Genomic DNA, 115,343 nt, shown 5'->3' with positions numbered 1-115,343 from the left:
GGAAGCCCACGTCATAGATGTGGAAGCCCAGGTGCATGAACTTGCGCTCCACGTGCAGGTACGGGAAGTTGCCGTCCATCGGCAGGGTCGGGGCCAGCTTCACCACCCCCACCAGCATCAGGGGCGCCACCTCACCGGCCGCACGGGCTATCGCCAGGATGAGGCCGGTCATGATGGCCGGGCTCGCCATGGGCAGCACGATGCGCCACAGGGTCTCGGCCTGGGTGGCGCCCAGCGCCAGCGAACCCTGGCGGATGGTGCTCGGGATCCGGGCCAGCCCCTCTTCGGTGGAGACGATCACCACCGGCAGGGTCAGGATGGCCAGGGTCAGGGCCGACCAGATGACGCCGGGGGAGCCGAAGGTCGGGCTCGGCAGCGCTTCCGGGTAGAAGAGGCGGTCGATGCTGCCCCCCAGGGTATAGACGAAGAAGCCCAGGCCAAACACGCCGTACACGATGGAGGGCACGCCAGCCAGGTTGATCACCGCAATGCGGATGATCTTGGTCAGGCTGTTCTTGCCTGCGTACTCGTGCAGGTAGACCGCCGCCACCACGCCGAGGGGGGTCACGATGATCGCCATCAGGATCACCATGAAGACGGTGCCGAAGATGGCCGGGAACACCCCACCCTCCGTATTGGCCTCGCGGGGATCGTCGGTGACAAACTTGGCCGTCTGGTGGAACCAGTGACCCACCTTGGCCATCAGGCTCATGTCGTTGGGCCAGACCACGTCCAGCACCCGGGACATGGGCATGGTCACCAGCTCGCCGCGCATGTCCTTGACGGTGATGCTGTCTCTGTCCGCCTGGCTGCGCAGGGAGAAGAGCTCCTTCTCCAGCACCTGATAGCGATCGTTCAGGGCCTGACGCTCGCTCGCCAGCTCGGCTTTCAGCTGATCGGTCAGCTTGTCGTCCAGCTCCGCCTTGCGCTCTTTGAGGCGCAGCCGCTCAAGCTGGTAGTTGATGCTGCCGATGTCCCCTTTCTGCAGGTCGTTGGCCTGGCTCGACAGGGCATTGGCCCGGGCCAGCACCCGCAGCAGGGCGGGATGCAGATCCGTGGTGACCTCGCGACCGTCTTCCTTCACCGAGGTGATGTAGCCGTAGAAGTTGCCGTTGGTGGCACGCTCCACCATGGCGAGCTCGGCCGGCTGGGTGCGCGACTTGATGTCGGTCTCCAGCACCCAGCGGAAGTCCAGATCGACGAACTCACGGTTGCCGGTCTTGACCAGATAGCGGGTCAGCTCCTCGCGCTCTTCCCCTTTCAGGGCCAGCCCGGAGGCGCGCAGCCGCTCCACCGGCACCAGCTCGCGATCGTTGATCTCGCCGATGAGCACGCTCTTGTTGCCGCTCTCGTCTTCCAGCTGCCACTCATAGATGGGGTGCGGCCAGAAGTAGACCAGACCACGCCAGCCGATGAGCAACAACAAACCCAGTACGGCCACCAGACTCAGGCTGACGGCGCCCCCCGTCATCCAGATCCAGGGGGCCCCCGATTTAAACCACTTACCCATTGTCGATTCCTTAGTCCTTACAGAGAGCTGTACTTTTCACGCAACCGCTGACGGATGAACTCGGCCAGGGTATTGAACAAGAAGGTGAACACAAACAGCACGAAGGCGGCGAGGAAGAGCACCCGGTAGTGGGAGCTGCCCACTTCCGATTCCGGCATCTCCACCGCGATGTTGGCCGCCAGGGTCCGTAGCCCCTGGAACATGGAGAAGTCCATGATGGGGGTGTTGCCGGTGGCCATCAGTACGATCATGGTCTCGCCCACGGCGCGGCCAAGACCCATCATCACCGCCGAGAAGATGCCCGGGCTCGCGGTGAGGATCACCACCCGGCTCAGGGTCTGCCACGGGGTGGCGCCCAGCGCCAGGGAGCCCTGGGTCAGGTGCTTGGGTACCGAGAAGACGGCGTCTTCGGCGATGGAGAAGATGGTGGGGATGACCGCAAAGCCCATGGCGATGCCGACCACCAGGGAGTTGCGCTGGTCAAACTTGATGCCCATCTCGTGGGTCAGCCAGATGCGGGAATCACCGTGCATGAAGGCGTTCTCGATGATGGGACTCAGGGCAAAGGCCCCCCATCCGATGACCAGCAGCACCGGGATGAGCAGGATGGCGTGCCAACCCTCCGGCAGCCAGGTACGGCCACGCTCCGGCAGATAGTTCCAGACCAGCGCCGTCAGCAGCATGCCCATGGGCAGCAGGATCAGCAGCAGGATCACCCCGGGCAGGGCCCCCTCGATGATGGGGGCGAGCCACAGACCGGCCAGGAAGCCCAGGATGACGGTCGGCAGCGCCGCCATGATCTCCACCGTCGGCTTGACGTATTTGCGCAGCCCCGCCGACATGAAGTAGGCGGTGTAGATGGCGCCGGCGACGCCGAGGGGCACCGCGAACACCATGGCGTAGAAGGAGGCCTTGAGGGTACCGAATACCAGGGGTACCAGGCTCAGCTTGGCTTCGAAGTCGTTGCTGGCGGAGGTGGACTGCCACACGTACTGGGGCTCGGGGTAGCCTTCATACCACACCTGTTGCCACAGGGCGGACCAGGTCACCTCGGGGTGATCGTTCTCCACATCGAAGACCTTGAAGAGATCCCCCTGCTGGGTCAGCAACAGGTTATGGCGCGGCGAAATGGCCAGGGCGGATAGTTCGCCCCCGTCCATCTTCTCGCTCAGCAGCTTGCTCTCGCCGGTCGCGTGGAAGAAGTTGATGCCCCCCTGCTTGTCCGCACTGATGAAGCCCTTGCGAAAATGCTCCGGCGTCAGCAGATCGACGACGCCGTCGCTCTTGAAGTCACGGATCTGGGTGAACTGGCGCTTGCCCTCTTTGGCCACCTCGAACCATTGGGAGATGACGCCGTTGTCGTTGCCCACCAGCAACGAGGAGGCGCCGGAGAGCAGCTCGATCCGGGTCACGTTCGCATTGGGGGCGTTGATCTCCAGCACGTCGCGCAGGGAGATGTCGCTCAGGTTGTGGATGTCATAGACGGAGAGGCGATTGCCCTCGCGCACGAACAGGATGCGCAGGTTGGGGGTCAGCAGCATCTGATCCACGTGGCGCGGCAGGGAGGGAATGGTGTAGTTCTCGCTGCTCCACTCGATCTCGCCGGAGATGAAGTTCTCCTCGCCGCTCATGACCATCAGCACGCCACGGCCATCCTCGGTCACGGCGGCAGTGGCCATCTTCTCCTTGGTGGCCTCGAAGACCATGCGCGTCAGCGCCTTGCCCTCGGGATCGATCACCACCGGCTCTTCGCCGAGGGGATATTGCAGGCTGGGTTCGATGACGCGCACGTCGTTCGGATAGGAGACCTTGAACGCCGGTTGTGCCACCTGCGCCTTGCCATCGGCAAAGCCATAGGCGATGAGCTTCTGGCCCGGTGCCGGCGGTGCCACCGTGGTGATCTCACCGGGGATTTGCGCGTCGCCTATCACCTGACCCACCTTGATGTTGCCATCCGGCTGAACGGCAAAGAATTTCACCTTGCCCTGGTCGCTGAAGCGATAGCCTATCTCGTTCTGCTCCTCGACGCCGAGCCAGGCGGTCTTGCCCTGGACAGGCAGCGTGAAGGAGGAGGTGCTCTCCATGCTGGCGCCATTGAAGATGGGTTTCACCACATAGAGCAGATAGAAGAAGATAAGCAGCAGCGCCACCAGCACCAGGGCTCCCCCTGTGGTAACGCCGTATTTGGCCAACTTATCCTTGATCCGGCGTTTTTTACTACCCGCCATGACCAGGTTTAACGATTCCGATGACATGCAAGACCTCAATGTGAGCTAGGCTTCGCGGCATTATATGGCGGTTGCATGACAGTTTTGTTACATCGAAACGTTAGAAATCCACTCCCGTGCAAACCCGGAAAACCGGCGGAAAACCCCGCGTCGTCGGCCAGCACGTCCGGCCGAAAGGGAACATCCGAAGACCTTATCTGGGGAGATATAAAGAAGGGAAAACGGGGCGGGCACCCCCGTTTGCATCAGGAGGAAGCGGGTTGCCTTGCGGCCAGCTTCGCCGCCTTCTTCTCGGCGCGGCGCCGCTTGAAGAAATCCGACAGCTGGGCCGAGCAGACCTCTGCCAGCACGCCACCTGTCAACGCCACGCTGTGATTGTGGCGGGGGTCCATCAGGATATCGAACACCGACCCCGCCGCCCCCGTCTTGAGATCCCGGGCCCCGTAGACCACCCGTTTGACCCGGCTGTGGATGAGGGCACCGGCGCACATGCAGCAGGGCTCCAGGGTCACATAGAGGGTGGTGTCGAGCAGCCGGTAGTTTTCCAGCTGGGCACCCGCGGCGCGCAGTGCCATGATCTCCGCATGGGCGCAGGCATCGTGGTCGCTGATGGAACGGTTCCATCCCTCCCCCAGGATCTCGTCACCCAGCACCAGCACGGCGCCGACCGGGATCTCGCCGATCCCTTCCGCCCGGGCGGCCAGGGCCATGGCATGGCGCATCCAGCGTTCGTCCTGTGCCTGTAGCAACGCCTCTGGGCTCTCTTGTGCTGGCTCCACGCCCGCTCCTCTCGTCTGTCTGCATTCATTTAATGTTGGCCCCACCGGAGGGTCCGGTCCAGGAGGACGGGGCCGCATCAGGGGGTCGAGATTATGCCAAAACTCCGGCCAAGGCCCAAGGAGCATCTCGTCTGAACAATAAAGAAGCAGTCAGCATCTCTCTGATAAAAAAGGAGTTGCACCCGTCAGGCCATCCTATTAGACTTCCTCCCCGTCAGCCGAGCTGACTCCGTCGGTGTGTAGCGCAGCCAGGTAGCGCATCTGCATGGGGTGTAGAGGGTCGGAGGTTCGAATCCTCTCACACCGACCAAATTCCCCGAAAATAGCCCAGTCAGACGACTGGGCTATTTTTTTGTCTCGCCTCCCCTTTTTCCCGTGCCTTTTCCAGCCGCCACAGCCAGATCGGCGTGAAATTTATACAGAACCGCTTGAAGCTTTCACAAAGTGCCGTTAGGATACGCAACTTTTCCGCCGGCCAGAAAACAGGGAGGTGGATATCTGGGTGATGGAATCACCGACCGGCTTGCAATCCAAAGAGGCAAGCACCCATGACCCAAGCTGTTGACACTCCGCCTGTTCAGCCCCTGATCTCGACCACCCCTTCCACTCTCGATACCCCTGAGAACGGGGTCGGCGACTCGGTGCGACTCGACGTGATCGATCTCGCCGCTCCGGACGAGGACTATTGAGGGCCAGTCCCCGCACTGCGGTTCAATGCGCCGGTTTTGCTGTCCGGCACCGCTTTTTCCCTGGTCAAGATACCACCAACGCAAATAACGATAAAACACCAAGATATAGCCAAAACTTGGTTCTATTCACTACCTGATACCCCTTCGCCTCCTTCGCCCCCATCCTCATTCTTTGATACAAACCTACGTCATTGCCCGTCATTTCCATGGGATCTCCTCTTTGCACCATTTTCACCATATTTGACCGCACGGTTTTAAACGCAGGTTCATAGGTCAACCTCTTTGCAGGCCAGATGCCTCCTGCACCGACTGCACGCATTTCATACAGATGTTTTTGACAACCTTGGAGTGAGGTCGGGATTTCTTTTTGCATTTGTAATTTTATTACGTAATAAATTACATTTTGCATGTCTCCTGCAAGGCGCATCCCCCCTCCCTGACGCCCCGCACAACCAAGAGCATAACCATCTGCATAGAGCTTTTGCACCAATCACATAAACCACCTAAAAACAGCAACTTAACTTCCAACCAAAAACACCTGTTTTAAAAATCAAGTTGACGACAACGCCATTATTTTGCACCTTATCAGTCGTGTTACCCCGCCGTTGCGGGGAGTTTAAGAGAAAGGGATATAGACGTTAGTCGTAGTTAATAAATTAAAAATGTAACTTTTGGAGGAGTACCCACTATGTCGGCACCGGCCCAGACCCTCAGCAGCACCCGCCTGCGCATTCAAGGCGAGATGCTTCCCGATTACGCGCAGATCCTGACGCCGGATGCGGTGGCCCTGGTATCCGAACTGGTGGAACGCTTCGCCCCTCAACGCAATGAACTGCTCAAACAGCGGGTCGCCCGTCAGGCCCGCATCGACGCAGGCGAGCTGCCCGACTTCCTGCCCGAAACCGCTCACATCCGCGACGGCGACTGGACCATTCGTGGCATCCCCGCCGACCTGCAGGACAGGCGTGTGGAGATCACCGGGCCGGTCGAGCGCAAGATGGTGATCAACGCCCTCAACGCCAACGTCAAGGTGTTCATGGCGGACTTCGAGGACTCCCTGGCCCCCGCCTGGAACAAGGTGATCGAGGGTCAGATCAACCTGCGCGATGCGGTGAACGGCACGATTTCCTACCAGAGCCCGGAGGGGAAGTCCTATACCCTGAGTTCCGATCCGGCCGTGCTCATCTGCCGGGTGCGCGGTCTGCACCTGCCGGAGAAACATGTCACCTTCGAGGGTGAGCCCGTTCCTGGCGGCCTGTTCGACTTCGCGCTCTATTTCCTGCACAACCACAAGGCGCTGCTGGCCAAGGGCTCCGGTCCCTACTTCTACGTGCCCAAGCTGCAGAGCCACCTGGAGGGTCGCTGGTGGAGCGAGGTGTTCGCCTGGACCGAGGACAGGTTCGGCCTGCCCCGTGGCACCATCAAGGCGACCGTGCTCATCGAGACCCTGCCGGCGGTGTTCGAGATGGACGAGCTGCTCTACCAGATGAAGGATCACATCGTCGCGCTCAACTGCGGTCGCTGGGACTACATCTTCAGCTACATCAAGACCCTGAAGAACCACCCCGATCGCGTCCTGCCGGACAGGCAGGTGGTCACCATGGACAAACCATTCCTGAGTGCCTATTCGCGTCTGCTCATCAAGACCTGCCACAAGCGTGGTGCCCTGGCCATGGGCGGCATGGCGGCCTTCATCCCGGCCAAGGATCCTGCGGTCAACGAGCTGGTGTTTGCCAAGGTACTGGCGGACAAGCAGCGGGAGGCCGACAACGGCCATGACGGCACCTGGGTGGCCCACCCGGGCCTGGCCGACACCGCCATGGCGGTGTTCAACGCCACCATCCCGGCCGGCGCCAGGAACCAGATCGGCGTGCTGCGCGAGCAGGATGCCCCCATCACGGCATCGGATCTGCTGGCCCCCTGCGAGGGTGATCGCACCGAGGCGGGCATGCGCACCAATATCCGTGTCGCCCTGCAGTATCTGGAGGCCTGGATCAACGGCAACGGCTGCGTGCCCATCTACGGATTGATGGAAGATGCCGCCACCGCCGAGATCTCCCGCACCTCTATCTGGCAGTGGATCCGTCACGGCAAGACGCTCTCCAACGGTCAGGTGGTCACCAAGGCGCTGTTCCGCCAGATGCTGGCCGAGGAGCAGGAGGTGGTCAGGGGGGAAGTGGGCGAGGCCCGCTGGCAGTCAGGGCGCTTCGCCGAGGCAAGCGCGCTGATGGACGAGATCACCTGCGCCGACACACTCATCGATTTTCTGACGCTGCCCGGTTACGAGCGGCTGTGAAATCCGGGCCGGTGACGGCCCCCATAACAAGTCAATGGAAACGTGAAATCAATGAAAGAGGGAACTGATATGGCACTGACCCGTGAGCAACAGATCCAGGCTATCGAGAAAGACTGGGCAGAAAACCCCCGCTGGAAAGGGATCAAGCGCGGCTACAGCGCCGAGGACGTGGTGAACCTGCGCGGCAGCCTGCAGCCGGCACACACCCTGGCCCAACGGGGTGCCGACAAGCTGTGGGAGCTGATCCACGGCGGCGCCAAGAAGGGCTACGTGAACTGCCTCGGCGCCCTGACCGGCGGCCAGGCGGTGCAACAGGCCAAGGCCGGCATCGAGGCCATCTACCTCTCCGGCTGGCAGGTGGCGGCGGACAACAACCTCTCCTCCACCATGTACCCGGATCAGTCCCTCTACCCGGCCAACTCCGTACCCTCGGTGGTGGAGCGCATCAACAACTCCTTCGCCCGCGCCGACCAGATCCAGTGGGCCAACAAGGTGGGCCCGCAGGACAAGGGCTTCATCGACTACTTCCTGCCCATCGTCGCGGATGCGGAAGCCGGCTTCGGCGGCGTGCTGAACGCCTTCGAGCTGATGAAGGGGATGATCGAGGCGGGCGCCGCCGGCGTGCACTTCGAGGATCAGCTCGCTTCCGTGAAGAAGTGCGGTCATATGGGCGGCAAGGTGCTGGTCCCGACCCAGGAAGCGGTGCAGAAGCTCGTCGCGGCTCGCCTCGCGGCAGACGTGTGCGGCACCACCACCCTGGTGATCGCCCGCACCGACGCCAACGCGGCGGATCTGCTGACCACGGACGCCGATCCCTACGATGCCGGCTTCCTGACCGGTGAGCGCACCAGCGAGGGCTTCTACAAGGTGCAGGCCGGTATCGAGCAGGCCATCTCCCGCGGCCTGGCCTACGCCCCCTATGCCGACATGGTGTGGTGCGAGACGGCCAAGCCGGATCTGGACGAGGCGCGCCAGTTTGCCGAGGCCATCAAGGCCAAGTTCCCGGACAAGATCCTGGCCTACAACTGCTCCCCGAGCTTCAACTGGAAGAAGAACCTGGACGATGCCACCATCGCCCGCTTCCAGCAGGAGCTGTCCGACATGGGTTACAAGTACCAGTTCATCACCCTCGCGGGCATCCACAACATGTGGTTCCACATGTACGAGCTGGCCTACCAGTACGCCCGTGGCGAGGGGATGAAGCACTATGTCGAGATGGTGCAGCAGCCGGAGTTTGCCGCCGCCGAGCGGGGCTACACCTTCGTGGCGCACCAGCAGGAGGTGGGCACCGGTTACTTCGACAAGGTAACCACCGTCATCCAGGGTGGCCAGTCCTCGGTGACCGCGTTGACCGGCTCTACCGAAGAAGATCAGTTCCACTGATCACCTGACGGCTGCAATCAAAAACCCCGGCCTGGTGCCGGGGTTTCTTTTTGTGCTGCTTCTCATCCTGTCGATGGGTCACTCCCCGCACATCATCGCGGGCTCAGAGCTCCAGGATCTCTTTGACAAAGGGGATGGTCAGCTTGCGCTTGGCGCGGAAGGAGGCGTTGTCGAGGCGGTTGAGGGTCTCCAGCAGGGTGCGCATGTCCCGCGACAGGCGGTTGAGCAGGAAGCGACCCACGTCGATGGGGAGCTTGAAGCCCCGCAGCTCGGCGCGCAGTTGCAGGGCGCTGAGCTTGCCCTCGTCGTCCAGCTCGTCGAGGTGGAAGCTCACCCCCCAATCGAGGCGGGAAGCGAGGTCCGGCAACTGCAGCCCCAGCTTGCGCGGTGCACTGCAACCGGTCACCACCAGGGTCCCCTCTCCCTTCTCCTTCCAACGGTTGTAGAAGTCGAACAGGGCCCGCTCCCACAGGGCGTTGCCGGCGATCGCCTCCAGGCTGTCGAGACAGACCAGGGGCAGGCTCTCCAGGGCATCCAGCATGCTGGGATCCAGCTGTTCGAACTGATCGAGGGAGAGATAGGCGGCCGCAGCATCCCGTGCATTGACCTCGGCGCAGGTGGCGTGGAGCAGATGGGAGCGACCCGAGCCCTTGGCCCCCCAGAAATAGAGGAAGGGTGAGCCCTGACCAATGGCCGCATTTTTCAGGGCGGTGATCAGATGGGCGTTGTTGCCGGGATAAAAACTGGCGAAGGTTTCATCATCCGGTAGTTGTACGGCTAAAGACAGTTGGGCCGGTTGCTTCACTCGTTGGGCTTTGACTGTGATATTTGCGGCCAAGTGTATCACCAGAGCGGCAGATAGAGAACCGCCCGGGTCATGCCGGGCGGTCAGGATCCTCTTGCGGGATCATCCATGCGACCAGGTGTTACGCTGGTCGCACGCCTCAGGGTGCCATTGGGGTGGGCAGGGATCCCGATGCAGGATCACTGCGACCACTGGTAACGCAGGCCGCTCTCGCTGTCTTCGACCTGGTGCAGACGGCTCTCCAGTTGCAGGCCACGCACCAGCTCCGTTTTGTCCCCCTGCAGGGAGAGGTTGAAGGTGACCTTGTCCCCCTCCAGCTTGCCGATCGTCACCTTGGTGACGCTGGCCATGCCCTGCAACAACTTCTGTATCTGGATCATGCCGTCGATGTCGGCCAGCCCCTCCACCACCAGAGTCTGGCTGGACGCCACTCCGGAGAGGCGGGTGCCATATTGCTGCACCAGCCAGCCGGCCAGGGCGTCGGCAAACCCTTGTGCCACCTCTGCCTGGGCACCCGACCCCGACCCCTCGGTCAGCTCGGTCAGCTCCCTCGTCTGGGCACCCGGCTTGACACCATAAAGCCCCCAGTCGAGGTTCCAGGTTTCCCCCTCCGGCGTCAGCTTGCCCAGCACCACCATCTCGGCACCATAGCGCTGGCTCGCACTCAGCACGGGATCGGCGAAACGCCCCCAGACGTCGGTGGCATTGACCGCCATGTTGTCGTCGAGGTCCATCAGCGGGATGCTGATCGGCAGCCCCATGGCCTGGGCCTGGGTGCGCAGGGCGGCGGACCAGCCGTCGCTGGACTGATCCGGCAGAATGCGCCGCTCCCCTTCGTCGATCACCAGCCAGACGGCCACCTGCGGACGCACGGGGCCCAGCAGGGCAAACTTGCTCTGGCCTACCAGGGCATTGACCTTGGCCACGTCGAAATCGGCCTTGAGAAACTTCACCGACCCTTCGTCCTGGTAACCGTAGCGCTGCACGTAGTCAGCGGGGGCGGCCAGTGCCTTGACCACGTCCGGCTGGGTCAGTATGTCGCGCCTGCCGGTCACCTTGACGAGCACATCCCCCAGCGCCTGGGTCTGGGCGGCCGTCATGTCGCCGCTGGTGGGTGCCTTGCCCTGGTAGAGATCGGCCACCTGGGCAGCCGACGCCACGAGCGGCAACCAGCAGCAGAGGAACGTCGCTAAGCGTTTCAGCATAAAGAAGATTCTCGAAATGGGGGATGCTGCTTATGGTAGCGGCAAGGCGCGCATGGCAGCAAGCAGACGGGGGATAAACAGCAGAGCCGGCGGGGTGCCGGCTCCGTTTGCGCGCGGATGAAACGCGCGACTGCAGGGTCAGTACTTACTTGGTGCCGAAGATCTTGTCACCGGCGTCGCCCAGACCAGGTACGATGTAGCCCTTCTCGTTCAGCCCCTGGTCGATGGAGGCGCAGAACAGCTCCACGTCCGGGTGAGCGGCTTCCAGGGCCTTGATCCCTTCCGGCGCGGCAACCAGCACCAGCACCTTGATGGACTGGCAGCCCTTCTTCTTGAGCAGATCGATGGTGGCGATCATGGAGCCGCCGGTAGCCAGCATGGGGTCGATGACCAGGGCCAGACGCTCTTCGATGTTGCTGACGATCTTCTCGAAATAGGGAACAGGCTGCAGGGTCTCTTCGTCGCGGTAGATACCGACCACGCTGACGCGGGCGCTCGGCATGTGCTCCAGCACGCCGTCCATCATGCCAAGACCGGCACGCAGGATGGGCACGACAGTGACCTTCTTGCCCTTGATCTGGTCAACTTCTACTGGCCCGTTCCAGCCATCGATGGTAACCTTCTCGGTTTCGAAGTCAGAGGTCGCTTCGTAGGTCAACAAACTGCCCACTTCCTTGGCCAGTTCACGGAAACGCTTGGTGCTGATATCGCCTTCACGCATCAGACCGATCTTGTGCTTGACCAGGGGGTGTTTGACTTCAACGACTTTCATTATTATCTCCTCTAACTGCCGCAAAAAAATCGCGGAATCATACAACAAAAGCCGCCGTTTGTAGAGCATTTCCGAGCAAAAACGCGCAAACGATTTCCTTTCTGGTTTTTCACCGCCACTGTTAGAATACGCCCCGAATTTTACCCTCCACTTCTTTATATGACGGGGAATACGCGTGACTGACAAAACCTCACTGAGCTACAAGGATGCTGGCGTGGATATCGATGCCGGCAATGCACTGGTTGAACGTATCAAGGGCGTGTCAAAGCGCACTCGTCGTCCTGAAGTCCTTGGTGGTCTTGGCGGCTTTGGGGCCCTGTGTCAGATCCCTGCTGGCTACAAGGAACCGGTACTGGTCTCCGGTACCGACGGGGTGGGCACCAAGCTGCGTCTGGCCATCGACCTGAAAAAGCACGACACCGTGGGCATCGATCTGGTGGCCATGTGCGTCAATGACCTGATCGTGCAGGGCGCCGAGCCCCTCTTCTTCCTCGACTACTACGCCACCGGCAAGCTGGACGTGGATACCGCCGCCGCTGTGGTCACCGGCATCGGTGCCGGCTGCGAGCAGTCCGGCTGCGCCCTGGTGGGCGGCGAGACAGCCGAGATGCCGGGCATGTATGAAGGGGAAGACTACGACATCGCCGGTTTCTGTGTCGGCGTGGTGGAGAAGAGCGAGATCATCGACGGCAGCAAGGTCGGCGAAGGGGATGCCCTGATCGCCCTGGCCGCCAGCGGCCCCCACTCCAACGGTTTCTCCCTGATCCGCAAGATCCTGGAAGTCTCCAAGGCGGACGTACACCAGCCGCTGGGCGATACCACCCTGGCCAATGCCCTGCTGGAGCCGACCCGCATCTATGTCAAACCCGTGCTAAAGCTCATCAAGGAGTGCGAGATCCACGCCCTGTCCCACATCACCGGCGGTGGCTTCTGGGAGAACATCCCCCGCGTGCTGCCCGCCAACACCCAGGCGGTGATCGACGAGCAGAGCTGGCAGTGGCCGGCGGTGTTCAGCTGGCTGCAGCAGGCAGGCAACGTCACCCGTCACGAGATGTACCGGACCTTCAACTGCGGCGTCGGCATGATCATCGCCCTGCCGGCGGATCAGCTGGAAAAAGCCCTGGCCCTGCTCAAGGCCGAAGGCGAGAACGCCTGGCATATCGGTCACATCGCCAAGGCGGCCGATGGCGAGGAGCAGGTCATCATTAAATGACCTCCCCTATGAAACGCATCCTCGTCCTGATCTCCGGCAGCGGCAGCAACCTGCAGGCCATCCTCGACCACTGCGCCACCGGCAAGATGGCCGGCGAGGTGGTCGGCGTCATCAGCAACAAGGCCGATGCCTATGGCCTGGTGCGTGCCCGGGAAGCCGGGGTGGCCACCGCCATCCTGTCCCAGCAGCAGTTTGCCAGCCGGGAGGAATATGACGCCGCCCTGCTGGCCCTGATGGCGGACTATGCGCCGGATCTGGTGGTGCTGGCCGGGTTTATGCGGATCCTGAGCGCCGATCTCGTGCGCCACTTCGCCGGGCGGATGATCAACATCCACCCCTCCCTGCTGCCGAAGTACCAGGGGCTGCACACCCACCAGCGCGCCATCGAGGCCGGCGATGACGAGCACGGTGCCAGCGTGCACTTCGTCACCGAGGAGCTCGACGGCGGGCCGGTGATCCTCCAGGCCCGGGTCCCCATCTTCGAAGGGGACACGGCCGACGAGGTCGCTGCCCGGGTACAGGTGCAGGAGCACTGCATCTACCCACTGGTGGTGCAGTGGTTCTGCGAGGGCAGGCTGCAGATGCAGGAGGGCGCCGCCCTGCTCGACGGGGTGCGGCTCGGCCCTGCGGGTTATGCCAGCGAATGACCGGGAACGGAATGTAAAAAGGGAGGCCTCTGGCCTCCCTTTTCTATTTGTCGCTCTTGTTTTCCTCGTGCAGCGCCATGCTTATTGAAAGACGCAGACAGCAAGGCCATTGGCGGGGTTAAACCGGATTGTCGATATCGATAAAGGTGACATCCAGCCCGTGCACGGTAGCGAGCCACTCCCCCAGTGCCTTGATGCCGTAGCGCTCGGTAGCGTGGTGGCCGGCGGCGTAGAAGTGCATGCCCATCTCCCGGGCGGTGTGGATGGTCTGCTCGGAGGCCTCGCCGGAGATGAAGGCGTCTATCCCCTGCTCCGCCGCCTGGCTGATGTAGCTCTGGCCACCGCCGGTGCACCAGGCCACCGAGCTGATGAGCTCAGGGCCGCTGTCGCCGCAGTGGAGCGGTTCACGACCGAGACGCTCGGCAATCAGCTTGGCAAAATCGGCGCCGCTCATGGGCTCTTCCAGCTTGCCCACCATGGCCACGCTCTTGCTGTTCCAGGGCTCCAGGCCGCGGCGCACCTTGATGCCAAGCAGCTTGGCGAGCTGGGCGTTGTTGCCCACCTCGGGGTGTACGTCCAGGGGCAGGTGGTAGGCAAACAGGTTGATATCGTGGGTCAGCAGGGTCTTGAGACGGCGCCGCTTCATGCCGGTGATCTGGGCAGGTTCGCCACTCCAGAAGTAGCCGTGATGGACCAGAATGGCGTCAGCCTCGGCCGCCACGGCCGCATCGATCAGGGCCTGGCTGGCTGTGACGCCGGTCACCACCTTGCGAATGCGCTCGCGCCCTTCCACCTGCAGGCCGTTGGGGCAGTAATCCTTGATGGCATGGGGTTCGAGCAGGTGGTTGAGCAGGCTTTCGAGTTTACGATGAGAGATCATGGGAGTCTCCTAACAGGGCTCCCTGCGCAGGATCGCGGGGAGCCGGATTGAGATCGTCAGGGGACCATGATAATCGAGCCGGACCGGCAAGGCCACGTTATGCCGCTCCTAGGCTGGCAGCTCGATGCCGGCGTCACGCATCTGGGCCAGCTTGTAGCGCAGGGTGCGCGGGCTGATGCCGAGCTTGTCGGCCACCGCCTTGCGGCTGCCATTGCACTCCTGCAGGGTGTCCAGGATGATCTGGTGCTCCTGCTGCTTGAGCTCCCCTCCCAGCCCCTCCACCGACAGGCGCTCCAGGGGACGCACCAGCTCCTCGTCCGTCTCCTCCAGGATCAGGTGTTCGCAGCCGACCACCCCCTCCGGGCAGAGGATCAGGGCGCGCTGCACCACGTTGTCCAGCTCGCGCACGTTGCCGGGCCAGGGGTGTCGGAGCAGGCGCTCTCGGGCCTCATCAGAGAGCCGGGGCGCCGGCATCCCCTGCTGACTGGCGTGCAGCGCCAGCAGGTGCTCCGCCAGGGGCAGGATGTCACCCGGCCGCTCCCAGAGCGACGTCCAGCGCAGGGGGAAGACGTTGAGACGGTAGTAGAGATCTTCGCGGAACAACCCGTCCTGCACCGCCTTCTTCAGATCCCGGTTGCTGGTGGCGATGACCCGCACATCGAGCGGGATCATCTTGCGGCTGCCAAGCCGCTCCACCTCTTTCTCCTGCAGCACCCGCAGCAGCTTGGCCTGCAGCCCCAGATCCATCTCGGTGATCTCGTCGAGCAGCAGGGTCCCCCCCTGGGCTTGCTCGAACTTGCCCGGACACCCCTGTACCGCCCCGGTGAAGGCCCCTTTCTCGTAGCCGAACAGGGTCGCCTCCAGCATGTTCTCGGGAATGGCGGCGCAGTTGATGGCGACGAAAGCCTGTTCGGACCGGTTGGAGTTGTCGTGGATGTAGCGGGCCAGCACCTCTTTGCCCGTCCCGCTCGGACCGCTCACCATGACGGTGGCCTCGCTCCTGGCGACCCGGGTCGCCAGCTGGAACAGCTCGGCGGTCTTGGGATCCCCGTACACCACGGCGCGCTTTTCCACTTTCTGGGCCGGCACGTAGCGGCTGACCTGGTTGAGCAACACCTCGGGGGAGAAGGGCTTGGCCAGGTAGTCGATGGCCCCCTCGCGCATGGCGCGCACCGCACCGTCGATGTTGGCATAGGCGGTCATCAGGAGCACGGGCACCTGGGGGTACTGCTGGCGGATGTTCGCCAGCAGGGTGAGGCCGTCCATGCCCCCCATCTGGATATCGGAGATCACCATGTCAAAGCGCTGGCGGGAGAGCGTCAGCAACGCCTTCTCGGCACTGTCGACCTCGCGGCACTCGTAGCCCCCGAGCAGCAGGGTATCCACCAGGGCCTCGCGCAGGCCATTGTCATCTTCCACCACCAGGATGCGGGCCTGAGTCATGCAGCACCTCCTGCGGCGGGGATCGGGTATGCCCACTGGGGCAAGACATGATTCATGCTACACCTCCAAGCTGCACCGCTTGCTGGTGCAGGGGGAACGACAGGGTAAAGCAGGTGCCCTCGCCGGGCACCGAGGCCACGCTGACCTCCCCCTGGTGGGCACGTACCACGGATTGCACCACGGCAAGCCCGAGGCCGGTGCCCTGGGAGCGCGTGGTGAAGAAGGGTTCGAAGATCTGGCCGAGCAAGGCGGCGGGCATCCCCTTGCCATTGTCGAGAACGCGCATCTCTACCCGGCTGCCGCTGCGCACCGCGCTCACCAGCAGGGAGTCGGCGCCGGCCTGCCGGGCGTTGGCGATCAGGTTGTTGATGGCCCCGGCCAGGGCGCTGCTGTTGGCGAGCAGGCAGAGATCGGGCTCCGGTGCCTCCAGGTGCAAAGCGCAGCCCTGCTGCTGGCAGAAGGCCTCGGCACCGGCCTGCACCTCCGCCAGCAACCCCTGCACCGAGATGGGGGACACCACCTGGTTGTCGCCGTTGCGGGCGAACAGCAGGATGTCGTTGATCTGTTTTTCCAGGTCTTGCAACCTGGCCATCAGCTTCTGCTGGAACTGGCTGCGGGATTCGGGCTTGAGGGTGCGGTTGGCCAGATTGGCCGCATAGAGCATGGCGGCAGAGAGCGGGGTGCGGATCTGGTGCGCAAGGGACGCCGCCATGTTGCCCAGCGCCGACAAGCGCTTCATGTGGTTGACCCTGTCCTGCAGCTGGCGGGTCTCGGTGAGATCGGTGATGAACACCAGCTGACCCGGCTGATCCGGCAACGGCTGGGTGGAGAGCTGCACCCGGCGACCGTCCCGCAGGGAGATCTCATGGCCGTCGTCCTCGCGGGGCTGGAAACAGCGGGCGATGATCTGGCGCCAGGAGAGGCCTTCCAGCGGCTCACCCAGCAGCGCCAGGGCGGCAGGGTTTGCGCGGGTGATCAGCCCCTCGCCGTCGAGCAGCAGCACACCGGTCGGCAGTGCCGTGAAGATGGCGTACAACTGGCTCACTTCGTGAGACTGGAGCGGGTGGTCCTGCGGCGAGATTGTCATAAAGCTGACCTCAAACTGGCGATTGAGTCAGCTTATTCAATTTCCATGCCAGCTAATAAAACACTATATATCAATACGTTGAGAGCAGAGTGTCAAAGCATTGACCTCAGTTGTCCTTGCTCATGCCGTATTTCTTCATCTTCTCCACCAGGGTGGTGCGGCGCATGCTGAGCAGGTCGGCAGCGCGGGCCACGACCCCGTCCTGGGACTCCAGGGCCTGACGGATCAGCTCCACCTCGAGGTCGGCCAGCATCTCCTTGAGATTGACCCCCTCCTGGGGCAGTTGCATGGGCAGGGGCATGGCGATGCCCGGATCCAGCACCGGGGGGGACTGGAACACGGCGGCCAGGGCATCCCGCTCATCCATCTCGGTCAGTCGTTCGTCCCTGGGCTCGCAGGGCAGCAGCCGGTAACGCCCGGGCAGGTCCGCCACGTCGACGATCTGGTTCGGATAGAGGATCAGCAGGCGCTCGATGAGGTTCGACAGCTCGCGCACGTTGCCGGGCCAGGGGTACTGCATCAGGGATTCCATGGCCCGCTGGGTCAGGCGAATGATGCCCCTGTGCTGCTCCGCATGGCGATTGAGCAGCTCCTGCAGCAGCAGCGGAATATCGTCGCAACGGTCGCGCAGGGGCGGCGTCTCGATGGGGAAGACATTGAGGCGATAGTAGAGATCCTCGCGAAACGCCTGGGTGCGGATCATCGCCTCCAGATCACGGTGAGTCGCCGCGATCACCCGCACGTCCGCCTGCACCGTCTTGCCTCCCCCGACCCGATCGAACTGGCGCTCCTGAAGCACCCGCAGCAGCTTGACCTGCATGGGCAGCGGCATGTCGCCGATCTCGTCGAGGAAGAGGGTCCCCCCCTGGGCCAGCTCGAAGCGGCCGCGCCGGGCGGCGATGGCGCCGGTAAAGGCCCCCTTCTCATGGCCGAACAGCTCGCTCTCCAGGAGCTCTGCGGGAATGGCGCCGCAGTTGATGGGCACGAAGGGGCCCGCGCTTCGGGAGGAGAGCTCGTGGATGGCACGGGCCACCACCTCCTTGCCGGTCCCGGATTCCCCCAGGATCAGCACGTTGGCGTCGGTCTCCGCCACCTGGCCGATGAGACGGCGCACCTCCTGGATCCCCTTCCCTTTGCCCACCAGCAGGCGCAGCAGCGTCTGGCCCTTGTCGTGGAGCTGGTGACGGGGATGGAGGGAGATGAACGCCTGGCAGAAGTGCAGGTGACGGGTCAGGGACTCATAGGTGAAAGGCGCTTCGGCCACCCCGATGAAGTTGCTTGAGCCATGGTCTTCCGGCATCAGGGAGATGAACGGGATGCGCGGGTAGGCGGCCAGCAGCTCGCCGAGGGGGCGCTCGCTCAATCCGCCCGCCAGGATCCCCTGCAGCGGACCGGAAGAGTCGATGGCCACGTCGAGATCGGCCTCCACCACCTCCTGCCAGGGTATCCCCATGAAGGAGAGCACTGTCCCCAATTGCTGACGCCGCTGCTCATCCCCATCCACGAGCAGCACCCCCATAGCCATCCTATCCATATTTTTCACACCTGAAGCCAAGTTATTGTTTTTAAATTATTTATTATAAGCAGCTATGCACTGTGCCACGAGGGGCACAAAGTGCCAAAATTCCGGCGGATTGTCAAAACTTGTCGGATTATAGCCTGTCTGGGCGGGACGGGGATCACGCTCTCGGTAAACCCGGTGTCATGCGAAAGTCTTACAGGGGGAAAGCGAGGCGCCGGCAGGGACCGGCGCCTCGAACAGGATCAGTGCTTGACCCTGTCCTGGGGGGCGGCGTAACGGCACTCGGGGAAGCGGCTGCACGCGAGGAAGAGGCGGCCGGCGTGGGGGCCTTTCTTGGCCTCTCGCTCCACCAGGGGGGCCGCGCAGCGGGGGCAGTGCGGAGTCTCGGTCCGGGAGTCATCATCCTCATCCGGGTCGAGGAAGGGGTTGTCCACCAGCAGGGGCTCAGGCGCCACGAGCTGGGAAGCAGCAACAAGGGGCTCCGGCTCCACGGGCGTCTCCACGGTTGAAGGGGACGCCATCAGTGGCATGCCCGCGCCATGCCCGGGGGCGCCGAGATCCACCCCATCGAGAAGCAATGGACTGAAGGTCGGCTCGCGGCGCTCCCCCGGAAGCAGATCCTCCGACGGGGCGCTCGCCCTTGTCAGCAGGGGCAGCAGCTGCTCCCGCAGCTCCTCCACATCATAATGGCTGCCAGCCGGGATCTGCAGCAACGGCAGACCCGCACCATCGCAGGCGGCCTTGAGGAAAAGATCCCGCCCCTTGCTGCGTTTCTGATGGCGGTGGCCGCTCTCATCGAGTTCGACGGCGCAGAGGAAGGAGAGATCCGCCGGATGGCAGAGCAGGTAGTCGAAGTGCCTCTCGCCAATCTTGCCAAGCGCCTGCTGCCGCTTGCCCTTGCCCAGGCGTGCCTCCGGCGTCAGCACCAGGGAAGCGCGCACCTTGGCAAAGACCCGCGCCTGGTCGCCCACGGCCTGATCCAGCGCGCCGAGGAAGGTGCGCTCGGCAGGGCTCAGCAAGGTTTCCTGCAACTCATAGGGCTCGGCCCTGTTCTCTTTGCCCCGACGCCAGACGATCACCAGCAGGAGCAGCACCAACAACACGGATCCCGATACGACGAGGCTATTCATACACGCACATCCCGTTCACAAGACATATTCAGCTCAAACCAACACGAAGGGGCCACACTCTACCACGGGGGACGCGCCTCAGGCAGAGCGGAAATCGACGCCACTCCGGCATTCGCGTTTTTTCACTAAATTTGCGCGGGGCGGGCTTCATCTGGCCTGTCACAGCAGGCACAATGCTAGAGCCCATGGACGTTTGGCCCACGCGCGGTCGTCCCCAGACGTCAACAGACCCCAAGCAGCCCATTCAAGGAGAGCAGGATGCAAAAGCAATTGGTCGTCACCGTGATCGGCGCAGACAAGCCCGGTATCGTCGAGAGCCTGGCGGACACCATCACCCGACAGCAGGGTAACTGGCTGGCGAGCTCCATGAGTGAACTGGCAGGGCAATTCGCCGGCATCCTGCATGTCGCCGTCCCCGACGAACACTACCGCAGCCTGTGCGAGGCGCTGGTGATGCTGCCCGGTCTCACCGTCAGTTTCGCCGAAGGCCAGCTCAGCCCGGAACCGGCCTGTCAGGTGATGCTGAGCGTCACCGGCAACGACAGGCCGGGCATCGTCCACGAGGTGGCCAGCATACTGCGCCAGCTCAACGTCAACGTCGCCGACCTCACCACGGGCTGCGAACCCGCGCCCCACTCCGGCGCCCCCCTCTTCTATGCCCATGCCCTGGTGGCCCTGCCGCCGCAGGTGGCACTGGACGATCTCGTCACCGCCCTGGAGTCCCTCTCCGACGACCTGGTGGTCGACATCGATCAGGACCTGAGCGAATAGCGCTGACTGTCATAAATCCGTCATGGTTTGACGCCATAACTTCCGCGCAGACGCAATCAGAGCACAGAGGAACCAGATGAGCACCGACAAGCAGTATGAAGAGAAAGAGCTTAGCTGGCTCTCATTCAATGAACGGGTGTTGCAAGAAGCCATGGACAAGACGGTCCCCCTCATCGAGCGGGTCCGCTTCCTCGGGATCTTCTCCTCCAACCAGGACGAGTTTTTCAAGGTACGGGTCTCGGACGTCAAGCGCCGCATCCTCATCAACGAGGTGCACGGCGGCGACGACGAGGCCAAGGTGCTGCTGCGGGCCATCCAGCAGAAGGTGATGGCCCTCGGCGAGGCATTCGACAACACTTACAAGGAGCTGCTGCTCGCCCTCGCCCGCCACAACATCTTCCTGGTCAACGAGAACCAGCTCTCCGAGTCCATCCAGCAGTGGTTGCGGGTCTTCTTCCGGGAAAAGGTGCTGCGGCACATCATCCCCATCCTCCTCAACAAGGAGGTCAACCCGGTCAAGTTCCTGAAAGACGAGCACACCTACCTCGCCATCGAGATGAAGAAGAACGGCCAGGTGATCCAGTACGCCCTGGTGGAGGTGCCGACCGACGATCTGCCCCGCTTCTTCCAGCTGCCGCCGGAGGGCACGCGCCGCAAGAAGCAGATCATCATCCTGGACAACGTCATCCGCTTCTGTCTCGACGAGATCTTCAAGGGCTTCTTCGACTACGACGAGATTGCGGCCTATGCAGTCAAGCTGACCCGGGATGCCGAATACGATCTCTCCGACCAGCTGGACCTCAGCCTGGTGGACAAGATGAGTGATGGCCTGAAGCAGCGCCTCACCGCCATGCCGGTGCGCTTCGTCTACGAGCGGGAGATGCCCGCGGCCATGATAAGCTTCCTGAAGCTCAAGCTGCAGATCAGCTCCTACGACGCCATCATGCCGGGCGGGCGCTATCACAACTTCAAGGATTTCATCGGCTTCCCCAACGTGGGCCGGGATTACCTGGAAAACCCCAAGCTGCCGGCGCTGGACTGCCGCGACTTCGACGGCTTCGTCAACGCCTTCGACGCCATCACCAAACAGGACATCTTGCTCTACTACCCGTACCACAAGTTCCACCACTTCACGGAGCTGGTGCGCCAGGCGGCGTTCGATCCGGCGGTCAGCGCCATTCGCATCAATATCTACCGGGTCGCCAAGAAATCGCGGATCATCCACTCCCTCATCGACGCTGCCAACAACGGCAAGAAGGTGACTGTGGTGGTGGAGCTGCGCGCCCGCTTCGACGAGGCGGCCAACATCGACTGGGCCAATATCCTGACCGATGCGGGGGTCAAGGTGGTGTTCGGGGTGCCGAGCCTCAAGATCCACTCCAAGCTCTGCCTCATTACCCGCCACGAGAACGGCGAGGCGGTGCGCTACGCCCACATCGGAACCGGCAACTTCAACGAGAAGACCGCCAAGATCTACACCGACTTCTCCCTGCTGACCCGCCACCCGGACATCACCGCCGAGGTGGAGAGCGTGTTCGAGTACATCGAATACCCGTACCGGCGCTACAAGTTCAACCACCTGCTGGTCTCCCCCATCAACAGCCGGCGCCAGCTCTATCGCCTCATCGACAACGAACTGGCCAACGCCAAGGCGGGGCAGCCCAGCGGCATTACCCTCAAGATCAACAACCTGGTGGACAGGGACCTCATCAACCGGCTCTATGCCGCCGGTCAGGCCGGGGTGCCCATCCAGATGATCATCCGCGGCATGTGCGCCCTGCGCCCCGGGGTGCCGGGTCTTAGCGACAACATCCGGGTCATCAGCATCATCGACCGCTTCCTCGAGCACCCGCGAGTCATGGTGTTCCACAACAAGGGCAACCCCCAGCTCTACATCTCCAGCGCCGACTGGATGAGCCGCAACATCGACGGCCGCATCGAGGTGGGCACCCCCATCTATGACGAGCGGCTCAAGCAGCGCATCCTCGACATTCTCGAGCTGCAGCTGGGGGACACCTGCAAGGCACGGGTCATCGATGCAGACCAGAAGAACGAGTACGTGAAGCGGGGCAACCGCCGCAAGGTCCGTTCCCAGGTCGCGATTTACGACTACCTCAAACGCATAGAGTCACACCATGGACAATAGTCTGTACGCCGCTGTCGATCTGGGGTCGAACAGCTTCCACATGGTCATCGCCCGCCTCAACGAGGGGCGGATGCAGATCGTCGATCGCATCAAGGAGCGGGTGCGCCTCGCGGAAGGGATGGACGAGCAGCGCCGCATGTCGGAGGAGGCCATGGCCCGTGGCCTCGACTGCCTCGCCCTGTTTGCCGAGCGCCTGACCAACATCAAGCCGGATCAGATCCGCATCGCAGGCACCTACACACTGCGCCGCGCCAGCAACGCCCGCGCCTTCGTGAGCGAGGCGGCCAAGGTGCTCAACCACCCCATCGAGATCATCAGCGGCCAGGAGGAGGCGCGCCTCATCTATCAGGGGGTCGCCCATACCCAGCACATTGAGGGCCAGGTGCTGGTGGTGGACATCGGCGGTGGCAGCACCGAGCTCATCATCGGCGAGGGGTTCGAGCCCAAGGCCCTCACCAGCCGCAAGATGGGCTGCGTCAGCTTCACCCAGAGCTTCTTCCCCAACGGCAAGCTGAGCGAGAAGGCCTTCAACGGTGCCGTGCTGGAGGCCCAACACCAGCTCGCCCCCATCATCAACCAGTACCGCAAGCTCGGCTGGCAGAGCTGCCTTGGCAGCTCCGGCTCCATTCGCACCGTGCGTGACGTGTTGCAGGGGGAGGAGTGGACCGACGGCGCCATCACCCTGGCGGGCCTGGAGCGCCTCAAAACCGAGATGCTCAAGCACAAGAAGGTCGACCAGCTCAAGCTGGCGGGCCTCACCGAGGAGCGCCAGGGGGTGTTCGCCGCCGCCGTGGCCATCCTGCTCGGGCTCTTCACCTCCCTGCCTATCGAGCGGATGGAGTACTCTGACGGCGCCCTGCGCGAGGGGCTGCTCTACGAGTTCGAGGAGCGGTTGCAGCACCACGACATTCGCGAACGCACCGCCCTGGCCCTCTCCACCCACTATCACATCGACAAGCGCCAGGCCACCCGGGTGGAGCAGAGCGTCCTCGCCCTGTTCGATGCCCTGAGCGGCCCCTGGGAGATGCCGGAGGAGCCCTATCGCGCCATCCTCGGCTGGGCGGCGCGACTGCACGAGATAGGCCTCGCCATCAACTACAGCGGCATCCACAAACACTCAGCCTATATCTTGCAAAACACCGACCTGCCCGGTTTCAACCAGGACGATCAGGCTCTGCTCGCGGCCCTGGTGCGCTTCCAGCGCAAGGGGCTCAAGCTCGCCGAGCTGCCCGCCCTGCCGAACCACGACGAGCAGACGGTGCTGCGCTGCATCCGCATCCTGCGCCTCGCGGTGGCGGCCCACCACAGGCGCCAGGACAACCTGCTGCCCGAGTGGAACGTGCAGGCCGCCGGCGATCAGCTGGTGGTCACCCTGCCGCTCGACTGGTGCGACGAGAACCGGCTCCTGATGCAGAATCTGGAGAAGGAGCACCGCTACTGCCAGGAGCAGGGCTGGCCCCTGCTGTTCCAGCTCGGATAAGGGCCAAACCCAGACGAAAAAGGCAGCCGATGGCTGCCTTTTGTCGTTATGCCTGTCTCACTGCAGGTCCGGCAGGATCAGCTTGGCTATCTCGAAGTAGATGATGAGGCCGGTGCCGTCCACCAGGGTGGCGATGAAGGGGGCCGAGACCACCGCCGGGTCGATGCGCAGACGGCGCAGCACCATGGGGATCACCGAGGCGACGGTGGCACTCCACAGCACGATGGCGACGATGGTCAGGGTCACGACCATGCCGATCTCGGGCCCCACCCCCAGGCTCCAGGCTCTCACCCAGGCGGCCAGGGCAATGGCCGCCGAGATGAGCAGGCCGGTGGAGAGCTCTTTTTTGAGCACGGTGCCGAGGTTTTTCAGGCTCACCTCCCCCACCGCCATGGCCCGCACTATGGTGGTGGTGATCTGGGTGCCGCTGTTGCCGCCGGTCCCGATCAAGAGCGGAATGAAGAAGGCGAGCGCGATGGCCGCCTCCAGCTGCTCCTCGAACGCCCGCAGCACCGTGCCCGTGTAAGCCTCCGCCACGAACAGGATGAGCAGCCAGCCCACCCGCTTTCGCCATAGCTGCCAGGGGGTCGCCTGCAGGTAGGGCGTGTCCAGCGGCGAGGATCCCCCCTGCAACTCCGCATCCTCGGTGGATTCGAGCTCCAGGATGTCGGCGGCATCGTCCACATGGAAGACCCCCACCAGACGTCCCTGATCTTCCACCGGCAGGATGGAGAGGTCGCGATCGATCAGCAGGCGGGCAGCCAGCTCCTGATCCGCCCGGGCATTGATGCGCACCGTCTCCCTGTCCATCAGCTCCCCCACCCCCTGCCGGGGATCGGCGATCAGCAGCGACTTGAGGGAGACGTGGCCCAGCAGGCGCCCCTCGTCGTCCACCACATAGAGGTGCCCGAACAGCCGGGCCTGATCCCAGGCGCCGTGGATCAGCTGCCTGGCGCTCTCCACCGTCGCCCCCTCTGTCACAGAAAGGTATTCATGACGCATGTTGGCCCCCACCGACTCGCCCGGCCAGGCCAGCAGCGACAGGAAGATGCGCCTTGCCGGATCGGGCAGACGGGCGAGCAGGGTCTTGCGATCGTGCTCATCGAGCCTGCGCAGCATGGTCAGCAGGTCGCGACGAGCGATAGCGCCCTGCAGGACCCCGACGATGCTGCCATGGAGCCTGAGCAGCAGCTGGCCCGCACACGCCGCAGGCAGGGAGCCTAGCAAGGCCGCTCCTTCGCGCTCGGGCAGGGTATCGAAGATGCAGTTGAGCTCTTCCGGACGCAGGACCAGAAGCTGATCGGCGCGGGCCACCGGATCCTGGTTGTGTGCAAGCCAACCCCGCAGGGCGGCAGGGTCGAGCAGTTGATGACGGTTGAGCAGGGTGTGTGTTTTCTTCATCACAGATGTCCTCATGTGATCCCGGGTCGGGCCCGGGAGCAGCCGGTCATACCGGCTGCCGTTTGCAAGAAAACAGCAATTTGATTGACGAGTAACAGGCAGGAAATGACGCCGTCCGGCGTGTTTTCATCCCCACGTACCAGCTTTAGCACTGCATAACGTATCCGGCATACCGGAAGCCACTTGGGTTGACACCTTAATCCGATGAAAACTGTCCTGATCTTGGGCGTCTCTGGACGTCGTGAGATCAGTGGCCTGTGTTTATGCAGGAGCCTCGCCTAACGAGATGCTGCGAATGATGCGCACGGCGTGCCGTGCGGTCGGCATCATCGGCGCCCGGGCCTATGACGTCAAGGCGGTTCGGCCCCTGGCAACGGGTTGTTACAATTTGGGCTGGAGGCTGGCTGGGGATGAAAAGTGTGCTCCCCCGGGCCAGGGCCACGAGGGAGCGGGCGGTCAACGGCAGATATCAGCGGATATAGTCGAACAGGGTCAGCTTGCTTATCTTGCTGAAGGCGAGCTGGGAGGCGCTCATGGCCGCATCCTCCTTGGAGAGGGTCGCGATCACCTCGTACATGTCGGCCTCCGAGACCTTGGCCCGCGCCTGCTGGTTCAGGGTGCTTAGCCCGTCATTGGAACTCATCACCTGTTCCAGGCTGTTGAGCCGGCTGCCCACCTCCCCCTGCGCCCTGTCCACCTTGGTTCTGGCGTTATTCATATGGGTCGTCGCATCGGCCACCGCCAACTGGAAGTCGCTTGCCGGGAGCGCGGGGTCGCGCAGGGCCGAGATGAAGTCGGACATGCCATTGAGCACGTTGTCGTTTTTCGGGGTGTCCAGCGCGAAGGTCTGGTTCGCCCCCCCGGCTGGCAGGTCCAGGGTCAGCTCCAGCCCGTTGAAGGCTATCTTGTTGCCCGCCACATAGTCGCCGCTCTGCAGCAGGTTGCCGCCGCCGTCCGTGATCTCGTAGGTATCCGGCGGGCCCGCCAGGGTGCTCACCGTGTACTGGTTGTTGGCCGGCGTGGCCGGGTCGTAGTTGTTGCGATAGAAGCTCTCGAAGTTCCCCTGATCCCCGATCCCCACCTGGATGTTGGCGCTGGCAGCGCTGGCGGTGCGCCGGGTGGCCACCGTCTCGAACAGATCGAAGCCGGAGTCGTTGGCCGGGACCTTGACCGTGGGAGAGACCTGGATGCTGCGCTGGCCCGTGTCCCCCTGGAACACATAGTTGCCGCTGGCGTCCTTGACGAAGGGCTGGGTCTTGCTCTGGTTGCCGCCGAAGATGAACTCCCCCTGGGAGTTCTTGCTGTTCATCAGATCGAACATCTGTTTTTGCAGCCCCTCCAGCTCGCTTGCGATGGCGCTGCGCTCTTCGGCGCCCATGGCGGAGTTGTTCGCCTTCTGGATCAGGGTCTGGGCGCTCAGCATGGCGCTGTTGAGGGAGGTGAGCACCGTATCCTCGTGGCCCAGGCTGTTCTCCAGCAGGCTGCCATTGACGCCGTACTGCTTGAAGAGGTCGATCTCCTTGGTGAGCGCCATCTTCTGGCTCATGCCGGAGGGATCCTCGCCGGAGCGGGTGAACTTGTCCCCCGTCATCAGCTGGTTGTAGGCCGTGTTCTGGCGTTCGCTGACCTTGCTCATGGTGGCCAGGTTGCGGTCATAGATCATGTTGGTGGTGATGCGCATGACTTACCTCACGGAGGAGAGCAGGGTGTCGAAGATGGTCTTGGCGGTGTTCACTATCTGGGCAGAGGCCGCATAGGACTGCTGGAAGCGGATGAGGTTGGCCGCCTCCTCCTCCAGGTTGACCCCGGAGACGCTCTCGTAGATGCCGGTGCTCTGGGTCAGCTTCGCCTCGTTGGCCTCCAGCAGGGTCTTGGCCTGGCTGGTCTTGTTGCCAATCCCGCTCACCAGCCCGGAGTAGGCATCGTTGAAGGTCATCTTGTCGTTGCTGGTGGCGGCATTGTTGTTCTTGCGCACCAGCTCCTTGTTCTGCAGCTCCGCCAGCGCCAGGCCGTTGGCGTTGTCGGCGAAGCCGTCCTTGTTGTAGCTCAGGGTGAAGCTGTCATTGGCCTCCACCTTGCCGGTGATGCTGAAGTCGTAGCCCGGGGTCAGGGCCGGTACTATAGGGGTGCCGAGCGGCATCTCCAGGGCGGACATCAGGTTCTGCCCCTTGGTGGAAGCCGGCGCCACCCCGAGCAGGTTGTTGTTCTTGTCGTAGACCTCGTAATTGCCGCTGCCGTCGATCTTGATGACCTGGGGTGCGCTCGGGTCCAGGGTGTTGGTGCCAAAGCCCGACCCCGTCCCCGTGTTGTAGAGGCTGCTGATGGTGATCTCGCCCGAGCCCAGGTTCTGGGCGTTCTTGTCCGCCTTGATGGGGGACGCCAGCGCGATGTCCTCGGGCCGGGTGATGGCGGCCTCGAGGCCGGCAGCGGCATGTTTGGTGGGTTGCAGCACTATCTTGTCGCCGGCCACCGGGGCGCCGGAAAGCTCTATCTCGATGCCGTGCCCCGCCACCTCGAACTTGGCGGGCGGAGTGGTGCCGGTCGCCACCGAGGTGCGCTGGCCACTGGCATCGATGGAGAAGACCTCATAGCCGGTGGGGCCGTTGAACTGCACCTCGTAGTCGAAGGTGGTCACCTCGCTGCCCTTGCCGGGCACGAAGTTCACGCTGGCGGCGCCACTGCCCTGGTTGCCGGCATACGGCAACCCCTGGCTCCCCTCGAGGGTAAAAAGATCCCCTCCCAGCTCGTTGTCCAGATCCATCCCCAGCCGGTTCTGCTGGTTCATGGCGTCCCCCAGGGCGACGGCCAGCTGCCCCAGCTCCCGCTTGGTCGGCTCCAGATCCCGGCGCGCGGTGAAGAGGCCGCCTATGGTCCCCCCCATGTCCTTGTCGCTGATGGTGGCCTTGTTGGCCCCCAGGGTCAGCTGCAACGTCGCATCCCGGGAGTCAGGGTTGCCCGCTACCACCTTGAACTGGGCCACGCCACCGTCCAGCACCAGGGAGTGCCCGGTGCTCATGTTGACCAGCATGCTGCCGTTGGGCTGGGTCACGGTGCGGATCTCCATCTTCTCCGAGAGCTGGCGGATGGCCTCGTCCCGCTGATCGAACAGCATCAGGCTCTCTTCCGGCGAGCCCTGGGTGCGGATGATGGCCTGGTTCAGATCGTTGATGCTGTTCAGCAGGCTGTTCACCCTGTCCGTCTCGTCGCCTATGGTGGCATTGATGGTGTCGCTCTGCTTGTCGAGCTGGGCGGAGAGGGTATGGAACCTGTCCACCATGCCGTTGAGTTCGCTCAATGTGGTCTTGCGCCCCCCGATCTCGGCGGGCGACTCGTTGGCGGTATGGAAGGCCTTGAAATAGGAGGTGATCGTGGTGCCCACGCTGTTGCTGCTGTCACCGAGCAGGCTGTCGAGCTGGAAGAGCTGATCGTAGCGCGCCCCTGAGGCGTGGTAGGCGGAGGTGTCCCGGCGCATCTCGGCCTGGGCATAGGCGTTGATGACGCGCTCGCTCACCATGTCCCCCGTCCCCAATCCGATGGAATTGGTGTATATCAGGGTGCGTTCACGTACATAGCCCTGGCTATTGACGTTGACGATGTTGTTACTGGTGGTCTGCAGCAGCCGCTGCTGGGCCAATACACCCGATGTCCCGATTCCAAGCAGATCGCTTGCCATAGCTTACAGCTCCATCTCTGTGTTCCTGGTCGCAGCGTTGCCGGGCGCCGAGTAGCCGGCGATGGCATCGCTGCGCAACACTTGTTTAAGTTTGTTGGCGTACTGGGGGTCGGTGGCATACCCGGCCTGCTGCAGTGCCTCGAAATAGCGGTCAGGGCTGTCGACCTTGGCCAGGGCCCCCTTGTAGCGGGTGCCCGAGGTCAGGAAGTCCACGTAGTCGTTGAAGCTCTCCTCGAACGACTCGTAGGAACGAAACGCCGCCTTCTGACGCGACGCCACCCCTTGTTCATACTCCAGAGTGCTCACCACGGCCTTGGGCCCTTCCCAGCGTGGATCGGCCTTGATGCCGAACAGGTTGTGGGTTATCTGCCCCTCCCCGTCCTTGATCACCCGCTTGCCCCAACCGCTCTCCAGGGCCGCCTGGGCCACCAGCACCGCCGGACTCAGCCCCAGTTTGTCCGCCGCCTTCTTGGCGAGCGGCATCAGCCTGTCGACGAACTCTTCCGGACTGTCGAACACCTTGGCACTGCCATCCAGGGCCGGCGCCCGCTGGATACTGCCCATGGGCGGCACGGTGCGGTGAGGGCGACGAGGCGGGGCCAGCCGGGACTCACCCCCATTCATCTCGCTCTTCATTTCGTTATCAGCAAAATCTTTGCCAACTTTGGAGGCCGCGATCAGATCGTTGGAAGCACTGGGGGGCTGATAGGGCTTGTAGACCCGCTCGGTGCGCTCGGGCAGCTTGAGCACGCGCCCATCCTGATGGGTGAAGGTCTTCTCGGGGGAGAGCTGTCTGGCCACCATCTCGGCAATGCCGAGCCCCCCTTTGCTCGACATGTCGGCAACCCGCTGCTCGTCCAGCATCCCTTCATAGAACTGGGTGTAGCTGCTGTTCATCGGGTTGCCCTCGGTCAGCACCGAGTTGGCCTGGCGCATCCCCTTGAACAGAGTCTGGGTGAAGATGGACTCGAACTGGCGAGCTGCCGCCATCAGTGCCCCCTGCTGCCCTTCCTTGCTCTGGCTCTGGCTCATGCGCCGCAGCTTGTCCAGGTTCTGGACGTCCTGCACCATGCCAAGATTGATACCGCTCTGGGTGTCGAACTCTGCCATAACTACCTCTTTGCCGCCCGTGGCAACCGCTTGCCGCTCAAGAAACTACAGAATGACCAGCTGCCCCTGGATCGCACCCGCCTGCTGCAGCGCCTCCAGGATCGCCATCAGGTCGCCCGGGGCCACCCCCACCTGGTTCACCGCCCGCACCAGATCGTCCAGGGTCGCGCCGGTATCGAACTTGAACATCCGCCCCGGATCCTGCTGCACGTTGATGGTGGAGTTGTTGGTGACCGCCGTCTGCCCGCCCGCCAGCGGATTGGGCTGGGAAACCTGCTGGTTCTCGGCAATGGTGACCGTCAGGCCGCCATGGCTGATGGCGGCCGGGCGCAACCTCACCTCGCTGCCGATGACGATGGTGCCGGTACGGGAATTGACGATGATCTTGGCGGACTCGCTCGCCGGATCCACCTCCAGGTTCTCGATGGTGGAGAGGTAGGAGACCCGCTGGGCCGGATCCCGCGGCGCGAACACCTTGATGGAGGTGGCATCCTGCGCCTGGGCGGTGTTGGGCCCCACCAGATCGTTGACCACGTCAGCCACCCGGCGGGCGGTGGTGAAGTCCGGCCGGTTCAGGTTGAAGGTGATGGTGTCCCCCTGGCTGAAGGAGTTAGGCACCTCCCGCTCCACGGTCGCCCCGTTGGCGATGCGTCCCACGGTCGGGGTGTTGATCACCACCTTGGATCCGTCCGCCCCCTCGGCCCCCAGGCCACCGACCACCAGGCTGCCCTGGGCCACCGCATAGACGCGGCCGTCCAGCCCCTTGAGGAAGGTCTGCAGCAGGGTGCCGCCCCGCAGGCTCTTCGCCTCGCCGATGGCGGAGACGGTGACGTCTATGGTCTGGCCCGGCTTGGAGAAGGGAGGCAGGTCTGCGTGGATGGCCACCGGCGCCACGTCCTTGATCTTGGGCTTGATGTTGTCCGGCACCTTGATGCCGAAGTTGTTGAGCATGGTCCTGAAGGTCTGCTCGGTGAAGGCGTTGTTCTTCTCACCCGTGCCGGGCAGACCCACCACCAGACCGTAACCGATCAGCTGGTTGCTGCGCACCCCTTCCACCGAGGCGAGATCCTTGATGCGGGACGCGTGCGCCAGCCCGAGCGGCAACAGGCAGCACAGCAGGGCAAGCAGACGGAATCGGTTCATGACATCTCCTAACAAAACCACTGTGGCCCGGATCAAACGGGTTGTCCGGGCACCTGACGCTTAGATGGGCCACCAGGGGCCATTGAAGAAGCTGGTGAGCCAGCCCTGTTCCTGGGTGTTGGCCAGATCGCCGGTCCCACCGTAATGAATGCGCGCATTCGCCACCTTCTGGGATGACACGCTGTTCTCGGAGCTGACGTCCTCCGGACGCACCAGGCCGGTGATGCGGATGTACTCGTTGCCGTTGTTGAGCATGATCCACTTCTCGCCGCGCACCAGCAGGTTGCCGTTCGGCAGCACCTTGACCACGCTGACCGAGATGTTGCCCTGCAGGCTGTTGCTCTGATCCGCCTTGGCCTGCCCCTTGAACGCACTGTTCTGGCCGATGGAGGCCGACAGATCGTAGGGCCCCGCCGTGACCGGCACGCCACCCAGGGTGACGGGGTCGAGCGCCAGCTTGTTGTCCTTGCCGCTCTGGGTGTTGGCCTTTTTCGACGCCGAGGTCGACTCCGCCAACTGGATGGTGATGATGTCACCCACCCGGTGCGCCTTGATGTCCGAGTAGATACCGTTGACCTGCTCGGGCTGGAAGATGGCCCCGGTCGGGCGCACCGACACCGGCTCCGACTCGCCGTACACGGGGGCGAACTCGGGATCGTCGGGTCTCGGGGTGTTGAGGGTACTGGTACAGCCTGCCAGCGTCAGCAGGCTCAGCATCCAGATGGCTTTCATCATGACTCTCCTAATCAGGTGCGCTGGGTAAGGAAGGACATCATCGAGTCCACCGCAGAGATGACCTTGGAGTTCATCTCGTACACCCGCTGGGCCTGGATGAGGTTCACCAGCTCCTCGGTCACGTTGACGTTGGAGGTCTCCAGCATCCCCTGTTTGATGACCCCGAGCCCGTCTGCACCGGCGGTTCCCTGGATGGGGGCGCCGCTGGACTGGGTCTCGACGAAGAGGTTCTCCCCCATGGGCTGCAAGCCGGTCGGGTTGACGAAGTCCGTGGTGTTGATCTGGCCCACCACCTGGGACTGGCCGTCCCCCTTGAGCTGCACCGAGACCTGGCCATCCTCCCCCACGGTCACGCTCTGGGCGTTCTCGGGGATCTGGATCTCCGGCTGCAGCGGATAGCCGTTGCCCGGGGTCACTATGGTGCCCTCATCGTTCAGGGTGAACTGGCCGTTGCGGGTGTAGGCCGCGCTGCCGTCCGGCAGCTGGATTTCGAAGTAGCCGCGGCCGCTGATCATCAGGTCCAGGGAGTTGTCCGTGGTCTGGACGTTGCCCTGGCTGTGGTTCTTCTGGGTGGCGACCACCTTGGCCCCCGCCCCCAGCATCAGGCCGGAGGGCAGTTCGGTGTCCGCCGAGGAGCGGCCACCGGGCTGGTTGACGTTCTGGTAGAGCAGATCCTCGAAGATGGCTCGCGCCTTCTTGTAGCCCACGGTGCTGGCGTTCGCCAGGTTGTTCGAGGTGACCGAGATGTTGGTCTGCTGGGCATCGAGGCCGGTCTTGCTGATCCAGAGTGCAGGATTCATGGTGTGCTCCTTGATTAGCTGATACGCAGCAGCTGGGTTTGGGCCTCGTCGTTCTCCTCGGCGGTCTTCATGATCTTGACCTGAGTTTCAAACTGACGTTGCAGGCGAATAAGGTTGGTCATCTCGTCGACCACGTTGACGTTGCTCCCCTCAAGGGAACCGGCGATCAGGCCCACCTCGGCAGAAGCGGCTTCCTTTTGGCCATCCTTGCGGCGAAACAGGCCATCCTGACCCTTCTCAACCGCATCCCCCGCCGGGTTGACCAGCTTGATGCGCTGGAAATCCTCCGGCAGGTTGGCGGCAGCTCCCTCGGGGCGACCGCTGATGGTGCCATCCCGATTGATCTCGATCTTCTCCATGGGCAGCGGCAGCACGATGGGCTGACCGCCGTCGTCCACTACGTTCAGACCGGTGGAGGTCTGCAGGTTGCCGGTGGCATTGAGCTGGAGGTTGCCCATGCGGGTGTAGGCTTCGCCGCCGTTGGGATCCTGCACCGCTATCCAGCCCGGCCCATCGACGGCGACGTCAAGATCCCGGCCCGTGGTCTGCAGCATGCCGTGCTGCAGGTTCTGACCCGGCCGCTCGGTCATGGCGAACACCCGCGTGGGCAGCCCTTCGCCAAACGCCTGCATGCTGCGCGCCTGCTCGAAGTCAGACTTGAAGCCGATGGTGTTGGCGTTGGCCAGGTTGTTGCCACGCACAGCCAGGCTGTTCATGTTCTCCTTGGCCCCGGACATGGCGATGTAAAGCAGGTGATCCATGGGATCCTCCGTCAAACAGATGACTCTCGCGGGAGAACTGCAAGTAGGATGCCAAGAAGAGAGAAGAGCGACGACATGGAGGAGGAAAATACGCCTGCCGCAGACGACAAGGGGCGCCGAAGCGCCCCTTGCAACCGCCAAAACACTTAGCGGATCTGCAGTATGCTCTGCTGCAGCGAGCTGTTCACTTCCAGAGAACGGGAGTTGGCCTGGAAGTTGCGCTGGGCGGTGATGAGATCCACCAGCTCTGTGGTCAAATCCACGTTGGACTGCTCCAGGGCCGACGACTTGATGGAGCCAAACGTGCCAGAGTTCGGGGTGCCCGGCAGGGCATCACCGGAGAGCAGGGACTGGCGCCAGGAGGTGTCCCCCACCTGGGTCAGCCCCTGGGAGTTGGCGAACTTGGCCATGGCCACCATGGCCACCTTGACGGTGGTGGCGTTGCTGTAAGTGGCGGAGACGATGCCATCCGCAGTGATCTCCACCTTGGTCAGCCGACCGACGGTGGAACCATCCTGGGTCAATTTGTTGACTTCGAACGGTGAAGCGTACTGAGTCACGGTGCCGAGCTTGAGCTCGATCTCCTGGGTACCGTCAGCGCCATTGGTGATGATGCCAGCCCCCGCCGCCCCCAGCTGCTCGGTCTTGATGACCGCCGGGGTAGTCGGGGTGACCATCTTGCCGGAGGCATCGAAGGTCACCCGCGCACTCAGGGGCGCCTGGCTGACGCCGGTGGCCATGGTGGTGGCCACACCACCCGCGATGTCGATGGGCTTGTCCCCTTCATAGAGGTACATGCGCCAGGCGGTGGGGTTCGCCGCCTGGGTGGAGTCTGCCGGATCTGCCTCCTTCACGAAGTACTGGGTGATGGTGTGAGGCTCCCCCAGGGAGTCGTAGACCACCACAGAGGTGGAGGAAGAGTAGGTGTCCGAATCCGTGGGATCGAACTTGGAGGCATCCGCCGCTGTGTTGCCCGCCGTCAGCGGTGAGGCGGTGGACGGCAGGTTGAAATTGGCCTCGATCTTCGACGTCTGGACCGGTTCACCGGCCCTGTCCGGGATCTGGATGGGCTTGGTCGCGTTGATGCTCACCGCCTTCGGCGTGCCGTCAGAGTTGATCTCGTACCCCTGCAGGTAACCGCCGGAGTTGCTGACCATATAGCTGTTTTCGTTGAGCTTGAAGGCACCGGAACGGGTGTAGGTGCGATCCAGGTTGGACAGACCGTCCGAGGTCACGAAGAAGCCGTTGCCCTGGATGGCGAGATCCAGCGCGTTGTTGGTGAATTGCAGCGCCCCCTGGTGGAACTGCTGCGCCACCGCCCCCGTCGCAACCCCGTTACCGACCTGGGTCTTGGCGTTGACGAAGATGGAGTTGGCGTAGACGTCAGCGAACTCGGCACGGGACTCCTTGAAGCCTGTGGTGTTGACGTTGGCAATGTTGTTCGCGGTGACGTTCAGGTCTTTTTGAGCCGCATTGATGCCGCTGAGGGCATTGTTGAATGACATGTCTTTCTCCTTAGATCACTGCGTTAGAGGTCGAAGCCGACTTGGTCGTCGTGTTGCCGGTCGTCCCGCCAATTTCCAATACATCGGTCAGATAGATGCCGCCCAGCCCCTTGAGCTTGAGGGTACTGGGGTTGGAGCTGGTGCCCAGGGTAACGCTCTCCACCTTGGCGTAGGTCAGGGCGGGGACGCTTTCCGACTTGCCGTCCACGGTGGCGTGGGCTTCTATCGAATACTTCCCGCTCTTGGCCGCGTTGCCCGACTTGTCGAGGCCATCCCACGTGAAGGCAACGTTGCCTTTCTGGTCCCCCTCGATGGAGAACTCCTTGATCACCTGACCGCTCTCGTCCTTCACCGTCACCTTGATGTTGCTGCCGCCGTCACCGGTGGCGATGACGCCGGAGAGGGTGCCCCCCTTCTCCACATAGCCAGTGTTGGAGGGGATGAGCACGTTCTGACCCACCAGGGCCGACGCCTGCAGCGCCTGGCTGGAGGTCATCAGGCTGTTGAGACTCTCCATCTGGGTGGAGAGGCTGCTGATCCCCTGTGACGTCGACATGGACGTCATCTGGGAGAGCATCTGGGCGTTGTCCACCGGCTTGAACGGGTCCTGATAGGAGAGCTGCATGGTCAGCAGCTTCAGGAAGGACTCCTGATCCAGCTCCTTCTTCTGGGTGCTGGTGCTGGCCGTGCTGGTCTGGGCCGACGTCGTCCGGTTGACACCCAGCAGGCTGTCATAGGTATCTGCCACTTATGCGTCCCCCTCTAGGGCTTGCCGGTCCGGTCGCTTGCAGATGCCGGCCTGGCTGTCATGGGTCTCTGTCATCTGGGTCCACCTCTATCAGGATTTGCCGAGGCCGAGGGTCTGTTGCAGCATCTTCTTCGCCGCATCGGCAACCTGGACGTTGGTCTGGTAACTGCGGGAGGCGGCGATCATGTCCGCCATCTCCTCCACCATGTTGACGTTGGGCTTGAAGATGAAGCCGTCCTTGTCCGCCATCGGGTGGTTCGGGTTGTACTCCTTGAGCAGGGGGGCATCGCTCTCGACGATCCCCTTCACATCCACCCCGACCGAGGCCTGCTTGTCGGACATGGCCTGATCCAGCTGGGCGGCAAAGACTGGCCGCCTGGCATGGTAAGTTTTTTCCACGCTGGAGCTGACGCTGTCTGCGTTGGCCATGTTGCTCGCCACCGTGTTGAGGCGGACGGACTGCGCGCTCATGGCGGAGCCTGCAATGTCAAAGACCTTGAACAAACTCATCCTTGCTCTCCTTTCAGTGCCTTGAGCAGGCCGCTTATCTTGCCGTTCATGAATTCGAGGGAGGCCTGGTATTCGAGGCTGTTGCGCAGAAATTCGCTGCGCTCCTGCTGCACGTCCACCGTATTGCCATCACCGGTATCCGGTTGCAGGGGGTTGCGGTACTGGGTCGACCCGGACGCATCCATCTGCAAGGCGAAGTGTTTCTCGCTGGTGGTGCTCAGCCCGAACCCTTGCCGGCTCTGGGCATCCTGCAACGCCTGGGAGAAGTCGATGTCACGGGCCTTGAAACCCGGCGTATCCGCGTTGGCGATGTTGCTGGACAACACCTCCGCACGCTTGGCGCGCACGCTCAGCGTGTACTGGTGAACACCGAATGCCTTGTCGAACGAAATTGCCATAGCACACCTCCTGCTTCACGAATGTTTAGCAAGAGGTGTGCCAAAGAGGGACTTAAAGGAGGGGTTATTTGACTTTGTAGACGATGCCGGGGTTGCAGCGGATCATCTCGAACTTGTCGGTGAGACCGGCCAGGGACTCCGAGGCCCCCAGCATCAGATAGCCGCCAGGATTGAGGCTGCTGGCGAACTGGTTGAGGATCTTGGACTTCACCTCGGGTGCAAAGTAGATGAGCACGTTGCGACAGAAGATGATGTCAAACTTGCCGAGCAGGCTGTAGCTCTCCAGCAGGTTCAGGGGACGGAAGCTGGTCAATTTTCTGACACGTTCCGAGACCCGCATCTTGTTGTCGCCACAGGGCTCGAAGAAGAGCCGCTTGCGCTCGGGGGAGAGACCGCGCGCCAGCGCCAGGCTGTCGTAGACCCCCTCCTTGCACTGGTTGAGCATGGTGGTGGAGATATCGGTCCCCACTATCTGCACTCCGCCCGGCAGGGTGCCCGGCCGCTTGACCTGCTGCTCCAGCGCCGTCATGGCGATGGAGTAAGGCTCCTGCCCGGACGAGGAGGCCGCCGACCAGATCTTGATGGGGCGACCGCTCTTGCCGAGCTCCGGGAAGATCTTGTCGCTCAGCAGCTGGAACGGGTAGCTGTCGCGAAACCACAGGGTTTCGTTGGTGGTCATGGCATCGACCACCGCCATCTTGAGTTCCCGCTCGCGCACGCTCATCGCCCGGGTGACCAGTTCAGACAGACTCTCGATACCAAACTGAGTCATCAAGGGCGACAGGCGACTCTTGACCAGATACTGTTTGTTGTCACCCAGCACTATGCCGCTCTGTTGCGCCAGAAAATTGCTGAATTGCCTGTATAAGTCGTCCGAAATTGTCTTCATGCAGTTGTTCTTCTTGATTAGAGGGCGCCTTGTACGGCCTTGGCCAGTTCATCAGGCTGGAACTTGGCGATGAAGTCGTTAGCACCAACCTTCTGCACCATAGCCTGATTGAATACCCCACTCAGGGAGGTATGCAGGATAACATGCAAATCCTTGAGTGCGGGATTGTTGCGGATCTCCGCCGTGAAGGTGTAGCCGTCCATCTCAGGCATCTCGATGTCGGAGATGACCAGGGCGAGCTGATCCTTGATGGGCCCCTGTTTGGCCATCTCCAGCAGCATGTTGAGCGCCTCCCGTCCATCCTTGGCCAGCACGCACTGCACCCCGATGGCCTCCAGCGCCCGCTGCACCTGCTTGCGCGCCACCGAGGAGTCGTCCGCCACCAGCACGGGGCGGCCGTGGGGATTGCGCTCCACGCTCGCCTCCACGATCTCCGAGCTCACCTCGGTAGAGACCGGCGAGATCTCGTTGAGAATGCGCTCCACGTCCAGGATCTCCACCAGCTCGCCATCCACTTCGGTCACCGCCGTCATGTAGTTGATGCGGCCCGCGCCCTTGGGGGGCGGCAGGATGGACTCCCAGTTCATGTTGATGATGCGCTCCACCGAATGGACCAGGAAGCCCTGAATGGATCGGTTGTACTCGGAGATGATGATGAAGCACTTGGAGAGATCCTGGATGGGACGCTTGCCCATCGCCATGCTGAGATCGATCACCGAGATGGTCTGGCCGCGAATGTGGGCCACACCGCGGATGCAGGAGTTGAGCTTGGGCATGACGGTCAAGGGAGGGCACTGCAGCACCTCACGTACCTTGAATACGTTGATGCCAAATCTTTGACGTCCGTTGAGACGAAACAGCAGTAACTCCAGCCGGTTTTGTCCCACTAACTGGGTTCGCTGGTTGACCGAGTCCAGAATACTCGCCATAAACACTCCCTAAAAATGCTTGGCACTGATCGTGCATGTTATTATCCATGCACATTGGCTTGCAGCAGACCATCGTTGTTTCCACAACCGAATTCTGGTGCAAGCATAGTTAACTACGGTGGTAGACGTGAATAACTTATCGACCGGTAAGCAGAAATGATTAATAGACTTTTCCTCATCTTACTGCCGTTTTGCAGCCTGTCTCACGCCGTGGCATCCGAGGTCACCGACTACCTGCAGGAGCAGGCGCAGGAGTTCGTGCTGGGCCAGCTGGATATGCCCCTCGACGCCCAGGCCGAGGTAAAGGCCGGTACCATTGACGAACGCCTCCCCCTGACGCGCTGCGAGGACGCGCTCACCATCTCCCTGCCGGCCAGGATGGAGGTGCGCCGCAACACCACCGTCTATCTGAAGTGCGAAGGGGAAAAGCCCTGGGATCTCTACCTGCCTGTACGGGTCAGCATCCAGAAGCCCTATGTCACGGTCGCGGCCCCGGTGGCCAAGGGCGACATACTGAGCGAGTCCATGCTGACCCTGGCCTATCAGGATCAGACCCGGATCCGGGGCGACTATCTGACCGACCCGACCGCCCTCATCGGGGTGCGCAGCAAACGTGAGCTCAAGCCCGGCCAACCCATTCGCCTCACCCAGGTCTGCGTGGTGTGCAAGGGGGATCAGGTGACCCTGGTGGCCGAAAACAGCAGCATGCAGATCAAAACCATGGCCCGTGCCTTGCAAGATGGCAGCTTCGGAGACATGATCCGGCTTGTCAACATTCGCTCGGGCAGAGCGGTGCAGGGTCAGGTCAGTGCCGTGGGGTCCGTGATCGTCACGTTCTGAGAGTACGACAGCCGCAATTTTTTTCTAAAGTTCTGACCGCCGTCACCGATATACAGGTAAGCGAACAGCAAAGCAGACGAAGGTAAACCGTATGGCTATTAACAATATCAACAACTTGGCTAACAGCCGGTTGCAAAACAACGGGACCAGTCAGGGTGTAGCCACCAAGTCCGCGACCTCGAGCGAGGGCAACCGCGCGACGACCGTCAAGAGCGACTCTGTCTCCTTGACCAGCGAGGCGCAGCAATTGCAACAGATGCAGAAGACCCTCAACACCGCCTCCACCGGTAACGAGAGCCGCGTCGAGAGCCTGAAGAAGGCCGTGGCCAGCGGGGAGTACAAGGTCAACAGCGAAGCCGTGGCCCGGAAGATGTTCAGCTTCGAAGCCGATCTGGACAAGCGACTGGGATGATGGACCTGCCTTCGCTGCTGCGCGCCCAGGACGACAACCTCTCCCAGATGCAGGGTTTGCTGGCGGAGGAGTTTGATCTGCTCAAGGCACACCGAGCCCTCGCCTTGCCGGCCCTGGCCGATCGCAAGCAGCAGCTGCTGGTGGCCATCGAGACGCTGGACAAGACCCTGGCGGAGCTGCCTGATCTGCAGCAACAGCTCGACGCCTTCCCCAGCGAGCTGCAGGCCCTGCAAGCCAAGCTGGGCGCCTGCCAGGAGCAGAACGACCTCAATGGCCGACTGCTCGAGCTCAGCATCATCTCCAATCGCAGGCTGGCCAGCTTCCTCAGCAAGCTCAGAGACAGCAATTCCCTGACCTACGATGCCAAGGGCAACACCCGCTCCGGCACCCGCTCCCTGGGGATCAAGGCCTGAGGCCTCTCGCCTTACTGCAAGGCAGGTTTATCCCCTCTTTCCCGACGTCACACCATCAGAGCACCAGCCGCATCAGGGTGGCCCCGTCCTGGCAGGCGTGGATGCTCATGACGCCATCCTCGTAACGGCCGTAGCTCGCCGCCCACTCCCCCCTCGGAAAGCAGATGGACCCCGGGTTCATCAACACCAGCTCCCCTTCTCGCTGCAATACCGGCAGATGGGTGTGGCCGCTGATGAAGAGGCTGCCCACCGGCAGGGGGACGCTATCCGGTTTATAGAGGTGGCCATGGCTGACGAACCAGCGCCGCCCGTCCACCAGCAACTGGTTGTAGGGGGCGGTGATGGGGAAGTCGAGCAGCATCTGGTCCACCTCGGAGTCGCAGTTTCCCCGCACCGCCATGATCCCGGGCGCCAGCTCGTTGAGTCGCGCCGCCACGTCGGCAGGCGCATAGCCCGCCGGCACCGGATTGCGTGGCCCGTGGTTGAGCAAATCCCCGAGCAGCAGGTAGTGATCCGGCTGCCAGGGGGCCAGTTGCGCCAGCACCTGCTCTAGGGCGGGCAGGCTGCCGTGCAGATCCGAAATGATGGCTATCTTCATCGCTCGCTCCTCATGGCTGGCCGAAGTAGAGATCCTTGGTGGCGATGGCCCCCTTCAGGTTGCGGCTCGGCAAGCCGCGCAGGAGCGGGTCCACCAGCCGCATCTGGTTGTAGTGGTAGACGGGGATGACGGGCATCTCCTCCATCAGCAGCTGCTCGGCCTGATGATAGATCCCGGCCCGGGCCGTGGCATCCAGGGTATCCGATGCTTGCTGCAACAGGCCGTCGAAGGCCGGGTTGCAGTAACCGCTCTCGTTCTGGGGATCCTGGCAACGGAAACTGCCCAGCATGGATGAGGGCTCGACATAGTCACCGAACAGGAAGGAGCGGGCGAGCATGAAATCCCCGCTGTCCTTGGCGACCTGATAGGCGTTCCACTCCATGTTGTTGAGGGCAACCTCGACCCCCAGGGGCTTCCACATGGCGGCCACCGCCAGCGCCAGTTTCTTGTGGTTCTCTGAGGTGTTGTAGGTCAGGGTCAGCTTGAGCGGACGGGCGCTGTTGTAGCCGGCCTGGGCGAGCAGCACCGAGGCCTGGGCCAGCCGGGTGGCCGGCGCCTCCAGGGCAAGGGGGGAACCCAGCTCGTCATAACCCGGCATGTCCGGCAGCAGGGACCAGGCGGGACGCTCTCCCTGGCCGCTCACCTTCTCGGTCAGCAGGCGGCGGTCGATGGCCATGGAGAGCGCCCGGCGCACCCGCACGTCCTGCAGCTCGGGGCGGTGCAGATTGAAGGTATAGAGATAGGTACCCAGCAGGGGCAGACCCCAGATCCGCTCCGGCGTCTGTGCCATGGTTTTCTGGTAATACTCCAGCGCCACCTTGTTGGTGAGCTGGATCTCCCCCGCCTCGTAGCGCAGTCGCTCCGCATGTTGGGACGCCAGCGGCAGATAGGTCACCCGCTGGATCCGGGTGTGGGCGTCATCCCAGTACTGGGGGTTGCGCTCGGCCTCGATGCGCTCGTTCGGCACCCAGCTCACCAACCGGTAGGCGCCGTTGCTCACCAGATTGCCGGGCTGGGTCCATGCCTTGCCAAACCTGGCGATGGCCTGCTCGTTGACCGGCACGAAGGGGCGCTGGCTGATGAGCTGCAGGAAGTAGGGCACGGGACGCTCCAGGGTCACCTTGAGGATGAGATCGCTCTCGGCCTCCACCCCCAGGGCCTCGGGATCCAGGGCCCCGCCATAGATGGACTGGGCATTGTTGATCCCGGTCGCCAGCAGCAGGCCGGCGGAAGGCGAGGCCAGGGCCGGGTTCAGCAACCGCCGCCAGGCGTAGACGAAGTCCCGGGCGGTGAGCGGCTCCCCGTTGGACCACTTCAGCTGGGGGCGCAGGAAGAAGCGCCACACCAGCCCGTCCTCCCGCATTTCCCAGCGCTGGGCCTGGGCGGGCACTATCCTGCCCTGCCCGTCCTCGCTCACCAGCCCCTCGAACAGGTCCACCAGCACCACCTCCCCCGGGAAACCGGAACGGATCAGGGCGGGATCGAGGGACTCGGGCTCGGCGCCGTTTCCCTTGACCAGGACCTGCCTGTCCGACAGCACGGGCGTTTGCCCCACCGTGGTCGCCTGTAGCGACGGTGCCATCATCAACCCCAACAGCAAGGGAGAGAGCCAGCGACGGGCTGGCCTGGCGGCAAAACGGTACAACATGACATCAACCTCTATTCAATTCTTTGGACTGCATGGTGTGGGGGAGGCCGGCGGCGCGCCTGAAAGCGAATGCATGAAACCGCACTTGTTATCCCCGAAGACGCCCCGTATTGTATCGGGCTTGCCCGGCAGATGGAGTCTTTCGGGCTAATTTTTTCAGGGGTTTTTATACCAGCACTGCCGCTGGCATGCCCCGTTCGCCTTGCCGGCGGCCAATCGGGCCGCCATGACGGCCGACACCGGTGTCCGTCAGGCTGATGTCTACCGTTTCAGGGGTCTGTATGGGTTACGAATGGCTGGCGCTGGCCGCCGCCAGTTTATGGGCGATCGCCGCCCTCATTTCCGTCAAACCGGCGCGTCATCTGGGGGCCTTTGCCTACAGCCGCTGGCGGATGTTCCTGGTCAGCCTGATGCTGGCCGGTGCCAGCCTCGCCACCGGGGGCTGGCAGACCCTCACCGAGAGCGCCCTTCCCCTGCTCGCCCTTTCCGGCCTCGTCGGCATCTTCGTCGGCGACACCGCCCTCTTTGCCTGCATGAACCGGCTGGGGCCCAGGCGCAGCGGCCTGTTGTTCTCCTGCCACGCGCTCTTCTCCGCCCTGCTCGGGCTCTGGCTGTTTGGCGAGCACCTCGGTGGCTGGCGCCTGCTGGGTGCCCTGCTGGTGCTGGCCGGGGTCATGCTCGCCATCCTGTTCGGGCGGCGCGGCAACAACCAGCAGAGTGAATGGGAACAGGTGCGCGGCAGCCTGGTGGTCGGTATCGCCCTCGGCCTCACCGCCGCCCTGTGCCAGAGCCTGGGGGCCATCATCGCCAAGCCGGTGATGATGAGTGGCGACGTGGACGCGGTGAGCGCCTCCGGCATCCGGATGGGCAGCGCCCTGCTGGCCCATTGTGCCCTGCGGGCGGTGCGCCTGCCGCTCGCCATGCCGCAACACCCCATCAACCGCCAGGTGCTCGGCATGATCGGCATCAACGGTTTTCTGGCGATGGCCCTGGGGATGACGCTGATCCTGGTGGCCCTGCGTCAGGGGGACGTCGGCATGGTGGCCATCCTCTCCTCCACCACCCCGGTCATCCTGCTGCCCCTGCTGTGGTGGCACTCCGGGATGCGACCCTCGCTCCCCGCCTGGACCGGCGCCCTCCTGGCCACCCTGGGCACGGCGCTGGTGCTGGGGGCGGGATAAACGAGGCGGGGGACTGCCTAGTCCCCCGCCTCATCGCTCACTCGAGCCCGCAGCACCATAGAACGCGGCCATCGCCAGGCAAACGGATCCGCATGGCCGCGTTCCCCGCGCTCTTGCACCGAATTAGAAACGGGCGATTTCGTCCTCGGTGAGTTCGCGGTATTCGCCCGGTGCCAGCTCCTCATCCAGGGCCAGATCGCCGATCTGCTCCCGATGCAGCCCGATCACCTTGTTGCCGATGGCGGCAAACATCCGCTTCACCTGGTGGTACTTGCCCTCGTGGATGGTCAGACGCGCCTCCCGCTCATCCAGGATCTCCAGCTCGGCGGGCCGGGTCTTGTCGGTCTCGTTGCGCAAGTAGACGCCGTCGGCAAACAGCGAAATGGCCTCCTCGTTCACCGGATCCGCCAACCAGACGTGATAGGTCTTGGCACACTCGTGCCGCGGCGAGGTGATGCGGTGGGACCACTGGCCGTCGTCGGTGATCAGCACCAGCCCCGTGGTGTCGAGGTCCAGACGCCCCACCACGTGCAGCTTGCCCATGGCGGGCTCATCGAGCAGATGGAAGACGGTGGCGTGATCCGGATCCTCGTTGGAGCAGACGTAGCCTTCCGGTTTGTGCAGCATGAAGTAGCGATGGGCCCGGTTCAGGGTCAGCGTGACGCCGTCAAACTCGATCTCGTTCTGCTCGTTGATGTGAAAGGCGGGCTGCTTGATCAGAACACCATCCACCAGCACCTCCCCCTGACGGATCAGCTTGCCCGCCTGGGAGCGGGTCAAGTCGGAGCAATCGCAAAGAAATTTATCGAGCCGCATGCAAAAACCTCGGAAGCCATCATGATAAGGGGCGACATTATATAGGCCGATGCTCACAACACCAGCACTAAGCGGGAAGAGTGGCGGATGGCGCCTGACGTCATCCGGCTCTGGTGTTAGACTGCCGCCAGCAGCGTGACCCCACGCCCGATACTCATTGCAGGACCGCCCATGAAGCCGACCCAGCCTCATCCCGTTATCCCCGTCAGCCGCCTGAAGCCCGGCATGTACGTGATGGCCATCACCAGCCAGACCGGTACCATGGAGATAGCCCAGACGGGGCTGGTCACTACCCGTCAACAGGTGGAGACGCTGATCCGGCGCGGCGTGCTGACGGTGCGGGTGGATCTCGCCCGCAGCAAGCTGCCCGGAAACGATCAGGCCATTGTCCCGGAGCTCACCCATGCTGCGTCCGGCGCCCAGCGGCCGGCCGGCAGCAGTGACGGGCGCGCCCTCAAGATCCGTCGCCTCTATCAGGAGGCCCGGGAGCTGCAGGGCAAGTTCATCCGCCACCTCAAGTCGGGGGAACCCATCGATATCACGCCGCTGGCCGCGGTGGCCGAGGAGATGGTGGACACCATGTTCACCCACGGAGATGCCATGCTCTGCCTGGCACGGATCCGGGCCAAGGACGCCTATCTGATGGAGCACTCCATGAACGTGGCCATCCTGCTCGCCAACTTCGGTCGCTACCTGGGGCTGGATCGCGGCGTGCTCAAGGAGCTGACTCTGGGGGGGCTGCTGCACGACGTGGGGAAGATCATGACCCCGGATGCCGTGCTCAACAAACCGGGCAAGCTGACGGACGACGAGTTCAGAGTCATGCGCGAGCACGTGGTACACAGTCACGACATCCTGATCGCGACGGCCGGCATCACCCCCACCATGCTGGAGGTGGCCGCCAACCATCACGAGCGCCTCGATGGTACCGGCTACCCGCGGCGCCTCAAGGGGGCCGAACTCTCCCTCTACACCCGCATGAGCGGCATCGTCGATGTCTACGACGCGGTGACGGCGGATCGGGTCTACAAGCAGGGGATGTCGCCGACCCAGGCGTTTCGCATCCTGCTAAAGGGCATCAACCACCACTTCGATGCCGAGCTGGTCACCAAGTTCATCAAATGCATGGGGGTCTACCCGGTCGGCACCCTGGTCATGCTCTCGAACCAGCGGCTCGCCATCGTGATGCAGCGCAACGAGCAGCAGCCACTCAAACCCGTGGTGAAGGTGATCTATCACGCGGCCCATCGCCACTACCTCGAGGTGCAGTGGCTCGACCTCGCCAGAAGCGGGGGGCAGGAGTCCATAGAGAACACGGTGGACCCGAAGGAGTTCGACATCAACCTGGCCAACTTCGTCTAGCGGACCCGGGATTCCGGGGCCTGCTCGCGGCAGTAGCGGATGAGAAACTCCTCGTCCAGCGGGGAGAGGTCAAAGCGCAGGCACGCCTCCTCGATGGCCCGGATGTCGTGCAGATGATGGTCGCTGAGCCAGCGCACGGCGCGGCGCAGATCCTCGCCATGGGGCAGCAGGGTATGATCGCTCATGGTCACCTCCGGTCAGCCATCGCTACAGGCCCGCCATATCGGGCACTCTTATGTTTAGCTTAGCCCGCCCGCCGCCCCTTGATAGCGCCTCTCGTCACACTCCGCCGTCGGGGAATGCCCTCTGCCAATCCTGATCGAACTTCAGGAGCGCCGCGTCCACCGCCGGCACATTGAGCAGCTGCTCCGCCACGTCCAGCGGCAGGGTGATGGACTGGCAGCCTGCCAGCAGGCAATCGAGGGCCTGGCGCGGGGTGCGAAACGACGCGGCCAGTACCTTGCTCCCGGGTGCATGCAGCGCCAGCAACTGTTGCAGCTCCTGCACGGCCTTGATGCCATCCCCCCCCTGAGCGTCCAGCCGGTTGACGTAAGGCGCCACGTACTCGGCCCCGGCCAGGGCCGCCAGAACACCCTGCATCGGGGTATAGACGGCAGTCCCCAGGGTGGGTACCCCTAGCGCCATCAACTCCTTGATGGCCGCCAACCCCTCTGCGCACACTGGCACCTTGACCACCAGATCCCGATCCAGCTCCCGCAGCGCCAGCGCCTCGCGCACCATCTCGCTCTCGGTCTTGCCCATCACCTGGGCAAACAGCCGCCCCTTGGGCCCCAACACCTCCCGCAGGGCGGGCAGCAGTTCGGACAACGGCATGCCACCGGCCGCGGTGATGGAAGGATTGGTGGTGACCCCGGCCAGCGGCAGGATCCTGGACCAGCGGCGCACTGCAGCCACATCGGCGGTGTCGAGATAAAGCTCCATGTCTGACTCCTCTTCGTTGGATGTTCAATCTGCCCCCATTCTAGCGATAACGCATCCACAAAAAGCTTGATCGAAATCAAATCAACTTTCGAATGAAAGTTAATAGAATAAAAACAAAAGGAGGCGGTATGATTTTCGACCTGCAACGTTACTCGACTCACGATGGCCCCGGCATTCGCACCCTGGTGTTTCTCAAGGGGTGCTCCCTGGCCTGCCGCTGGTGCCAGAACCCGGAGAGCCGCTCCCCGAGACCGGACATCCTGTTTGATCGGCGCCACTGTATCGAGGGATGTGACCTCTGCAGCCAGGCCTGCCCAGCTATCTTGCGCAACGATCAAGGCATCCAGTTGATACGTGCCGACCTCGGAGCCCAGGACGTGGAGCGGCTGCGCGGACTCTGCCCGAGCGAGGCGCTGCAGGTGTGCGGTCGGGAAGAGAGCCTGGAGACGCTCATGACCACCCTACTGCGTGACCGCCCCTTCTTCGAACGCAGCGGTGGCGGTGTCACCCTCTCCGGCGGCGAGCCCTTTATGCAGCCCGAGTTTGCGGCCGCCCTGCTGGCCCGCTGCAAGGCCGAGGGGCTGCACACCGCGGTAGAAACCTGCCTGCACGTGCCCTGGCACCACATAGCGCCGAGTCTGCCTCACCTCGATCTGGTGCTGGCCGACCTCAAACACGTGGATGAGAAGCGCTTCTTCGAGTGGACCCGCGGCCAGGTGGCACGGGTGCAGGACAACCTCCAGCGCCTCGCCGACACCGGTATCCCCATGCAGATCCGGGTACCGCTCATCCCCGGTTTCAACGCCGACAAGGCCAGCATCTCGGCCATCGTCGACACCGCGGCCAGCCTCGGCACGGTGCAGGAGATCCACTTTCTCCCCTACCACACCCTGGGCGTGGGCAAGTATGCCCTGCTGGATCAACCCTATCAGGCCCCCGACCGGCCCCTGGACGCCCCCGAACTGCTCGCCTTCGCCCATGACTGCGCCCGGCGACGGGGGCTGGCCCCCGTCACCCGCGGATAGGCACATCGCCATGACCCAGTCACCGCCCCCCTTTCCCACCCGACCAGAGGAAACGCTCATGACCCAGCTCGATTTGAATACCCTCAGCCCCCGGATCCGCGCCCACAAGGAGAGCCTGATCCACATTGTCCAGCCACCGGTCTGCACCGAGCGGGCCCGCCACTACACAGAGGCCTATCAGGCCCATCTCGCCCGCCCCCTACCGGTGCGCCGTGCCCTGGCGCTGGCTCACCACCTCAAGGAACGCACCATCTGGATCAAGCACGACGAACTCATCGTCGGCAACCAGGCAAGCCAGGTGCGCGCCGCCCCCCTCTTCCCCGAGTACACGGTCGGCTGGATCGAGAAGGAGATCGACGAGCTGGCGGACAGACCCGGTGCCGGCTTTGCGGTAAGCGACGCAGACAAGCAGGCCATCCATGCCCTCACCCCCTTCTGGCGCGGCCAGACGGTGCAGGATCGCTGCTACGGCCTCTTCACCGACGAGCAAAAGGCATTGCTGGAGAGCGGCATCATCAAGGCCGAGGGCAACATGACCTCGGGGGATGCCCACCTCGCGGTCAACTACGAGGAGCTGCTCACCCTGGGGCTGGCAGGCTTCAAGGTCAGGGTGGCCGAGCGGCGCGGCCGGCTGGATCTGACTGACTGGGCCGATCTGCAGCGCGAACAGTTCCTGCAGGCCGTCGCCATCACCCTGGAGGCAGTCAGCGATCACATTGCCCGCTACGCCAGCCTGGCCCGCGAAATGGCGGATTGCGAACTGTCCCCCGAACGGCGCACCGAGCTGCTGACCATGTCCGCCAACTGCGCCCATATCGCCCACCAGCCCCCGGAGACCTTCTGGCAGGCGCTGCAGCTCTGCTACTTCATCCAGCTCATCCTGCAGATCGAATCCAACGGCCACTCGGTCTCCTTCGGCCGGATGGATCAGTACCTCTATCCCTGGTATCGCCGGGAGGTGGAGCTGTCGGAATCCCTGCCCCGCGAGCGAGCCATCGAACTGCTGCAATCCTGCTGGCTCAAGCTGCTGGAGGTGAACAAGATCCGCTCCGGCACCCACTCCAAGGCGTCCGCCGGCAGCCCGCTCTACCAGAACGTCACCATCGGCGGCCAGAACTGGCGGGATGGCAGTGCCCAGGACGCGGTCAACGGCCTCTCCTACGCGATTCTGGAGTCCTGCGGCCAGCTGCGCTCCACCCAGCCCAACCTCTCGGTGCGCTACCATGCCGGCATGAGCGAGGATTTCCTCGATGCCTGCATCCAGGTGATCCGCTGCGGCTTTGGCATGCCCGCCTTCAACAACGACGAGGTGGTGATCCCCGAGTTCATCAGGCTCGGGGTGAGCGTGGAGGATGCCCACCACTACGCTGCCATCGGTTGCATCGAGACCGCAGTGCCCGGCAAGTGGGGCTATCGCTGCACCGGGATGAGCTTCATCAACTTCGCCCGCATCCTGCTGGCGGCACTGGACGGCGGCCGTGACGCCACCACGGGCAAGGTCTTCCTGCCCCAGCCCCAGACACTGCGCGAAGGCAATTTTGCCTCCTTCGACGAGGTGATGGCCCGCTGGGACGAGCAGGTGCGCTACTTCACCCGCAAGTCCATCGAGATCGACTGCGTGGTGGACAGCGTGCTGGAAGCCCAGGCCCACGACATCCTCTGCAGTACCCTGGTGGATGACTGCATCGAGCGCGGCAAGACCATCAAGCAGGGGGGGGCCGTCTATGACTGGGTCTCCGGCCTGCAGGTGGGGATCGCGAACCTGGGCAACAGCCTGGCGGCGCTGAAGAAACTGGTGTTCGAGCAGGGGGTGGTGGATCAGCGCGAGCTGGCCGAGGCGCTGGAGCAGGACTTTGCGGGGCTCGCCGGCGAACAGCTGCGCCAGCGCCTCACTCACGCGGCGCCCAAATACGGCAACGATCTGGACGAGGTGGATCTGCTGCTGGTGCAGGCTTACCAGAGCTACATCGACGAACTCAAGGGGCTGCACAATACCCGCTTCGGGCGCGGCCCCATCGGCGGCACCTACTATGCGGGCACCTCCTCCATCTCGGCCAACGTGCCCTTCGGTGCCGCCACCCTGGCGACCCCGGATGGCCGTCATGCCAGGACGCCGCTGGCAGAGGGGGCCAGCCCAGCATCGGGGTCGGATCGCCTGGGCCCGACGGCCGTGTTCAACTCCCTCGGCAAGCTGCCCACCCCGGCCATCCTCGGTGGCGTGCTGCTCAACCAGAAGCTGAGCCCGGCGAGCCTTGAGAGTGAGCGGGACAAGGCCAAGCTGATGAGCCTGCTGCGCACCTTCTTCGAGGTCCACAAGGGGTGGCATGTGCAGTACAACATCGTCTCGCGGGAGACCCTGCTGGCGGCCAAGGCCCATCCGGATCAGTACCGGGATCTGGTGGTGCGGGTGGCGGGCTATTCGGCCTTCTTCACCGCCTTATCCCCCGATGCGCAAGATGATATCATCGCCCGCACCGAGCACAGCCTCTGACGAGCCCCTGAGAGCCAGTGCATCAAAGAGAGGCAAGCCACCCCAGGGTGGCTTGCCGCCATCCACCCGCCTGCGAGGTCCCATGAATTCACGCCACCAACAGATCCTCACCCTGGTCCACCAGGCCCGCAAGATGAGCGTGAGCGAGCTCTCCCAACGCACCGGGGTATCGGAGGTGACGGTGCGCAACGATCTCACCGCCCTGGAGAAGCAGGGGCTGCTCAAACGGGTGCACGGCTCGGCCATGGCGCTGGAGAGCGACGATCCGGACGCCCGGATGAATATCAACTACCTGCTGAAAGAGCGCCTCGCCGAGCGGGCGGCCCAGCTGGTGGAAGATGGCGAGACGGTCTTCATCGAGGGGGGCAGCGCCAACGCCCTGCTGGCCCGTCATCTGGCCCTGCACAAGCGGGTCACCATCATCACCATCAGCAGCTATATCGCCCACCTGCTCAAGGACACCCAGGCCCAGGTGGTGCTGCTCGGAGGCCTGTTCCAGCACCAAAGCGAGAGCGTGGTGGGGCCCTTGACCCGCCTGTGCATCGAGCAGGTGCACTTCTCCAAGGCCTTCATCGGGGTCGACGGCTTTCACCCCGAGGTGGGCTTTACCGGCCGCGACATGATGCGGGCCGACGTGGTCAACAGCGTGCTCGCCAAGGGGGTGACCAACGTGGTCATCACCGACAGCAGCAAATTTGGCGCCATCCACCCGAGCCCCCTCGGTCAGCCCGGCGAGATAAGCGTGCTGGTCACCGACGATGCCCTGCCCACCCCCATGCGGGCGGCGATCGCGGCCCGTGGCATCAGCCTCTACTGCGTCACCGCCTGATCCCGGCCTGCCCGTCACGGCCTGCCACAGACCTCGTATGGCGGCTTGACGCGGCCCACCCTGACGGGGGTATGCTCGTTCCCTTCCGGTGCCATGTCGTCGCGGTACCGCTCATACAAGGACGTTGCATGCAAACCAAGGACAAGTGCCTGGCCGCCCTGGTCATCCTCTGCTGGGGTCTCAACTTTGTCGCCATCAAGTGGGGGCTGGAGGGCATACCGCCGCTGCTGCTCGGGGCCCTGCGCTTCGTCGGCGTGGTCTTCCCCGCCATCCTGCTGGTCCCCAGGCCCGCCATGCCCTGGCGCTGGCTGCTGGCCTATGGCGGGGCCATCAGTCTGGGCCAGTTCGCCTTCCTGTTCTGCGCCATGAAGTTCGGTATGCCGGCGGGCATGGCCTCCCTGGTGCTTCAATCCCAGGTGGTCTTCACCCTGCTGTTCGCCATGATCTGGCTGGGGGAGCGCTGGCAGCCCCATCACTGGGTAGCCCTGCCCCTGGCGGGCCTGGGACTCTATCTCATCGCCACCCACGGCGAGGGCAACCTCACCCTGCTCGGCTTCGTACTGACCCTGTGCGCCGCCGCCAGCTGGGGTCTTGGCAACGTCATCAACCGCCAGATCGGGCTGCGCTATCAGACGCCATTGCCGAGCCTTATCGCCTGGGGCGGCCTGGTGCCCATCCTCCCCTTCCTCGCCCTCTCCTGGATCTTCGAGGGGCCGGAACGCATGGCCGACAGCCTGCTGCACATCAGCTGGCAGGGGATCCTGTGCGTGCTCTACCTCTCGCTGGTCGCCACCTGGCTCGGTTACGGCCTGTGGGGCCGGCTGCTGATGCGCTATCCGGTGGCCCAGGTGGCCCCCCTCTCCCTGCTGGTGCCCTGTGTCGGCATGGTGGCCGCGACCCTGCTGCTGGGTGAGCACCCCACCTCCCTGCAATGGCTGGGATCGGGCCTGGTGCTGCTCGGCTTCGTGGTCCATCTGCTGGGGGGCAAGATGCGCCTCTTCCGGGTCCAAACCGAGGATTGACCTCACCCGGGAAACTTCCCATCATGGGTCAGGCCCTCTTGGGCCCGACCCATTATTCCGGCAGGACGCCATCATCAGGAGAGCAAGGACATGCGTCACCCGTCACCTTCGATCATTCCCTCTTTACCCTGCGCCCTGCGGGTCACGGCCATCGTGCTGCCCCTGTGCTGGAGCACCTTCGGCTGGAGTGCCACCCTGCCTGCGGATCTCAAGTGGGAGAGCAACGACACCGATCCCGTCTATGCCGACCCCGACGCCAGACGGGGGGGGACCTTCCATGAGTTCATGTCGAGTTTCCCCCTCACCCTGCGCAAGTACGGGCCCGACTCCAACGGCGGCTTCGCGGGCTATGTGAGGGAGACCAATCTGCCGCTCCTGAGCACCCACCCCGTGACCGGCAATCCCCTCCCCATGCTCGCCAACCAGTGGGCCTTCGGAAGCGATCACAAGACCCTCTATTTTCGCATCAACCCCAAGGCACGCTGGTCGGATGGCCAGCCCGTGACCGCCGACGACTGGGTCTTCACCCTCAAGATGATGCGCAGCAAGGAGATCAACGACCCCTGGTACAACAACTACTACAGCACCCAGATAAGCGAGGTGACCAAGTTCGACGACCATACCCTCGCCATCACCAGCGGTACGGAGAAGAGTCGGGAAGATTTGCTGGAATCCCTGCCCTTCAGCCCGGAGCCCAGCCACGCCATCAAGCTCACCGCCAACTGGGTCAAGGAGTACAACTGGAAGGTGCTGCCGGTCACCGGCGCCTACCGGATCGGCGAGGTGAAGAAGGGCAAGTCGGTCACCTTCAACCGGATCAAGGACTGGTGGGGGGACGGGGAGCGCTATTTCCAGCACCGCTTCAACCCGGATCGCATCGAGATCAAGGTGCTCAGGGACCAGAACATCGCCTGGCAGCACTTCCTGCGCGGCGAGCTGGATACCTTCCCGCTGACCATGCCCAACTGGTGGCATGACAAGAGCAAGACCGCCGAATTCGAGAAGGGCTATATCGAACGGCTCTGGTTCTACAACCAGACGCCCCAGCCCCCCATGGGGCTCTACCTCAACACCGCAGACCCCTTGCTGTCGTCTCTCGACGTGCGCCTCGGCATCCAGCATGCCCTCGCCTTCGACAAGATGCTCGAGACCCTGCTGCGGGGGGATTACCAGCGCCTCAACACCTATGGTTCTGGCCAGGGGGCCTTCACCAACACCGACATCAAGGCACGCCCCTTCGATCCCAAGCTGGCGCGGGAATATTTCGCCAAGGCGGGCTTCACCAAAACCGGGCCGGACGGGATCCTGCAGAACGACAAGGGCCAGCCCCTGAGCCTGACCATCACTTACACCACGCCGGAGCACGCCCAGCGCCTGACCCTGCTGCGGGAAGAGGCGAAGAAGGCGGGGCTCAATCTGGAGCTGAACCTGATGGATGCCTCAGCCGGCTTCAAATCCATGCTGGAGAAGAAACACCAGAGCGCCTGGATGGCCTGGAGCGGTGGCCGCTACCCCGCCTATTGGGAGTTCTTCCACAAGGTCAACGCCAACAAGCCCCAGACCAACAACATCATGAACATCGACGATGATGCCATCTCGGCCCTGGTGGAGCAGTACGACAAGGCCTTCGACTTCGACAAGAAGGCCGAGCTCTCGCGCCAGATCCAGCAGCGGCTCTATGAGCTCGCCAGTTTCGTCCCCGCCTACCAGGTCCCCTATACCCGGGCCGGTGCCTGGCGCTGGGTACGACTGCCCAAGGTGCCGGCCACGCCCCAGAGTGATCTGCTCTACTGGCCGCTGGACGGCGGCAACAGCGGCTACAGCTACGGCGGCCTGCTCTGGATCGATGAAGAGGCAAAGACGCAGACCCGGGCCGCCATCAAGTCAGGCCAGACCTTCCCGCCTGTCACCCGGATTGATACCACCTATCAGCAGAAATGAGGCGGCTTGCGCAGCCTGGCCGCGCCACAAACAAAAGACCCCGCACATTGGCGGGGTCTTTCTGCAATCAGGGTTGCAGCGACAAGCGGAGGAATATCAGCCGCGCTTGGCCTGCTTCTGGGCGATGGCGTCGGCCACGTCGGCCGGATCCAGCACGATACCTTCCTGATCCGGCGTCGGGAACACGGCGACACACAGCTCGTCCTGCTCCATGCCGTCCACCCAGCGATCCAGCCACACCTTCAGGGTGATGGACTGCGGCTTGCACTCGGCCCACTCGCCTTCGGCCCAGGCCTTGGCGTAGTCGGGGTGCGGCCACACCGGGATGCAGTCTTCCTCTTCGGTGGTCAGCATCATGACGCCGTGTTCGTCGGTCAGGACAAACAGCTCTTCATGCTCGACCAGCTTGCTGATGAAGTGATCAAAGCGGTAGTCGGCGTTCAGTTGCAGCGCGGCATTGCGCTCGGTGTCGCTAAGTTCATAGCTCATCGGTCAAGTCTCTCATTCAATAAAGGGCGACATGTTCACATCTTGCCGTCGCCTTGTCCAGCAGGAGACACGTCGGCGCCTCATTCCAGGGTCGGCGTCACCAGGGTGATGCCGTCCAGCTCCATCAACTGCTGCCGCAGCCAGTAGGCGGACTCCACCTCCACGAAACAGAGTTGATCGCGCCCGGCCCGCGCCCCTTCCATGATCTGCCCGAGCCGCGCCTGCTGTTGCTGTTGCCAGGCCCCCGCCAGTCTGGCGCCATAAGCCTCATCCACCACCTCCCGGCGCAGCTCGAACAGGTTATCGGTGATCGGGCTGTTTATCTTGTCCGGGTAGCGCCAGTACATCAGCAGGTTGTCCAGCATCTCCTCATCGTAGCTCGCCAGCGCCTCGAGTTCGGGCGCATCCCCCCCGTCAGAGAGTGCAAAGTCACACCAGCCCGCCGCCAGCGGCGCCAGGCTCTGAGCTGCCTTCCCCTTGGCATGTTGGCGCAGGGCACCGACATCCTCCCCCTCGATGGGTGGCAACCAGAGATCCCCCTGATGCCCATCGAGCAAGGGCAGCAGCAAGGACGGGGCGTAGACGGGAAAACGGGGGCCCAGGGAGTGCAGCAGAGATACCAGAGTGACAGTTGTCATGAGACGCGCCTTGAACTGAATGACCCGGCTTCATACCCGGCCATGGGAGTAAACGAGAACCCATTCTATCATGTTTGGGGGGACTCGGGCCCTGCCCCGCCCACCCGGCGAGCGGCATGTCACAGCCCAAAAAAGCAGCGTTCTCGCCGCACGGGTCCCGATAAAGACCAATAGTTTGAGCCAGCGCCCACTAAAGTGGCACCGGGGATGCTAGGTTGCATACATCTTTAGCGTTAAGGAGTGCATCCATGAGTGGGATCAACCAGGTTTCTGACGATTTTGTGAATGAGCTGAAAATACTGGCATGCTTTGATCCGGCAAACATGAGCCAGGGGATCAAGCTGCGCAGCGACATGTCCAGCGAGTTGTGCCAGGCGGCGGAGCGTCTGCACAACCAGGGCCTCATCAGCGCCACCGATGGCGGCTATCTGACCCCCTTCGGGATGACCATGCTGGAACATCTCCAGCACCTGCTGGCCGCACTCAAGCCGAGTTGAGTTCTTGCGGCGCCCAGAGCGAGAAGTTTAGCAACTCCCAGTGCTCCCCCTGGCGCAGCAGACAGGCAAACAGCAAAGGACCTTCGGGTCCTTTTATCTTGCCATCGATCAGCCACTCACCCGCCCGTTTTGGTACGGGCCGTGCCTTCACCTCTTCCGGCAGCGTCGCCTCTCCCAGCCTGACCTGAACGAATTGCTGACATACGGACACGGCATCGCGGGCAACAGGATCCGCCATCTGGGCATTGACGGGATTGAGCAGCGTCAGGGTCAAGAGGAGTGATGGGAGCATAGTGAGGGCCATGGCAAGGGGATGTAATAAAGATGCCACAAAACAAAAAGCCGTGGCACCAGAGGTACCACGGCTTTCTTAAATTCTGTAAGAATTACAGAGCAGTTACGTTCTCAGCCTGCGGGCCTTTCTGACCTTGGGTCACAGAGAACTGTACGCGCTGACCTTCAGCCAGGGTACGGAAGCCGTTACCTTGGATGGCGCTGAAGTGAACGAAAACGTCCGGGCCGTTTTCTTGCTGAATGAAGCCAAAGCCTTTGGTTTCGTTGAAGAACTTGACGGTACCGGTGATCATGTTGGACATATCTTTAAACCTGTATTCAAAATAATTACTTATGCTTTTCAGCGGATAAAGCTCAAAAAACGGGATTAACTTATGAACAACAGGAAAAGATGCAAAACATCATATTCATTGACATAACTATCGCCCTTTCAAGCTGGTTGAGATTATACGTCCCTTTGTCGATTACGCAAACAAATTTGTACCCTGCCAGAGGCAGGGTACAAACGCTTATACCTCCGCAGATTCCAGTGCCTGAACCAGGGCTTTGAGGAAGCGTGCCGCCTCGCCGCCGGTACAGGCCCGGTGATCGAACGTCATCGACAGCGGCAGTGCCCTGACCGGACGCGCTTCACCGTGCACGAACACCACCTTCTCGAACAATTTGCCCGCCCCTATGATGGCCACCTGGGGTGGCGTGACGATGGGGCTGGCGTAACGGCCCGCGATGGCGCCGAAGTTGGTGAGCGTGATGGTCGCCCCCTGCAGCATCTCCCGCGGCACGGCCCGCGCCTTCACGTCGGCGATCATCCGATCCAGCCCCTGGCGGATGTCAGCCCTGCCCCGCTCTGCCACATTCTCCATCACCGGCACATAGAGCCCGTGCCTGGAATCCACCGCAATGGCCACGTTGACCTCCTTGAACAGGCGCCGTGACAGGGTATCCCCGTCAAACCACGCATTCATGGAGGGCTCGGCCCGACAGGCGACCCCGATTGCCTTGATGAGGCGCACCGTCACGTCTTCGTCAGCCCGCCAGTGGCGCAAGTCCACCTCGTCCGTGATGCTGACCGGCACCACAGTCTGGTGGGAAAGCTCCATTGCCTTGGCCATGGCCCGCCGCGATCCCTTGAGGAATTCGTTGCCGCTCTCCTGCTGGGCCTCGAAGGCGCTCTGCACGTCCTGCTCGGTCACCATGCCAGCGTTGCCACTACCCTTGATCCTGTCGATGTCCAGCCCCAGCTTCTGCGCCAGCAGGCGCACCGCAGGCATGGCTTGCACCAGGCTGCCACCTGGGGTCATGGCGCCCACCACGAAGTGATCCTCGATGTGCTGCTGATGGGAGCTCACCTTGCCCACGACGGTACCGTCATCCTCGCCCCCCTCGAATTCCACCAGGGGGGCGCCGATGTGCAGGATATCCCCCTCCTGACCGCACAGCCGGGCGATCACCCCTGCCACCGGCGAGGGCACATCCACCAGCGCCTTGGCGGTCTCCACCGACAACAGCACCTGATCGACACTCACGGTATCGCCGGCACTCACCTTCCATTCGACGATCTCGGCCTCGGCCAGTCCTTCACCCAGATCCGGTAATTTGAAAAATTTCATGACCCGTTCTCCATCCGCAGAGACATCACCAAAAGTTGACAGCATTCATGGCGGGGCGTTGCCCGGCCGCCTGCTCGCAGACATCCTTGCAACGTCATAGCCATTTGTTCTCCATCAGCTGGCGAGCCGCATCCGCGATATCCTGCTCGGTGATGAGGTAATACTCCTCGTTGCGATAGTAGGGGACGGCGGCATCCACCCCGGTCAACCTCCTGGGAGGCGCCTTAAGGCTAGTGAGCACTTCTTCGGTCACCCGCGCCACTATCTCGGCGCCCACCCCGAAGCTGCCACAGGCCTCGTGCACCACCAGCAGACGCCCGGTCTTGCGTACCGAGGTCAGGATGGTCTCCATGTCCAGCGGCTTGATGGTGGCGAGATCCAGCACCTCGCACTGGATGTCCTGCTCCGCCAGCTGCGCGGCTGCCCGCATCACCTCCTGGATGCAGGCCCCCCAGGCGACCACGGTCAGATCCCGACCCGGCCTCAGAGTGAAACAGACATCCAGGGGCAGGCCGACGCCGTCATCCACCACGTCCGACTTCATGGAACGATAGATGCGATCAGGCTCGAAGAAGAGCACAGGATCCGGGTCGCGAATGGCCGAGAGCAGCAGGCCATAGGCCCGTCTCGGGCTGGAGGGGATGACCACCCTGAGCCCTGGGATGTGGGCAAACAACGCCTCCACGCTCTCGCTGTGGTGTTCGGGGGAATGGATGCCGGCGCCATAGGGCGAGCGGTATACGATGGGGCAGGTGAGGCGGCCACGGGTGCGGTTGCGCATGCGTGCCGCCTGGCAGACGATCTGCTCCATGCCGGGGAAGATGAACCCCTGGAACTGGAACTCGGCGACGGGCTTGAGCCCCTGGGTCGCCATGCCCACCGCCACCCCGGCGATCAGCCCCTCCGCCAGCGGCGTGTCTATCACCCGCTTGAAGCCGAACTTGTCGCGCAGGCCCACGGTGGCACGAAACACCCCACCGTTGACCCCCACGTCCTCTCCCAGCACCACCACGTCGGGGTCGTGTTCCATCTCGTGGTGCAACGCCAGATTGACGGCCTCGAGCAACGTCATATCACTCATGCTTCCTCCCCGCCATGCTGTTGCATGCCCTTGGCGATGATGCGCCGACGCTGGGCGCGATAGTCCTTCGGCAGCTCGGCAAACTGGTAGTCCAGCAGGGTTTCCGGCGCCTGGGGCGCAACGGCCTCATAGGCGGCGACGGCGCGCTCGACTTCCCGGCTTGCCTCCGCCAGCAACTCCTGCTCCAGCGCTTCATCCCACCACCCCTGCCCGGCCATGAACTGGCGCAGCCGCTTGACAGGCTCCTTGGCCCAGGCGGCTTCCACCTCGGCGCCGTCGCGATAACGGGTCGCATCGTCGGCGGTGGTGTGATCCCCGAGCCGGTAGCTGACCGCCTCGATGAGGGTCGGCCCCTTGCCACTGCGGGCACGCTCGATGGCGGTGCGGGTCGCATCGAAGACGGCCACCACATCGTTGCCGTCGACCTGGATGCTGCGCACCCCGGCCCCTATCCCTTTCTGGGCCAGGGTCGGGGCGCTCGACTGCAGCTTGCGGGGCACCGAGATGGCCCACTGGTTGTTGTTGATGATCATCACCATGGGGAGATGCCAGACACCGGCGCAGTTGAGCCCCTCGAGGAAGTCCCCCTTGGAGGTGCCGCCATCGCCGATGGTGACCACGGCCACCCTGGGCTGGTTGCGCAGCTTGAAGGCGGCCGCCACCCCGGCGGCGTGGGTGATCTGGGTCGCGATGGGCACACAGATGGGCAGATCTTCCGACAGCTCGCCATCGGCCTTGTAAAAGACGCTGCCCCTCTCATCCCCGCCCCAGTACTGCAGGTTCTGCTCCATGGGTACCCCACGCACGTAGAGGGTGGGCATGTCCCGATAGTAGGGCACATAGACATCCTGGGGCTGCATGGCGAGACCGACCCCTATCCCTACCGCCTCGGCACCGAGGTGGGAGGGGAAAGTGCCGAGCTTGCCGGTCCGCTGCAGTGCAATCGCTTTCTTGTCGTAGCTGCGCACCATCACCATGTTGCGGTAGAAGGTGTGCAGTATCGCCTTGTCCAGCCAGGTCGGCAGTGTTGCGACCGGGCGCCCCTCCTCATCGAGGTAACGAAGGAAGGGGATGTCGACATGGGTCATAACTGGCTCCTTGCCGTTGTCATCGTCACCACCATGAGGTGACCCTTAGAATGTAAATAGAATGTTAATCAAAGGGCAATGAGATTCAGCCAGGTAAGACCAGTAGAAACTTCTTTAATTTCTGAAAGGCAGTGAATTTTCGGCGAGCAGAAACGTAGAAGGGAGCCTATTCAGGCTCCCTTCCAGAGTGAGTTCGGGATCACTTCTCCCCGAAGAGCGGAGCTGTCGTCCGCCCGGGACGCGGGTTTGCCTCGAGAAGGCAGACCCGAGTCACTCCCACAAGCGGGTAGGCACCACCAGCAGCATGGTGCGCTGGCCGATGGCCACGTTGGCGTTGGGGAAGACCACCGCCTCCCGCGGTTTTTCTACCTTGTATTGCAGATCCCCGTCTTCGGCCAGCACAAACCCCTGGGGAAACTCGGTGAAATTGTCCACGTCGCTGGCAAACAGGAAGCGGAACTGGGCCGACTGCTTGTTGATCACGCGATCGATGGCAAAGATAGTGAAGTCATCCGCCTGCCAGGGTTCGAGCTGCACCTCGTCCTGGGTCACCAGCTCCTGCAACGCCTGGCGCGCCTCGATGAAACGGGTCATGTCGTTCTCGCCGAAGGGGCGTACCTTGCCCAGCTCCACGGTGAAGGCATGGGCGCCGTGCTGGTGCGAGCTGTAATAGCTGAAGGTGGTGGTCGGACCGCTCGAAAGCAGTATGGTGCGTACGCCACAGGCCCCGAGGAAGCGCACCTGCTCCTTGCAGTGCGGGCGCTCGTGGGGGAAGGGATAGACGGCAAACTTCTCGTGGCGCGAGCCGCGGATGGCGGTGTGCAGATCGTAGTGATAGCGAGGCCTGGCCGGGTTGGCAAAGAAGCGGCTCACATACTGCTCCAGGCGCATGGCGCGAATGCGCTCCCGGTTGCACAGCCCCTCCCCCCTGCTGTGGGCGCCGGAGAAGAGCCGGTTCATGTTCTCTTCCACCTCCCGCAGCCCCTGGTTCATGGCTGCGGGGTTGCCAAAGAGGAACAGCACCCGGTGACGGGCCCTGAGCTCCCCGCTGAGCAGCCGGCTCAGCAGCTGGTTGCAGATCTCGATGGGAGCGGTCTCGTTGCCGTGGATGCCGCAGGAGAGCACGATATCCTTGCGCCCCCCCGGCAGCTCCCCTGCCCCATGGGCAGGTTCCAGGCAGAGCACACCAGTGTCCCATACGCTCACTCTGGTGCCATCAGGCAGATCGAAGGCGAAGGGATCAAGCTGCCACTCGTGGCGGCGTGTCAGGGCCAAAAAGTCATGCTGGGGAATCATCCATCTCACCCTCTTGTCGGGAATACCATGGGCGGATTATACGTAAAGCGGGCGGGCTGAAAATCAGTTTTTAAACAAATTCAAACAGTAAGGATACAAAATTAACAACTGATGATGGCTGCTCGTAAGGCACGAACATAAGGGGGAGCAAAAGGCAGGAAGCCGTATCGAGGGGCTGCAACACACAGGGGGAAAATCAGGCCTCGGGTCGGGCCATGGGCATCATGCCCAAATAATCAGCAAAAAAACAAGGCATCCATGCCCAGCTGATCAACCACGCCAGAACGGCTTGGTGGTCTCTTGATAGCGGTCGGCTTCGTTCAGACCGATGTCCTTGAGCAGGTAGGCGGGCAGCTCGGAGAGCTGGCGGCGGCTGCGGCTGCGTTCCAGCCAGGTCAGTACGGTCATCTTGGCGCGAGCAACCAGATTCGATTCGCTGGAATGCTGGTAACCGGCTTCGGTATAAGTCATGTTGGCCATGATATGGCTCCTCTCTCTAGTTCTGCGCAAGGCTCGGATTTGATGCGCAGAGCTTAGTCAGGCCGGTGAGGCGTCTCAATTGACGAATTTTGATACATGACATTAGTAAAAGTAATGGTTGATGTCGCTACACCTAACATTGTAACTACATGAATTATCTACAAAATACCAACCAAGAATCACCTTTGACCACTCGGCAGCATTTTCTCCTGCATCCCGGGCTTCTAACTATGCACTTTCCCATGTTAGCTATGCACTGGTCACTAGGGCGGCAACGAGCGCCCCGGGTGCCCTCACCGTCAATTGTTAACGATTGGATCATTTAAAGATCGTTATTTAACAGAAAGATACTGATGGGTAACTCGGCCTGGCCGCCAGACTGATTGCACCGCTTGAGGTGAAAAAGGGGCACTTGGCGCTCTGTCGACATGCTGGTATGGTTATTTATACAGTAGTTTATCATGCTGCCCTCCCCGGTGAACGATGGAGAGGCCACACACAGGACCTGCCGATGGATACCTTCACCCCCACCGCCGCCCTGCGTCAGCAGATGGCCCTGCTGGAAGAGGCCCTGGCCCGCCTCGCCCGGCAGCTCGGCCAGCTCGATTTGCTGGAGGCCCATGTCTATCCTCTCCCTCCCGTGCCACAGGGGGAAGAGCACGATCCCATCGAGACCATCGACGTGGGCCACCTCTCGGGCGAGGCGGCGCTGGCCGCAACCCTGGCGGCCTTTCAGGATCACAGCGCCCGCCCCGGCTGTTCCACCAAGGCCACGCACCGGCTGCCGGGCTGGCTGCGCTTCCCCGCCGCCAGCGCCGCACGGCTGCGCCCGCTGCTCGAAGAGATCAACGGCCACAAGCTCGCCTTCAAGACCCTGGTACAGGCCGCAGGCGGGCGGGACGAGAAGTTCGAGCTGGTGCACGGCGCCCTGCCCGGCGTCATCACCCTGCAGGTTTATCGCAAGCTGACCCTGCTCGCGGGGGAGCTCCACTCCCTCGGCTTCACCTGGGCCGACAAGCAGAGCATCAGCCGCCTCAGCCGCGAGCAGGTGCTGGAGATGCTTGAGCGCAGCCGCCGCTACATCCCGGCGCTGTCGGACAACGAGGAGTGGAGCAAGATGGTGGATCAGGAGGTGTACGACATTCGCCGTCTGCCGGCGGATGCCGAGCTTCGGATCCGCCGGCCGGTCAAGACCCACCCCATGATCAACCTGCTCTGGCAGGACAGGGAGCCACGCAAGCAGCAGCTCAAGGCGAGCCTGCCGCTGCTGCTCTGCTCCGACACGCCCCCCGGCGTTACCCACCTGGGGCACTACCCGCCCAAGCTGCGCCAGGCCCGGCGGGATCGCAAGATTGGCGGCGATCCCATCATAGAGCGGCTGCACCTCTACCTCTATCAGGGGTAACACGGGCAATAACGCTCCTCGCCAGCACCGGCCGGCCACACAACCCGAAAACGACGAGGGGGAGCATGATGCTCCCCCTCGTCCGTGATTGCCCGTCAGCTCATCAGCAGGGCCCGCAGGCTCTCCACATCCAGCCCCTTCACCTCGGACTGGCCGCTCAGGAGGCCGTCTGCCAGGGCCCGCTTCTCGTCGTGCAGCGCCACTATCTTCTCCTCCACCGTCTGCTCGCACACCAGCCGGTACACGGTCACCGGCTGGGTCTGCCCCATGCGATGAGCCCGATCGCTCGCCTGATCCTCCACCGCCGGGTTCCACCAGGGGTCCAGGTGCAAGACGGTATCGGCCTGGGTCAGGTTGAGCCCGGTCCCCCCCGCCTTGAGGCTGATGAGAAACAGGGGCACCGCTTCGTGGCGAAAACGCAGGATGGACTCCTGACGGGACTTGGCGGAGCAGCCACCGTCCAGATAGCAGTAGTCCCACTGGCGCTGCTCAATGCGGCTGCGCAGCAGGCTCAGCAGATCGACGAACTGGCTGAACACCAGCACCCGGTGGCCGCCGTCGATGGCCTCGTCCAGCAGCGCCATGGCCTCGTCCAGCTTGCTGCTGGTCTGGGACCACTCCGGCATCACCAGCTGGGGGGAGCAACAGAGGCGCCGCAGCCGGGTCAGGCCGCTCAGCACGTGCATCAGGGCCCGGCCATCGGCGCTTTGCACCTGCTGCACCACCTCGCGCCGCGTCGCCTCGTAGAGCTGGCGCTCCTCCGGGGAGAGACTGATGTGGTGGATGATCTCGGTCTTGTCCGGCAGCTCTTTCAGCACCTGTTGCTTGAGGCGACGCAGGATGAAGGGGCTGATCACCGCCCGCAGCATCGCCATGTGCTGGGGATCCTTCACCGCCTTGCCGAAGCGACGCTTGAACTCCCCGAGGCTGCCGAGCAGGCCGGGGTTGATGAAGCTGAACAGGCTCCACAACTCCCCCAGATGGTTCTCGATGGGGGTGCCGGAGAGGGCCAGGCGAAAATCACCGTCGAGCTGGAACAGCAGCTTGGCGCGCTGGGTGCCGGCATTCTTGATCTGCTGCGCCTCGTCCAGCACCATGCTCGCCCAATGGCGGGACTTGAGGGACTGGGAGAGGCTGCCAAGCATGCCGTAGTTGACCAGGACGATCTGCCCGGCTCTGGCCTCCTGGATCAGCGTCGCCCGCTCGGCGGGGTTGTCGAACACCACCACCTCCAGCTCGGGGGCGAACCGTGCCACCTCTTCCTGCCAGTTGGTGACCACTGACTTGGGCACCACCACCAGGGCCGGGCCCAGGTGCTGGCGCATGCGCAGTACGATGAGCGCCTGCAGCGTCTTGCCAAGGCCCATGTCGTCGGCCAGGCAGGCCCCGAAGCCGTGGTGTGCCAGGGTCGCCATCCAGCGCACCCCCTCCTTCTGATAGTCCCGCAGCGCCGTCAGGAGCTCGGGCGGGCAACTCACCTCCTGTTGCCACTCCTGCTGCAGGGCGTGCCAGGCGTCGTCTCCCTCCGTGGTAATGACGGAGAGCAGGCGGGTGAGCGGGTAGGCCAGCTTGTGGCTGATGCGCTGCTCGCCGTCCAGCATGGCCCCCAGCACGGTGAGGCGCTCCACCAGCTTGTCGCTCAGCATCAGGCTGGTCTTCTCGTCTAGCTGGACGGTGCGCTGACCCGGGGTTAGCTGGCGCAGGATGAGGCGCAGATCGAGGATCTGGTGCTCGTCCAGCGCCAGGGCCCCCTCCACCTGGAACCAGTCCTGGCGCCGCTCGATGCGCAGGCTCAGGGCCGCCTCGTCCAGGCTCTTGAGCCTTGCGCTGTCCTGATGCCAGTGCACGACCACACCGGCGTCCACCAGCTCGGGCAAGGCGTTGACCAGGGTCAGCGCCTGCTCGCCATCCAGCTTCCACTCGATACCGGGCAGGCCGATGGGCAGCTGGTTGCGCAGCCGCTGGGCCTCCGCCTTCTCGGCGGCCAGATCACGCTGCCAATAGTGGTACTCGCGGATCCCCTGGCGCACGATGGCCTCCCCCTTGCCAAGGGGCAAGGGGGGCAGTTCGCCCTCGCGGGTCACCAGCTGGACCACCAGCTGCCCCTCCTGCCAGTCCAGCTGGACCGAGGGGACGCCGGGCCAGGGGGCCAGCTCGGCATTGCCCGCAAGCCCCGCCACCTGGCTGTGCCAGGGGAGATCCGGGATGCCATCCAGGACCCGTTGCAGCTCCTCCAGCCCCGCCGGTGGCAGCATCGGAATGGAGGCCAGCGCAGGCAGCCTGTCGACCAGCGCCTGGGGGGTCAGGATCAGCTGCCACAGATCCTGAGCCAGGGGCACGATGTGCGCGCCGCGGGCCGCGGCAGCCGGGCTCAGCAGGGCGCTCATGTGCGCCTCCTGAGACGCCTGCTCGCCGGCGCTGTCAACACGCACTATATGCAGCAGGGGGGCGCTGATGGCCAGTTGCAGCCTCTGCCCCCTGGCATTGAACAGGCGCGGGTGGCTCGCCAGGGGCTCCCAGGCGTCTCGCGGCAGCTTGCCCATGTTGCGTGGCAGGGTGCGCACCAGCGCCCAGTCCGCCTCGTCCAGCAGGCTGGCGTACTGGGTGGAGAGCAGGGCCGGATCGACCCGGCGCCCGGCGGTCCACTCCCCCTTGGTGCTCTGCTTCTGGATCTTGCATTCGAGCTCGGGCCCCTCGGCGTGGAGCAGCCAGACCAGCCGCTCCTGCGGCTTGCGCACGCCGCTCGAGCGCCCCAGCCCCTGCAACCAGTTTAGCCAGTTGGCCGACGCGGGCGCCTTGCCCTCGTCATCCGGCTCAGCTTCTTCTTGGGTGGCGACACGCAAGGCGTGCAGCGGGGCATGGCGCGCCTCCCTCCCCAGCAGGAGTCGCAGCAGATCCTGACAGAAGGCCATCAGCCGGTGGCGGGGCTCGGCCGCCAGCACGTGGGAGAGGTCCCACTTGTGCAGTATGGCCACCTGGGGGCTCTGCTCGCCGTGGCGCGCGAGGGCGCAGAGATCGAGCCATAGGTAGCCCCAGTGGAGCTCCTCCGGCGGCAACTGCAGGGTATCGAACAGGCCGACGGCCTGGCCGTGGCGATCGCCGGCCCACTGCCCCAGCAGATCCGCCAGCAGAGGGAAGCCATGGCCCAGGCTGCGCTGCCACTTCTTGCGCTGTTCGCTGGCCCGCACGGGATCTGCCTGTTGCAGCCACCCCAACCAGAGCAAGGCGCTGAACATCCTGGGCCAGGAGGCGGCTCCCCCCCCCCGCCACTGATCGAGGGCTTCCAGGAGTCGCTCGAGCAGGGGCCCTTCATCCCCCTGCTCGGCCAACCGCTGCAGCGCCGGCCAGTGAGTGATCACCTCGCCGCCGAGCGGGCCGCAGAGCCACGCCCACTCGGCGGCCAGCGCATCGGCCTGCGCCGTCAGTGCCGGACCACAGGCCGCGACCACCGGGGTCAGCGGCCAATTCGCGTCTGGCTCGGCGTCCAGCAGGGTCTGCAGGGCGAAGTGTTCCAGCAGCAGGGTTTGCCAGGCCGGGCTCGAGCCCGGCAGCAGGCGGTGGGCATCGGGCAGATCCAGCAGGCTCAGCAGCTCAGCCGCCGGGTAATAGGGCGGGATCTGGCCCGCCTCCCCCAGACAGAGCTGGCGCACCACCCCTTGGGCCATCTCCTGCCCCGTGACCGAGGGCACCCGGCTCCAGTCCGGCATGGGGCACTCCCCCGCTCGCACCGCCAGGATCAGGGTCAGGGTTCCCTCCGCCGTCAGGCTCCACTGCTGCTCCGTACGCTGTCGGATCAGCCCCAGGTGTTGCAACCGGTTCAAGGTGTCGGTCAGCGTTCGCTCGGGCGTGTGCTGCGGGTACAGCGTGTCTTGCAGGTAACGAGTGCTGGCGGCGCGCTGCAGTTGCAGCTCGCTGAGCAGGGCATGGCAATCCGAAGAGAGGGTGAAGGCTGACATCGGAACTCACGGGCAGATGCAAAGGCGGAATTTTAACGGGAAAGCGGCGGCGGCTCGACCCTTAAGGATCAAATAGTGCAAAAAAAGCGGAGGAGGAATCCGGATGGGCCGCCAGTCAGGGGGCTGGCCTGCGCAATAAAAGAGGCGCCGCAGCGCCTCATGAGGGGGATCTGGCTTGGCGCTCAGCCTTCTAGCTGTGCCAGGCGGGCTTCCAGGGCCTGCAACTGCGCCTTGAGGGTCGCGACCTCCTCCTCCAGGGCCGTCAGCCTGTCCGCCGCCGGCGAGGCATAATTGCCGGCAACGGGCATCTGCTCGGCCAGGGCATCCAAATCTATCTCCCCGCTGAACAGGTGGGCGTAACGGGACTCCCGCTTGCCCGGCTCCCGGGGCAGCTTGACCACATAGGGGCCGCGCTCGATGAGCCCGGCCAGCACCCCGTCCACCTCGGTCACGTCGTCGAAGCTGCACAGGCGGTTGGTCCGCGAGCGCAGTTCACCCGGGGTCTGCGGGCCGCGCAGCAGCAGCTCGCAGACGATGCCGAGCTCCTGGGCCGTGAACTTGAGCTCGCCAAATTCGGTGTTGCAGAAGCGGTGCTGGTAGCGGGGCACCCGGGCGTTGAAACCGGCGGTATTGACCACCAGACGGCGGCGGATGAGTTCGTCGATCACGGCGCGGATGTCGAGCTCGGCGAGCTCCAGCACGGGCTCACGGTTGCTCTTCTGGTTGCAGGCGTTGACCAGCGCATTGAGCGAGAGAGGGTACTGATCCGGCGTGCAGATCTCTTTCTCAATCAAGCAGCCGATAACGCGAGCCTCCAGCGGGCCAAGTACTATCTCCATGTCATACTCCCTTGCCAAACAAGACGTTAAGACGGTTATCTTAGCCAAGGCGTGCCCGCCGTCCAGCAGAGAACCCCATTTTTGCGAACCGGTGGTCTCCTTGCTGCAACCTTGAGCAATCCGCCACTGCGGGCACTGCCCTAGAGCGACTTGTCGACCCGGGTATCCGCCCCCGTGGTCAGGATGCGCACCCTCTCCCCCCTGGCAAAGGTGAGAGCAGGATCCTGCTCCTGCACGACGCTGAGCCGTTTTCCCGCCTCCGTCTTGATCAGGAGCTCGACCCGTGGCTGGCTCTGAACACTGTCCCCCTGGCGGCGCCGCGAGACCTCGGCCCCCGCGACGGCCCCCACTGTGGTCGCGACTGTCTGGCCTGAGCCACCGCCAAACTGGCTGCCCACGGCGGCGCCGAGCGCCGCAGCTCCCAGGGTGCGAAGAGGACGGGCCTCCCTCTGGTGAGACGCCGCCAGGGGGATGAGACGGCTCTTCTGCACTATGCCGTATTCCACCACGGCGCTGGTGCCTGCGAGCGTGGGCGGCCCCATCAAGGTGAAAAAGCTGATGACGATGAATGCACTCTTCTTCACGATATCGGCTCCGGTAACAGTCCAGACTCGATGGCACCGCCTTGCCACGGCCAGCCATCCCTCTCGGGAGGCTACCTCATCCAAGCTGACTGCCAGCTTGCCCGGTCTGGAAATGATCACGGCCGCAAAGCGGCCGTGATGGAGATCCCGAGTGCTGTCACACCGGACTATGAAGAGGGGGCACGCTCCAGGGTCGCGGCAACCGGTTTGGCCGCCGAGCCGGTGAGCAAGGGCTCACCCGGATAGAGCATCAGGGCCTCGGTGCGCAGGCGCTCAGCCTCCCCACTGCGACCCAGGGCATTGAGGGCGATCACCATGTTGGCGTAGATGTTGGCCCTGGGGGTGTGGCGCACGAACGCCCTCCCCCAGTCGAGATAGGCCTCCAGCTCGGCCTTGTTGTTGGCCTGCAGGCCCACCATGAGGCGCACCGCATTCACGTCAAACTCCACCCGGGCCAACCAAGCCATGGGATTGACGATGTCGAGCAGGAGCGCCGGCTGTTTGTAACCGCCCCGCTCATACTTGGTCACCACCCAGGCCGTGTGAATGGCCGTCAGCATAAAGGGCACGACGATGAGGGGAATGGCGATGGCCGCGAAGCGCAACAAGAGCCAGGGGCGACAGACATATTCCCGCCAATTCGCATGATCCTGCTCCTCCACTTCCGCATCCACCACGTAGATAAGCAGCAACAGCGCCCACCACAGGGCGATGGCGTGGTAGAACGGGTATTCGGTCTGGGTATGCAGCAGGATGGGGGTCACCAGCGCCAGCAAGGCGGCACCTTTGACCCAGCCAGCCCGACTCACACGCCACAGCAGGGCAACCCCCATCAGCACCATGCCCACCATGGGAGCCAGGCCCCCTTCCACCGCCCAGTAGAGAAACTCGTTGTGGGGGTGATCGAGGTTGTATTCGATCTGCACCATGGCCGGGTTCAGCGCCTTGTCGGCCATGTAGTGATGGAGGAACACCGACTCGAAACTGCCATAACCCCAGCCGGTCCAGGGTGTCTCTGCGATGAGCTTGGCAGCGTAAGGCCAGTAGATGGAGCGCATGCCGCCGGATTGATAGATTTCCAGCCCCCGTTTGGCCCCTGACAACCCGTACAGAGATAGCAGCCCCAGGGCGATGCCCAACCCAACCAGCACCAGGACCCTGCCCAACTGGTGCTGGCGATAGAGCTGCGGAACGAGCAGGAACAGTGCCAGCAGCCCACCCAGCTGCCCCACCCGCGACTGCAGCACCACCAGCAACACCGACGTCGCCAGGATTACGCCATAACGCAACCCCTTGAGCCAGGGGTTGGCGTGCCCCCTCATTTCCAGCCAGATGGCCAGCGACAGACCGGTCGCCATAAAGCTCGCCATCACGTTGGGCTGCTGAAAGATGCCGTAGGGCCGGTTGACCCGGGTGTCGTAGCCTATCCAGTTACCCGGTACCAGCAGGTAATACTGCACCAGGCCGAGCAGCGCCTCTATGGCCACCGCCCCAAGCAACAGATAAAGCAGCCTGTCGCGCGCCTCTCTATCAAAGCGCCACTGATAGAGGCTCACCAGAAACAGCAGCCCGGTAAACAGCCCCAGCAAACGGGGAATGGCGTAGTCTTTCAGCTCAAAGTCGGGATAGGCCATGGGCAACAGCAGTAGCAAACCTGCAAGCCACAAGGTCATCAGCAGCGGCGAAGCGATCAGCCGCTGGTTGAGCGTGACCTGCCATAGCCCCAGCGCCATGATCAGACTCGCGAAGATCCAGCCCCAGGCATTGAATGGCAGATAAAGCCCGGCCCCGCCTGGGTTGTGCATAAAGAAATGCATGCCAAGCAGCCAGTACAGCACGCTGACCACCACAAACGCCCTTGCAGTTGACGTCATCTTCCCTGACCCCACTCACTCATGTTCATCACTCCACCCAAGAAACAAAAAGGGGGCTAAGCCCCCCCTTTGATTCATCTAGTAACGATTATGCCTGCTCTGGCTCATGCTTGCGAAAAGCATGGCGCACCAGCACGATTCCCACCCCCAGCATGCCGCCAAGCAGGGTGGCCAGCACCACGACCAAGGGACGCTTGGGCTTGTCACGGCTCAAGGGCTCGCTTGGCGAGGCCAGATAGACGAAGGACTGGAATGGCGGCACCTCGAGCTTGATGGCCTGAAGGCTGCCCAGTTGCAAGCGAAGAGCATTCAGGGCCGGGTTTAATATATCAGGATTCTTGATCTCCTTAAGGACCTTGAGTTTTTCCGCCAACGCGCGGGATCCCAATTCGATAGCAAAACCATCGCGGATATTGAGATTCTCGACCGGAGAATCGATCCCTGCTGCTTGGCTGATACGCAGGCTGTATGAGGTACGCTGTATGTCATCTTTTAGTTGCTTGAGAGTATCGGCCTTAGCGCTCTCATACTGGGTTTGCAACGTCTTGATCCGGTTCTGCCAGATGGTGATGAGCTCCTGGCCCTTAACCGTCGACTCGTTCTGCTGGACAAAGACGATATAATGCTCAAGGCGAGCCTTGGCTTCAGTGGCAGTATCGGCAGCAAAGGAGAGTGTGACATCCTCTCGCAACTTGTCCGGTGCCTTGGCGCTGATCCCCTCAGCCATCATCCGGAGCAGCCGCCGCTTGCCCTTGTCGTCAGTGACACCTCGCTTCGCAGCTTCTGCATCCAGATAACCTTCTTCCAACAAGAATTGACTCTTGTTGTCGAAGCTGTTGAAATTATTAACGAAGTTATCATAAAGCGCCTTCTTCTCGAAGGCGGTGAAGGCGGTCTCTGGAACTTGGGCATTTATCAACTGGTTGATGTTAAGTTCAAGGGATTCCATCTCCTTAAGGGTAGGCGGCTTGATCTCGGCCTGGCTGACCCACACTTGGGGGGCCAACAGCGCATAGACGATGCCTCCCGCCGCAAACAAACCGGCAACGCAGAGGATCAGCAGTTTGCTGCTCCAGAGCGTAAGGATCAGATCACGCAAGTCGACCTCACGGCTAGGCCGAGTCGACACCCACCCTTGGGGAAGATCAGGCTGTGAGTGTGTCAAGGTAGATTCTTGATTGCTCATATTATTGCATTTCTCTTATTGTAAACTGGGTGGACAGGTCCACCGCCAAGGTCGCGGCAGGCCCGCAAGGATGGGGCTTGCCGATAATAGTAACGATATCGTCGATATAGGTTTTCAAACCACAGCAACCGTCATTTTGGGCTGATAACCGACGCTATCGCCCCCCTGAGATCAGACCAGATAGCATGCACGTCGTCTGGCTACATTAGCATCATCGACATCATATACTAGGTGGATGGCTGACCGATGACCCACCTCAAGGTCTCGATGAGTCCACAGCCCACACTGGACTACCATTACCGAAGGAGAGATTGTTGTGGTGACTATCGCTCCTAGGTCCAACCCTACTCTTTCGATGATATAGCGGTGACCCAGATCATGGGCTTGGGCATAGGTGTTCAGCTCGTTGTCTGCGATGGGGTACATGCCCTGCTTGATGAGCTAAACTTTCTCAGCCACTAGGTCAAGGGCGACAACTTCGTTGTGCTGGGCAAGCAGCACGGGATGGGACAGACCGACATAGCCGGTTTCCGCTACGGCAATTTTCACCATATGCAGCCTATAAAGATGATATAAAGGGGCATGATATCAAATCCCTCATTGGTTGTGACCAGACACATGGGATTCCGCCGTTAAGAAATTAATCCCATGAGCATGAGTTTTTTTTATGTGCTGCTTATTTTTTTGGCGCGAGTGCCAAACAAGATCACAAATATCATCTGTGGGTTTAAAACCTATTGGTGCACTCAGTAATATGCTTCGTATCCTGTCATGTTCGAAGGCATGACAAGCCTCATCCAAACTCACAAGATATTCACGAAGACTTTGCCATGGCAGCATGCCCTCACGAGCCGTCATGATGCGAGGATGACTAGTACCTTGAACGTCATCACCAATTAGCAACTCCTCGAAAAGCTTTTCCCCCGGACGTAAGCCTGTGATGTTGATTGCTATATCACCTTCAGGATTAAGCTCATCTTTTAACGTAAGTCCACTCAAACGGATCATTCTATGAGCTAGATCCAGTATTTTCACCGGTTTGCCCATATCCAGGACAAAGACATCTCCCCCAGCCCCCATTGCGCCAGCCTGTATGACCAACTGAGATGCCTCAGGAATCGTCATAAAATATCGAATGATATCGGGATGCGTGACGGTAATAGGACCACCACGAAGAATTTGTTGACGAAACAAGGGAACTACCGACCCCGACGAACCCAGAACATTACCAAATCTCACCATACAAAAACGAGTCTTATGTTGTTCTGAAGCAAGTGCCTGCAAAACGAGTTCCGCTAAACGCTTTGTTGCCCCCATGGTATTCGTCGGTCTTACAGCCTTGTCTGTTGAAATCAGGACAAAGGTTTCTACACCAGCCTCTATTGAAGCTTGAGCACAGTAAAGGGTACCAAAAACATTATTCCTAACACCCTCAACAACATTATATTCAACGAGAGGAACATGCTTATATGCGGCAGCATGATATACAGTCTGAATCGAGAAACTTTCCATGACGGCACTCAACCTATGCTGGCGCTGCACCGAACCAAGTAATGGGATGATGTCAACACTAAGGTTGTTGTTCTTGCATAATTCATTCAATTCTTTTTCGATTGCATATAACCCATATTCAGAAAGCTCAAACAACACAAGCTTCTCAGGCTTGCAAAATACAATCTGCCGACACAACTCAGAACCTATTGAACCACCGGCCCCGGTCACCATGACTCTCTTGCCACTAATATTGGCATTTAACAGTCCAGATATCGGGTCCACAGGATCTCGTCCCAACAGATCCTCAATAGATACCTCTTTCAGCTCATCAATTAAAGCATGACCACCAACCAAATCGGCCATACCTGGAATCGAAAGAACCTCACAAGGGAAGTGCTCCAATCGATGGATAACAGCTTGACGCACAGAGCGAGAAGCACTAGGTATTGCCAGTAGTATTTTTTTGATATCAAACCGTGCAATAAGCTCCCCGATAAGCTCGGGAGAATAAACGTTGATACCCTGTATCATCGTTTTTCTTAAAGCGGGAGAGTCATCAACAAATGCAACCGGAAAAAACTCCTGCCCTTGATTCAAGGCCAACTGAAGTTGCCGCCCAGATGATCCTGCACCATAGATGAGTACAGGGATACGACTCGCCTGCCCTCTATTAACTAGCATCCTGAAAAATAGCCTGACACCACCCACCAGTAAAATGGCGAAAGAAAAATAGATTACAGATACAGTTCTTGGTAAAAATGCTTCAAAGAAAAATGCAAGCATGACAAGTGACATCGTAGACAGGAATACACCCAATGACACTGTCCATAATACTTTGAAGCCAACATAGCGTAACACAGCACGATACAAGCCAAGTTTGGCAAATATCAATACAGTGACAGGAACTAATACAGCTAGAAGCTCCCAATGCAGCAAGCTATTAAAAGGCATGCCGGTATCTAGCCTAACCCAATACCCTCCCCAAAATGCGACACCCAGCAAGCAAGCATCGATTAAAATTGAGACGACCCTCTTCAAGGTACGTGAAAGACCCAAAAAATATGTAAGCATTAGTGCACACCTATCAACGCTTAAAATTACAGGAATAGACTATTTCAGGGTTTTACCCTATCCCCGGCACCTTTTCCTATAACAGTCTGCAGTATGTAGTTGAAATAAGATTTTACTGAAAGAGAACGAATCATTTCTGCATCAGTTTTCGCTAGAAGTGCTGGTGTTGACATATCAATATTACTTACTTGAGCTAATCCTGTAACTCCAGGCCTAACCTTAAACACGCCAAATTGGTCTCTCGCGTCAATCAACTCATCCTGGTTATAAAGGCAAGGTCTTGGACCGACCAAACTCATTTCCCCTTTCAATACATTCCATAACTGAGGTAACTCATCCAATTTGCTTTTGCGTAAGAAGCGCCCGAAAGGGGTGATCGAAGAGGAGCTCGCCAAATGGCTAGCGACAGAAGCAGTATCAAGCTTCATCGTTCTAAATTTAACCAAGACAAATGGTTTTTTGTTCCTGCCTACTCTCGTTTGGCAGAAAAGAGGAGAGCCAGTATCAAACAAACCAGCCAACATCAGCAATATAAGTATTGGGAATAGAAAAACAAGCCCGAAAAAAGATAAGGTAATATCTAGTAAACGAATCATATTTTACTCACATTTTATTTTTGATATAGCCACTGCCATGGTTTCTGGGGGAGTCCACTTCAGTAAAGAAGTCGACTTGGTTACATCAACATCCAAGTCACATAACAATTGCTCTGCTTGAAATGAACAAGAAAGCAATTTTGCCAGACTCAACATGACAGATACAGGAATAGGTAACTGCAATACTTTCTTTCCGAGTGAGTCAGCAATGCAATTGGTAAATTCACTAATTGAAACTGCATGACCATCGGATATCACGAATTCATGATTGGCAGCATCAGGGTTGACGACACAAGTAAAAATGAAATCACACAAGTTATTGACAGAGATAAAACTTCTTCTGTTGTCACATAAAGCAAAAGGGAGAACAGGACTGCATTTAATTAATTTTACCAAGCGGTTGAAATTTCCAGGCGCATCTTGGCCATATATCAAGGTCGGTCTGATAACAACAACTTCCATCCCTGTGTCGAGGGATACTTTTTTCAAACCTAGTTCGGCTTCATTCTTTGACTTTGCATAATCTGAGTGGGGTTGACGAGGTGACGCTTCATTAAATGGCTGACCATGCGTTCTTGCTCCATGAACACCTATAGTGCTAATGAATATAAAGCGCTTTACTCCTAATGCTGCCGCTTGACGAGCTAGATTCAAAGTACCGTCTCGGTTAACTTCCATAAAGGATGCTAACCCATTTACTCCGTTGCTCGGAGTATGAACTTTAGCTGCTGTATGGATAACAGTATTGCACTGCTCCAACGCAGAGGACCAAATAGTATTAGCATTTATATCATCGATAATGTGGTCACCGCCACTACGACGCTGTATTTTAACCACATCAATTGACTTACTGAGCAAATATTTACTGAGCGCAGTACCCAAAAAACCATTTGCTCCAGTAACCGCAACCCTCATGAAAACACCCCCATAAGACAAACTAAAGCAAGAGCCCATCGATCTCTTGTCCGTCGTCTAACCCTATTTGCATGAAGAGCAAGATGCACACCTCCCATATAACCACCAAAAAGGCAAGTTCGAATGAATGGATCTGTACACATATTTAAAAGAGTCGATATTTTAACTATTTCACCATAGTACCATTTAGTTTTTATCAACCCCCATCTTCTTTTTGCCGCCAGAAGACTATTATTAGCACCGACCTGATTACCTCCATGTTGGCGGTAGCGCATTCCAGGGTATGAATCTATAAACCATTTCCTGTTTGTGGAACGAGCATACGCATATATGAACCAATCATGCAAATCAATGCTTTTAACTGAACTATTGTGCTTCTTTATAAATTGCTGAATTTCACATGCGAGAGACAGATCCATTATATAAGTACAGCCTGGCCCTGCCGCCTCAAATAAATAGTCGTACTCAACTTGTGGCTGAGATTTTTCAACAATCACTTCACGGCCATCTTCCCAAAACGCCATCACATTACTAGAGTAACCTGATGCAGAGTTCTCTTTAAGTTTTGAGATACCTCGCTGCAACTTATCAGACGCCCAAATATCATCTTGATCTGCCAAGGCGATATAATCATATTCAGAGAAGTCTACTGACTCGAGTAAATGAAAGAAATTTTTTGCCGCACCACCAAATTTGAAACCAAATTCAAGATGTCTCACATCATCTCTTTCAACGGCAAGTGATGCAATATACTCCTCGGTGCCATCATTTGACGCATCCACACTCAGGTATACATTAACCTGCACTCCGACTTGACCGTATATACTATCCAACTGTTCAGGAAGATATTTCAAGCCATTATATGCAGCCAATAAAACTGCTACTTTTGGGTACATTTCGTCATCCAACATAGATTAAAAGAGCCGTTCTGAATACAGTGGCAACTCAAACATTTCCTTCAAGTCAGACACCGAAGAAATTCCATTCACTTCCTTAGAACAGACTCTCGATAAGTTTAACCAAAATAAACTTTTTGTTGAGTCACTCTCTAGCATATTAGCCATCAAAGATGGCAAACAGAAAAAAGGCTTGTTTTCGATGAATTCTCTCGCAATTTCTGTATCAGCAGCCAAAGGAACTTTAAAAAACATAGGAACAGAATTTATTATCATCTCATCACTATAATCAAGGGAAGGCTTTATCAAATACTTCCCTTTCGACCATTCATCATTATCGAATACATTTTCAGGAAAGATACCTTTATCATAAAACACACGAGCTAGTGATGGCTTATGATCACCTACAATGAATATGGATAGAGCGTGCCCTTTACTTTTCGCCCTTCCCTCCATTTTATGGATAAATTGCATTAAAGATGAAATAGCTGAAGACATTTTGGATACATAGTCACCTTCACCATGGTCATTATCACTATCCTTATAGCTACCATGGGTTTCAACAGTAATCAGGAACATGAATGCCTTTTTACCCTGTTCCAGGCCATCATATACTTTATAGGCTGTATCATACAGAGCACTGTCTTTTGGAAATCCCAAACCAGTCCAGGACTCTTGTGGCATGTTATATACAAAGTATGATGCCTGAAAACCAAACTTTGGGTGAACCGTATTACGGCGCCAGAAGAAATCATAGTAATTATGAAATGATAAAGTAGCATATCCCTTACTGGAAAACTCACTTGCTATAGTTTCTGCATTATCTCTATATAAGCCAGCATAAGCCTGATAATCGATACCAGGCATAACTCTGGATGATAGACCTGTGAGCAACTCAAATTCAGCTTCTGAAGTGCCTCCCCCATATACGGGGCTGTGCATTGTAACTTGAGAAAAACCAAGAGTCTGAAGCTTATTCATGGGAGTTACGAACGCCGAGTCTTGACTCGTAAAGCAAGCTTCACACAAAATAAACAAGACATCTTGGTTTTCACTTTCATATCTCAGATCATTAGCTGACTTTTTCTCTTTATAAAACCCATGAACCCCAGCCTGAGGCGCTCGGATATTCTCCGCTGTCTGATACAAATGCAATAAAAAGCCATTTTCATGAATGTTAGAGGCATAGTTATAATCAATAAAATCATACCCTAAAAAAGAAATGCCTTTTTCTACTGTCTCATTCACATAGCCTATGCCGTAGGCTTTGCATAACACAAAAAATGGGAGTATACATCCTAAAGTTAATCGTCTTAAGGTATACTGCTCCTTTTTACCTCTAAAGAGAGAGATTATTGCCCAACAAAATACAAATACCAATACCACAAGAATTAAAATCAGATTTCCAGATATATATTCATACAAAGACACGCCTTGGCCAGCGAAAACGATATCCTGAGCAACAAGAGGCACACCTGAATGCTCCTGTTTTATGTCACTGATGGATGAAGCAGCGAAATAGATTGCTAAGCTAAGCGCGAGTGCAACGCCCCGAGGAAACACACTCCTAACAAAAGAATAAAGCGCCAACCCCAATATTAGATCTGGAAGTAAAAATTTCACTCACTCACCCTGACTCTGCTCATCAGCATAATAGGAAAGACATAAACTGCAAATACAAAAACGTATAATCCGGCATTGTAATAAAAACCTTCTCTAAATATAAGGCGCATGAATATAATAAACATCGATATATGGATTGCGGCTTTAGGCATATCAGAACCAGAGATAAGGTGATTAACAATTACACAAACACATAGAATCACCACTGGAACAAAAAATAATAGCCCATACCCATAAAATAATGACTCTGTTATTATATTAGCGCCCAATCCGTACCCACGATCCACAATGCCGTAAATATACTCACCAGGAAGTACTATCGATTCGGATATGATTCCACGCATCGGCTGCAACAATGCTAACATTGGTGATGCAATGAGAGTATATAGATCTCCATGACCAATATATCGCTCATTTCCAATCAACAAAGGCAGTGTGATATATGTTTCTCTAAATTCACCAATCGAATTCAAATACCATGGGACATCTTGCACAACATTACTACTTCTAAGAATACCAATAACAATAAGTGCAGATATCATTATCGTTATTGGCGTTATATAGAGCTTCTTGTTGTTCAAGCAAAGTGATACAGCCATAGGTACTATTGCTATCAGCGCAGTCGTTCTACTCCCTGTTAATAGGTCCAATACAACTAGCAATATATTGGGGGTGAATACAAACACACTTTTCCTATCAAAAAAGCAATATATAGAAACCGGAAGTAATATGTATGCTACATTCTTCAGCTTAAATATATCTACTACTTCACCTGTATAGTCATCATTCATATACAGATTTCCAGTGTGGAATTTATATGTGACCACAAATATCAGGTAAAGACATATCCCCCACCATATAAACTTAATAATACTAGAGCAGTGGGCTTTACTATTCCCTGCTAATATAGAATGTTTTTTAACTTTAACAGTTAGAAGCAAACATGCAAAAAAAACTGAAAATGCATTTGATATTAGCAATGAGATAAAAATATCATTCGACTGGATAAACCAACCAAAAAAAACATTTATCTCGTTGACAAAAACAGATGGTATTTGAAAATAAAATAGAAATAACGACACAACCCAAAACAATGGATTCACTATGGCTACATAACGATTTTGATAGAGGTATCTAACTAGGCTAAAAATGACAAATAATGTGATTAATATAGAAAGTATATGCATCATACCTCCTTGTAAAAGTAAGGCTTTATATGTTTATCATAGAGCCCTTCTACTATATATGATGCAAAGTAAACAACAATACATGAAATCGCATAAAACAGTACAATATTATTGATTACTTTAAAATAATTAAACACCTTCCCCAGAAAAGACAGTATAGGGTGATGAATCAGATACATTATATATGATGATGAACCCAAAAAATAAAAAAAGCGATTTTCAATTGAGAAGTTCATGAAGGATTTATTACTTGCAAGAAGAGCTATCGATACCAGACAACCAGAAAAAGACCCGGCGATTAAAGCTCTTTGACTTACCATAGAAAAATACTCTAATCCAACAACGAATAAAGTAGCAGGAATCAAAATTAATACGACAGCAGTAATCTTTAGCCAGCGTTTGTTCATGATATATAGATTAGCGATCAAAGCCCCTAAGATAAACTCAATTATTATAGGATTAGATATGTACGTTATATATACAGAACTATCATAGTTATCAGAAAGACCTAGCAACATAAATCCCGCAAAGGTCACCGTCACCACTGAAAAAACATGCCTAGTAGTTAACAGAGCAATGAATATAACAAGATAAAACAGGATCTCGTAATTTAAGGTCCAACCAACTCCAAGCACAGGAGGAGAAACAGTGCCATCACTACCATAAGGAATGAAAAGAAGACTTTTAACTAACTCTAATAAGCTGAAAGACTTTTCATTATCATATAGTAGATTGTTGGCTAAAAAGAAGACTACCGTAAAAAACCAATATAGAGGGACAATTCTAAAAAAGCGATCTCGTATAAATTTAATTCTATATTCCGATAAAGATAATTTATCCAGACCTCTATGGAGAATATAGAACATCACAAAACCACTGACGACAAAAAATATATCAACGCCAATATATAAGACTTCAAATAGCTGTACGTTATAATCAACGTAAATTTTGCTCACGTAATATATATGATATATAAGAACTAAAAACGCAGCAAGACCTCTCAGCAAGTGAATTCCACTAATCATTTCTATCGCCTAAAAATAAAGAGGTTTTATACATAAACCCAAAAATCATTCGCCGTGCGGCTCGAAACCCAAAGATCATTATCAAAATAAATGATTTACGCTTAAGAGACAGTAAGAATAAATCGATCCTATGTGACCTTAAAAAAACGTTCTCAATGCCATTGAATAATCGAGCATTTTTAACATTTGATAGCGCGACTTGATACCATATATTTGCCCGGGCAGCCAATGACTTGCGGCTTACGTTGTCTGAATGCACTCGATATTTTGCAACGACATCGGGGACAAATCTCAAACTGTTGATTGCCAGGCAGCGCAGGTAAAAATCTCTATCCTCAACCAGTAAATTGGGGTCATACATGCCAATTTTATCATATAGGGAGCGCTTCGCGAGCAGTGTCGGCCCCACCACGGACCAGTTAAAAACCAGCTCTCTTGATGGCCGGGCAGCTAGCGCCGAAAAATCCGCGTTGTAGAGACTCTTCATTGCCGAGCGATTAACCTCGGCTGAATCACCATTGATGACAACTGCATCGCCAATAACCGCCTCTATCGTGGGATCAGCGCGCATGACATCCAAGCGTAGGGAGATACTGTCTGGTAGTAAAGCGTCATCGCTTGCACAAATTGTGATGAACTCTCCCGACGCCTCATTGAGCAGACGGTTCAATGTATGACATACGCCTTTATTCTCTTGGGAGAATATCTTTACATCTAGTCCAGGGTGTTGCAAACACCACGATTTGACTATAGAGAGAGAGTTATCAATGGAACCATCGTCGCATATTAATACTTCTATGTTAGCGTAAGTCAGATTAATGATCGACGTTAAACACTCTTCTATGTATTTCTCGTGGTTAAACACAGGTATCAATATGCTGACCAAGCCTTGTGCACTAGACATTTTATCCCTTTATCAAATCAACTTCGTTAAGATGCTCATCATATCTTTTTTATAGGCATCAAATGTGTACATTGTATTTGCATTGTTATATGCAGCTATTGACCTTGCCAGCAATTCACTGTCAATGAACGAATCACATAAATTTAATGAGTCACGGACACTATCACTATCCAGCGCATTGATATTTACGCCAAAGTCATATATATCAACCCCACACTCCTTTGTTACTATAGGGATCATGGCACCCCGCCCCATGGCGGTAATAACGGACGTAGCAATGCCTTCAGAACAAGAAGGTAAAATAACGTAGAGACATCGAGCCGCAAGTTCAGAAAAGAAATCAGACTCAACATTTAAAAAGCCATGGATGATCACGTTTTCCGGCACATCAAGGGACTGCAAAAGCTCTTGCTCCGCATTGGTATAGCCACAAACATGAAGAGTCCAGTCAGGCCGACACTTAAATGCCTCAATGGCAATATCAAGCCCCTTATGCAACAAGCCGTAACTACCAAACCACAATGCTGTTTTACGAGCCGTTGCTATATCATCCAGAGTTCGAGTGTAGGGAGTTTTTCCTTGGTGAAAGCTGGGTCTGATTAAATCAATTTGAGACACGCCATTATCCAAGAAAGATTGTTTGGTTTGTTGATTTCCGATACAGATAACACTGTCGGCGCAAGATGCCGCAATTCCCCATCTAAAATCCTGCACTCGAGTAGAATTGAGCGGTACTGACTTATATCGCTTTGCAAATTCACTCAGGCGATGCAGAGACGCTTGAGTACACTGCCAAGGGTGAGACCCTGTGGCATAATATACCTTCTTTCCTTGAGTGTTTTTGACTATGCTTTGGTATAAGGGAATACCCTCACCAATGATCACATCATAGTCATTCAGATTTAATCTGGTGTCGCGGTTGTTATTCACGACATCTACGTTGAAGCCTAGTGAGTCCATAATTTCAGCTACGGCAACCGACTCCTGGTAATTCGAGTGGGCTTTATAATTACTTTTTTTGAAATGATAGGTGCTATAGGAAAGCAAGGCTTTCTTTGAGTTGCTCTTGTTGAAAATATTTCTTATAGGGCGTTGAAACATCAACTCATACACACTCAATACAAAACTATTTTTTTTCAACCTATCCTTTAATTTATTCATTAAACCGCCGCCTCCAAATTCTTCCTTTTTTGAAACAGAATTATATATGTCAGTGAAAACATGAATGCTATCACCCAACCAACAATGTAACCTAGCAAGCCAGCTTGCCAGCCAATCTGGGGATAAAAAATTACGTTTATTAGCAAGGAAACGAGCAACACACTGCTCCACTTTGCGGAAAAAAATACAGAGGCTTTATTTTTTATGATTATGGAAGACAAGGCCACATCCATAAATACTAGCGGGGAAAATAGAACCAACTGATCGAATATTGGCACACTCTCGATGTATTCATCACCATACAGGATGGATATCAATAATGGGGATATCATATAGAGTACTGCCGCCCCCATCATACCGAGTGCAGTAAATACCAATAGCATCAACATGCTATTTTTTAAAATTTTATCGCTGGCGGCACGATATACAAGTATCGGCCCCAGCACGGCTAGCAGCATGGTTGCCAATGCTGTAAATTGTTCGAAAGCACTGAACGCGGCAGCGTAATGTCCAAAGGCGCTTGAAGATAACTTGCTTTCCATATAGATTCGATCAAACTTCAGGAAGGCATTCATACAAATCAAACCAAACCAGAACTTTACTCCATCATTGAAAATTTCATACATCAACGACTTATCTATTGTATTTAATTTAAATGAATACCCCTTATCAATTCTTTGATAAAAGACATAGCATCCAAACGATACTAAAACACTTTCTAATATCAATGCCAATAGGATGGACAATGGGCTGGCGTCTATGAAAACCAATAAAGCTACCATGGCGCACTTAATAACCAGAGAGCATAATCTTATTCGACTGGTTATGTAATAATAACCCCGGCATTCCAGCTGAAATCTAAATATCCCCATAGGTTCGGAGTATAATACCCCAATGGATAGAATCATGATGAAGTAAGCTTGATTCGCGTCAGGGATAGACAATAAAACATAAGCAAACAGGCCGATGTATATCGTGATTGATATGACCAACCTATAAGCTATAGATGTATTGATGACAGATACATCCAAGCTGCCATTCTCTTTCAATCTGGAATAAAATATTTCAGCTGGACACAACCAGGTCATAGCAGTGATAACAAAAAGAATTGACATTGCCAGCTGATATGCGCCGAACAACTCTACGCCAAAGTGACGGGCTATAAGCCCAGTCACTACCATGGACAATAATATTTGGACAACTCGTTCACCCAAGGCCCATATTATATTTTTCAAGTTGCCTTTCATTGCAATCACGGACATGTTATCCAACTTTTCTTTTAAGATGCTTTCTTACATATAAGATTGCTTTCCTTGGGGCAAGGATACCTACAATAGAAATTATCTTAAGTTTGCTAAACTCCATGGATAATATATTTTTCGATAATAAGGATACTGCAGTTCTTTTACTGCCACGAATGGCATTGTTTGCTGCACGTTCGAGATTATATTTTCTAATTAATCGATTTGCTGATGCTATGCTCGCACCAAAACCAGGGCTGTTAACCCTAGCTTTAAGCCTTGTAATAAAAGGCAACTCATCTAGCAAGCAACTATTGAAAGAGAGGCTATTACTAACCCCCATGTTATAATTCGATAGCGCAGCATCAGTAAACACTATGCAACCATGCTCTGCGAGATGAAACCATACCTCCTGATCCTCTCCCATAGATTCACTCGGCGGGAAAAAAATTTTATTTTTTATAAAATACTCTTTCCTAACTACGCATGATGACGTGAAAAAGAATGCTCCCTTAGTCCAACTTTGATAAAAATCATTAATGACGATGGATTGATAATTTTTCTTATTCTCTGATAATGTAGAGACAGTCACTGCACCATTTTTATGTTTAAAGTAACCCGTTGTAAACGCATCAGCATCAGGGTGCTCTTGTATAGACTTATACACTACAGTTAAAAAGTCGTCCTCATACCAGTCATCCGCATCAAGAAAAGCTATATACTCTCCTGATGCTTCTTCAATCCCCTTGTTCCTTGCTGCTGATACACCACTGTTCTTCTGATGGAAATATCTGACTCTGTCATCTTTTATTTCTTTTACAATTTTTTCAGAGTTATCCAGAGAACCATCATCTATAACAATAATCTCAAAAGACGGAAAGCTTTGAGTGAGAACGCTTTCTATGCACTTTGAGATAAAGTCCTGCTTATTATAAAGCGGAATCACAACACTAAATATTGGGGCAGTCATATCTTATGTGTTATCACTAAAAAAGTCATTTATAAGTTTGATAACCAAGTCAACGCTGTCGTCGCTCATGGTCGGGTCAAGAGGTAATGACATGACACTCTTGTGGATCAGCTCTGTTACAGGCAAATTACCATGTTCTATCTTGTTCTTATAGGCTTGCTGTTCATGAGGAGGAATTGGATAATGGATTAGTGTCTGTACACCATGTTGATTTAAATAAGAGCTCAGCTCTTCACGCTTCGTTGTTCTAATAACAAAGAGATGCCATACATGGGCAGTTTGTTCTACAACAGAGGGGAGGATTATATTATTATGGGGTTTTATTCCATTTATATAATGATTGGCTATTAGCTGCCTACGAGCAATCTCGCCATCTAGATATGGGAGTTTAACTCTAAGCATAGCTGCCTGTATCTCATCAAGCCTGCTATTAACACCTTGATAGATATTTTCATATTTTTTATGAGAGCCATAGTTTCTTAATGCTTTAAGAACATTCGCCAGCTCATCATCATCTGTCGTTATTGCGCCAGCATCACCTAAGGCACCGAGATTCTTACCCGGATAAAAACTGAATCCAGCAGCGTGTCCCCAGTTTCCGGCTTTTCTTCCATTCAACTGTGCGCCATGAGCTTGTGCTGAATCTTCAAGAACCAGCAAATCATGCTCGTTTGCTAACGCCATTAGTTCTGGCATGGGCGCCAACTGGCCATATAGATGGACGGCTAGTATAGCCTTTGTTTTACTCGTAATAGCCGAACGAGCACCTTCCAGAGAGAGATTGTAAGTATGCGGATCGGGCTCTACCAATATTGGTGTTAGCCTATTCTCAGTAATGGCCAGAATCGAGGCTATGTATGTATTTGCCGGGACAATAACTTCATCACCGTCACAAAGCAAGCCCATTTCTTTCCATGCTCTCAATACCAAGATTAAAGCATCTAATCCATTGGCAACACCAATAGTATGTTTAACCCCACAATATGCTGCGAACTCTTTCTCAAATGAGGATAATTCTTCCCCTGCAATATACCAACCGGAATCAATTACTCTGCAGCATGCAGCCTTAAGCTCATCAGCATGTAGTGCATTTATTTCTTTTAAATCAAGGAAGTTTATCATATGTCACCATCGAGAATTTTTACTATTTTTGCAGGATTACCAACAACAAGCACGTTATCGGGTACATTTTTAGTTACAACAGCACCCGCACCTACCATGCTGTTTTTTCCTATTGTTATACCAGGTAAAATAGTTGCATTTGCACCAAGGGACGCCCCCTCCTTAATATGAGTCCTCATAAACTCATCTGGATAGACCTTTGAACGAGGATACTTATCGTTGGTGAAGGTGACGGATGGCCCAAGAAAAACATTATTCTCTATAGTAATGCCATCCCACAAATACACACCCGACTTAATCGTTACATTATTTCCTACGATAACGTCGCTTTCTATCAATGTGTGGGCACATACATTGCAATTTTCGCCTATGACGGCGCCTTCTAGAATGACTGAATACTGCCAAATGCGGGTACCCACACCAATAGAACGGCTATGCACATCACTTAATGGGTGAATGAACATTATCCCTCCTGAACCTGAAAGATAAACGCTTCATAATCCCTTACGTAATCATTCTCATCATATAACTGATCAGCCAACACCATCAGTACACAATCATCTGAAAAATCATACATTTCACGCCACATGAATGATTCAATCAGCAACCCTTGCGCCGGGTTATCAAGTAATATATCGACTCGCTCTCGACCGTCATCAAGCATGAAACGACAGGATCCACGTACAGCGATTGCGACCTGCTTCAGAGTTTTATGTGCATGAAACCCGCGCCTGACCCCTGGATTGGTTTTAAACATGTAGTAGACGCGCTTTATCTCGAAAGGAATGTTTTTTCCTTCTTCCAACGCGACTAATGAACCTCGTTCATCACCATGAGCTTGCAATGGAATTAATTTTACTTGCATTGATTCATCGCCTCTACATAGCTTGACAACGTCACTGCTATTTGATCTTTCTGTGAAAGTTTCATATCAGATATGGGCCATGATATATTCAAAGTAGTATCATTCCAGATTATTGATGCTTCGCTTTCGGGATGATAATACTCTGTTGTTTTATATAAAAATTCTGCCGTTTCGCTCAGTGTCACAAATCCGTGAGCAAATCCTTCTGGGATCCATAACTGCTTTTTATTCTCTGCAGATAGATGGACGCCAACCCACTTCCCAAAGGTTGGCGATCCGAGGCGAATATCGACAGCAACATCAAACACTTCACCGGAAACACATCTGACCAATTTACCCTGAGCATGAGGTTGTGACTGATAATGCAAGCCACGTAACACCCCCTTACTCGACTTAGAGTGATTATCTTGTACAAATGTAACTGGATATCCCAAAGCTTGTTCAAATTTTTTATGATTGAAACTTTCAAAGAAAAAACCGCGTTCATCACCAAAAACGTTAGGTTCAAAGAGTAAAACATCAGGAAGTTCCGTTTTAATAACTCTCATGAAAATTATTTCCCTTTAATCATTTTCAGCAAATACTGTCCATAAGCATTTTTAGCTAGTGGTTCGGCTAATTTTCTGATCTGCTCTGCATCAATGAACCCTTTGCGATAAGCTATTTCTTCTGGGCAAGACACTTTCAACCCCTGTCGAGTCTCGATGGTCTGAATAAAGTTACTTGCTTCAATCAGGCTTTCATGAGTGCCGGTATCAAGCCAGGCATAACCACGGCCCATCATGGCCACCGACAGATTGCCTTGCTCCAGGTAGATACGGTTCACATCTGTGATTTCCAGCTCACCACGCGGCGACGGCTTCAGACTCTTGGCGATCTCCACCACGCTGTTATCGTAGAAATAGAGGCCGGTCACTGCATAGTTGCTCTTGGGCTCCAGCGGCTTCTCTTCCAGAGAAATAGCGGTACCTTGCTTATCAAATTCCACCACACCATAGCGCTCAGGGTCATGCACATGGTAGGCAAAGACGGTGGCGCCACTCTCTTTGGCTGCGGCCGCCTCCAACTGTTTCTGCAGGTCGTGGCCGTAGAAAATGTTGTCCCCCAGCACCAGCGCACAGGGGTCTGACCCGATAAACTCTTCACCCAGAATAAAGGCTTGTGCCAACCCGTCCGGGCTCGGCTGTACCTTGTATTGCAAATTCAGACCCCACTGGCTGCCATCACCCAGCAACTGCTCAAAGCGGGGGGTATCTTGCGGGGTGCTGATGATCAAAATATCGCAAATACCCGCCAGCATCAGGGTGCTGAGCGGGTAATAGATCATCGGCTTGTCATAAATGGGCAGTAGTTGCTTGCTCACCGCCATGGTGACTGGATAGAGACGGGTGCCGGATCCACCGGCCAGAATAATGCCTTTACGTTTGGTCATGATGCTTGTTTCTTATTTTTAAATTTCAAAAGAAAGGGTGGTTTGACACCACTCCTTTCTGTTTTATCCCTGCCAACCTGGGAGGCATTCACTACATCCCTGGCCACTGATTTACTTGCCCAGGATCTCGGTCAACATCCGCTCCACGCCAACCTTCCAGTCCGGCAGTACCAGATCGAAAGTACGCTGGAATTTGCCGGTATCTAGGCGGGAGTTATGGGGGCGTTTGGCCGGGGTCGGGAAGGCGCTGGTCGGCACGGCATTGAGTTGCGTGACCGCCAGTTCAACACCTGCCTCTCTGGCGTGGGCAAACACCAGCTGGGCGTAGTCAAACCAGGTGGTGGTGCCGGAAGCAATCAGATGGTATAGCCCGGCGACCTCGGGCTTGCCCTGCGCCACGCGGATCGCATGGGCGGTGCAATCGGCCAGCAACTCGGCGCCGGTCGGAGCGCCGAATTGGTCATTGATGACCGACATTTCGCTGCGCTCCTTGCCAAAGCGCAACATGGTCTTGGCAAAGTTGGCCCCCCGAGCGGCGTAAACCCAGCTGGTGCGGAAGATCAGGTGACGGGAACAAAGCGCGGCCCCTTGCTCACCCGCCAGCTTGGTTTCGCCATAGACGTTGAGCGGGGCGGTTGCATCGGTTTCCACCCAGGGGCGCTCACCGCTGCCATCGAACACATAATCGGTGGAGTAATGCACTAACCAGGCACCCAATGCTTCCGCTTCTTTGGCTATCGCTGCCACGCTGGTTGCGTTAAGCAGCTCGGCAAATTCCTGCTCGCTTTCGGCCTTGTCGACTGCGGTGTGGGCTGCGGCGTTGACTATCACGTCCGGCTTGACCAAACGTACCGTGTCGGCCACCCCGGCCGGGTTGCTGAAATCACCGCAATAGTCAGTGGAGTCAAAATCAACGGCCGTGATGCGCCCCAGCGGCGCCAGTGCTCGTTGCAGCTCCCAGCCTACCTGACCGTTTTTGCCAAACAGCAGAATATGCATCAGGCACGCTCCCCGTAATTCTGCTCAATCCAGGATTGGTAGGCACCGCTCTTGACGTTGCTGACCCACTGCTGGTTATCCAGATACCACTGCACGGTTTTGCGAATACCCGACTCGAACGTTTCTTGCGGTTGCCAGGCAAGCTCGGCGCTCATCTTGCTGGCGTCAATGGCATAACGGCGATCATGACCGGGGCGGTCAGCCACATAGGTGATTTGATCGCGATAGGAGCCATCCTTGGGCACCATCTCATCCAGCAGATCGCAGATGGTATGAACGACGTCCAGATTCTGTTTCTCGTTATGACCACCGATGTTGTAGGTCTCGCCGATCACACCTGTGGTGACCACGGTATAGAGCGCGCGGGCGTGATCTTCCACATAGAGCCAGTCACGGATCTGGTCGCCCTTGCCATAGACAGGCAGCGGCTTGCCATCCAGCGCATTGAGGATGACTAGCGGGATCAGCTTCTCGGGGAAGTGGAACGGGCCGTAGTTGTTGGAACAGTTGGTAACGATGGTCGGCAGGCCGTAAGTACGGCGCCAGGCGCGCACCAAATGGTCACTGGAGGCCTTGGAAGCAGAATAAGGACTGCTGGGGGCATAGGGGGTAGTTTCGGTAAAGAGCGGCAGTACCACACCGGGTTCGACTTCATCTGGATGGGGAAGGTCACCATACACCTCGTCGGTGGAGATGTGGTGGAAACGGAAGGCCGCCTTGCGTACCTCGTCAAGACCGTTCCAGTAGGCGCGAGCCGCCTCCAGCAGCATGTAGGTACCGACGATATTGGTCTCGATGAAGTCGGCAGGGCCGGTGATGGAGCGATCAACGTGGCTCTCGGCCGCCAAGTGCATCACGGCGTCCGGTTGATGCTGGGCAAAGACCCGATCCAGTTCAGCGCGGTTGCAGATATCCACCTGCTCAAAGGCATAACGTTCACTGTTTGCAACAGAGGCCAAGGATTCCAGGTTGCCCGCATAGGTGAGTTTATCGAGGTTGATAACTGAGTCGTTGGTATCCCGGATGATATGGCGCACCACAGCCGAGCCGATAAAACCGGCGCCGCCGGTCACAAGGATCTTCATTGAAAGGTTCCTGATTGCAATCTAATGAAAAGAAGAGACGTCTAGTGATGTTGTACTGTCTTATGGCGCCACGATTTGTCCATGGAGAAGAGGACGTGATTGTAGTGACACCATTGAATATCACAGGGTGGGCAACGCTTAATAATCACTGATAAAACAAAGAGATAGGTTGATATGACGACCAAAGGCCCTCTACAGCGATAAGATCACTCAGGAGTCATGCACATAGACAATAATTATGCTACCGCCCTTGAGTTACAGCTCCCAACATGCTGCCTTTAACCTGATTGTGCTCGCTGTTGGCCATCATCTCCTCCAGCTTCTTGTTTTGATTGATGTTTAACAATGTCGTCGCATCACATTGCACATCCAGGCAGTCCGATAGCCTGCATTGCTCACATCTTGGGCTAAGTGTGCCCCAAACCCGATTTTGGGTCAGATTCTATCTCGTTTCCCCCTAGGATGAACAGTCAATACAAGAGGAAAACCCCAAGAGGATAAGGGTTCAATACACTCCTTTCCCTTCTCCTTTTGCTCGCCTCATCACTACCCTCACTGCCACCACCAGCCTCTGGTTGCCAAAAGTCAGTCCAAGCTGATGATAAACATATTTAATTTCAGAGGGTTAATATGCCCTGTCATCTGGGTGCACAACTCTCTATATGGCCTTGTCTCGGCAAACACCCTCTCCCTGGTCAGCGTCAACCAAGAGATTTCCCCTACGCTATGCGATCAGAACGGTCGCTCCCTTCCTCATTAAGACCCAATGGAGATGCAAGCAAGCCATCATCTAACTTGAAAAGTATCTCTGAACTTTGATGGTCATGGCTAAGTCAAGGCTGGTAATAAAGGCAGGCACGATTCAGTCCCGATACAGGGGGGCAAGGTAGGATCCGGATTGACTCTCCCTCTTCTTGACCCTCTAATTGACAGCCTGGACCCTTATCATCATGCATCTTATGAAAATCCTACTGGTCGAAGACGACAAGCTGCTCAATCACCACCTCACCACGCTGCTGACCGAGGCCCAGAACCAGGTTCACAGCACGGACAATGCCCAGGTGGCGCTGCACTACGCGGCCGACTATCCCATCGACGTGGCCATCATTGACCTCGGCCTGCCGGACATGGACGGCCTGCAGCTCATCAGTCGTCTGCGCGAGCAGCAGATCCCCTTCCCCATCATAGTGTTGACCGCCCGGGGCAACTGGCAGGACAAGGTGGAAGGCCTGGAAGCCGGTGCGGACGACTACCTGGTCAAGCCCTTCCAGAAAGACGAGCTGCTCGCCCGTCTCAACGCTCTGGTGCGGCGCAGCGCCGGTTTCATCTCCCCCAGGGTGAAAGCGGGTGATTATGAACTGGATCTCTCCCGCAAGGAGCTGACCATTTCCGGCGAAGTCACCGTGCTCACCAGCTTCGAGTACCTGATCCTGGAGTACCTGATGCGCAACGCCCGTCAGGTTGTCTCCAAGCAGCAGCTGCTGGATCAGCTCTATGGGGATGGTGAAGGGGATCCCAACACCATAGAGGTCATGGTGAGCCGACTGCGCAAAAAGCTGGATCCGGAGGGGAGCATCCAACCCATCTCCACCATCCGCCGACAGGGTTACATCTTCAACCTCTCCTGCAGTTGATACGCCCCGTCATGCTGACCTCCATGAAACTGATCCGCCGCTCGCTGCATCTCAAACTGATGATGAGCGCCATGCTGGTCATCGCGCTCATCATGGCCTTCTCGGTCTATATCCTCTACCTTGGCCACACCGAGGAGCAGGCCCAGAAGGCCAGTGTCCGTATGCAGGAGAACCTCTCCAAGCTGTTCTCCTCCAAGCAGCCTGAGCCCCACGCCATCACGGATCTCGGCAGCCTCACCCCGGATGCCATCGACCCCAATCTCGACACCCTGATCTGCCGCGCCGACGGGGCGCTGAGCTGGTCCAGCCTGCACATGCCCGAGGTGGTCTCCATCAAGGAGACCATCTGCCAGGACCTGATGAGGTACCTTGGCGGCCTGGATCAGGACTATTTCTTCAAGTTGCACACCATCAAAAATGGCGAGAGCTACTTTATTTACAGCCTGCGCTTCCTGCGCAATCACGGTGACGGCCCCACCACCTATTACGTGGTGATGGTCGACTCCGCCAAGCGTTACCAGGCCCAGACCCGCGACTACCTCTACCGCTGCATTCGCCAGGCCCTGCTTGCCTACAGCCTGCTGGGCGCCCTGCTGCTGCTCACCAGCTTCTGGAGCCTCTCCTCCCTGCGCACCATGGCGCGGCAGATCGACGAGATCCGCGCCGGCACGCGGGAGGAGTTGTCCAGCGACTACGAGCGGGAGCTGACACCGCTGACAGAATCGGTCAACCAGCTGCTGGAAAACGAGCGCCAGCAGACCCAGCGCTACCAGCATGCCCTCAATGATCTCGCCCACAGTCTGAAGACACGGCTGGCACTCATCCAGATCACCGCCCAGGAGCTCAAACTCGGCCACGAGATCCATGACAACATCAGCGAACAGATCACCACCATGGATCAGATCATCCAGTACCAGCTGCGCCGGGCCGTCACGGGTCGCAAGCGTCTTGCCAGCAAGGGGACCGAGCCCGTCCCTCTCATCGAGAAGCTGCTGGCCAGCCTCGCCAAGGTCTACCGCCACAAGAAGCTGCAGACAGGTTTCCAGTTCGATGACGATGTCTTCTTTCACGGTGAACAGGGCGACCTGATGGAGTTGATGGGCAACCTGCTCGACAACGCCTGCAAGTTCGCCATCAGCGAGATCCAGGTCAGGGTCAGCCGCCAGGGCCGCGGTCTGCTCATCGTGGTGGAGGACGACGGCCCCGGCATCGCCCCCGGCAAATCGCAGCAGATCTTCCAGCGCGGGGTCAGAGCCGACAGCTCCCCGGGCCAGGGGATAGGGCTCGCCGTGGTGACCGAGATCGTGCACAGCTATGGCGGCGAGATCCGGGTGGATGAATCCCCCCTCGGCGGCGCCCGCTTCTACATCACCCTCCCCTGACAGATCGGGGCCAGGCTGACACCTGGCCCCATCCTTTTGCCTTGCGCTACGACGTCATTTTGGCGCCAAACCCCATCCCCTCCCTCGCAGACCAGATCCCCTGAGGCATGAGAACACTGGGGCCAACTCCTGCGGCCCCCACCCTGGCGGGTCTGACGCTTCTCGAAGAGCGCATGACAGACGAACACAGCAGACATAAAAAAACCGGCCGCGAGGGCCGGTGAAACAGTTCAGGCTTGTCAGGTGACAATGCGCACCCAGCGGATGAAGACAGCTTCCAAATCCCTGTGAAACCCTGTCTTCTTGAGTACGTGGGTTCACTCTACGCCAGGGTCACTGAACCAAGACTTAACCGTCATGACATCGATTACCGGCCTCAGAGCCTAAACCCGAGAGACTGGCGCAGATAGGCGCCCGCACCGAGCAGGCCCGGGCCTTCGTGGGTGATGAGAAACACGGGGATGTCTTTGAGATAGGGCTTGAAGCGCCCCTTGTCCTCAAACGCCACCCGGAAACCCGAGGCGATGAAGAACTCCTGGAAGCGCGGTACTATGCCGCCGGCGATGTAAACGCCGCCAAAGGTGCCCATGTTGAGCGCCAGGTTGCCGGCAAAGCGGCCCATCAGCACGCAGAACAGGCTCAAGGTGCGGCGACAATCCAGGCAGTCTCCCGCCAGCGCCCGCTCGGTGATGTCTTTGGGGGCGAACGCCTGTGGCTCACGGCCATCGGATTTCACCAGGCCGCGGTAGAGGTTGACCAGACCCGGGCCCGACAGGAAACGCTCGGCCGACACATGCCCCAGCTCGCCACGCATCACCTGCAGTACGGCATCTTCCTCTTCCGTGTTGGCGGCGAAGTCCACGTGGCCCCCCTCGCCGGGCAGGCTCAGCCACTGATCGCCAGCCTGCACCAGATGAGCCACCCCCAGACCGGTGCCGGCACCATAGATGGCGATGGGCTTGCCAGCCACCGGCTCGGCGCCGCCCAGCTGGATGCGATCCCCGTCAGCGAGGACCGGGACAGCCATGGAGACGGCGGTGAAATCGTTGATCACTTGCAGGCGATCCAGGCCCAGGTTGGCCTGCATCTCGCTGATGGAGAACTCCCAGCTGTGGTTGGTCATGGCCACCCAGTCGCCATTGATGGGGCAGGCGATGGCGATACAAGCCTCGCCCACCTTGGCATCGTGCTCTTCCAGATAGAGGCGCACCACGGCCTCCAGGCTGGGATGGGCCAGGCCCGAATAGGTTTTTGCCTGGGAAATGGCGCCCGTCGCCAGCTCACAGAGGGCCAGACGGGCATTGGTGCCGCCTACATCGCCCACCAGCGCATGGGTATGCTGCATAACAAACTCCTTCGTTACCGACTCGGGGCGGCCCTTACCGTCCCGACCTTGTTATTTGGCAGTCATACTACTCGACCCCACCGGCTGGCGGCGCGTTTTATGAATGCAACTGTGCGCCCGCTCACAGTGTTGTTGCTTTGCAACATTTGTAAGCGTTTTCAAGACCTAACTGGAAGTTAGTAACTAAAAACTCGAAATAATTAGACATGAGTCATACTTTGTATTGACGAGATTAGTTCCGATAAGCGCTTGTCTTGTATAGTCCTCACCGAAATTGGAAACCTGCTTGAGCTGTGAACTTAGTGCACAGACACTGAAGTTAAATTACAAAAATGCCTGGTGGTAATGATGAATACCCTCGATAAAATTACGAACAATTTGGAAAGTTTCAGTAAATCAGAGCGTAAGGTGGCGGAAGTGATCCTGGCATCCCCCCAGACCGCCATTCACTCCAGCATTGCTACCCTGGCCAAGCTGGCGGATGTCAGCGAACCCACCGTCAATCGCTTCTGCCGTCGTCTCGATACCAAGGGCTTTCCCGACTTCAAGCTGCACCTCGCCCAGAGCCTGGCCAACGGCACCCCCTATGTGAACCGCCACGTGGAAGCGGAAGACGGCCCCGACACTTACACCGCCAAGATCTTCGAGTCCACCATGGCCTGCCTCGATGCCGCCAAGAACAGCCTGGACATCTCCGCCATCAACCGCTGCGTCGATATCCTGACCCAGTCCAAGAAGATCAGCTTCTTTGGCCTTGGCGCCTCTTCCGCCGTCGCCCGAGATGCCCAGAACAAGTTCTTCCGCTTCAACATCCCGGTGGTGAGCTTCGATGACATCGTCATGATGCGCATGAGCTGCATCAACAGCAGCGAAGGGGACGTGGTCGTGCTCATCTCCCACACTGGTCGCACCAAGGCCCTGGTGGAGATCGCCGCCCTGGCCCGTGAAAACGATGCCACCGTCATCGGCATGACCGCCAAGGACTCCCCCCTGGCCCGCGAGTGCAACCTGGTACTCTCCATGGACGTGCCGGAAGACACCGACGTTTACATGCCCATGGCCTCGCGCATCGCCCAGCTTGCCCTGGTAGACGTACTGGCGACCGGCTTCACCCTGCGCCGGGGCATGAAATTTCGCGAAAACCTGAAGAAAGTCAAAGAAGGTTTGCGCGAATCCCGCTTTGATACCCCGCACTCCTCCTGATCATTCGGGGGTCCGCCCCCGACTGTCTATGCCACCAAGCTTGGTGTAGTATCGAAATTCAATTACACAAGACCCCCCAGAGGGTCTGCGAGCAGGCGCCATGCCACACGCTTGACGGGGCAGTATTTCAAGTCATATCAACTTCACATTGGAGTCTTTCATGCCAAGACGTACAAAGATTGTCACCACACTTGGTCCGGCGACCGATCGCGACGGCATCCTCGAGGGGATCATTCGCGCCGGCGCCGATATGGTACGGATGAATTTCTCTCACGGCACTCCTGAAGATCATATCCAGCGCGCCAACCAGGTGCGTGACATCGCCGCCAAGCTGGGCCGTCACGTCGCCATCATGGGCGACCTGCAGGGCCCCAAGATCCGTGTCTCCACCTTCAAGGATGGCAAGATCTACCTCGCCATCGGCGACAAGTTCATCCTCGATGCTGCCCTCGGCAAAGGGGAAGGCTGCCAGGAGCAGGTCGGTATCGACTACAAGAGCCTGCCCAATGACGTGGTGTCCGGCGACATCCTGCTGCTGGACGACGGCCGCGTGCAGCTGAAGGTCGAGCAGGTGGAAGGCACCCGCATTCACACCACGGTGACCGTGGCTGGCCCGCTGTCCAACAACAAGGGCATCAACAAGAAGGGTGGCGGCCTCTCCGCTCCGGCCCTGACCGAGAAGGACAAGGAAGACATCAAGACCGCCGCCCGCATGAACGTGGACTACCTGGCGGTCTCCTTCCCCCGCAGTGGCGATGACCTGCGCTACGCCCGCGAACTGGCCCGCGAAGCCGGCTCCAACGCCAAGATCGTGGCCAAGGTCGAGCGCGCCGAGACCGTCGCCAGCGACGAGGCAATGGAAGACATCATCCTCGGCTCCGACGCCGTCATGGTGGCCCGTGGGGATCTGGGCGTCGAGATCGGTGACCCCGAGCTTGTTGGCGTGCAGAAGAAGCTCATTCGCCACTCCCGCCGCCTGAATCGCGTGGTCATCACCGCGACCCAGATGATGGAGTCCATGATCAACGCGCCGCTGCCGACCCGTGCCGAAGTCATGGACGTGGCCAACGCCGTACTGGATGGTACCGATGCGGTGATGCTCTCCGCCGAGACCGCAGCCGGTCAGTTCCCCATCGAGACCGTGACCTCCATGGCCAGCGTCTGCGTGGGGGCCGAGAAGCACCCGAGCCTGAACGTCTCCAACCACCGCATGAGCTACACCTTCACCTCGGTGGAGGAAGCCGTCGCCATGTCCACCATGTATGCGGCCAACCACCTGGAAGGGGTCAAGGCGATCGTCGCACTGACCGAGTCCGGCACCACCCCGCTGCTGATGTCCCGCATCAGCTCCGGCCTGCCGATCTTCGCCATGTCCCCCCACAACAAGACCCTGGCCTGGGCCAACCTCTACCGCGGCGTCACGCCGGTGCTGTTTGACGGCGACGAGACCAAGCCTGTCTACGAGGTGTGCCGCGAGGCGCTGGACGCACTCAAGGCCAAGGGCCTGGTGCAAAGCGGCGACATGGTGTTGCTGACCCACGGCGACAAGATGGAAACCGTCGGCAGTACCAACACCTGCAAGGTGATGATGGTCGAGTAATCGCCCTCCTGCCCGCAACAAAAACGGCTCCCGCGGGAGCCGTTTTTTTATGGCGAAACCACCGCCTCAGCCGCGAAACAGTTCCACCTTGTCGCCGTCCTGCAGGCTGCCAGCGCCGCGCACCACCACCCTGTCCCCCTGCTTGAGGGCGCCGCTCACCGCCACCTGCTGGTTGTCGCCAAACAGCACGGTCACCGGCACCCGGTTCACCTTCAGCTCCTCACCGTGCTGCTCGACCTGATAGACCACGCTCCCCTCGGTGCCAAGCACCAGGGCATCCCGCGGCAACAGCATGGTCTGCTGCTCTCCCAGCGGCAGCGCCACCCGCACCGGCGAGCCGATGATGAAGCGGCCCGCCTCGGGTTTGAGGCGCAGTTCGATGAGGCGGGACTTGGGATCGGCACTGGCCGCCCGCTGGTAATAGACGCCGTGGCTGCTGAGCTGCTCCCCCTCCACCCGCAGCCGGGCATTCACCTCCAGCTGCTGGGCCCAGGCGATGGGCGCCCGCAACCGGATGTCCGGCTGCTCCGGATTGACCAGCTCCAACGCCCGCTCCCCTGCATCCACATGTTCACCCGGCTGGATGAAATGCTCGTTCACCACACCATCGAAGGGCGCAAAGATACGGCTCTTGCGCAGCTGTTCTTCAATCTGGCGCACCTGCACCCGGGCCAGCTGTTCCGCCAGCTCGGCCTGCTCCACGTCGTAACGGGCCTTGTCATACTGACTCCGGGAGGCGCTCTTCTGCTGGTGCAACCGATCGAGACGCTGGAACTCGGCCCGGGCGAAACGCAGGTTGCTCCCCTCCCTCGCCTGCTCGGCCCTCGCCTGCTCCAGCGAGAGGCGCAGGGTCGCCCCGTCGAGGCGCAGCAACTCGTCCCCCGCCTTCACCTTGCTGCCGAACTCGGCTATCCACTCCACCCGGCCGCTCACCTCGGCGCTCAGCGCGGCCTGCTGGCGGCTCGCCACCGTGCCGCTGACCCAGATGCTGGCGCCCGCCTCCCCCCGAGTCACGTCCGCCAGGGTCACCATCTTGCCCTGTGCCAGTGCGGGTGCCCCGCCTGCCAGCAGCAGCACGCCCACTACCATCCTTGTAAACATTCGTGTCATCGATGAGCTCCTTGCTCAGGCTCGCTGCCGAAGGGCTTGCGGTGCATCGGCCCGCTCGCCCAGCCGCAGGAAGGCGGGCAGCAGGATCAGGGTAAACAGGGTGCTGCAACTCATGCCGCCGACGATGACGGTGGCCAGCCCCCGGTAGATTTCGCTGCCCTCGCTCGGGCTCAGCATCAGGGGCAACATGCCAAAGATGCTGGTGAGGCTGGTCATGGCGATGGGGCGCATCCGGCTTTGCAGGGCATCGGCCACCGCCAGCTGGCGACTCAACCCCTCCCGCTCCGCGGTGCGGGTCTGATGCACCAGCAGGATGGCATTGTTGACCACCAGCCCCAGCAGGATGACGAAGCCGATGATGGTCAGCAGGTCCATCGGCAGCGGCACCAGGAGGCCGCTCAGACGCAGCGCCAGCACGCCGCCGACCGCGGCCAGAGGCAGGGTCAGCAGCACCAGCACGGCATCCCTGATGGAGGCGAAGACCCCCCACAGCAGGATGAGCAGGATCATCACGGCAAACAGGAAGATGCTGCCGAGGTTGTCCAGCGCCTGTTGCAGGCTGTCCGCATTGCCGGCGACCTGCAGCTCGCCGCCGGCCGGCAGTATGGGTCGGATGGCGGGGAAGCTCTTGTGCTGCAGGATCTCCAGCACCTGCTCCATGCTCATGCCGTCCGGCGGTGTGATAAAGAGCTGGATGCTGCGCCGCCCGTCGGCCCGGAAGATGCTCTCCGGCCCCAGGCTGTGCTCCACCCGCAGCAGTTCCCCCAGCGGCACGATGCGCCCGGACGGGGTCGCAAGAGGCACGGCTCTGAGTTCATCCGGATTGGCCGAGCTCTGGCCCATCAGCAGGATGTCCAGCCTGTCTTCGCCGTCGAAATACTCGCCGACCCGCAGCCCGTCGCCGAAGGTCTGGATAATGGTGGGCATGGGGGTGCGATCCCAGCCCACCTCGGCGAGGCGCCTGTCTTGCGGCACCAGCCGCAACTCCGGGGCGGTGAAGTCGAGGCCGGGATCCGGCCTGACCTGGGCCCCCGGCAGCTCTTTCTGTACGATGGCCATGCTCTCGCGGGCCGCCCGATAGAGCTCGGGCAGAGTGCCCCCCTGGATGAGCAACGAGATGCTGTTCTCGCTGTCAAAGCCGCCAAACAGTGAGCCCTGGCCGCCGAAGGCCCGGGTGTCCGGGATATTGGCGAACAGCTTGTCCATCAGCAGGCGCTCAAGCACCTTGATCTGGGTCTCGTCCTTGGGGCGTACCCCGATCTGGGCACCTCCCGGGTAGCGCAGGATGTAATAGTTCTTGAGGGCCGGCTCCTGCTCCCCCTTCATGTAGGGATCCAGCCTGGCAATCAGGGTATCTATCACCTCCTCTCGCTGGGCTTTGGGGTTGACCCCGGGGGTGAAGGTCATCCAGACGTCGATGGCATCCCTTTTCACGTCCGGCAGGTAGTTCATCTTGGGCAGCAGCAACCAGCTCGCCAGCACGGGCAGACTCATCATCAGGGCGATGATGGTCCAGCGCCGGCGAGGCGTCGCTGTCCAGCGGATCACGTGACGGGTGGTGCCCTGCCACAGCTTGTCGTAAGGATCGATCAGCCGCTCGCCCCCCATCCAGCGCGCCGCCACCGCCGGCAACACGGTGACCGCCACCAGCATGGAGACGGTCACGGCGCAGGCGATGGTCAACGCAAGATCGGCAAACAGCTGGCCCTCCACGTCGTTGAGCAGCAGCACCGGCAGGAAGATGGCGACCGTGGTCAGGGTGGAGGCCACCAGCGCCGTCCACACTCGGCTGGTCCCCTCCAATGCCGCCTCCGACTTGCTGATATCCCCCGGCTCGGTGCGGCGGTAGATGCTCTCCAGCACCACGATGGCGGCATCGAGCACCATGCCCACCGCAAAGGCGATGCCGGCCAGGGAGATGACGTTGAGGGTGCGCCCCATCACCTTGAGCAAACAGAAGGTGAGCATGATGCTGATGGGGATGGCGATCGCTATCATCAGGGTCGCCTTGAGCCGGCGCAGAAAGACCCAGAGGATGGCGCAGGAGAGCAGCACGCCGAGCCCCAGGTTGGCGGTCACCATGCTCACCGCCCTGTTGATGTAGAGAGAGGCGTCGAACGACTGCTCCATATGCAGGCCGACCGGCTCCAGCACCTCGCGGTTGAGCTCGCCCACCTTGAGCTTGATCGCCTCCAGCGCCGCCAGGGCGTTGGCGCCGCTCTCCTTGAAGATCTGGGCCGCGATGGCGGTGTTGCCATTCTGGATGCGCAGCACCGGGTTCTCCTCCCGGGCCAGCCGCACCTCGGCCACATCCCGCAGATAGATGGGCAGGCCGTCGCGCCAGTCCACCACCTTGTCTCCCAGGGTCTCCACGTCGTAGCGACCGGCGAAGCGCAGCTTGTATTCCCAGCGGCCGATGTCGAGGGTGCCGGCCGACACGTCCCAGTCGGTGCTGGCCCGGCTGGCCAATACCGGGATCTCCACCCCCAGCTCGGCGGCGCGGTAGGGGTCGAAGCGGACCTGGATCTGACGCTCGTTGATCCCCTCCACCTCCACGGTGGAGACCCCGGGGATCCGCTCAAGCTCCGGCTTGACCCGCGCCTCGATCAGCGCCTGATGATCGTCGATCAAGCCCTTGGCGCCAGGCAGCTGCTGGATGAAGAAGAAGGTGAGGGTATCGTTGCTGCTGTAGTTGTTGACGTAGGGGCCGTCGATGTTGTCCGGCAGGCCGGAGACCCGGTTCAGCCGCGAGATGACGTCGAGCTGGGCACGCTGCATGTCGGTGCCGAGGGCGAACTCCATGTTGATCTCGGTGAAGCCAGGGTAGCTGTTGCTGCCGATGCTTTTCAGCCCCTGCACCCCCTGCATCTCCTGCTCGATCGGGTCGGTGACCTCCGACTCCATCTCCTGGGGCGAGGCGGATCGCCAGCTCACCGAGATGTTGAGGTGGGGACGGTCTATGTCGGGGAACAGCTGGACAGGCAGCCCCCGGATGCTGAGCAGGCCCAGCAAAAAGATCAGCACGACCGAGACCGCCACCCAGATGGGGCGTTCGATCGCCGTTTTGGCGAGGTTCATTCACTCTTCCTGAGTTGTTGTTATCGGCCATTCCAGTGGCCTTGCTTCCTGCCCCAAGGGTGGGGGCCATTGCATTAAACTGGAATTAATCCAGGTTGTAAATGCCTGGTTAAACAACAAAAAAACCGGCCACTTGGGCCGGTTTTCCATTTACTGTCGGGATCAGGCAGCGTGCACAACCGGGTTCGGTTGAGACAAGCCCTCCAGCTCGCCAGGAGCGAAGTTGTCCACCTGGATTGCCTCGTAACGCAGGGCATCGGCGGCCAGCAGCTTGTCGGCCTCCTCCTTGCCAAGGATGGATTGGGACAGGGCCGCCTCCACCAGTTCCGGCAGTGCCATCTTGCGAGGCAGCCTGCCCTCCTTCTGGGCCTGCACCAGCTTCTTCTCGATGGGCTGGACGGCGACCATGGCCTGGAAGGCGCGCTCCATCAGGCCGACCGGATCCGCCTCGTCCTTGCCAACGTAGCAAAGCGCGGTCAGACGGTCGCGGAACTCGCCCGGTGTCATCATGGCCAGGCAGATGGCGTGGCAGCGGTCATCGGACGGCATCTTGTAACCCACGCCGAACGGGAAGACCACGCGCTTGAGTACGGCGCCCACCACCTTGTTCGGGAAGTTCTGGAAGAAGCCCTCGAACGCCTTGCCAATCAGGTAGAGGTTGCGCTCCACCGCGTACTGCACGAACGGCAGATCCGAGACCATGCGGCCCTGATCCTCGTAGTGCTTGAGGGTGGCGGAGGCGAGATAGAGGTGGCTCAGCACGTCACCCAGACGGGCGGAGATCATCTCCTTGCGCTTGAGATCGCCTCCCAGCATCAGCATGGAGACGTCGGCGCACAGGGCCAGCCCCTTGCTCATGCGGGAGAGCTGCTTGTAGTAGCGGGCGGTTTCGCCGGCCACCGGGGCGCTGTTGAACTGGCCCAGGGTCAGCCCCTGGAACAGGGAGCCGAAGAAGTTGCCGGTGCCAAAGGCAATGTGCTTCATCAGCAGGGCGTCGAACTTCTCGAGACCGCGCTCCACGTCGGTGTCGGCGGCCGCTTCCAGCTCGGCAAACACGTACGGATGGCAGCGGGTGGCCCCTTGCCCGAAGATCATCAGGTTGCGGGTCAGGATGTTGGCCCCTTCCACCGTGATGGCCACCGGAATGCCCATGTAGGCGTAGCCGGTGTAGTTTTTCGGACCGAGCTGAATGGCGCGACCGGCATGGATATCCATGGAGTCGTCCATCACCTGGCGGGCCATCTCGGTCATGTGGTACTTGGAGATGGCGGTGACGATGGCCGGTGCCTGGCCGAGATCCAGGGAGCCTGCTGTCATGCGTCGGGCCCCTTCCAGCTGATAGGTGAGACCACCGATGCGGGCCAGCGCCTCCTGCACCCCTTCAAACTTGCCGATGGACATGCCGAACTGCTTGCGCACATAGGAGTAGGCCCCCACGGTGCGGCTCGCCATGTGGCCGCAGGCGCTACCGAGGGCAGGCAGCGAGATGCCGCGACCGGCGGAGAGGCATTCGACCAGCATGCGCCAGCCACGGCCGGCGTAATCCGGGCCACCGATGATCCAGTCGAGCGGAATGAACACGTCCTTGCCGAAGGTCGGGCCGTTCAGGAACGCCAGTCCCATGGGGTAGTGGCGATCGCCGACGCGCACGCCCGGGTGACTGGTGGGGATGAGCGCACAGGTGATGCCGATCTCCTCCTTGTCCCCCAGCAGTTTTTCCGGGTCATAGAGCTTGAACGCCAGCCCCAGCACGGTGGCGCGCGGCGCCAGGGTGATGTAGCGCTTGTTCCAGTTGAGGCGAATGCCGAGCACTTCCTCCCCCTTGTGCATCCCCTTGCAGACGATCCCCTTGTCAGGGATGGCACCGGCGTCGGAGCCCGCTTCCGGACCGGTCAGGGCGAAGCAGGGCACTTCCTTGCCGTTGGCCAGCCCCGGCAGCCAGAAGTCCTTCTGGGCCTGGGTGCCGTAATGCATCAGCAGCTCGCCGGGGCCTAAGGAGTTCGGCACCATGACGGTGACCGCCACGCTCAGACTCTTGGTGGCGATGCGGGTGACGATGGTGGAGTTGGCAATCGCGGAGAATTCGCGGCCACCGTAGGATTTCGGGATGATCAGGGAGAAGAAGCCTTCCTGCTTCAGATAGTCCCAGACCGGCTCCGGCAGGTCCTTGGTTTCGTTGACGATCTTGAAGTCGTCGACCATGGCGAGCAGGGTTTCGACCTGGTTGTCGATGAAGGCCTGCTCCTCCGCGCTCAGCTCGGCCTTGCCGTAGCCGTGCAGTTTTTTCCAGTCCGGGTTGCCGCGAAACAGCTCCCCATCCCACCAGACGGAGCCGGCCTCCATGGCCTCCCGCTCGGTGGCGGACAGGGGTGGCAGTATCTTCTTGAAGATGCCAAACACCGGGCGGGTCACCACCTTTTTACGGATGGAGGGTACGCCGAGCACCACGGCTATCGCCAGCACCAGCAGGACAAGCAATGTGATCATACCGAAGTTCCTTCTATTTCACTGTTTCCGTTGATTTATTGTTGGTATTACACGGCCAGGGACAGCCTGGTCGACTCCACGGGCGCCCCGACACCGGACGCCAGATAGGGAATAACGTTGCGCACCAGCCCTTCCACATCGAGCTGCTGGCCAAAATCGGCCTGGGCGATGTCACGCAGAGCATCGGCGGAGGCCATGGTGAACACGACGGTGCCCAGGGTGAAGTGCAGGCGCCAGAAGAGATCCGCCGGCGACAAGTCCGGATTGGCCTTGGAGATGGCCTGGGTGATCCCGTGCAGGGTCGTACCGTAGTGGGTCGTGATGAAACGGCGCAGGTGGCCCTGGCTGTCGATGTAGCCGCGTCCCAGCAGCTGCATGAAGAGCGCAGGCCCGTTGGCCCGCACCGCCACCAGCTTCATCAGGGGATCGACAAAGCTCTCGAACACCTGCAGCAGGGTCAGCTGATCCTGCGCCATCAGGGTCTGCAGGCGCGCATCCAGGGCCGGCATGAACAGGCTCAGGTAGCGATCGAGCACCGCCTGGATCAGCTCCTTCTTGGAGCCGAAGTGGTAGTTGACGGACGCCAGGTTCACCTCAGCCTCGCTGGTGATCAGACGCAACGAGGTATCGGCGAACCCCCGCTCGGCAAACAGCACCTCGGCGGCATCGAGAATACGGTTCTTGGTATCGATTTTACTCACAGGACACCTCACTTAAACGAATGTTTAAAAAGTACGTTTCACACTCAGTGATGTCAAGAGAATGTGAACGGGTGTTGATGGAATGTTTTTAATCAAAAAAGGGGAACAAGAGGGGAACTTCGCGACCAGACCGGACTCTATATCTATGCCACTGCAATTAAACATTAAGTCTCGCCCAACCTGCTTCATGCTAGTTGGGCATTTTTTTACCCTGCAGCGACCCGATGCGTCGACAGACAAGCAAAAAAAACCGTCGCAGGGGCGACGGTGGGGAAAATCGGGTCGAACCATCCAATGTCAACCCGTCGATGGGAGTTCAGGCTGCATCGACCAAGCCATGGTCGCAGACAAAGGTGGTCAGACTTTGTCAGTACTGGCGCAATTTGTGACAAAGTATGACAGCCAGCCACATGGCCCGACTCGGCCAATCTTGCTATGCTGACGCCTCATGCCAGAGGGGAGAGAAGATGAAGTACACGGTCGATACCCACACGCACACCGTCGCCAGCACCCACGCCTACAGCACCATCCACGACTACCTGCCCATCGCCAAAGCCAAGGGGATCAAACTCTTCGCCACCACGGATCACGGCCCCGACATGGCCGATGCCCCTCACTACTGGCATTTCGTCAATCTGCACGTCCTGCCCAGGGTGGTGGACGGGGTCGGCATCCTGCGCGGCATCGAGGCCAACATCAAGAATATCGACGGTGAAATAGACTTCCCCGAGCGCTACGAGTCGCGGCTCGACATGATCATGGCGGGCTTCCACGAACCGGTGTTTCCTCCCTGCGATCGGGCGACCCACACCCAGGCCATGATCAACGCCATCAAGAGCGGTCGGGTCGACATGATAAGCCACCCGGGCAACCCCGCCTTCCCCATCGATATCCAGGCGGTGGTCAGGGCGGCAGCCGAATACCGGGTCGCACTGGAGGTCAACAACTCCTCGTTCAGCCACTCCCGTGCGGGCAGCGAGGCAAACTGCCGCGCCATCGTCGAGGCGGCGCGCGACCTTGGCGCCTACCTCACCTTCGGCTCCGACTCCCACGTGGCCTTCAGCCTAGGAGACTTTGACTACTGTCACCGGCTGGTGACCGAGGCCGGCTTCCCCGAGGAGCGGATACTCGCGCGCTCCCCCCGTGCCCTGCTCGATTTCCTGGAAAGTCGTGGCCGCGCCCATATCCCGGAGTTCGTCGATCTCTAAAGACCGCTAACATCATGAGCCAACTCATAAAATTGAAGCGGCTCAATTGACTTGTCAGCCCTTTTTCACGAATCTGGAGTTCACGAAGCCGGTATAGCTCAGTTGGTAGAGCAGCGCATTCGTAATGCGAAGGTCGCAGGTTCGACTCCTGTTTCCGGCACCAGATATATCAAGGCTCGCAGCGATGCGAGCCTTATTCATTTCTGAGGTGGCTAACACTGGGCTAACATCAGCTCCGGCGTACAAGTGGCATCGGCCCTCCCATCAACCGCTCAGCATGCTGCTGCACCAGGTAGGTTCGCGCCAGTTCAGGGTCTTTGCACCCCAGCCAGGTGTCGTAGTCATCCGGCGACACGATGACCAGGCTTCGCTTCTCGTCTCCGGGCTTGTGCATTCGCCGCAGTAGCGGGTGCGTGTCGGCATTGATGGTGAGCTGGGAGAAGCTGAAGGTGTAGCCCTGCTCCTCCTGCCATGCCCGCCAGATGCCGGCCACCGCAAAGGGCATGCCGTCGACCATGCTGATCCGCCAGCGCTCGGCCTTGCCGCTCTCGTAGCAGGGTTCGAAAAAGCCGGTCATGGGCACCAAGCAGAGATGCCCCTGCTGCCAGGCGTGGCGGTACGTCGGCTTTTCGCCTACCGTCTCGGCCCTGGCGTTCATCGTGGTGTAGTGCTTGTTGCCTGGCTGCACCTTCCTCTTCGGCACCATCCCATAACTGGCGATCAGCGCCTGCCGCCGGCCATCTCGCTGGATCAGGATCGGGGCCTGATAGTCCTGCCACACCTCCTCCTTCCAGTCGTACCCGGGGTCATCAACCCCGAAGTATTCCTCCAACACCGCCTTGGTGGTCGGGATGTAGTTGATGCACATGCGCAGCCCCTCCGTCGTATGAGAGCTCAAACTCACCAGATCAGTCTCTGCCAAGCATAATTGGCCGCGTCCCCCTTGCCCTGCCAAGACCCGAACGCCGACCAGTGATCTTTCCGGATCCCTCGGTTAGAATCACTGTATGTTCATACAGTGATATTTACCATGATCCCCCACGCAACCGATGCACCTATCATAGAGCTCCCTCAGTTCCTCACCCCTGCCGCCTGCGGGTTCCCCTCCCCGGCTCAGGACTATGTGGAACAGTCCATCGACCTCAACAAGCACTGTGTCCCCCACCCGGCGGCCACCTTCTATGTGCGGGCCAGCGGACACAGCATGATCGGGGAAGGCATCAATGACGGCGATATGCTGATCATCGACCGTGCCGTCACGGCTCGCCACGGCGACATCGTGCTGGCCTGTCTGGATGGCGAGTTCACCGTCAAGATCTTGCAGTCCGACCCACCCGCGCTACTACCGTCCAACCCTGATTTCTCCCCCATCATTCTGCAAGAAGGGCAGGAGCTGGATATCTTCGGCGTAGTCACCTTCGTTCTGCACAAAACCCGGCGAGGGTAGCCATGCCAACCGCCATTGCCCTGGTCGACGTGAACAACTTCTACGCCTCTTGCGAGCGGCTGTTTCGTCCCGACCTCAAGGGGGTGCCTATCGTGGTGCTCTCCAACAACGATGGCTGTGTTGTCGCCAGATCGGCAGAGGCCAAACGGTTGGGGGTCAAGATGGGGGTGCCCTACTTCCAGATCCGCGAGCGCTATGAAGAGCAGGGCGGTATCTGGTTCAGCTCCAACTACGCACTCTACGGCGACATGTCGAACCGGGTGATGACGACCCTGGAGAGCATGGCCCCGACGGTGGAGGTCTACAGCATTGATGAAGCGTTCGTCGAGCTTAGCGAAAGCTGGGCCGGTGACCTGCTGGCCTATGGCCGCCAGATCCGTGAGCGAGTGCAGCAGTGGACTGGTCTCACTGTCGGGGTGGGCATTGCGCCGACCAAGACCCTGGCCAAGCTGGCGAACTACGCCGCCAAGAAGTGGCCGGCCACCGGCGGCGTGGTGGATCTGCGTGATGAGGGGCGCCGCGCCAAGCTGATGGCCATCACCCCGGTTGAGGAAGTCTGGGGGATAGGGCGCAAGCTGACCGCCAAGTTCAACAAACAGGGCATCAACACCGTGGCTGATCTGGTGGGTGCCGACCCCAAGAGTCTGCGCCGACAGTATGGGGTTGTCGTCGAGCGCACCGTACAGGAGCTGAGGGGGATCCCCTGTGCCGAGCTGGAGCCGATGGCCCAGGCCAAGCAGCAGATCATCTGCAGCCGGAGCTTTGGTGAACGCATCACCGCGTTTGGCCCCATGCGGGAGGCGCTGGCCGGCTACATGGAGCGGGCCGCGGAAAAGCTTAGAGCGGAGAGCATGTGCTGCCGACTCGTCACCCTCTTTATAAGGAGCAGCCCCTTCTCGGAGCGAGAAACCTATTACGGCAACCAGGTATCGACCAAGTTGCAGACCGCCACCTCAGACACCCGGGACCTACTTGCCCTGGTTGAACCGCTGCTGAGCCGTATCTGGCGGGATGATGTCCGCTATATGAAGGGGGGCGTGATGCTGGCCGACTTCACCCCGGCCAGCATACACCAGGGAGACCTGTTCGCTGACAGGCAGCTGGATCCCCGCAGCGAGGCGCTGATGAAGGTGATTGACCAGATCAATCAGGGAAGGCTGGGGAAGGTCTACTTCGCAGCCCGCGGCCGGAACACCAGGGAGTGGATGATGAAACGGGAGCAGCTCAGCCCCCGCTATACAACTAATCTTAGCGAGATCCCAACGGCGAAGATTTAACTTTAACTATTCATACTTATGCAATCTGGATCATCGTACGATTAGAAGTAACTGGTCGTTGCGACTTTCTACTAAAACGATTTCTTAGCCTTAGTGAACATTTATATCAGTGTGTAGTGGTCAACTAAATCCGGACACTTGGTTAGGCCGATCTTCGGCTTTGGCTGGCGGTATCCCGTCATTGTGTTGATGTGGACATCTCCTGTCTTGGGGTAGACAGGAGATATACACATAGAAGGTCAGCTTTCCTCGCAGCTGTCCAGCATCTCCTCAACAGTCTGACGGGTGTCGTCGTCCAGCTCTTCGAGCAATCGCTCCCTCACTGCATCGCTCACTCGCATGTTGCCGCCATATCGCAGGGAACCCAGAATAGCCAGCTTGACGCCCGGGTCGGGATCGCTGGCCAAGGTCAACTGCACATCCTCGCCGCTGGGTATAGCTAGGAGGCCAAACAGTTTGCACGCCAGTTCCTGGCGGACTTTGCTGTCAGGGTCCTTGCTCAGGATCCGTTGGGTCTCAGGTGTGAGTTGACGTAGGTAGCTGGATGCTTCTACAAGCTTCAGTCTCACACTCGCCAAAGCGTCCTGGGCTAGCATCTCTTGGGCGGAGGGAGAAATACTGTGGTTTTCGGCCAAGGCCAAACGCACGCTGCTTTCCTGGTCTAGGGACAGACGTAATTGTGCTTCCTCACACAGGTTCCCTCCAAACCACTCCTCAGGCCCCTTGGCCAGCGCTTTTCGAACGCCAATCTTATCGTCCTTGGCTAGCACCAGTTGCACTGACGCTTTCAACTTGGGGTACGCAGCCAGCAATTCACGGATGAACTGGTCACTGTCCCGTGCAAGCGTCTCCTGGGCCTGACTATGCAGAGTGAACACGAAATGGTTATCACGTTTTAACAGACAGGTGCGTACGCTTTTGTCTGAGTCGCTGGCAAGCAGCAGTTGTACATTTTTGCTAGGGCGATCCTTGGCAGCAACGGCACAGCGCACTCTGACATCTTTGTCCCGGGCCAGCTCCAGCTCCATCGCGTTATCCATCCACCAATCGCGCACCAGCGCAGCGCGAACTTTGGCCACAGGGTCGGAAAGCAGCTGGTGCAGAATGTCTGCATCAACGTCCTCGTTGGCGGCTAGCTTAGCTCTGACCTTGGCACTTTTATTCCCCGCCAAAGCCTGTTGCACAGGCTTGATCAACGTTGAGTTACCGGCCAGTGCCTCCAGCAGGGCTTCCTCCTGCTCTCCTTCGGCCAACAGTGCGGACTGCAAGTGACCAGGCAGAGTGCCTCGTGCGGCCAGCACCAGTTTTTCCTTACGCAGGCTCTGCCCCTGCTTGCCCATGGCTTGGTTTTGCCCGCCCATGTATCTCGAGTGGATAGAATTAGCACCCCTCCTTGTTGGACCATCAGACCTTTCTGAAACCCCACCTTGGCAAATCAGGGTCATCAAGTCTTCACCAATTCGAGTGTTTTCTGCCAGCGTTTCGCGGACTTCCGTGTTACCACCCTTGTACAGGTGCAGGTACTGCGCCTCGCTCAGGTGGCGATTGCCGGCCAAGGCTTTTTGTACCGCATCCACGTCACCGATCAGTTTGTCGGCAATCGGCCCGGCCAGAGCCGGGTTGTGTGCCAAGCGGGTGCGCACCTCGACATGGCGGTCATCAGCAAGCCTGGCTTGTAACTGTGGCGTTACACCCTGATTGCGAGCCAGCGCAGAAAGGACTTGTATGTCGCCTCTTTCCAGAAGGCGCTGCTGGATTTCAGCGCTCAGGGCGGCGTTACTCGCCAGTTCCTGCTGGACCTCGGGCAGGTCGCCTGCCAGTTGTTGCTGCACGTCGTCCAGCAAGTCAGCTGCACGTGCCAAGTATTTGCGGATTTCGATATTCGGGTCTGTTGCCAAGTGCCGCTGTACGCTCGGCAAGACCGAGTCGCGCCATCGCACCAGGCATTCGCGGACATCGTCGTTCTCATCACGCATCAGCACCTCGAGGATGCTTTCGGCAAGGTTACCGTTGCCAGACAACGCCTTGCGTACCTTGGGATTCTCATCTTTTAGCAGCCGCGCCTGTACATCGATGTTGAGCGCGCGGTTGCCCGCCAAAGCACTACGGACAGACTCCGACTCATGTTGGCTCAGACCCATTTGTAGTAAAGCTGAATCCAGATGGTGGTTGCCGGCCAAACTGGCCTGCACTTCTTCGACGTCCATGGTCAGGTATTGCAGAGCGGCGCTGGTGAGGTTTGGATGTTCGGCAAGGATGCGCCGTACCTCCGTGTTTAGATCCTGGGCGAGCAGAAACTGGGCGGGGGCCCCCAGGTTTCCGTTGTGTGCTAAGGCCTCGCGCACGTAGTGATCGCACTTCACCAATTCCAGTTGCACCGAGTCAGGGAGGGTGGCCGCTCCTGCCCGGCGGGCCAGCGCTTCGAGAACGTCCTGGTCTTCATCACAAGTCAGCTGCAGTTGTGCGGTTTCGCTTAGTTCGTCGCGCCAGGCGAGGCGTTCGCGTACCTCGCAGGAAGGGTCTCTGGCCAGTTGTTCTTGTACCTCGAGATGCAGGTTGTCGTTGCCGATAAGACAACTTCGAACAAACTCTTCAGGGTCCCTTGCGAGTTGTTGTTGCACGGCCTTTCCCACAGCCTTGTTAGCCGCCAGTGCACTGCGCACCAGAGGCTCTTGGTCAGCGAGCAAGCGCTGTTGCAACGACTCGTCGTCGCTTCTTTTCGCCAATAGGTGGCGTTGTTCTGTGTTCAGTTTGAGTCGTTCGAACTGAGCTGCTATCAGATCATGGGGGGCGTTGGCGTGAAGACAGGCAAGATGTAGCAACGCGAGATCAAAGTCGGGCTGGCCTTCTTCGATATTGATCCGCAGCGTCAACAACTTCTCTGGGCAGTTGGGGTTGCTGTATGCAGCGGTTCGAACCTTGGAATCGGTGTCGTCGACCAGTTTCTCCAACAGATCGTCAGGGCAGTCTTCATGCCGGGCAACTTCCTTACGGCGCAGCGCGTTGTGGCTTTCAGCCATCTGAATCATCTGCGCCACGTTCAGGCCGTCGCAGGCCGAAGCCGGCTTTAGCTTTAGCTTCTCGAACAACTCTTCATATTTGGCCACCTGCTCGCGCAAAGTATCCCGCAGCGGCACAGTCAGTTTGATAGCAACTTCGAGATCTTCGAGTTCCAGTGGGCGCCCGTCCAGAAAGGCGGTTTCTCGCGCTTCGTTGATTGCATTCTGGATATCCGCCCCGGCGTAGTCGCGGCACTGGGTGACTAGTTTGCGGCGCTGCCTGGGTTCGAGCTCCAGAGTCTCGCCCTTTAGGTGGATATCGAGAATCGCCCCGCGCTCAGCGGCATTGGGAAAGCCGACATAAAACACCTCGTCGAAGCGTCCCTTACGCAACAATTCCGGTGGTAGGGCAGTGATGTTGTTGGCGGTGGCTATGACAAAGACGGCACCTGTCTTTTCCTGCATCCAGGTCAAGAAATAGCCAAACAGCCGCGACGAAACCTCCGAGCCGCTACCGCTGTTCATGCCGACGAAGGCTTTTTCCAGCTCGTCGATCCACAGTATGCACGGGCTGACCGACTCGGCCATGTTCAGGGCGCGGCGCATGTTGTGTTCACTTTCACCTACGTATTTTCCCAGCAGCGAGCCGATGTCCAAGCGTAGTAGCGGCAACTGGAACAGGCTGGCGGCAGCCTTGGCGGTGAGCGACTTGCCGCAACCCGGCATACCGGCGATTAGTACACCCTTGGGTGCCAGCACCCGGGCTGCACGGGCTTTACTAAGGCGCTGAAAGATTTGCGCACGACGGCTCAGCCACGTTTTGAGATTTTCTAGGCCACCGATGTCGGTAGCGTTTTCGCTAACCCTGAGCATTTCCAGCACGCCGCTCTTGGAAATGATCTGCTCCTTCTCATGCTGGATCAGTAGCAGAGCTACATCACTAATCTGCTCGTGGTGCTGCCGAACCATCGCCAGCGCCGATCGGATTTCTTCCTGATTCAGCCCGCTGCAAGCGGCGTGCAGACGATGTCGAAGCCCATCTGGCACCAGTAAGTCCAGCTGCAGGCAAACAGCATCGAGCAGGCTACTGATTTCCTCGCCCCGGGGCAGTGGCAGGGGTAGCAGGGTCATCTGCGCTTCTATCTGCGACGGAATGTGCAAAGTCTCCGAGACCAACACCACCGCCGCCTTGCCGCGATGATGGCGCTGGATACGGTTGAGTAACTGCTTCAGCCGTGCCACCGCCAGCGGCTGGTTTTCCAAAGCACTGCGGGCATCCTTGATAATGAAAAGTTTGTGGTCCAGATCTTCATCCAGCAGCGACGGCAAGCTTTCGGCCAGATCGATTCTCGATCCCTGGCTGCCCAGTGGTTGCTTGTTGACGAAGTCCACCCAGCCATAACCCAGGTTCCATTCCTTGGGATGCAGGTGCAACTGGCTCGTTATGTCCTGAAGCATGGCATCGACTCGGGCTTCTTCGCCGGAGTGAATGTACAGCCCGGGGTAGCCAGCGACCAGATGGGATTTGATCTTGTCCTTGAGTTCGAGCAAGTTCATAGCGTCACCACAGAGAGAAGAGGCTGGAGGCGAGGTTGCGCAGACCGTTGCCCACCGATTCTATTGCCCGGCCCGCCCCCTCGAGCACCACTGCGGCCACCTTGGTGGCAGTTCTGGCAATCGACTTGCCTGCTTCGTACACCAGTTCGCCGATCTGTCCGCCGGCGATCCCTCCGGCCACGCCACCGACAAAGCCACCAATGGCCGTGCCCACCGGGCCGAACACCGTTCCGATCGTTGCACCCAGCGCAGCACCCTTGGTTGCCCCCGCTATGGCCATAGTGGTGGTTACCGTGGTGTTGCCAATGGCGTCGACGGCTTCTTCACCTGTCAGTTCGCCCTTGCCAAACTTGTAGAGAACCTTGGCGTTCTGCAGGCCGACACAGGCAATATTGGTGATCTGACCTGCTGGAGTATTACGCAGCGCAGCACCGAGCCAGCCGTTTTTCACCGCCACCACCACGGCCCCGGAAACCGCTACTTGCGCGGCAGTGTTGGCACCAGTGCGCAGCGAACTTTCGAAAAACTCTTTGAGATCGTCGTTGGCACTAGGATTTTCCCGACCGTTCAACCGGTTCCAGAAGCGCCGGGCAAGAATCCGCGTGCCCTGCATGCCCACCGAGATGCACGCACCAACTACGGCCTGCTTGCCGATCTGGCGGGCGATTGTGGCACGGTTGGTGTCGTTCCAATCGTATTGGCGCGACTCTGCTTCCTGTTGGGCTTTCTCCTGCAGTCTCCTTGCTTCGTCCTTGGACAGCGGGCGGGATTTCACGCCATCGGCTTCGATCACCTCCGTGCTATCGGGCACGTCCGCGCCTTGGCCTTCCGGTACCAGCGGTTTCTGCCCTTCGTAATCACCACGATTAAGCAGCTCGTTAGTGGCATTTGCATCCGCACCGTACTTGGACTGGTACTTACCGACCACGTTGCCGTTGCCGTCGATGATCTCGATGTCTACCGAGTTCACTTCCTGGGAGCCCACGACCCGCGCACGATAAGGGCTTCCCTTACTCACTGCGTCGATGTTAAAGGTGTCGACGTGGTGCTGCTCGGCGATCAGGCCGTTGAGGTGAGGGCTGCGACTAATGTCCCCTTTGAGTGTGGTTACCATGTCCCGTGCGTTCATCGTGGCATCGGCCAAGGCTTGGTCAATGCATCCGGCATACTGGCCGACATGCACCGAGCCGGAGAGGGCGGCGTTCTTCTCGATTTCGCCGGCCAGCCACGAGGCTTTGCTACGCCCTTTGTCCATATGCGCTTGCAACGACTCACGGGACTGGTTGAATGCCACGGTGGAGGTGATTACCTGCTGGCTGGTCTTTAGCAGTTCTGCTTCGCTGTTCCACAAGTCCGGGTATTTACGGAATTCATCGTTCAGCCACTGGTCCAGCGGCTTGTCACCGCGCTGGTTGCAAGAATCGACAAAGGAAGCGACCACCGCAGTAGTCTTTTCGGCGTTACTGCCGTCGCCGTCGAGCAGCTTGGCTTCGAGGTACTCCACCTGCTCCTGATTGGTATGCGCAAAGTCGATGCTGTTATCCATTTCGTTGTCGTCGCCCAGAGGCCTTTTAATTTCAGTCATGGCAATCGTCCTGATCTTCAGTGCAAATAGTCGGTGAGCTCATCGTCCAGCCTCTGCTGCAACCAAACGGGATCGAGAATGTGTACATGAGTAATCCCGTCGCGGGTAATCAGTAACAGGTTAAAGTGATTGACCTGTAGCGCAGTAGCAAGAATCGTCGATATTTTGAAGGCTTAAGCAATCATGAACTCAGTCTGAGTTAGGTATGTGTGTAAGGGGGCACTTACAAGTGAAGTGGTTCCACCTATTGCAACAAGATAAGGTGTACTGATGAGGCTATCACTCCAAGACCGATAATACTTGATCGAATCTCACATATTAAGGGAAGCTTTTGCTTCACATTTGCTGGAGCTGGGGAACTGAGTTCAAACCGCCGATTTAGAGCCGCTAACGATTCAGTCAGTATGGCCAGACAAACCTAAAGGCCGGAAAGCGCGTTTCACGCTGGCGGGTGAGATCTGTAGTGGTCAACTAAATCCGGACACTTGGTTAGGCCGATCCTCGGCTTTTGCTGGCGGCATCCCGTCATTGTGTTGATGTGGACGCCGCCAGTTGTAGTAATCCATTAGGTAATAACTGATATCCCGCTTTGCTTCCCGCAGGCTCATGTATCCCGTTGCCGGGAGCCACTCTGACTTCAGGCTTCTGAACAACCGCTCCACCGGGGCGTTATCCCAGCAGTTACCACGACGACTCATGCTCTGGGTCATGCGATAGCG

General features: G+C 59.1%; 99 protein-coding genes, 2 tRNA genes and 1 riboswitch (1 of these 102 running past the window's edge). Of the genes, 29 read left to right on the top strand and 72 right to left on the bottom strand.

What is annotated here, in order from left to right; genetic code table 11:
* The 3 genes from pstA to tadA form a co-directional block, all read right to left on the bottom strand.
* Nucleotides 1-1,510, bottom strand: the 5' portion of a protein-coding gene (pstA, locus tag BN1136_RS08495) for a phosphate ABC transporter permease PstA (protein ID WP_043759466.1). The gene continues 140 nt to the left of window position 1, outside the view; 1,510 of the gene's 1,650 nt are visible here — the first part of the coding sequence; it begins with the start codon at nucleotides 1,508-1,510; the stop codon falls past the left edge of the window.
* Between the two features lie 17 nt (nucleotides 1,511-1,527).
* Nucleotides 1,528-3,765 (bottom strand): ABC transporter permease subunit, encoded by a 2,238-nt coding sequence (locus BN1136_RS08490; RefSeq protein ID WP_043759461.1) that lies wholly within the window; start codon nucleotides 3,763-3,765, stop codon nucleotides 1,528-1,530.
* Between the two features lie 218 nt (nucleotides 3,766-3,983).
* The gene (gene tadA, locus BN1136_RS08485) at nucleotides 3,984-4,460 is read right to left on the bottom strand and encodes a tRNA adenosine(34) deaminase TadA (RefSeq protein ID WP_043759458.1); all 477 of its coding nucleotides are present in this window, start codon (nucleotides 4,458-4,460) and stop codon (nucleotides 3,984-3,986) included.
* A gap of 290 nt (nucleotides 4,461-4,750) precedes the next feature.
* Here tadA and BN1136_RS08480 point away from each other — a divergent pair.
* Nucleotides 4,751-4,827, top strand: a tRNA-Pro gene (locus tag BN1136_RS08480).
* Nucleotides 4,828-5,065: 238 nt separating this feature from the next.
* On the top strand, nucleotides 5,066-5,206 hold the full coding sequence (locus BN1136_RS20395) for a hypothetical protein (RefSeq protein ID WP_167332220.1): 141 nt from the start codon (nucleotides 5,066-5,068) through the stop codon (nucleotides 5,204-5,206).
* Between the two features lie 64 nt (nucleotides 5,207-5,270).
* Here the strand turns inward: BN1136_RS20395 and BN1136_RS20185 are convergent, their stop codons facing one another.
* Nucleotides 5,271-5,693: a hypothetical protein gene (locus BN1136_RS20185; protein ID WP_152552603.1), complete on the bottom strand. Its 423-nt coding sequence runs from the start codon at nucleotides 5,691-5,693 to the stop codon at nucleotides 5,271-5,273.
* A 201-nt stretch (nucleotides 5,694-5,894) separates the two neighbouring features.
* On the opposite strand from BN1136_RS20185, the gene aceB reads away from it, so the two are divergent.
* Both aceB and aceA read left to right on the top strand, forming a co-directional pair.
* Entirely contained in the window at nucleotides 5,895-7,502 is a 1,608-nt protein-coding gene (gene aceB, locus BN1136_RS08475) for a malate synthase A (protein ID WP_043759456.1), read from the top strand.
* Between the two features lie 69 nt (nucleotides 7,503-7,571).
* Entirely contained in the window at nucleotides 7,572-8,885 is a 1,314-nt protein-coding gene (gene aceA, locus BN1136_RS08470; RefSeq protein WP_043759450.1) for an isocitrate lyase, read from the top strand.
* A gap of 103 nt (nucleotides 8,886-8,988) precedes the next feature.
* Here the strand turns inward: aceA and hda are convergent, their stop codons facing one another.
* The 3 genes from hda to upp all read right to left on the bottom strand — a co-directional run bounded on the left by hda (nucleotide 8,989) and on the right by upp (nucleotide 11,667).
* Nucleotides 8,989-9,690, bottom strand: coding sequence for a DnaA inactivator Hda (gene hda / locus BN1136_RS08465; RefSeq protein ID WP_043759448.1), 702 nt, complete (start codon nucleotides 9,688-9,690; stop codon nucleotides 8,989-8,991).
* Nucleotides 9,691-9,869: 179 nt separating this feature from the next.
* Nucleotides 9,870-10,895, bottom strand: coding sequence for a DUF2066 domain-containing protein (locus tag BN1136_RS08460; RefSeq protein WP_043759446.1), 1,026 nt, complete (start codon nucleotides 10,893-10,895; stop codon nucleotides 9,870-9,872).
* Between the two features lie 145 nt (nucleotides 10,896-11,040).
* Nucleotides 11,041-11,667 carry a uracil phosphoribosyltransferase gene (gene upp / locus BN1136_RS08455; RefSeq protein WP_005302745.1) on the bottom strand — a complete coding sequence of 209 codons (627 nt, stop codon included), beginning with the start codon at nucleotides 11,665-11,667 and terminating at the stop codon, nucleotides 11,041-11,043.
* A 175-nt stretch (nucleotides 11,668-11,842) separates the two neighbouring features.
* Between upp and purM the strand changes: the two genes are divergently transcribed.
* Both purM and purN read left to right on the top strand, forming a co-directional pair.
* The gene (gene purM, locus BN1136_RS08450; protein WP_043759441.1) at nucleotides 11,843-12,880 is read left to right on the top strand and encodes a phosphoribosylformylglycinamidine cyclo-ligase; all 1,038 of its coding nucleotides are present in this window, start codon (nucleotides 11,843-11,845) and stop codon (nucleotides 12,878-12,880) included.
* A gap of 8 nt (nucleotides 12,881-12,888) precedes the next feature.
* Nucleotides 12,889-13,527, top strand: coding sequence for a phosphoribosylglycinamide formyltransferase (gene purN, locus BN1136_RS08445; protein ID WP_043759439.1), 639 nt, complete (start codon nucleotides 12,889-12,891; stop codon nucleotides 13,525-13,527).
* Nucleotides 13,528-13,645: 118 nt separating this feature from the next.
* On the opposite strand, the gene BN1136_RS08440 is transcribed toward purN, so the two are convergent.
* From BN1136_RS08440 to BN1136_RS08420, 5 genes are all read right to left on the bottom strand, one after another.
* Entirely contained in the window at nucleotides 13,646-14,407 is a 762-nt protein-coding gene (locus BN1136_RS08440) for a Nif3-like dinuclear metal center hexameric protein (protein WP_043759437.1), read from the bottom strand.
* Between the two features lie 108 nt (nucleotides 14,408-14,515).
* Entirely contained in the window at nucleotides 14,516-15,850 is a 1,335-nt protein-coding gene (locus BN1136_RS08435) for a sigma-54-dependent transcriptional regulator (protein ID WP_043759435.1), read from the bottom strand.
* Between the two features lie 52 nt (nucleotides 15,851-15,902).
* On the bottom strand, nucleotides 15,903-16,937 hold the full coding sequence (locus tag BN1136_RS08430; RefSeq protein WP_043759432.1) for a sensor histidine kinase: 1,035 nt from the start codon (nucleotides 16,935-16,937) through the stop codon (nucleotides 15,903-15,905).
* A 106-nt stretch (nucleotides 16,938-17,043) separates the two neighbouring features.
* Nucleotides 17,044-18,462 carry a sigma-54 dependent transcriptional regulator gene (locus tag BN1136_RS08425; RefSeq protein WP_043759430.1) on the bottom strand — a complete coding sequence of 473 codons (1,419 nt, stop codon included), beginning with the start codon at nucleotides 18,460-18,462 and terminating at the stop codon, nucleotides 17,044-17,046.
* A 239-nt stretch (nucleotides 18,463-18,701) separates the two neighbouring features.
* Nucleotides 18,702-19,589 (bottom strand): DUF2726 domain-containing protein, encoded by an 888-nt coding sequence (locus BN1136_RS08420; RefSeq protein ID WP_043759421.1) that lies wholly within the window; start codon nucleotides 19,587-19,589, stop codon nucleotides 18,702-18,704.
* 258 nt (nucleotides 19,590-19,847) lie between these two features.
* Between BN1136_RS08420 and BN1136_RS08415 the strand changes: the two genes are divergently transcribed.
* The 3 genes from BN1136_RS08415 to ppx all read left to right on the top strand — a co-directional run bounded on the left by BN1136_RS08415 (nucleotide 19,848) and on the right by ppx (nucleotide 23,986).
* Complete coding sequence (locus BN1136_RS08415; RefSeq protein ID WP_043759419.1) at nucleotides 19,848-20,360, top strand: glycine cleavage system transcriptional repressor; 513 nt, start codon at nucleotides 19,848-19,850, stop codon at nucleotides 20,358-20,360.
* Between the two features lie 76 nt (nucleotides 20,361-20,436).
* Entirely contained in the window at nucleotides 20,437-22,506 is a 2,070-nt protein-coding gene (ppk1, locus tag BN1136_RS08410; protein ID WP_043759414.1) for a polyphosphate kinase 1, read from the top strand.
* Nucleotides 22,496-23,986 carry an exopolyphosphatase gene (gene ppx / locus BN1136_RS08405; RefSeq protein ID WP_043759411.1) on the top strand — a complete coding sequence of 497 codons (1,491 nt, stop codon included), beginning with the start codon at nucleotides 22,496-22,498 and terminating at the stop codon, nucleotides 23,984-23,986. The genes ppk1 and ppx overlap by 11 nt, the downstream gene beginning before the upstream one ends.
* Before the next feature lie 57 nt (nucleotides 23,987-24,043).
* Here ppx and mgtE read toward each other — a convergent pair whose 3' ends face one another.
* The 14 genes from mgtE to BN1136_RS08335 form a co-directional block, all read right to left on the bottom strand.
* Nucleotides 24,044-25,387, bottom strand: coding sequence for a magnesium transporter (gene mgtE, locus BN1136_RS08400; RefSeq protein ID WP_043759409.1), 1,344 nt, complete (start codon nucleotides 25,385-25,387; stop codon nucleotides 24,044-24,046).
* 123 nt (nucleotides 25,388-25,510) lie between these two features.
* Nucleotides 25,511-25,680: riboswitch (M-box (ykoK) riboswitch) on the bottom strand.
* A gap of 176 nt (nucleotides 25,681-25,856) precedes the next feature.
* Nucleotides 25,857-27,068 carry a flagellar hook-associated protein FlgL gene (gene flgL, locus BN1136_RS08395; protein WP_043759407.1) on the bottom strand — a complete coding sequence of 404 codons (1,212 nt, stop codon included), beginning with the start codon at nucleotides 27,066-27,068 and terminating at the stop codon, nucleotides 25,857-25,859.
* A gap of 3 nt (nucleotides 27,069-27,071) precedes the next feature.
* Nucleotides 27,072-29,060 (bottom strand): FlgK family flagellar hook-associated protein, encoded by a 1,989-nt coding sequence (locus BN1136_RS08390; protein ID WP_043759399.1) that lies wholly within the window; start codon nucleotides 29,058-29,060, stop codon nucleotides 27,072-27,074.
* A gap of 3 nt (nucleotides 29,061-29,063) precedes the next feature.
* Entirely contained in the window at nucleotides 29,064-30,170 is a 1,107-nt protein-coding gene (gene flgJ / locus BN1136_RS08385; protein ID WP_043759397.1) for a flagellar assembly peptidoglycan hydrolase FlgJ, read from the bottom strand.
* A gap of 45 nt (nucleotides 30,171-30,215) precedes the next feature.
* Nucleotides 30,216-31,313 (bottom strand): flagellar basal body P-ring protein FlgI, encoded by a 1,098-nt coding sequence (locus BN1136_RS08380; RefSeq protein ID WP_043759395.1) that lies wholly within the window; start codon nucleotides 31,311-31,313, stop codon nucleotides 30,216-30,218.
* A 60-nt stretch (nucleotides 31,314-31,373) separates the two neighbouring features.
* Nucleotides 31,374-32,045, bottom strand: a complete 672-nt coding sequence (gene flgH, locus BN1136_RS08375) for a flagellar basal body L-ring protein FlgH (protein ID WP_043759393.1) — start codon at nucleotides 32,043-32,045, stop codon at nucleotides 31,374-31,376.
* Between the two features lie 14 nt (nucleotides 32,046-32,059).
* On the bottom strand, nucleotides 32,060-32,848 hold the full coding sequence (gene flgG / locus BN1136_RS08370; RefSeq protein WP_005329779.1) for a flagellar basal-body rod protein FlgG: 789 nt from the start codon (nucleotides 32,846-32,848) through the stop codon (nucleotides 32,060-32,062).
* A 14-nt stretch (nucleotides 32,849-32,862) separates the two neighbouring features.
* Complete coding sequence (gene flgF / locus BN1136_RS08365) at nucleotides 32,863-33,609, bottom strand: flagellar basal-body rod protein FlgF (RefSeq protein WP_043759391.1); 747 nt, start codon at nucleotides 33,607-33,609, stop codon at nucleotides 32,863-32,865.
* Between the two features lie 146 nt (nucleotides 33,610-33,755).
* Complete coding sequence (gene flgE / locus BN1136_RS08360; protein WP_043759388.1) at nucleotides 33,756-35,114, bottom strand: flagellar hook protein FlgE; 1,359 nt, start codon at nucleotides 35,112-35,114, stop codon at nucleotides 33,756-33,758.
* Between the two features lie 10 nt (nucleotides 35,115-35,124).
* A complete protein-coding gene (locus BN1136_RS08355) occupies nucleotides 35,125-35,862 on the bottom strand; it encodes a flagellar hook assembly protein FlgD (protein ID WP_043759387.1) in 738 nt (245 codons plus the stop codon).
* A 90-nt stretch (nucleotides 35,863-35,952) separates the two neighbouring features.
* Nucleotides 35,953-36,372: a flagellar basal body rod protein FlgC gene (gene flgC / locus BN1136_RS08350; RefSeq protein WP_005329775.1), complete on the bottom strand. Its 420-nt coding sequence runs from the start codon at nucleotides 36,370-36,372 to the stop codon at nucleotides 35,953-35,955.
* Nucleotides 36,369-36,770, bottom strand: a complete 402-nt coding sequence (flgB, locus tag BN1136_RS08345; protein WP_043759386.1) for a flagellar basal body rod protein FlgB — start codon at nucleotides 36,768-36,770, stop codon at nucleotides 36,369-36,371. Before flgB ends, flgC begins: the two co-directional genes overlap by 4 nt.
* A 64-nt stretch (nucleotides 36,771-36,834) precedes the next feature.
* Nucleotides 36,835-37,659 (bottom strand): CheR family methyltransferase, encoded by an 825-nt coding sequence (locus BN1136_RS08340; RefSeq protein WP_043759385.1) that lies wholly within the window; start codon nucleotides 37,657-37,659, stop codon nucleotides 36,835-36,837.
* A 17-nt stretch (nucleotides 37,660-37,676) separates the two neighbouring features.
* A complete protein-coding gene (locus BN1136_RS08335; RefSeq protein WP_043759384.1) occupies nucleotides 37,677-38,588 on the bottom strand; it encodes a chemotaxis protein CheV in 912 nt (303 codons plus the stop codon).
* Nucleotides 38,589-38,822: 234 nt separating this feature from the next.
* On the opposite strand from BN1136_RS08335, the gene flgA reads away from it, so the two are divergent.
* The 3 genes from flgA to BN1136_RS08320 all read left to right on the top strand — a co-directional run bounded on the left by flgA (nucleotide 38,823) and on the right by BN1136_RS08320 (nucleotide 40,253).
* Complete coding sequence (gene flgA, locus BN1136_RS08330) at nucleotides 38,823-39,428, top strand: flagellar basal body P-ring formation chaperone FlgA (RefSeq protein WP_043759599.1); 606 nt, start codon at nucleotides 38,823-38,825, stop codon at nucleotides 39,426-39,428.
* Between the two features lie 91 nt (nucleotides 39,429-39,519).
* Nucleotides 39,520-39,840 (top strand): flagellar biosynthesis anti-sigma factor FlgM, encoded by a 321-nt coding sequence (gene flgM / locus BN1136_RS08325; protein WP_043759383.1) that lies wholly within the window; start codon nucleotides 39,520-39,522, stop codon nucleotides 39,838-39,840.
* A complete protein-coding gene (locus BN1136_RS08320) occupies nucleotides 39,837-40,253 on the top strand; it encodes a flagella synthesis protein FlgN (RefSeq protein WP_043808356.1) in 417 nt (138 codons plus the stop codon). Before flgM ends, BN1136_RS08320 begins: the two co-directional genes overlap by 4 nt.
* Nucleotides 40,254-40,308: 55 nt before the next feature.
* Here the strand turns inward: BN1136_RS08320 and yfcE are convergent, their stop codons facing one another.
* Together yfcE and BN1136_RS08310 are read right to left on the bottom strand one after the other, a co-directional pair.
* The gene (gene yfcE / locus BN1136_RS08315; RefSeq protein WP_043759382.1) at nucleotides 40,309-40,851 is read right to left on the bottom strand and encodes a phosphodiesterase; all 543 of its coding nucleotides are present in this window, start codon (nucleotides 40,849-40,851) and stop codon (nucleotides 40,309-40,311) included.
* A gap of 10 nt (nucleotides 40,852-40,861) precedes the next feature.
* Nucleotides 40,862-42,499, bottom strand: coding sequence for a peptide ABC transporter substrate-binding protein (locus BN1136_RS08310; RefSeq protein WP_043759380.1), 1,638 nt, complete (start codon nucleotides 42,497-42,499; stop codon nucleotides 40,862-40,864).
* Nucleotides 42,500-42,780: 281 nt separating this feature from the next.
* Between BN1136_RS08310 and BN1136_RS08305 the strand changes: the two genes are divergently transcribed.
* Nucleotides 42,781-43,680: a DMT family transporter gene (locus BN1136_RS08305; RefSeq protein WP_043759379.1), complete on the top strand. Its 900-nt coding sequence runs from the start codon at nucleotides 42,781-42,783 to the stop codon at nucleotides 43,678-43,680.
* Nucleotides 43,681-43,803: 123 nt separating this feature from the next.
* On the opposite strand, the gene rsuA is transcribed toward BN1136_RS08305, so the two are convergent.
* Complete coding sequence (rsuA, locus tag BN1136_RS08300; protein WP_043759378.1) at nucleotides 43,804-44,496, bottom strand: 16S rRNA pseudouridine(516) synthase RsuA; 693 nt, start codon at nucleotides 44,494-44,496, stop codon at nucleotides 43,804-43,806.
* Nucleotides 44,497-44,667: 171 nt separating this feature from the next.
* Here rsuA and BN1136_RS08295 point away from each other — a divergent pair, with 171 nt between their 5' ends.
* Nucleotides 44,668-45,858, top strand: coding sequence for a cyclic di-GMP phosphodiesterase (locus tag BN1136_RS08295; RefSeq protein ID WP_043759377.1), 1,191 nt, complete (start codon nucleotides 44,668-44,670; stop codon nucleotides 45,856-45,858).
* Here the strand turns inward: BN1136_RS08295 and BN1136_RS08290 are convergent.
* Both BN1136_RS08290 and fsa read right to left on the bottom strand, forming a co-directional pair.
* Nucleotides 45,855-46,043: a hypothetical protein gene (locus tag BN1136_RS08290; protein WP_042076666.1), complete on the bottom strand. Its 189-nt coding sequence runs from the start codon at nucleotides 46,041-46,043 to the stop codon at nucleotides 45,855-45,857. The genes BN1136_RS08295 and BN1136_RS08290 overlap by 4 nt on opposite strands.
* A 94-nt stretch (nucleotides 46,044-46,137) precedes the next feature.
* The gene (fsa, locus tag BN1136_RS08285) at nucleotides 46,138-46,800 is read right to left on the bottom strand and encodes a fructose-6-phosphate aldolase (RefSeq protein WP_043808353.1); all 663 of its coding nucleotides are present in this window, start codon (nucleotides 46,798-46,800) and stop codon (nucleotides 46,138-46,140) included.
* 128 nt (nucleotides 46,801-46,928) lie between these two features.
* Between fsa and BN1136_RS08280 the strand changes: the two genes are divergently transcribed.
* From BN1136_RS08280 to BN1136_RS08260, 5 genes are all read left to right on the top strand, one after another.
* On the top strand, nucleotides 46,929-47,825 hold the full coding sequence (locus tag BN1136_RS08280; RefSeq protein WP_043759371.1) for a glycyl-radical enzyme activating protein: 897 nt from the start codon (nucleotides 46,929-46,931) through the stop codon (nucleotides 47,823-47,825).
* A gap of 58 nt (nucleotides 47,826-47,883) precedes the next feature.
* Nucleotides 47,884-50,316: a formate C-acetyltransferase/glycerol dehydratase family glycyl radical enzyme gene (locus BN1136_RS08275; protein WP_043759369.1), complete on the top strand. Its 2,433-nt coding sequence runs from the start codon at nucleotides 47,884-47,886 to the stop codon at nucleotides 50,314-50,316.
* Nucleotides 50,317-50,398: 82 nt separating this feature from the next.
* Complete coding sequence (locus BN1136_RS08270; protein WP_043759368.1) at nucleotides 50,399-51,145, top strand: DeoR/GlpR family DNA-binding transcription regulator; 747 nt, start codon at nucleotides 50,399-50,401, stop codon at nucleotides 51,143-51,145.
* A gap of 128 nt (nucleotides 51,146-51,273) precedes the next feature.
* Nucleotides 51,274-52,167, top strand: coding sequence for an EamA family transporter (locus tag BN1136_RS08265; protein WP_043759367.1), 894 nt, complete (start codon nucleotides 51,274-51,276; stop codon nucleotides 52,165-52,167).
* A gap of 90 nt (nucleotides 52,168-52,257) precedes the next feature.
* Nucleotides 52,258-54,108, top strand: a complete 1,851-nt coding sequence (locus BN1136_RS08260) for an extracellular solute-binding protein (protein WP_043759366.1) — start codon at nucleotides 52,258-52,260, stop codon at nucleotides 54,106-54,108.
* Between the two features lie 96 nt (nucleotides 54,109-54,204).
* Here BN1136_RS08260 and BN1136_RS08255 read toward each other — a convergent pair whose 3' ends face one another.
* A complete protein-coding gene (locus BN1136_RS08255) occupies nucleotides 54,205-54,597 on the bottom strand; it encodes a DUF2750 domain-containing protein (protein WP_043759364.1) in 393 nt (130 codons plus the stop codon).
* A gap of 80 nt (nucleotides 54,598-54,677) precedes the next feature.
* Nucleotides 54,678-55,235, bottom strand: coding sequence for a hypothetical protein (locus BN1136_RS08250; protein WP_043759362.1), 558 nt, complete (start codon nucleotides 55,233-55,235; stop codon nucleotides 54,678-54,680).
* Between the two features lie 248 nt (nucleotides 55,236-55,483).
* On the opposite strand from BN1136_RS08250, the gene BN1136_RS08245 reads away from it, so the two are divergent.
* A complete protein-coding gene (locus BN1136_RS08245; protein ID WP_043759361.1) occupies nucleotides 55,484-55,732 on the top strand; it encodes a TIGR02647 family protein in 249 nt (82 codons plus the stop codon).
* Here BN1136_RS08245 and BN1136_RS19835 read toward each other — a convergent pair.
* The 7 genes from BN1136_RS19835 to BN1136_RS08210 form a co-directional block, all read right to left on the bottom strand.
* Nucleotides 55,719-56,024: a hypothetical protein gene (locus BN1136_RS19835; protein WP_043759597.1), complete on the bottom strand. Its 306-nt coding sequence runs from the start codon at nucleotides 56,022-56,024 to the stop codon at nucleotides 55,719-55,721. The genes BN1136_RS08245 and BN1136_RS19835 overlap by 14 nt on opposite strands.
* A 94-nt stretch (nucleotides 56,025-56,118) precedes the next feature.
* Nucleotides 56,119-56,328 (bottom strand): cold-shock protein, encoded by a 210-nt coding sequence (locus BN1136_RS08235; RefSeq protein WP_005302803.1) that lies wholly within the window; start codon nucleotides 56,326-56,328, stop codon nucleotides 56,119-56,121.
* A 207-nt stretch (nucleotides 56,329-56,535) separates the two neighbouring features.
* Nucleotides 56,536-57,636, bottom strand: coding sequence for a dihydrolipoamide acetyltransferase family protein (locus BN1136_RS08230; RefSeq protein ID WP_043759360.1), 1,101 nt, complete (start codon nucleotides 57,634-57,636; stop codon nucleotides 56,536-56,538).
* 94 nt (nucleotides 57,637-57,730) lie between these two features.
* Complete coding sequence (locus tag BN1136_RS08225; protein ID WP_043759359.1) at nucleotides 57,731-58,717, bottom strand: alpha-ketoacid dehydrogenase subunit beta; 987 nt, start codon at nucleotides 58,715-58,717, stop codon at nucleotides 57,731-57,733.
* Complete coding sequence (gene pdhA, locus BN1136_RS08220) at nucleotides 58,714-59,805, bottom strand: pyruvate dehydrogenase (acetyl-transferring) E1 component subunit alpha (protein WP_043759357.1); 1,092 nt, start codon at nucleotides 59,803-59,805, stop codon at nucleotides 58,714-58,716. The genes BN1136_RS08225 and pdhA overlap by 4 nt, the downstream gene beginning before the upstream one ends.
* A 270-nt stretch (nucleotides 59,806-60,075) precedes the next feature.
* On the bottom strand, nucleotides 60,076-61,101 hold the full coding sequence (astE, locus tag BN1136_RS08215; RefSeq protein WP_043759355.1) for a succinylglutamate desuccinylase: 1,026 nt from the start codon (nucleotides 61,099-61,101) through the stop codon (nucleotides 60,076-60,078).
* A gap of 270 nt (nucleotides 61,102-61,371) precedes the next feature.
* Nucleotides 61,372-61,581 carry a DUF1127 domain-containing protein gene (locus BN1136_RS08210; protein WP_043759354.1) on the bottom strand — a complete coding sequence of 70 codons (210 nt, stop codon included), beginning with the start codon at nucleotides 61,579-61,581 and terminating at the stop codon, nucleotides 61,372-61,374.
* Between the two features lie 511 nt (nucleotides 61,582-62,092).
* Between BN1136_RS08210 and BN1136_RS08205 the strand changes: the two genes are divergently transcribed.
* Complete coding sequence (locus BN1136_RS08205) at nucleotides 62,093-62,986, top strand: DNA replication terminus site-binding protein (protein WP_043759353.1); 894 nt, start codon at nucleotides 62,093-62,095, stop codon at nucleotides 62,984-62,986.
* A 95-nt stretch (nucleotides 62,987-63,081) separates the two neighbouring features.
* On the opposite strand, the gene BN1136_RS08200 is transcribed toward BN1136_RS08205, so the two are convergent.
* The 23 genes from BN1136_RS08200 to rfbB all read right to left on the bottom strand — a co-directional run bounded on the left by BN1136_RS08200 (nucleotide 63,082) and on the right by rfbB (nucleotide 90,011).
* A complete protein-coding gene (locus BN1136_RS08200; protein WP_043808347.1) occupies nucleotides 63,082-66,942 on the bottom strand; it encodes a DEAD/DEAH box helicase in 3,861 nt (1,286 codons plus the stop codon).
* Between the two features lie 182 nt (nucleotides 66,943-67,124).
* Nucleotides 67,125-67,781: a YceH family protein gene (locus BN1136_RS08195; RefSeq protein ID WP_043759352.1), complete on the bottom strand. Its 657-nt coding sequence runs from the start codon at nucleotides 67,779-67,781 to the stop codon at nucleotides 67,125-67,127.
* A 140-nt stretch (nucleotides 67,782-67,921) separates the two neighbouring features.
* The gene (locus tag BN1136_RS08190; protein WP_081843675.1) at nucleotides 67,922-68,365 is read right to left on the bottom strand and encodes a glycine zipper 2TM domain-containing protein; all 444 of its coding nucleotides are present in this window, start codon (nucleotides 68,363-68,365) and stop codon (nucleotides 67,922-67,924) included.
* Between the two features lie 167 nt (nucleotides 68,366-68,532).
* Nucleotides 68,533-70,239 (bottom strand): PglL family O-oligosaccharyltransferase, encoded by a 1,707-nt coding sequence (locus tag BN1136_RS08185; RefSeq protein WP_043759351.1) that lies wholly within the window; start codon nucleotides 70,237-70,239, stop codon nucleotides 68,533-68,535.
* 88 nt (nucleotides 70,240-70,327) lie between these two features.
* Entirely contained in the window at nucleotides 70,328-71,338 is a 1,011-nt protein-coding gene (locus BN1136_RS08180) for an LPS O-antigen chain length determinant protein WzzB (RefSeq protein WP_043759350.1), read from the bottom strand.
* Between the two features lie 684 nt (nucleotides 71,339-72,022).
* Nucleotides 72,023-73,990 carry a polysaccharide biosynthesis protein gene (locus BN1136_RS08175; RefSeq protein WP_043759338.1) on the bottom strand — a complete coding sequence of 656 codons (1,968 nt, stop codon included), beginning with the start codon at nucleotides 73,988-73,990 and terminating at the stop codon, nucleotides 72,023-72,025.
* A gap of 44 nt (nucleotides 73,991-74,034) precedes the next feature.
* The gene (locus BN1136_RS08170; RefSeq protein ID WP_043759337.1) at nucleotides 74,035-74,586 is read right to left on the bottom strand and encodes a sugar transferase; all 552 of its coding nucleotides are present in this window, start codon (nucleotides 74,584-74,586) and stop codon (nucleotides 74,035-74,037) included.
* A 3-nt stretch (nucleotides 74,587-74,589) separates the two neighbouring features.
* Nucleotides 74,590-75,501 (bottom strand): NAD-dependent epimerase/dehydratase family protein, encoded by a 912-nt coding sequence (locus BN1136_RS08165; protein WP_052365663.1) that lies wholly within the window; start codon nucleotides 75,499-75,501, stop codon nucleotides 74,590-74,592.
* Nucleotides 75,498-76,397 carry a glycosyltransferase gene (locus BN1136_RS08160; RefSeq protein WP_043759336.1) on the bottom strand — a complete coding sequence of 300 codons (900 nt, stop codon included), beginning with the start codon at nucleotides 76,395-76,397 and terminating at the stop codon, nucleotides 75,498-75,500. The genes BN1136_RS08165 and BN1136_RS08160 overlap by 4 nt, the downstream gene beginning before the upstream one ends.
* A gap of 18 nt (nucleotides 76,398-76,415) precedes the next feature.
* Complete coding sequence (locus tag BN1136_RS19830) at nucleotides 76,416-78,020, bottom strand: sulfatase-like hydrolase/transferase (RefSeq protein WP_081843674.1); 1,605 nt, start codon at nucleotides 78,018-78,020, stop codon at nucleotides 76,416-76,418.
* Entirely contained in the window at nucleotides 78,017-78,811 is a 795-nt protein-coding gene (locus BN1136_RS20180; RefSeq protein WP_152552601.1) for a hypothetical protein, read from the bottom strand. Before BN1136_RS20180 ends, BN1136_RS19830 begins: the two co-directional genes overlap by 4 nt.
* Nucleotides 78,812-79,206: 395 nt before the next feature.
* Nucleotides 79,207-80,232 carry an acyltransferase family protein gene (locus BN1136_RS19825; RefSeq protein ID WP_082034984.1) on the bottom strand — a complete coding sequence of 342 codons (1,026 nt, stop codon included), beginning with the start codon at nucleotides 80,230-80,232 and terminating at the stop codon, nucleotides 79,207-79,209.
* The gene (locus BN1136_RS19820) at nucleotides 80,225-81,136 is read right to left on the bottom strand and encodes a glycosyltransferase (RefSeq protein WP_081843672.1); all 912 of its coding nucleotides are present in this window, start codon (nucleotides 81,134-81,136) and stop codon (nucleotides 80,225-80,227) included. The genes BN1136_RS19825 and BN1136_RS19820 overlap by 8 nt, the downstream gene beginning before the upstream one ends.
* Before the next feature lie 12 nt (nucleotides 81,137-81,148).
* The gene (locus BN1136_RS19815) at nucleotides 81,149-82,297 is read right to left on the bottom strand and encodes a glycosyltransferase (RefSeq protein WP_081843671.1); all 1,149 of its coding nucleotides are present in this window, start codon (nucleotides 82,295-82,297) and stop codon (nucleotides 81,149-81,151) included.
* Nucleotides 82,297-83,559, bottom strand: coding sequence for an oligosaccharide flippase family protein (locus tag BN1136_RS08155; RefSeq protein WP_043759335.1), 1,263 nt, complete (start codon nucleotides 83,557-83,559; stop codon nucleotides 82,297-82,299). The genes BN1136_RS19815 and BN1136_RS08155 overlap by 1 nt, the downstream gene beginning before the upstream one ends.
* Nucleotide 83,560: 1 nt before the next feature.
* Nucleotides 83,561-84,508, bottom strand: coding sequence for a glycosyltransferase family 2 protein (locus tag BN1136_RS19810; RefSeq protein ID WP_081843670.1), 948 nt, complete (start codon nucleotides 84,506-84,508; stop codon nucleotides 83,561-83,563).
* A 3-nt stretch (nucleotides 84,509-84,511) separates the two neighbouring features.
* Nucleotides 84,512-85,630: a DegT/DnrJ/EryC1/StrS family aminotransferase gene (locus BN1136_RS19805; RefSeq protein WP_081843669.1), complete on the bottom strand. Its 1,119-nt coding sequence runs from the start codon at nucleotides 85,628-85,630 to the stop codon at nucleotides 84,512-84,514.
* Nucleotides 85,627-86,094 carry an acyltransferase gene (locus BN1136_RS19800; protein WP_081843668.1) on the bottom strand — a complete coding sequence of 156 codons (468 nt, stop codon included), beginning with the start codon at nucleotides 86,092-86,094 and terminating at the stop codon, nucleotides 85,627-85,629. The genes BN1136_RS19805 and BN1136_RS19800 overlap by 4 nt, the downstream gene beginning before the upstream one ends.
* Nucleotides 86,094-86,495: a sugar 3,4-ketoisomerase gene (locus BN1136_RS08150; RefSeq protein ID WP_043759334.1), complete on the bottom strand. Its 402-nt coding sequence runs from the start codon at nucleotides 86,493-86,495 to the stop codon at nucleotides 86,094-86,096. The genes BN1136_RS19800 and BN1136_RS08150 overlap by 1 nt, the downstream gene beginning before the upstream one ends.
* Nucleotides 86,486-87,043, bottom strand: coding sequence for a dTDP-4-dehydrorhamnose 3,5-epimerase (gene rfbC / locus BN1136_RS19795; RefSeq protein WP_081843667.1), 558 nt, complete (start codon nucleotides 87,041-87,043; stop codon nucleotides 86,486-86,488). Before rfbC ends, BN1136_RS08150 begins: the two co-directional genes overlap by 10 nt.
* Nucleotides 87,044-87,048: 5 nt before the next feature.
* A complete protein-coding gene (rfbA, locus tag BN1136_RS08140; RefSeq protein WP_043759332.1) occupies nucleotides 87,049-87,927 on the bottom strand; it encodes a glucose-1-phosphate thymidylyltransferase RfbA in 879 nt (292 codons plus the stop codon).
* 111 nt (nucleotides 87,928-88,038) lie between these two features.
* Nucleotides 88,039-88,926, bottom strand: a complete 888-nt coding sequence (rfbD, locus tag BN1136_RS08135; protein ID WP_043759331.1) for a dTDP-4-dehydrorhamnose reductase — start codon at nucleotides 88,924-88,926, stop codon at nucleotides 88,039-88,041.
* Nucleotides 88,926-90,011, bottom strand: a complete 1,086-nt coding sequence (gene rfbB / locus BN1136_RS08130) for a dTDP-glucose 4,6-dehydratase (protein ID WP_043759330.1) — start codon at nucleotides 90,009-90,011, stop codon at nucleotides 88,926-88,928. Before rfbB ends, rfbD begins: the two co-directional genes overlap by 1 nt.
* A gap of 959 nt (nucleotides 90,012-90,970) precedes the next feature.
* On the opposite strand from rfbB, the gene BN1136_RS08125 reads away from it, so the two are divergent.
* Together BN1136_RS08125 and BN1136_RS08120 are read left to right on the top strand one after the other, a co-directional pair.
* Complete coding sequence (locus tag BN1136_RS08125; RefSeq protein WP_043759329.1) at nucleotides 90,971-91,645, top strand: response regulator; 675 nt, start codon at nucleotides 90,971-90,973, stop codon at nucleotides 91,643-91,645.
* Between the two features lie 23 nt (nucleotides 91,646-91,668).
* The gene (locus BN1136_RS08120) at nucleotides 91,669-93,027 is read left to right on the top strand and encodes an ATP-binding protein (RefSeq protein ID WP_081843687.1); all 1,359 of its coding nucleotides are present in this window, start codon (nucleotides 91,669-91,671) and stop codon (nucleotides 93,025-93,027) included.
* Between the two features lie 376 nt (nucleotides 93,028-93,403).
* Here BN1136_RS08120 and glk read toward each other — a convergent pair whose 3' ends face one another.
* On the bottom strand, nucleotides 93,404-94,372 hold the full coding sequence (glk, locus tag BN1136_RS08115) for a glucokinase (protein WP_043759327.1): 969 nt from the start codon (nucleotides 94,370-94,372) through the stop codon (nucleotides 93,404-93,406).
* Nucleotides 94,373-94,720: 348 nt separating this feature from the next.
* On the opposite strand from glk, the gene BN1136_RS08110 reads away from it, so the two are divergent.
* Together BN1136_RS08110 and pyk are read left to right on the top strand one after the other, a co-directional pair.
* A complete protein-coding gene (locus BN1136_RS08110; RefSeq protein ID WP_029314760.1) occupies nucleotides 94,721-95,575 on the top strand; it encodes a MurR/RpiR family transcriptional regulator in 855 nt (284 codons plus the stop codon).
* Between the two features lie 160 nt (nucleotides 95,576-95,735).
* The gene (pyk, locus tag BN1136_RS08105; protein WP_043759326.1) at nucleotides 95,736-97,175 is read left to right on the top strand and encodes a pyruvate kinase; all 1,440 of its coding nucleotides are present in this window, start codon (nucleotides 95,736-95,738) and stop codon (nucleotides 97,173-97,175) included.
* Between the two features lie 66 nt (nucleotides 97,176-97,241).
* Here pyk and BN1136_RS08100 read toward each other — a convergent pair whose 3' ends face one another.
* From BN1136_RS08100 to BN1136_RS08085, 4 genes are all read right to left on the bottom strand, one after another.
* Nucleotides 97,242-98,285, bottom strand: coding sequence for an efflux RND transporter periplasmic adaptor subunit (locus tag BN1136_RS08100; RefSeq protein WP_043759324.1), 1,044 nt, complete (start codon nucleotides 98,283-98,285; stop codon nucleotides 97,242-97,244).
* 15 nt (nucleotides 98,286-98,300) lie between these two features.
* A complete protein-coding gene (locus tag BN1136_RS08095; RefSeq protein ID WP_043759322.1) occupies nucleotides 98,301-101,363 on the bottom strand; it encodes an efflux RND transporter permease subunit in 3,063 nt (1,020 codons plus the stop codon).
* Between the two features lie 162 nt (nucleotides 101,364-101,525).
* Complete coding sequence (locus BN1136_RS08090; protein ID WP_043759321.1) at nucleotides 101,526-103,850, bottom strand: acyl-CoA dehydrogenase; 2,325 nt, start codon at nucleotides 103,848-103,850, stop codon at nucleotides 101,526-101,528.
* A gap of 47 nt (nucleotides 103,851-103,897) precedes the next feature.
* Entirely contained in the window at nucleotides 103,898-104,551 is a 654-nt protein-coding gene (locus BN1136_RS08085; protein WP_043759319.1) for a TetR family transcriptional repressor PsrA, read from the bottom strand.
* 467 nt (nucleotides 104,552-105,018) lie between these two features.
* Between BN1136_RS08085 and BN1136_RS08080 the strand changes: the two genes are divergently transcribed.
* Nucleotides 105,019-105,759, top strand: a complete 741-nt coding sequence (locus BN1136_RS08080) for a phosphatase (protein WP_043759317.1) — start codon at nucleotides 105,019-105,021, stop codon at nucleotides 105,757-105,759.
* An 87-nt stretch (nucleotides 105,760-105,846) separates the two neighbouring features.
* Nucleotides 105,847-105,922: transfer RNA gene (locus tag BN1136_RS08075), tRNA-Thr, on the top strand.
* 66 nt (nucleotides 105,923-105,988) lie between these two features.
* Here BN1136_RS08075 and BN1136_RS08070 read toward each other — a convergent pair.
* Entirely contained in the window at nucleotides 105,989-106,657 is a 669-nt protein-coding gene (locus tag BN1136_RS08070) for an SOS response-associated peptidase (protein WP_197068429.1), read from the bottom strand.
* A gap of 132 nt (nucleotides 106,658-106,789) precedes the next feature.
* Between BN1136_RS08070 and umuD the strand changes: the two genes are divergently transcribed.
* Together umuD and umuC are read left to right on the top strand one after the other, a co-directional pair.
* Nucleotides 106,790-107,206, top strand: coding sequence for a translesion error-prone DNA polymerase V autoproteolytic subunit (gene umuD / locus BN1136_RS08065; protein WP_043759313.1), 417 nt, complete (start codon nucleotides 106,790-106,792; stop codon nucleotides 107,204-107,206).
* A gap of 2 nt (nucleotides 107,207-107,208) precedes the next feature.
* Nucleotides 107,209-108,483 (top strand): translesion error-prone DNA polymerase V subunit UmuC, encoded by a 1,275-nt coding sequence (gene umuC, locus BN1136_RS08060; RefSeq protein WP_043759312.1) that lies wholly within the window; start codon nucleotides 107,209-107,211, stop codon nucleotides 108,481-108,483.
* A 239-nt stretch (nucleotides 108,484-108,722) separates the two neighbouring features.
* On the opposite strand, the gene BN1136_RS08055 is transcribed toward umuC, so the two are convergent.
* The 3 genes from BN1136_RS08055 to BN1136_RS19790 form a co-directional block, all read right to left on the bottom strand.
* Nucleotides 108,723-113,039: an AAA family ATPase gene (locus BN1136_RS08055; protein WP_043759310.1), complete on the bottom strand. Its 4,317-nt coding sequence runs from the start codon at nucleotides 113,037-113,039 to the stop codon at nucleotides 108,723-108,725.
* 4 nt (nucleotides 113,040-113,043) lie between these two features.
* A complete protein-coding gene (locus tag BN1136_RS08050; protein ID WP_043759306.1) occupies nucleotides 113,044-114,624 on the bottom strand; it encodes a hypothetical protein in 1,581 nt (526 codons plus the stop codon).
* Between the two features lie 467 nt (nucleotides 114,625-115,091).
* Nucleotides 115,092-115,343: integrase core domain-containing protein (locus BN1136_RS19790; RefSeq protein ID WP_156135300.1), on the bottom strand; the 252-nt coding region annotated here is incomplete at its 5' end.

The sequence above is a fragment of the Aeromonas taiwanensis genome, from assembly GCF_000820165.1.
GTDB classification, from domain to species: Bacteria; Pseudomonadota; Gammaproteobacteria; order Enterobacterales; family Aeromonadaceae; genus Aeromonas; species Aeromonas taiwanensis.
The sequence above is the reverse complement of the archived record's forward strand: the minus strand, read 5'-3'. Positions and strand labels throughout refer to the sequence as shown.

What these genes read in the sequence shown, in the direction of transcription:
- BN1136_RS08415 (WP_043759419.1), top strand. Translation starts at nt 19,848, where the DNA reads ATGCAAAAGCAATTGGTCGTCACCGTGATCGGCGCAGACAAGCCCGGT.
- BN1136_RS08245 (WP_043759361.1), top strand. Translation starts at nt 55,484, where the DNA reads ATGAGTGGGATCAACCAGGTTTCTGACGATTTTGTGAATGAGCTGAAA.
- rfbA (WP_043759332.1), bottom strand. Translation starts at nt 87,927, where the DNA reads ATGACCAAACGTAAAGGCATTATTCTGGCCGGTGGATCCGGCACCCGT.
- flgH (WP_043759393.1), bottom strand. Translation starts at nt 32,045, where the DNA reads ATGAAAGCCATCTGGATGCTGAGCCTGCTGACGCTGGCAGGCTGTACC.
- BN1136_RS08230 (WP_043759360.1), bottom strand. Translation starts at nt 57,636, where the DNA reads ATGAAATTTTTCAAATTACCGGATCTGGGTGAAGGACTGGCCGAGGCC.
- BN1136_RS19810 (WP_081843670.1), bottom strand. Translation starts at nt 84,508, where the DNA reads ATGACTGCCCCAATATTTAGTGTTGTGATTCCGCTTTATAATAAGCAG.
- BN1136_RS08280 (WP_043759371.1), top strand. Translation starts at nt 46,929, where the DNA reads ATGATTTTCGACCTGCAACGTTACTCGACTCACGATGGCCCCGGCATT.
- flgC (WP_005329775.1), bottom strand. Translation starts at nt 36,372, where the DNA reads ATGAGTTTGTTCAAGGTCTTTGACATTGCAGGCTCCGCCATGAGCGCG.
- BN1136_RS08165 (WP_052365663.1), bottom strand. Translation starts at nt 75,501, where the DNA reads ATGAGGGTTGCGGTTACTGGAGCAAATGGTTTTTTGGGTACTGCGCTC.
- tadA (WP_043759458.1), bottom strand. Translation starts at nt 4,460, where the DNA reads ATGCGCCATGCCATGGCCCTGGCCGCCCGGGCGGAAGGGATCGGCGAG.
- flgB (WP_043759386.1), bottom strand. Translation starts at nt 36,770, where the DNA reads ATGGCAATTTCGTTCGACAAGGCATTCGGTGTTCACCAGTACACGCTG.
- pdhA (WP_043759357.1), bottom strand. Translation starts at nt 59,805, where the DNA reads ATGACCCATGTCGACATCCCCTTCCTTCGTTACCTCGATGAGGAGGGG.
- BN1136_RS08420 (WP_043759421.1), bottom strand. Translation starts at nt 19,589, where the DNA reads ATGAATAGCCTCGTCGTATCGGGATCCGTGTTGTTGGTGCTGCTCCTG.
- BN1136_RS08195 (WP_043759352.1), bottom strand. Translation starts at nt 67,781, where the DNA reads ATGGAGATAGTACTTGGCCCGCTGGAGGCTCGCGTTATCGGCTGCTTG.
- BN1136_RS19835 (WP_043759597.1), bottom strand. Translation starts at nt 56,024, where the DNA reads ATGCTCCCATCACTCCTCTTGACCCTGACGCTGCTCAATCCCGTCAAT.
- BN1136_RS08050 (WP_043759306.1), bottom strand. Translation starts at nt 114,624, where the DNA reads ATGACTGAAATTAAAAGGCCTCTGGGCGACGACAACGAAATGGATAAC.
- glk (WP_043759327.1), bottom strand. Translation starts at nt 94,372, where the DNA reads ATGCAGCATACCCATGCGCTGGTGGGCGATGTAGGCGGCACCAATGCC.
- BN1136_RS19820 (WP_081843672.1), bottom strand. Translation starts at nt 81,136, where the DNA reads ATGTCTAGTGCACAAGGCTTGGTCAGCATATTGATACCTGTGTTTAAC.
- BN1136_RS08380 (WP_043759395.1), bottom strand. Translation starts at nt 31,313, where the DNA reads ATGAACCGATTCCGTCTGCTTGCCCTGCTGTGCTGCCTGTTGCCGCTC.
- BN1136_RS19815 (WP_081843671.1), bottom strand. Translation starts at nt 82,297, where the DNA reads ATGAATAAATTAAAGGATAGGTTGAAAAAAAATAGTTTTGTATTGAGT.
- aceA (WP_043759450.1), top strand. Translation starts at nt 7,572, where the DNA reads ATGGCACTGACCCGTGAGCAACAGATCCAGGCTATCGAGAAAGACTGG.
- flgM (WP_043759383.1), top strand. Translation starts at nt 39,520, where the DNA reads ATGGCTATTAACAATATCAACAACTTGGCTAACAGCCGGTTGCAAAAC.
- upp (WP_005302745.1), bottom strand. Translation starts at nt 11,667, where the DNA reads ATGAAAGTCGTTGAAGTCAAACACCCCCTGGTCAAGCACAAGATCGGT.
- astE (WP_043759355.1), bottom strand. Translation starts at nt 61,101, where the DNA reads ATGATTCCCCAGCATGACTTTTTGGCCCTGACACGCCGCCACGAGTGG.
- BN1136_RS08185 (WP_043759351.1), bottom strand. Translation starts at nt 70,239, where the DNA reads ATGACGTCAACTGCAAGGGCGTTTGTGGTGGTCAGCGTGCTGTACTGG.
- BN1136_RS08175 (WP_043759338.1), bottom strand. Translation starts at nt 73,990, where the DNA reads ATGCTTACATATTTTTTGGGTCTTTCACGTACCTTGAAGAGGGTCGTC.
- rfbD (WP_043759331.1), bottom strand. Translation starts at nt 88,926, where the DNA reads ATGCATATTCTGCTGTTTGGCAAAAACGGTCAGGTAGGCTGGGAGCTG.
- BN1136_RS08275 (WP_043759369.1), top strand. Translation starts at nt 47,884, where the DNA reads ATGACCCAGCTCGATTTGAATACCCTCAGCCCCCGGATCCGCGCCCAC.
- BN1136_RS08295 (WP_043759377.1), top strand. Translation starts at nt 44,668, where the DNA reads ATGAAGCCGACCCAGCCTCATCCCGTTATCCCCGTCAGCCGCCTGAAG.
- BN1136_RS08170 (WP_043759337.1), bottom strand. Translation starts at nt 74,586, where the DNA reads ATGATTCGTTTACTAGATATTACCTTATCTTTTTTCGGGCTTGTTTTT.
- mgtE (WP_043759409.1), bottom strand. Translation starts at nt 25,387, where the DNA reads ATGAAGAAAACACACACCCTGCTCAACCGTCATCAACTGCTCGACCCT.
- BN1136_RS08425 (WP_043759430.1), bottom strand. Translation starts at nt 18,462, where the DNA reads ATGGCTATGGGGGTGCTGCTCGTGGATGGGGATGAGCAGCGGCGTCAG.
- BN1136_RS08200 (WP_043808347.1), bottom strand. Translation starts at nt 66,942, where the DNA reads ATGTCAGCCTTCACCCTCTCTTCGGATTGCCATGCCCTGCTCAGCGAG.
- BN1136_RS08490 (WP_043759461.1), bottom strand. Translation starts at nt 3,765, where the DNA reads ATGTCATCGGAATCGTTAAACCTGGTCATGGCGGGTAGTAAAAAACGC.
- BN1136_RS20180 (WP_152552601.1), bottom strand. Translation starts at nt 78,811, where the DNA reads ATGAATGATGACTATACAGGTGAAGTAGTAGATATATTTAAGCTGAAG.
- BN1136_RS08320 (WP_043808356.1), top strand. Translation starts at nt 39,837, where the DNA reads ATGATGGACCTGCCTTCGCTGCTGCGCGCCCAGGACGACAACCTCTCC.
- BN1136_RS20395 (WP_167332220.1), top strand. Translation starts at nt 5,066, where the DNA reads ATGACCCAAGCTGTTGACACTCCGCCTGTTCAGCCCCTGATCTCGACC.
- BN1136_RS08150 (WP_043759334.1), bottom strand. Translation starts at nt 86,495, where the DNA reads ATGCAAGTAAAATTAATTCCATTGCAAGCTCATGGTGATGAACGAGGT.
- BN1136_RS08155 (WP_043759335.1), bottom strand. Translation starts at nt 83,559, where the DNA reads ATGTCCGTGATTGCAATGAAAGGCAACTTGAAAAATATAATATGGGCC.
- BN1136_RS08335 (WP_043759384.1), bottom strand. Translation starts at nt 38,588, where the DNA reads ATGGCGAGTATTCTGGACTCGGTCAACCAGCGAACCCAGTTAGTGGGA.
- flgG (WP_005329779.1), bottom strand. Translation starts at nt 32,848, where the DNA reads ATGAATCCTGCACTCTGGATCAGCAAGACCGGCCTCGATGCCCAGCAG.
- BN1136_RS08225 (WP_043759359.1), bottom strand. Translation starts at nt 58,717, where the DNA reads ATGAGTGATATGACGTTGCTCGAGGCCGTCAATCTGGCGTTGCACCAC.
- BN1136_RS08120 (WP_081843687.1), top strand. Translation starts at nt 91,669, where the DNA reads ATGAAACTGATCCGCCGCTCGCTGCATCTCAAACTGATGATGAGCGCC.
- BN1136_RS08265 (WP_043759367.1), top strand. Translation starts at nt 51,274, where the DNA reads ATGCAAACCAAGGACAAGTGCCTGGCCGCCCTGGTCATCCTCTGCTGG.
- BN1136_RS19805 (WP_081843669.1), bottom strand. Translation starts at nt 85,630, where the DNA reads ATGATAAACTTCCTTGATTTAAAAGAAATAAATGCACTACATGCTGAT.
- fsa (WP_043808353.1), bottom strand. Translation starts at nt 46,800, where the DNA reads ATGGAGCTTTATCTCGACACCGCCGATGTGGCTGCAGTGCGCCGCTGG.
- BN1136_RS08080 (WP_043759317.1), top strand. Translation starts at nt 105,019, where the DNA reads ATGAAGTACACGGTCGATACCCACACGCACACCGTCGCCAGCACCCAC.
- BN1136_RS08090 (WP_043759321.1), bottom strand. Translation starts at nt 103,850, where the DNA reads ATGATCACATTGCTTGTCCTGCTGGTGCTGGCGATAGCCGTGGTGCTC.
- BN1136_RS08250 (WP_043759362.1), bottom strand. Translation starts at nt 55,235, where the DNA reads ATGACAACTGTCACTCTGGTATCTCTGCTGCACTCCCTGGGCCCCCGT.
- flgJ (WP_043759397.1), bottom strand. Translation starts at nt 30,170, where the DNA reads ATGGCAGAGTTCGACACCCAGAGCGGTATCAATCTTGGCATGGTGCAG.
- BN1136_RS08460 (WP_043759446.1), bottom strand. Translation starts at nt 10,895, where the DNA reads ATGCTGAAACGCTTAGCGACGTTCCTCTGCTGCTGGTTGCCGCTCGTG.
- BN1136_RS08430 (WP_043759432.1), bottom strand. Translation starts at nt 16,937, where the DNA reads ATGACAATCTCGCCGCAGGACCACCCGCTCCAGTCTCACGAAGTGAGC.
- yfcE (WP_043759382.1), bottom strand. Translation starts at nt 40,851, where the DNA reads ATGAAGATAGCCATCATTTCGGATCTGCACGGCAGCCTGCCCGCCCTA.
- BN1136_RS08160 (WP_043759336.1), bottom strand. Translation starts at nt 76,397, where the DNA reads ATGTACCCAAAAGTAGCAGTTTTATTGGCTGCATATAATGGCTTGAAA.
- BN1136_RS19800 (WP_081843668.1), bottom strand. Translation starts at nt 86,094, where the DNA reads ATGTTCATTCACCCATTAAGTGATGTGCATAGCCGTTCTATTGGTGTG.
- ppk1 (WP_043759414.1), top strand. Translation starts at nt 20,437, where the DNA reads ATGAGCACCGACAAGCAGTATGAAGAGAAAGAGCTTAGCTGGCTCTCA.
- umuD (WP_043759313.1), top strand. Translation starts at nt 106,790, where the DNA reads ATGATCCCCCACGCAACCGATGCACCTATCATAGAGCTCCCTCAGTTC.
- rsuA (WP_043759378.1), bottom strand. Translation starts at nt 44,496, where the DNA reads ATGCGGCTCGATAAATTTCTTTGCGATTGCTCCGACTTGACCCGCTCC.
- BN1136_RS08310 (WP_043759380.1), bottom strand. Translation starts at nt 42,499, where the DNA reads ATGTTGTACCGTTTTGCCGCCAGGCCAGCCCGTCGCTGGCTCTCTCCC.
- ppx (WP_043759411.1), top strand. Translation starts at nt 22,496, where the DNA reads ATGGACAATAGTCTGTACGCCGCTGTCGATCTGGGGTCGAACAGCTTC.
- rfbC (WP_081843667.1), bottom strand. Translation starts at nt 87,043, where the DNA reads ATGAGAGTTATTAAAACGGAACTTCCTGATGTTTTACTCTTTGAACCT.
- BN1136_RS08095 (WP_043759322.1), bottom strand. Translation starts at nt 101,363, where the DNA reads ATGAACCTCGCCAAAACGGCGATCGAACGCCCCATCTGGGTGGCGGTC.
- flgL (WP_043759407.1), bottom strand. Translation starts at nt 27,068, where the DNA reads ATGCGCATCACCACCAACATGATCTATGACCGCAACCTGGCCACCATG.
- umuC (WP_043759312.1), top strand. Translation starts at nt 107,209, where the DNA reads ATGCCAACCGCCATTGCCCTGGTCGACGTGAACAACTTCTACGCCTCT.
- BN1136_RS08110 (WP_029314760.1), top strand. Translation starts at nt 94,721, where the DNA reads ATGAATACCCTCGATAAAATTACGAACAATTTGGAAAGTTTCAGTAAA.
- BN1136_RS08340 (WP_043759385.1), bottom strand. Translation starts at nt 37,659, where the DNA reads ATGAAGACAATTTCGGACGACTTATACAGGCAATTCAGCAATTTTCTG.
- BN1136_RS08270 (WP_043759368.1), top strand. Translation starts at nt 50,399, where the DNA reads ATGAATTCACGCCACCAACAGATCCTCACCCTGGTCCACCAGGCCCGC.
- BN1136_RS08210 (WP_043759354.1), bottom strand. Translation starts at nt 61,581, where the DNA reads ATGGCCAACATGACTTATACCGAAGCCGGTTACCAGCATTCCAGCGAA.
- BN1136_RS08260 (WP_043759366.1), top strand. Translation starts at nt 52,258, where the DNA reads ATGCGTCACCCGTCACCTTCGATCATTCCCTCTTTACCCTGCGCCCTG.
- BN1136_RS08255 (WP_043759364.1), bottom strand. Translation starts at nt 54,597, where the DNA reads ATGAGCTATGAACTTAGCGACACCGAGCGCAATGCCGCGCTGCAACTG.
- flgF (WP_043759391.1), bottom strand. Translation starts at nt 33,609, where the DNA reads ATGGATCACCTGCTTTACATCGCCATGTCCGGGGCCAAGGAGAACATG.
- purN (WP_043759439.1), top strand. Translation starts at nt 12,889, where the DNA reads ATGAAACGCATCCTCGTCCTGATCTCCGGCAGCGGCAGCAACCTGCAG.
- BN1136_RS08390 (WP_043759399.1), bottom strand. Translation starts at nt 29,060, where the DNA reads ATGGCAAGCGATCTGCTTGGAATCGGGACATCGGGTGTATTGGCCCAG.
- BN1136_RS08125 (WP_043759329.1), top strand. Translation starts at nt 90,971, where the DNA reads ATGAAAATCCTACTGGTCGAAGACGACAAGCTGCTCAATCACCACCTC.
- pyk (WP_043759326.1), top strand. Translation starts at nt 95,736, where the DNA reads ATGCCAAGACGTACAAAGATTGTCACCACACTTGGTCCGGCGACCGAT.
- BN1136_RS08235 (WP_005302803.1), bottom strand. Translation starts at nt 56,328, where the DNA reads ATGTCCAACATGATCACCGGTACCGTCAAGTTCTTCAACGAAACCAAA.
- BN1136_RS08290 (WP_042076666.1), bottom strand. Translation starts at nt 46,043, where the DNA reads ATGAGCGATCATACCCTGCTGCCCCATGGCGAGGATCTGCGCCGCGCC.
- BN1136_RS19825 (WP_082034984.1), bottom strand. Translation starts at nt 80,232, where the DNA reads ATGATTAGTGGAATTCACTTGCTGAGAGGTCTTGCTGCGTTTTTAGTT.
- flgE (WP_043759388.1), bottom strand. Translation starts at nt 35,114, where the DNA reads ATGTCATTCAACAATGCCCTCAGCGGCATCAATGCGGCTCAAAAAGAC.
- BN1136_RS08055 (WP_043759310.1), bottom strand. Translation starts at nt 113,039, where the DNA reads ATGAACTTGCTCGAACTCAAGGACAAGATCAAATCCCATCTGGTCGCT.
- rfbB (WP_043759330.1), bottom strand. Translation starts at nt 90,011, where the DNA reads ATGAAGATCCTTGTGACCGGCGGCGCCGGTTTTATCGGCTCGGCTGTG.
- BN1136_RS08205 (WP_043759353.1), top strand. Translation starts at nt 62,093, where the DNA reads ATGGATACCTTCACCCCCACCGCCGCCCTGCGTCAGCAGATGGCCCTG.
- BN1136_RS08435 (WP_043759435.1), bottom strand. Translation starts at nt 15,850, where the DNA reads ATGACTCAGGCCCGCATCCTGGTGGTGGAAGATGACAATGGCCTGCGC.
- aceB (WP_043759456.1), top strand. Translation starts at nt 5,895, where the DNA reads ATGTCGGCACCGGCCCAGACCCTCAGCAGCACCCGCCTGCGCATTCAA.
- BN1136_RS08440 (WP_043759437.1), bottom strand. Translation starts at nt 14,407, where the DNA reads ATGATCTCTCATCGTAAACTCGAAAGCCTGCTCAACCACCTGCTCGAA.
- BN1136_RS08100 (WP_043759324.1), bottom strand. Translation starts at nt 98,285, where the DNA reads ATGACACGAATGTTTACAAGGATGGTAGTGGGCGTGCTGCTGCTGGCA.
- BN1136_RS08305 (WP_043759379.1), top strand. Translation starts at nt 42,781, where the DNA reads ATGGGTTACGAATGGCTGGCGCTGGCCGCCGCCAGTTTATGGGCGATC.